We start from the raw sequence: 114420 nt of genomic DNA on the forward strand, positions 1-114420 counted from the left end.
TTTATGCGCTTTACGACGCCATTCAGAAATATCTACAGCCGAAAGTAGCCGGCCCTGTAGTGATCGCCGCTTCCATGTTGGCTGCACCGCTGCTGATGGCCAAAGAAAACTGGGACGATCATGACCGTTCCGGAAAATATACTGCCATTGCCATGGCAAAAGCCTATCTGGATTCCTGCGAACCAAATGCCATTCTCTTTACCATTGGTGATAACGATACGTTTCCACTTTGGTATGCGCAGGAAATTGAAGGACACCGAACCGATGTTCGCATTGTGTGCACAAGCCTTTTTGCAACCGATTGGTACATTGATCAGATGAAAGCCAAAGCTTACAAATCTGATCCAGTTCCGATTCGTTTTACACACGATCAGTACGTGGGCGGTAAACGCGATTTTGTCATTTACAAAAAATTAACCGAGGACGGTATGTTATTGGAAGACCTGATGCAATTTATAGCTTCTGATGACGAAAGAACTACGGTTGAAATGCGCAACGGACACAAAGTACATTTTTATCCGTCTGACAAAATCAGAATTCCGGTGGATAAAAACGCTGTGATTAAAAACAAAGTGGTTTCGCCGCATTTAAACGATTCCATTGTTTCCAATATTGACATTGACTTAAAAGGTAGTCCTATTTACATCAACCGACTAATGATGCTGGACATCGTAGCCAATAACAACTGGAAGCGTCCAATCTATTTTACGGGAGGCGCATTCGCAGATGAAGATTTCATCTGGATGAAAGATTACCTGCAACTGGACGGTTTGGCATACAAACTGGTTCCGATTAAAACACCTATAGGCAAACAGGCAAGTCCGCTGGATATGGGTCATATCGATACTGAAAAAATGTACAACATTGTAACCAAATGGGATTGGGGCAACAGCGGCAACCCGGAGATTTATCACGACCCCGAAACCCGTAAAAACAGCATTACCTACCGAACCAATCTGGCTCGTTTGATGGAAGCCCTGATTAACGAAGGCAAAAACGAAAAAGCTAAAAAAATCATCGAAATAGCCATGACCAACATGCCTATTGATTATTTTGGTTATTACAGTTTTGTAGAGCCTTTTGCAGCCGGTTATTATGAAATCGGGGAAAAAGCAAAAGCGCGTGACATTTTAACCCAACTGATGAAAAAGTATCAGGATAACTTAACCTATTACGCCGGTATGAAACCTGCAGAACAAAATGATGTCTATATGGATATTGTTACTGATATAGAGCGGTACCGCAGTTTGTTGCAAGTTATGAAAGACCGGGAAGATCTGGAGTTTTACAATCAGAACAAAGTCAAATTCAACAATTACAACAAATTGTTTGAACGCTTTGGCAGGGATATGGAATAATTAACTTTACGGATAATTTTAAATAGGGCTTTTAGAGTTTATAACTTTGAAAGCCTTATTTTTATGGTATGAATTTCTACTGGATTAAAACCAACAGCATCGTTAAAAAGATTTTTTCCAATCAGGTTTGGGACATTCCCAATACCGGCAATAAAATATACCTGACTTTTGACGACGGCCCCACACCCAAAATTACCGAATGGGTGTTATCCGTACTAAAAGCACACCACATCAAAGCCACCTTTTTCTGCATCGGCGACAACATCCGAAAACATCCTGAAATTTTCAGAAAAGTACTTGCAGAAGGTCATTCCATTGGCAACCACACCTACAATCATTTGCAGGGCTGGATGACTTCAGACAAAAGCTATCTCGACAACACACTCTCCTGTGATGAAATCCTGCAACAAGAAACAACAGACATACCACAACCAAGGCTTTTCAGGCCGCCTTACGGAAAAATAAGGTTGAGCCAGTCCTCAAAATTGCGGAAATCAGGCTATAAAATTATCATGTGGGATGTGCTGAGCGCCGATTTTGACACCACCATTTCAAAAGAAAAATGTCTGGAAAATGTAGTTCAAAATACTACACAGGGAAGCATTATCGTATTTCACGACAGCCAAAAAGCATTCAAAAACCTCGAATACGCGCTGCCAAGAGCCATAGAAATTTTAAAAGAAAAAGGATTTCGGTTCGAAAAAATCGGTTAAGCGTTTTCCTGAACCAAGGTAATTAATGTGTTGGCATCCAATTCGCCGGATTGTCTCCAAACCATTTGACCAGCCTTGTAAATCATAAGAGTCGGCAACCCTTTTATACGCAGCGCTTCGGCCAATTCCTGGTTTTTGTCTACATCAATTTTAATCACTTTGGCCTTATCGCCTAACGCCGCTGCCACATCGCGGATTACAGGATGCATGGACACGGAAGATTCGTTCCAGTCGGTATAAAAGTCTATTAACACCGGCACCTGCGCATTGATAAGTTCTCCAAATTTTGACATAATCGAGGATTTAAAAGTTAAATTATAAACCAGCTTTCGTCATGAAACAGTATACAAATATAATATTTTTGCGCATTTATGCTACTCTTTCACCTTTTTTTAGTTGAATAACCGTAATTTCCGGCCAAATACCAACCCTTCCCGGATAGGCATGAAAGCCAAAACCACGGTTTACATAGATATAACGCCCCATATTCTCATACAGTCCTGCCCAATATTTGTAAACATACTGCACTGGACTCCATTTGATAACCCCGGGAATCTCAATCCCGAACTGCAGGCCGTGGGTATGGCCCGACAAGGTCAGATGGTAATTGTTCTCATGGTGCTGTACTTCGGCATCCCAGTGCGAGGGATCGTGGCTCATCAGAATCTTGAAATCTTCCTTTTTTACTCCTTCCGAGGCTTTGGCCAAATCACCCGCCTGTTTGAATTTCACGCCCCAGTTTTCTACCCCTATCAATGCGATTTCGTCGGCGCCGTTTTTCAGCTTGACGTTCTCATTCAACAACAATTTGAAATCAATCTGACGGTGTAAATCCTTAATGGCATTGAAATTATCCTCTTTGTCTTTCTTGTAATCCCAGTCAACATATTCGCCATAATCGTGATTCCCTAAAATCGAGTACTTTCCGAATTTCGGTGTTTCAATTTTCTTAAACGTTTCGATCCACGGGTGCATTTCCGTGGCATGCGTGTTCACGATATCGCCCGTAAAAAGAATGATGTCGGATTTTTGCGCATTGATCAAATCGATGGCATACGCAATTTTTTCAGGATTGTCGAAACTCCCGCTGTGTACATCCGAAAACTGGGTGATGGTCATCCCGTCGAAACTCTCGGGCAAATCCGGAAAGAATAAGGTCTGACGGATTACTTTAAAGTTGTATTTCCCTTTCGTCATGCCGTACAACAGCGAAGTAAACGGAATGGCCGCGATTCCCAAAGCTATCTGACTGATAAATTTTCTTCTTTCGGGAATGGCTTCTTTTATGCTGTCAGACTGAGTAAAATAGTTAAGTATAGTGGCAAACATCCGGAAAACATCTTCGCTGAGCAATATCACCGCCATCAATAACTTCGGCACCAGCATCAGTAAAAACAAACCTATGGTAAAAAGGGATTGTGCGTTCTGCCCCACCTTGCGGTCGAACTGACTGAATCCGTACAAAATATACGCAAAAGCCATAAGGCTTAGCACCTGATACACTATCAGAATCCAGCGCTCACGGGTAATGGTTTTTATCGCCTGGTACGCATACAGTTCCACCAAAAGCAGAATCACTCCTATAAAAACTAAACGCATGGTCATAATTTGTTTTTGATAAGCAAAGTAACGAAGAATGAAACGTTTAGCAGCTGTTTCTTAAATTAAATTTAACCAAACCACGGATTTGCTTTCGAACTTTTAGCATAATCTTTCCACTTTGCGTATTTTTACGTGCTAAATTTTTCGAAACATGTCACAAAAACGCCTTTTTCTTTTAGATGCTTACGCCCTGATTTTCCGCGGCTATTACGCTTTCATCAAAAATCCGAGAATCAATTCCAAAGGGATGGACACTTCGGCCATTTTGGGCTTTATGAATTCTTTGATTGATGTCATCAAACGCGAAAAACCGGATCATTTGGCTGTAGCCTTCGACAAAGGAGGAAGTGTTTTCAGAAGTGAAATGTTCGAAGCCTATAAAGCCAACCGTGACGAAACACCGGAAGCCATCAAAATAGCCGTTCCGTACATACAAGAATTTCTGAGCGCGATGCACATTCCGATTATCGAGCAAGCGGGTTATGAAGCCGACGATTTAATCGGAACCTTAGCGAAACAAGCCGAAAAACAAGGCTATCAGGTTTTTATGGTAACGCCGGATAAGGATTTTGCCCAATTGGTTTCCGACAATATTTTCATTTACCGGCCGGCGCGTTTGGGGAACGACGTCGAAATCTGGGGCGTTCCGGAAGTGCTGGAAAAATTTGAAATTCAGGATCCGTTGCAGGTGATTGATTTTCTGGGGATGATGGGCGATGCGGTCGACAATATACCGGGTTTACCGGGCGTGGGTGAAAAAACCGCCAAAAAACTATTAGCCGAATTCGGTTCGATGGAAAATCTTCTGGCCAATACCGACAAACTGAAAGGCGCGTTAAAAGAAAAAATCGAAGCCAACAAAGAACAGGGAATTTTATCCAAAAAACTGGCCACCATTTTACTGGATTGTCCGGTAACGTTTGACGAAACCGACTACGAACTCTCCAAACCCGATGTAGAAAAAACCGATGCGCTGTTTATGGAACTCGAATTCCGTCAGCTGAAGACCCAATTCGACAAATTGTTCGGCAGCGGGAAAGAATACGATGAAATCGACACCAGCAACGGCAATGGCGAATCCGCACCGAAAACCACCAAAAAAGCTTCAAAAAACGAAGACCAATTCTCTTTGTTTGAAACCGGTGACAGTGAAGCCGAAGCCGGTCATCACAGCTATTACAATACGTTAGAAAATACGCCGCACCATTACGAAGTAAGCCAGGGAAATTTGGGTGTAAAATTATTACTTCAGACACTTTTACAGCAGAAAGAAGTCTGTTTCGACACGGAAACCACCGGAATCGACGCCAACAACGCCGAATTGGTCGGGATGTCGTTTTCATTTGAAAAAGGGAAAGCCTTTTACGTTCCGGTTCCGGAAAATCGCGACGAAGCGCAGGAACTGGTGGACAAATTCAAACCGTTTTTCGAAAATGAAGAAATCGTCAAAATCGGACAGAACATCAAATACGATTTAAAAATACTGGCGAATTACGGGATTTCCGTCAAAGGAAAACTCTTCGACACCATGATTGCGCATTACTTAATCAATCCCGACATGCGTCATAACATGGACGTTTTGGCGGAAACCTATCTGAAATATTCGCCGAAATCCATCGAAACACTCATCGGCAAAAAAGGCAAAAACCAAAAATCGATGCGCGACGTAGCTTTGGAAGACATTAAAGAATACGCTGCGGAAGATGCCGATATCACACTTCAGTTAAAAGAAGTATTCGAACCGAAACTAGACAGTGCCGGCACCAAAAAATTATTCGAGGAAATCGAAATCCCGCTGATTCAGGTGTTGGCCGACATGGAACGCGAAGGCATCCGCCTGGATGTGGACTATCTGAAAGATATGGCCAAAGATATGGATGTGGAAATCAAGGCGCTGGAAGAAAAAATATACGAAACGGCCGGCGAGAAATTCAACCTGGCTTCCCCAAAACAATTAGGTGATATTTTATTTGAAAAACTAAAAATCGGCGGCGCCAAACAAAAGAAAACCAAAACCGGACAGTATGCTACCGGCGAAGAAGTGTTGAGTTATCTGGCCAACGAACACGAAATCGTACAACAAATCCTCGACTGGCGCCAGATGGTGAAACTGCAAAGCACCTACATCATTTCCTTGCCGGAACAGGTGGACCCAAAAACCAACCGCGTGCACACCGATTACATGCAGACTGTTGCCGCCACCGGACGTTTAAGTTCGAACAATCCGAATTTACAGAACATCCCGATTCGTACCGAAAGAGGCCGATTAATTCGAAAAGCTTTTATTGCCCGAGATGAAAATTACACCTTACTCTCTGCCGATTACTCTCAAATTGAATTGCGCGTGATTGCGGCGATGAGCGGCGAAGAAAACATGATTAAAGCCTTCCAGAACGGGGAAGACATTCACAGAAGTACGGCTGCGAAAGTATTTCACGTAGCTCCTGAAGAGGTAACCAAAGAACAACGAAGCAATGCCAAAACCGTGAACTTCGGTATCATTTACGGGGTTTCCGCATTCGGACTGAGCAACCAAACCGATTTGTCCCGAAGCGAAAGTGCCGCCCTGATTGATGCATATTACAACACTTATCCGCGTTTGCGCGCCTACATTCAGGAGCAGATTGCGTTTGCCCGAAATCACGGGTATGTGCAGACGGTTTCGGGACGGCGTCGTTATCTGAAAGACATCAATTCGGCCAATGCCGTGGTGCGTGGTGCTGCGGAGCGCAATGCCGTGAATGCACCGATTCAGGGAAGTGCGGCGGATATCATCAAAATAGCCATGATTAACATCCACAAAAAACTGACGTCGGAAAACTGGCAATCCAAAATGCTGTTGCAGGTACACGATGAACTCGTGTTCGACGTTCACAATTCGGAACTGGAAAAAATCAAACCGATGATCAAACACGAAATGGAAAACGCTTTTAAACTGGCGGTTCCGTTAGAAGTGGATTTGGGCACCGGAAGAGATTGGCTGGAAGCGCATTAATTTAGTTGGCAGCAAACCGCAAACTGTTATTTCGACAAAAGGGGAAATCCCATAAATAGTTAAATTACAATTAATAAACCCGACAATTTAAAACTTGTCGGGTTTAATTTTTATATCCTTTTTTGGAAATTTAAAATAATATTTAGATATTTGTCTAAATATTTAAACAATGAATGCGATTTTCAAAGCTTTAAACGACGAAACCCGCCGCGAAATCCTGGAATTATTGCGCCAAAGAGATATGACCGCCGGTGAAATTGCCGAAGCGTTTCAAATTTCAAAGCCGAGCATTTCTCATCACCTCGACATTTTAAAGCGTGCCGATCTGGTGACTTCGGAGAAAAAGGGCCAATTCATCCTATACTCGTTAAACACGACTATAGTAGATGATATCCTGAAATGGATTATTAACCTTAAAAAATAATATATGGAAAAGTTCAAAAAAGAATTGCCGTATTTAGCCATCAGCCTGATTCCTTTCGCGTATCTGGCCTACATCTGGCCTTCGCTGCCGCAAAAAGTACCCATGCACTGGAATGCTTCGGGAGAAATTGACCGTTGGGGCGATAAATCCGAAACGATTCTGCTTCCGGTTTTGATGACCGGTATTGTCTATCTGCTTTTTCTGATCATCCCTAAAATAGATCCCAAAGGAAAATTAGAAAACATGGGGAACAAACTCAACCATTTCCGGCTTATCCTGACCGGTTTCATGAGCATACTGTGTCTTTACATTTTATACAGCATCAAAACCGTTAATGGCGATCCCAGAATGCTCTTCCCGATTTTAGGCCTGCTTTTCGCTTTTTTGGGCAATTACATGAAAACCATGAAACCAAATTATTTCATAGGATTCCGAACACCCTGGACCCTTGAAAACGAAGAAGTCTGGAAAAAAACCCATAAATTTGGCGGACTGTTATGGTTTATCGGCGGCTTGTTGATTACGCTCACTTTTCTGGTAAGCGAAAAAATACAATTGTATACTTTTATTGCCATTACCGTCGTTATTACCCTCATCCCTGTAGTGTATTCTTATCTTGAATTTCAGAAACTAAAAAACAAGAATTGATATGATTAAAAAGATTGTACTCTGTTTACTTGTATTGTCCTGCATCGGTAGCACCGCTCAGGAAAAAACCCGCTTCCGCAAAATTGACAGCTTGCTTACCTACCTGAACAGCAACAACAAATTCATGGGGCAGTTGAGCATCCGCGAAGGCGACAATGTGGTCTTCTCCAAAGCGTACGGATTGCCGCAAAGTCAGTCAAAACCGGACGGCTACACCAAATATAAAATCGGATCGGTAACCAAAACCTTTACAGCGGTGATGATTGTGCAGTTAGTGGAAGAAAAACGTCTGAAATTAGAAGACAAACTTTCAAAATTTTATCCGCAGATTCCAAATGCCGACAAAATTACCATAAACGATTTATTGCGCCACCGTTCGGGAATCCTGGATTATGTCAATGCCGATTCTACCGTTAACATGATGGCCAAGGTGAGCAAAAAGGAGATGATTGCCAAAATCGCTGCCTATCCGTCCGTTTTCGAGCCGAATTCCAAAGCGGAATACAGCAATTCCAATTATTACCTGTTGGGCTGCATCATTGAAGACCTGACCAAGGTAAGTTACGCCACCAATCTGAAGAACAGAATTACCAACCGTCTGAAATTAAAGAACACGTATATGGTGGACAAAGTAGACGTTAACCGCAACGAATCCTACTCCTATATATATGATGGTTCGAAGTGGAATCTTTTCCCGGAATGGGACATGTCGCTTCCTTTTGCAGCCGGAGGAATTACCTCAAACGCCAATGATCTGACGGCTTTTATGCGCGGTTTGTTCAACGGAAAACTACTGAAACAATCGTCTTCTCTGGAAGAAATGACGAAGTTAAACCAGAGTTACGGCATCGGATTAGTGACGTTTCCTTTTGGCGAGCGCAAATTTTACGGACACACTGGCGGGATTGAAGGCTACAAATCTGTAGTTGGGTATTATCCGACAGAAAAATTAGGGATTAGCTTAATTGTAAACGGCGACAATTTCAACCGCAACGATATCATGATCGGTATTCTGAGCATTTATTACAAAATGCCGTTTCCGTTCCCGAATCTGACTTCTTTAAAGGTGGATGAAAACATACTGAAAAATTATGTCGGGGTTTACGCATCAAAAGACCTTCCGCTGAAAATTACCGTAAAAATCGAAAAAGGTGAACTGATAGCGCAGGCCACCGGACAAAGTGCCTTTCCGCTAAACGCCATCAGCGATACGGAATTTACCTTCGATTCGGCCGGCCTGAACATGATTTTCGGCGAAAAAACCCTACTGTTAAAACAGGGCGGAATGGAATTTAAGTTCGTCAAAGAGTAGTTTTTCATCAGGCAATCAACCACTTGACTGAAAATCAGTATACAAAATATTATTTCAAGAGTTTGCATTGTAAAGAAATAATTGTACTTTTGCACTCCCTTAATTGGGAATGGAATGTTTAATTTAAATAAAAAAACGTGGACAATTTAAGCTACAAGACAGTATCAGCGAACAAAGCTACTGCAGACAAACAGTGGATTGTTGTAGACGCTGAAGGTCATAACTTAGGACGTTTTGCTTCAAAAGTAGCCATGCTATTAAGAGGTAAATACAAGCCAAGTTATACCCCGCATGTGGACTGTGGAGATAACGTAATCGTTATTAACGCAGAGAAAATCAACCTAACCGGTAACAAGTTGGAGGATAAAACATATATCCGTCACACAGGCTACCCAGGTGGACAAAGAAGCTTGACTGCTAAAGTAATGCAACAGAAAAACCCTGCATTATTGGTAGAAAAAGCTGTAAAAGGAATGCTTCCTAAAAACAAATTAGGAGCCGAGTTATTCCGTAATTTGAGTGTAAATGTTGGTTCTGAGCACAAACACGCTGCTCAACAGCCAAAAACTGTAAACTTAAACGATCTTAAGTAATGGGAGTTATTCACAAAATCGGTAGAAGAAAATGTGCAGTAGCACGTGTTTATGTTACTGAAGGTACAGGAAACATTACCGTAAACAAAAAAGATTTCGCAACGTACTTCCCAACTGCTACATTACAGTACAAAGTTATGCAACCTCTTTCCATGACTGAGAACGCAGGTAACTTCGACGTAAAAGTTAATGTATACGGTGGTGGTACTACAGGACAGGCTGAGGCTGTTCGTATGGCTATCGCAAGAGCAATGTGTGAAGTAGAAGCGGAAAACAGAAGCATCTTAAAACCAGAAGGACTTTTAACACGTGACCCTCGTATGGTGGAGCGTAAGAAATTCGGTCAGAAGAAAGCTCGTAAGAGATTCCAGTTCTCTAAACGTTAATATTTATTATTATTTAAAAACACTAAGTTTTTGTTGCTCTCCCATTGAGGTGGGAATTAGTTTAGCATCTAAATGGTTAAGACCTGAGAAATCGCTACTTAATCATTGCTAATTCAACAGAACGTAAACTATTACAAAATGGCAAACAAAGTAGAAGTTAAAGAATTACTAGAAGCAGGTGTTCACTTCGGACACATGACTAGAAAATGGGATCCAAACATGGCTCCTTACATCTATATGGAGCGTAATGGTATTCACATTATCAATCTGTATAAAACTGCAGCTAAAATCGAAGAAGCTAACGAAGCTTTGAAAAAAATCGCTGCATCCGGTAGAAAAGTACTTTTCGTAGCTACCAAAAAACAAGCAAAAGATATCGTTGCAGAAAAAGCTGCAGCAGCAAACATGCCATACATCACTGAAAGATGGCCAGGTGGTATGCTGACTAACTTCGTTACGATCCGTAAAGCTGTTAAAAAAATGGCTTCTATCGATAAAATGAAGAAAGACGGTACTTTCGATACTTTATCTAAAAAAGAAAAATTACAAATTGATCGTCTACGTGCTAAGTTAGAGAAAAACTTAGGTTCAATTGCAGACATGACCCGCCTTCCGGCTGCGTTATTCGTTGTAGATATCAAAGCAGAACACATCGCTGTTAAAGAAGCACAAAAGTTAAACATTCCAGTTTTCGCTATGGTTGATACCAACTCTGATCCACGTCAGGTTGATTTCGTGATCCCGGCAAACGACGATGCTTCTAAATCGATCGAAAAAGTTTTATCTTTAGTATCGGGCGCTATCATTGAAGGACTTTCTGACAGAAAATCTGACAAAGACGAGCAACCGGCTGGAGAAGCAGCAGAAGCAAAAGCAGAAGCTACTACTTCAACTGAAGAATAATAAAAATCATTTAAAGATTGAAGGATTTAAAGATTAAAAAATTACTGATACTTAATTGGTAATTGCTTTTAATCCCAAAATCTTTCAATCTTTTAATCTTTAAATTAAAAACATTATGGCAACAATTACTGCTGCAGACGTAAATAAATTAAGACAAGTTACAGGTGCCGGAATGATGGACTGTAAAAAAGCTTTAGTAGAAGCTGACGGTGATTTCGACAAAGCTATCGAAATCTTACGTAAAAAAGGACAAAAAGTAGCCGCTAACCGTTCCGACAGAGAATCTACGGAAGGTGCTGCTATCGCTGCTGTAAACGCTGATAAAACTGCAGGTGTGGTAATCACCTTAAACTGTGAGACTGACTTCGTAGGTAAAAATGAAGGTTTCGTAAAATTAGCTACAGATTTAGCTAACCAAGCCTTAAACTATACAGACAAAGATTCTTTCTTAGCCTCTGATTTCAACGGAATGACTGTTGCTGAGAAATTAATCGAGCAAACAGGTGTTATCGGTGAGAAAATCGAAATCGGTTCTTTCGAGCGTTTAGAAGGCGCTTTCGTTGGTTCTTATGTTCACTCTGGAAAAATCGCAACTTTGGTTGCATTATCGGCTAACGTTGCCGGTGCTGAAGAAGCAGCTAAAAACGTAGCAATGCAGGCAGCAGCCATGAACCCAATCGCTTTAGACGAGGCAGGTGTTGACGCTTCTATCATCGAGAAAGAAGTGGAAATTGCAAAAGAGCAATTGCGTGCAGAAGGAAAACCGGAAGCTATGTTAGACAACATCGCTAAAGGTAAAATCCAACGTTTCTACAAAGACAACACTTTGGTGAACCAGGATTACATCAAAGACGGTTCTATGAACGTTGCTTCGTATGTAAAATCAGTAGATGCCGGTTTAACGGTTACAGGTTTCAAACGTGTTGCTTTAGGATAATCCAATCCAACCCTCTTATACAAAACCCCGGTCGGAAGATTGGGGTTTTTTTATTCTCCGAAATGCCGTACATTTGATTTTAAACCACTTTTATGTTTCAAACGAAGAAAGACATCGTTTACATTGTTTTAGCCGGGATTTTCATCACCAATGCCATAGTAGCGGAATTAACCGGCGGCAAACTCATCGAGATTGGCCCGTTCATCATGAGCATCGGGATTTTACCCTGGCCAATCGTATTCATCACAACAGACATTATCAACGAACATTTCGGGCGCGACGGCGTAAAAAAACTTTCCTTCATTACCGCCGGACTCATCGCCTATTGCATCCTGATTTTGTTTGTGGGCACCAAAATACCGGCCTTTGAAACGGGAGAAACGGTCAACGACGAGCAGTTTTACGCCGTTTTTGGTCAAGGCTTGTTCATCATGGTAGCGAGTATCGTTGCCTTTTTGGTTTCCCAACTAATCGACGTTAGCATCTTCTGGTTTTTACGGAACAAAACGGGCAAAAAGATGATTTGGCTCCGAAGCACGGGCTCTACCATCATTTCCCAGTTAATCGACAGTTTCATAGTTTCCGGAATCGCATTTTGGCTGACCGGAAAGATTACTACGAGCCAATACGTGAACATGTCGTTCACCGGCTATACGTTCAAATTGATTTTAGCCGTGGTGCTAACGCCGCTCATCTACCTTGGCCACTATCTGATTGAACGCTATCTAAATGAACCAACACCTGAAACCCATGGACACTAAAATACGCTGCGCCTGGTGCGAAAAAGACGATTTGTACCGCAATTACCACGATACCGAATGGGGCATTCCCGTATACGACGACCAGAAAATCTTTGAATTCCTGACGTTGGAAACCTTTCAGGCCGGCTTAAGCTGGTATACCGTTTTGGCCAAGCGCGAAAACTTCCGCAAAGCTTTTGACAGTTTCGACTATCAAAAAGTAGCCAACTATTCCGAAGAAAAAATCGAACTTTTAAAACAAGATGCCGGCATCATCCGCAACGGATTAAAGATTAAAGCCGCCGTGACGAATGCTAACGCTTTCATGCAAGTGCAGCAGGAATTCGGCACTTTCTCCGATTACATTTGGGGATTTGTAGGCGGCAAACCGATTGACAACTGCTGCCAAACCTTAAAAGACATTCCCGCCACTTCCGAAATCTCCGATAAGCTCAGCAAAGATTTAAAAAAGCGCGGATTCAAGTTCGTAGGTTCCACCGTGGTGTACGCGCACATGCAGGCAACCGGCATGGTAAACGATCATGTGGCAGACTGCTGGACGAGGAAATAACGGAATGCTGGCCGACAGGTTTTACAACAGCACAGGCTTTACCCTGAACGCATTTTGCCTGCCACTTTTTCGGAAGGAAAGCCATCCCAAGTGATTTTTTTAGTACTTTTATACAAGGAAAAAGTCCTGAAATCTTCCCGAAACCATGTTTAGACATCAAGGCAAAAACCGAACCTTTAGACATAACCTGCGTTTAGCTTCCAACCTGTCCTTGGTAGCCGGAATTGTAAACAGTGTGGGCGTTTTGGCCATCAGCACCTTAACCACCAATGTAACGGGCCATTTTGCTTATTTTTCGGAAGAAATGATTACGGGACAATTTGCCAAAGCCGTACCGTATCTGCTTTATATTTTCTTTTTCTTTTTAGGGGCTTTTGTTTCCAATTTTTGCATTGAAACTGCCGCTTTCAGGAAAAAGAAATACATTCACACCACGCCCATGCTACTGGAAATCTCGTTGCTTATTGCCGTGGGATTATGGAGCTACTGGAATTTTACGGAAGACATCAACAACAACCATATCGCTTATTTTCTTTTGTTTGCCATGGGAATACAGAATGCTTTGGTAACCAAAATTTCTCAGTCGACCGTTCGCACCACGCACCTTACCGGACTTTTTACTGATTTAGGCATTGAAACCTCGCAATTCCTGTTCTACCGCAACCATCCGGATGCCGGAAAACTGAGAAAGAACATTTTTCTGAAACTTTCGATTATCGTTTTCTTTTTTACCGGCTGTATTTCCGGCACGATGCTGTTTTATCGGATTGGGCTTAAAACCTTGTTGGTGGCTGCTCTGCTGATTTCCATCGCCTTAACCATGGACAACCTTATCTTTTATTACAATTTCACCCGAAGAAGGCTGAAACGAAAGTACACGGCAAAACATACAAAAAGCTAAAAAACTGAATAACGCCCATACTTACTCCTCCCGATGGTTTAAGATTGTCATAAAGGCGTCGCGTTCGATTTCCACGCAGCCTAAACTTTCCAGATGTTCGTTGTACACCTGACAATCCAAAAGAAGATAGTTGTTTTTTTTGAGGCATTCAACAAGATGGATAAAAGCGACTTTACTCGCGTTGGACACTTTGGAAAACATGCTTTCCCCGCAGAAAATAGAGCCTAAATCGACGCCGTACAAACCGCCTACCAGTTCGCCGTTTTGCCAGACCTCAACGGATTTGGCGTGACCGAGCTCGTGCAGTTTGACATAAGCCGCTATCATGTCGTCGGTAATCCAGGTGCCGTGTTGGCCTTCGCGTTTTACGGATTGGCAATTGGCAATCACCGCTTTAAAAGCCTGATTGAAGGTAACTTTAAAAATTCCGCGGTTGAGGATGTTCCGCATGCTTTTGGACACTTTCAAATCGTCTAAAAATAAAACCATGCGCCAGTCGGGTGCCCACCAGGTGATGGGTTCACCGTCTTCAAACCAGGGAAAAATGCCGGAATGGTAGGCCAAGAGCAAACGCTCCGTAGACAAATCGCCGCCCACGGCCAGAATCCCCGAGGGATGCGTCTCGGAAACGGGTGGAAACCAGAGTTCCTCATTTAATAAATGGATTTTTTTGGCCACGAGTTACATTAATTTTCACGAAGTAAAGAAACATAGGAGTCGTTTAGAAAGTTTAAACCCGATAAGTCATCTAAGCAAATCTTTCAATCTTTCAATCTTTCAATCTTTCAATCTTTCAATCTTTCAATCTTTCAATCTTTCAATAAAAAGTTTACAAAAATGCGAAAAGCCGCTCCAATAGCCCCGATGGGAGCAACTACCTTGTAGTGCGGACAGCGGGAACAGGGTTTCCAAAAACACCCAAGCCCTTCGCTCCAACAAAAAAAGCCAGAAATTCAAATTACTCTAAATTCCTGACTTCTAAATTCTGACTTCTAAATTCTAAATTTAGAACGGTAAATCGTCGTGCTCTTCTTCGTTGAAGTTCGTAGCCGGTTCAAACGCCTGACTCGCTGGCATAGGCGGCATTTGTGGTGCTGCAGGAGCTTCTGCCTGCATTTTCTCGATTCTCCAGCCTACAATCGTATTAAAATATTTGGTTTCGCCCTGTGGACTTACCCACTCTCTTCCACGTAAATTAATGGAAACTTTTACAGCTTCTCCAACTTGGTAGTTATTTAACAAATCGGTTTTATCCTGATGAAATTCAATCATAATCATCTGCGGATATTGCTCTTCCGTAGTTACTACCAATTCTCTCTTTTTAAACGAAGCACTTACTTGTTGCGCTGCGTTGATCACTTTAATTTTTCCTGTAACTTCCATACTGTTTACTGTTTTGCTAGAAGGACCTTCCAGGCGGTGGCCACTTCGTTGTTGTCTAAATGTTCTTTGGCTTTTATGAATTGTTTTTCGATGTCGTCGGCGCTTAAAACGGCTTTAATGGCGAAATCTTCTTTTACAAATATAGCAATTTCTTCGTCGGTTGGTAAGGCCTCCACATTTCCTAATTTGCCTAAGTCGTTTCCGTCGAAAATAGGGCTTTCTTTTACAAAATCCGGAATGGCGTCTACCCCGATTCCTAAAGTCGTGAGTGGTTTTTCCACCTCGAATAATCCTTGATTCGCTCTGGAATACCAATTGCCTCCCATACGCGCCACCAAATCGATTTTGTGCTGGTCGATGGTACCGTTGGCGTCTAAAATTTCCTCGCTGATGTGGAGTTTTACCACTTCGCAGATGATTAAATTTCCCGCACCGCCTTCGGTTCCCAACGCGATGATTTCGTTCACTTTGCATTCGAACTGTACCGGGCTTTCGGCTACACGGAACGGTTTTACGATATCCGAAGGCAACATGGTCAGTCCGGCTTTGATAAATTCGTTTACCCCATCGGCATATTCGGTACTGGATAACGAGGCCTGTTGCACGATGTCGTAATTCACCACATTGATGACTACTTCTTTAGTTTTTTCCGCATTGATTAACGTATGCTTAACCGTATTGTCACGAACTCTTCGTGCCGGCGAAAAAACCAGAATCGGCGGATTGGAGCTGAACACGTTGAAAAAACTGAACGGCGATAAATTCGGGTTGCCGTTTTCGTCTAACGTACTGGCAAAGGCTATCGGTCGCGGGCCAATCGCGCCTTGCAGATACGCTTGTAATTTTACCGGAGTTACCTCTTTCGGATTAACACTGATCATGTGGCATTAAATTTTGACAAAGATACTTTTTTGGAGTGAACCTTTGCAATTTTTGGGAGCATTTTCCAGCTATCCGCTATATCTTTTACGGGTGACTTCGAGGACCTCAGCCACCCATAAAAGGATGCCGCTGCTATCTGGGCTAAAAATAAACTTTGGGTATCCCGAGAAACTTAGTAACTTAGCTACTTAGGAACTCAGCTACTCAGAATCAACTATGAATTTTTCTTCCGACAGACGTAATCTCATCCGCTGGATTATTATACTTGCCGCATTCAACTTACTGGTACTGATCCTTTGGAATACCTATACGTTTTTCCAGACATTCAAAAACGAGGAGCGCCTGAAAATGGAACTTTGGGCCGCCGCATCCAAAACCCTGAACAATGCCGATGAAAACACCGATGTGGAATTACCGCTCCAGATTTTAAGCACCAACACCACCATTCCCATTATCCAGACCACCGAAAACGACAGCATTTTAGGGATGACCAACGTGGATGAAGAAATCACCCTGGACAAACACAAAACCCTGATGTTCCTCAACAAACTGAAATCCGAAAATCAACCTATTGCAATGGATATCGGCGGAAAAAAGCATTTGTACTACTACGGCAACTCCTCACTGATTACCAAACTGAAGTATTATCCGATTGCTCTTGTTCTGATTGCTTTGTTTTTCAGCGGGATGATTTTTAATTTTTACCGCGCGAGCAAAATGGCGACACAGAATCGTCTTTGGGCCGGGATGGCTAAGGAAACCGCACACCAAATCGGCACGCCGTTGTCTTCTTTAATCGGTTGGCTGGAAATCCTGAAATCGGAAAATGTGGAGGAAAGTACCGTGGCGGAAATCGAAAAAGACATCAACCGCCTGCAGACGATTACCGATCGTTTTTCCAAAATCGGTTCTGAACCAGTATTGGAAAACCGCGATTTAGTTCAGGAAACCGAACAGTCGTTTGAGTATCTGAAATCGAGAACTTCAAAACAGGTGGAATTCAGTTTTTCGGCTCCGCAGCATCCGATTTACATCAAACTGAATCCGGTACTGCACAGCTGGACCATCGAAAATCTGGTAAAAAACGCCATTGACGCCATGAAAGGAAAAGGAAAACTGGCCGTACACATCGAAGAAACCGACCGTTTTGTAAAAATCAAGGTGAGCGATACGGGCAGCGGCATTCCCAAAAACCAATTCCAAAGTGTGTTTGAACCCGGCTTTACCACCAAAAAACGCGGTTGGGGCTTAGGGCTTTCGCTAACCAAACGAATTGTGGAAGAATACCACGACGGCCGTATTAAAGTGGCGCATTCTGAAATAGGAAAAGGGACTACGATGCAGGTTACGTTTAAAAAGCAAACGGTTTAGTATTCCGTTGTGCCTGAAATAAAAACGCAGATTCGGGATTTCTGTTCTGATAATCTGCGAATCTGCGGTGAAACCGTAAAAATGGTTGTCTTTTATAAATTTCCGGCTATTGCCTGCGCCAGATTTTCAAATTCTTCCTGAGTAAGACTTGTTTTTCGTTCGAAACGCATATCGTCCATATCCTGCAACGGAATTAAATGCACGTGTACGTGCGGTACTTCCAATCCGACAACTGCTACTCCAATGCGTTTGCAGGCCACCGTTTTTTCCAATGCTTTGGCTACGGTTCGGGAAAATTTCATCAAAGCCAAATAATGGTCTTCCTCCATATCGAAAATCTTATTGATTTCCTGCTTCGGCACACACAATGTATGTCCTTTGGCATTCGGATTCACGTCCAGAAACGCAATAAAATTCTCGTCTTCCGCTACTTTATAACACGGAATTTCACCGTTGATGATTCTTGTGAAGATAGAAGCCATAACCGTTATCGTTTTAAGTTTCTTTTTGAATTAGTCGCGTGAAATCTCAAGGATTTCGAATTTCAAAACCCCGTTAGGCACATTGATTTCGGCTATTTCGCCAACACTTTTACCCAACAGCCCTTTACCAATAGGCGAGGTTACCGAAATTTTACCGGATTTTAAATCGGCTTCGCTTTCGGCTACCAGGGTGTATTTCAACTCCATCCCATTGGCCTGGTTTTTAATTTTAACCGTAGAAAGCACCAATACTTTGGAAACATCCAATTGCGATTCGTCTATCAGACGGGCATTGGCTACCAAATCTTCCATTTTGGAGATTTTCATTTCCAGCAAACCCTGGGCTTCTTTGGCGGCATCGTATTCGGCATTTTCGGATAAATCGCCTTTATCTCTGGCTTCCGCAATCGCTTCAGACGCTTTTGGTCGTTCTACATTTTTTAAGTATTCTAACTCTTCCTTCAGTTTTTTTAACCCTTCCGCAGTGTAATACGATACTGTACTCATAATTTTACCGTTTTTCTATAAATAGAAAGAATCCCATCGAAACGGGATTCTTTACAAAATACTATTGTTTTTTATTAAATTCGCTTTTCAGATGCACGGATGCATTCGTCAAAGTTAAATAATTTAATTTTGTTTGTCAATTTCTTTTACAAAAATATTACCATGAAAAAATTTTTAATGGTTACGCTTTTCGGGATGCTTTCAGCCTGTAACAAAGACGATGGCATGGTCAACGATAACAATCCTTACCTGCCGAGTTATTCCGTAAACAAAACCATCAATCTAGGATGGCCGTCCTACAGTAATTTGCAGTTTGCTGGGAATTCTGTTTTTATTTCGGGTGCAGATGCCGGTATTCGCGGCATTATCGTGTTCAACACCGGCAGTGGCTTTACTGCTTTTGACGCTGCCTGTCCTAATCAGGCTTTGAGCAGTTGTTCCACCATGCAGATTAACGGGGCCATGGCGGTTTGCCCTTGCGACGATAAGCAATACAGTTTGTTTTACGGCACTTCACAAGGTATGCCTTATCCAATGCGCCGTTACAATGTGGAAGTAAACGGCAACAGCCTTACCATATTCAATTAAAAATCCCTGCCGGAAGTTCCGAACAGGGATTTTTGGCATTTATATTAACTAAACATTCTAAAATCTAAGGGTAGCGCCAATCAGGAAATTTATTCCTGCCTGCGGAAAATACCCGGCGCCTTCCAATGTGGTCACACTTCCCGGATTAGACCAGTCATCGTCGTAGGTGTAAAAATACCCGTTGGATTCGTATTCCTCGTTAAGGATATTGTTTACCAAACCGGAAAAAACGATTGATTTTATTCCTTTATTGATACTCCATTCGTAGTTCACATTGAAATCGGAAACGGTATAGGCTTTTAAAACCGATTTTTCCGAATCAATATTCCCCATATACTGCTTGCCAACATATTTGCTGAGTAACGCAAGGTTCAGGTTTTTAACCGGCACAAACACCAGGGCATTGGCTGCAACGACATTTGGAGAAAAGGCGATGTTCGTATTACCTAAGTTCTGCAACACGCCGTCCCGCTGAAAATAAAAATCCACGTTTTTGTTCTGACTGACAGTCACATTGGGACGTACCAGTACTTTATCCGTAATTTTTACAGTGGCTTCGGCTTCCAAACCGAAACGGTAACTGTCGCCGCTGTTGGTAAATATCGGAGAACCCACATCGTTTAACGCGCCGGTCATCACTAACTGATTTTTATACAGCATATAAAAGGAATTGGCTGACACATTAAGTTTTTCAGATGCGTATTTCCAACCTAATTCCCCGTCATACAAGCGTTCCGGTTTGCTGCTGCCGTTTTCATAGTCGTCCCGACGCGGTTCTTTGTTGGCAATACCGGCATAAATGTAAAAGGAATGCTTAGGATTCAGCTGATAAGTCATCCCGGCTTTCGGATTGAAAAACCGGAACGTATCGTTCACCTCGTCAAACTTTACACTGTTGGCCTGATAAAAAACCATACGGTACTGCAAATCCGCAAAGAAACTGAACTTCCCTACTCCCTGCGAGGCCTTTGCAAAGAAATTTACATCGTCCTTGTTTCCGATATTGTTGTAATAGCGGTTATTCTCCGGAAGGTAATATTGCGTCCAGACCACTTCCCCGAAATGTTTTCCCAAATAACGGTTGGCGGCACCTCCGAAAATCACATCGGTCTTGTCTTTATGATAATTCATGTTAAAGGTCGCCCCGAAAAAATCATTATCCAGCCAGCGTTTGCGGACCAAATCGGTAGTGGTATTGCCTTCAAAGTCACTTAAATAATAATCGGCAAAAGATTGGTCTTCTTTGTATTGTTCAAAATAGCCTTTTCCGATGGTGTAATGCAACGCCGTGTTGGTTTGCCAATGCGAGGCAATTTTCTGATTCCAGTGCAACTGAAAATGGTTTTGGGTGTAGTTGTCGGTTTCGTTGTCGTAAAAGTGCATTTCCCCGTTAGCATCGAAGTACATTCCGGCTGCGTTGAAGGTGCGGTCGTTCTTCAGCTTGTCTAAGTCTTCAATTCCGTACCAGGCCTGATAGGTTTTTTCTTTTCCGCCAAAGACGATGGCTTTAATCGTCGTTTTTTCCGAAATGTAATTGGCATTAAAAAAATAACCAAACAAATCGCTGGAAGCCCTGTCGATATATCCGTCCGAATGGATGTTGGAAAGGCGGGCATTGATTTCGAAGTTATCGTGCAGCCCTGTTCCAAAAGCCAGCGTATGTTTTCGGGAATTAAAACTCCCTACGGCATTCGCGATTTCGGCATAGGCTTTTTCCTGAAAAGATTTGGTTTGCAGGTTCAGACTGGCGCCAAAAGCACCGGCTCCGTTGGTTGACGTTCCGACTCCTCTTTGCAGCTGGGCACTTTCCAGAGAGGACGCAAAATCCGGCAGGTTAACAAAAAAAGTTCCCTGACTTTCACTGTCGTTAAACGGAACACCGTTTAAGGTTACATTGATCCGGGAACCGTCTGCCCCACGCACGCGCATGTATGTGTACCCGATTCCGGCTCCGGCATCTGTTGTGGTAACCACCGAAGGCAGATAATTCAGTAAAACCGGAATGTCCTGCCCTAAATTTCTGGGCGCGATTTCTTCCTTGGAAACATTGGTAAAGGTGATGGGACTTTTCTCTTTGGCGCGAACCGCCGAAACCAACACTTCATCAATACGGTTCACTTTTACCGTATCCTGTGTTGTCTTCTCCTGTGAAAAAACGGCAACCGATGCTTGTAAACAGGTCATTACAGCTACGGTTTTGAATAAAGTTTTCATTCGTAAAAAAGTTACGAATAAAAGGGGCAATTATTCTTGATTAAAAAAAAATAATGAAACGCAATGACCATAACAGCGTGCACTCTGTTAAAGTGTCATCTCTCCCTAAACAGCATTACCTGTTCCAGGTTCGTTGGGTATGATCTCAGCTCGTTATTTGGAGCACCCCTTTGAGACAGGACAAAAGTACTATTCTTGATTGCAATTCACCAAACAAAAAGCCAATTATTTACAGTTTGGGTTTCTGACGGGTTTCTTTAAGGGCGGATTGGCTGCGTTTCGCTTTCAGCCGCTTCTCAATAACTGCTTTGGGAATTTTGGTCGCTTTTCTTGATTTCGGTACCTGCAGCGCGGTTTCAATAAGCTGAAGAAAACGGGCGATTACCAAAGCTTTGTTTTTAAACTGGCTTCGGCTTTCGTCACAACTTAACAACAAAAACCCTTCTTTGGAGAGTTTTGAAGCCAGTACACTGTAAAGCCTTTCTTTTTCTTCTGCAGAAAAAGCCTGAGAAGCATTCAAATCGAAGGAGAGTACTACTTTAGAAGACACTTTATTTACGTGTTGTCCTCCGGCCCCTCCGCTTCGGATGGCTTTAAAACGCAGTTCGTTATGTAAAACTTCCTTATTCATTTAGCGTTCCAAATCATTGGGCTGATGCGCCGGCTTTAGCAAATCGTTCACCGTTTTCACCGGATTAAAGGTAGCCAGAGGCACTTCTACAAATACCGTGGTCCATTTGGCCATGGCACCATTCCATAAACCCGGCAATTCAAATGCTTTAATAGGCTTGCCTGATTTGGTTTTTTCCGTGATGAACGCCGCATCCGGATCGACGAATTTGGTTAAATCGAATTTATTGCCTCTGAAATCTTTCACCCCGCACACAAGATCTACTGGATTGAAATGGGTGGCATTATTTAATATCGTTTTTTGATTTTCGTTTTGAAGGTCAATTTGCGAGGACTCGACAATCTGAAGGGTTAACCGTCCTTTTTTGTCTTTTACCCAGAATGGTCCGCCGCCGGGTTCGCCTTCGTTTTTTACCATGCCGCAAACCCGGATTGGCCGGTTGAGCAATTTTATCAGGTACTCTACCTGAAAGCTTTTTTTGAACATCTCAAATTCCTCCGGAAGCAAAAAATTAAGCTTGGTTTCGGCATACTTTTTAATTTCGTCTATCTGTTCCTGACTCGCTTCGTTGTCATCATGCAACACCTGCAAATACGCAAAAACCTGATACTGCACCTGCAGTAAGATTCCCCCAAGCAACTTTTTGTAGGCGGCAAGTTTTTGTTTGTCGTTTTGGGCTACATTGTCAATATTTTTGATGAAAATGATATCGGAAGTCAATTGGTTTAGATTATCGATTAAGGCTCCGTGTCCGCCCGGTCTGAAAAACAATTCCCCGTTTTCCAACCGGAAAGGAATGTTATCGTGATCTACCGCAATCGTGTCGCTGGTGGCATCCTGATACGAAAAAGTGGCTTTAATCTGCGGATATTTTGCTAAAATCGTTTCAAAATCCCTTTGGAATTCCGGTGATATCGTAAAATGGATCTTGGCCTCGCCTTTTTCGCTCGCATAAAAAGCAGCTTCCGACACGTGTTCGTCGATGGGAGTTAAAACCGCTTCTCCTTTTTTATGAAAAGGCAGAACTCCTTTGGGTTTATTGGCGAAATTCAACCCGTCTTTGGTAAGCAACGTGGAAATAATGGCATGTATTTTTTTATCGGAATTAAACTGATTGTAATCCGGATACAGTTGTCGGGTTCTTTCCTTTAACTCGGCATAAAACGGAAAATTGCGGATACCGACAACAAAAACACTGATATTCGAATCGTTGTGCCGGTTAACATAGCTCGTAACCGTATCGGTTTCCGGATTAAAACGGTCTAGGAATTCACTCAAAAACTGAAACATCCGCGTAGCCGCACCCGAAGCCGGTACAAACTTTTCAATCTCGTACTTGCTTTTATGTTTGTCAAAATAAGCGGAAAAAGTTTTTACTTCAGCCTCTGAGAACACCCAAATCCCATCGTTATGGGTAGCCGAGCGTTCCAAATCCATTTTGGAAATGCCGTTCCTGAAATAATGCAGCTGTTGGAGGATTTTTTCCAACGAATTGCCGCGCTTTGCTATATAAACTAAATCCTGTTCACTAAATGTTTTCTCCATTCCAAATATGCCATTATGGCCAATACGGTAAAAATTAAATACTGTAACGACAGCATTCCCAAACCGCGATAGGCGTAAATTGGGGTAACAATAAAGTCCCCGATAATCCAAAGCGTCCAGTTTTCGATTTTTTTATGAGCCATGTACCACATGCCTGTAAAGAAAATACCGGAAGCCGCAATATCGATATAGTTCTCTTTTCTGATGTCCTGTCCCACCATGGTATAGATGGCGTAAACTACAACAATTGTCAAAAAAAACAATGCAATCCCTATTATTTTTTCTTTAAAATTGGTTCGGGTGATGGGTAAGACAGCTTTCCCGCCACCTTTTCTGCTCCAGTTCCACCAGCCGTAAATACTCATCACGGAAAAATAGAGGTTGATCATCATGTCGCCCCAATACCCCGCCACCCAAAGCAGATAAGTCGTAATTACCGTAGCGATTAAACCCGTCGGATAAACGAGAATGTTCTCTTTTTTGGCAAATAACACACTCGCAATCCCCAACACAAAGGCGATAAATTCCAGGATAATTTGTGTTGCGGTCGCATTTTTATACGCCTCTATAAAAAAATCAATCATGATGGGATTTTAGGAATTGAAAAAATTGTGGTCGTTTTCAAAAGCCGTTCCGATGACCACTAAATCGGCACCGGCTGCATATGCTTCTTCTATCGCTTTTTTAGATCGGATACCGCCGCCCACGATTACCGGAACCTCCGTATTCGCGGAAACTTTGGCAATCATTTCCAAAGGAACGGCCCATTGCGCACCACTTCCCGCTTCCAGATAAATGAGTTTATTGCCGATATATTCTCCGGCCTGTGCGGTTTGCAATACATATTCAGCATTGTTTCGGGCTAAAGGCTCCGTTTTGCTAACGCGTTCTACGGCGGTTTGGGTGCCGCTTTCAATGAGAATATAACCGGTGGAAATTACTTCCAATGACGTTTTTTTCAGCACCGGCACCGCATTCACCTGATGTTCAATCAAATAGTCCGGATTTCGACCGGATAACAGCGTGAGAAACAAAATTCCGTCGGCTTCTTTTGAAATCTGAGAAGGATTGCCCGGAAAAAGCAAGACCGGTAAGGTGGTTTTTTGCTTCAGCGCGATGATTAACTCGTCTATAATATCCGCTTCCACGATACTTCCGCCCACAAAAATATGGGTTGCCGGAGAAGCGTTGATTTTTTCCGTCAGCAACGCTATGGAATCCATGGCAATCTTATCCGGATCGAGCAATACCGCTAAGAGTTTGCGTCCGCTTTTTTTGGCTGATAGGATATCGTGATAAATCATGGGTCGGAATTCGGTTTGATTTGGTAAAAGTAGCCCTTTTTTAAAATCCGTAAAATAATACCCGCAATTTTGTACGATAATCTTCTGAAAAACAATCGTATTTACGCAAATATTTTTTTCTGTAACATGATTTTTGTCATAAAACCAATGCTTTTTCCAGACGTAACTTTGTATCATAAAACATTAGAAATCATGACACTATATCAAAAATCATTACAGGACTTTCAGAAAGGGTATTTGGGATTCGCAACCTTAGCAATTATCGGACAAAGTTGTTTGGGTGGCGCGGCAGCCATGTATATTTTACAAAACGGAACTTCATTTTTTCAGATGATCCAGTTGGCTGTGGTGGTTATTGCCTGCAGTTTTGTGAATGGTGCCATTTTATCCCAACAAAAACCGAAATTGGTGTTTAACTTAATCATTGTCAGTGTTGCCATCAGCATCGCAGCGATTATTCTGAACAACTTTGTGTTGTAGCGATGAAAAAAAATATTGAAAACCGAGATGACCTTTCTTTGCTGGTGCATACCTTCTATGCCAAAATACGCACCAACGCCGAGATGGGTCATTTTTTTAACGAAACCATAACCGACTGGGACGCCCATCTGGAAAAACTGACGGATTTCTGGGAAAACAACTTGTTTGCCGTCCGGAAATATTCCGGCAATCCGATAGCAGCCCATGTGGAAGTGGATGAAAAATTCCATCACACGGTAAACCCGGATATTTTTGGCCTGTGGCTGAATTTGTGGTTTGAAACGCTGGAAGAATTGTTCGAAGGCGAAAATGTCGAACTTTTAAAACGCCGGGCGCGGAAAATGGGCACATTTCTCCTCATCAGCATTTACGAAAACCGAACCCGGAATCAATCGGCTTTCAGCGCGCAGACCAGCATGTAATTTTCAATGGATTCAAAACAGATTTCGTAATCCTCGACCGTATTGTTGAAATGCAGCCGGGCTTTGCCTTTTTTATCGGCCAGGGAAAATTCGTCTTCAAAAATATGATCGGGAAAACTGATGCCGGCTTCGTTTTTCAGTTTAAAAATCGCTTCCTTGATACCCCAGACCACGGTAGCTTTCCGCGTCTGATCGGCTTCTGAAAGATTAACCAGATGTGATACGTCCATAAAACGCGGGGCAATCCGCAGGACTTTTTCTTTGACCTGCTCGATGTCCATGCCGATGTTTTTATCGCTCAGCACAATGGCGGAAAAATCTGCAGAATGCGAGATTGAAATGTGCTTCCCGTCCTTTAAATGCGGCTTCCCGAATTCGTCGTAATACAAATCGAAATCGGAATACCCGCAATGCTGTAACAACATCCGCACACACAAAAAACCTTTCTGATGGCTTTCGGACTTCATCCCTTCCAGACGCGCTAAGGAAACGTCTTTCAGCCGTACGGCGCGAAACAATTCGGTAAAGTCTTCCTCTATTTTCCAGAGAAAAACCGTGGCACAACTTCCGATATTTATTGCTTTATAAAAAGGCATCCGATATTTTATTGTTTATCAAAAGATTAGACTCCCAAACAAATCACAAAATGTGCAAAATGCTATAGGAAAATTAAAGGAAATGCGTAATTTTGCAATCCGAATTTCATCGGACACATATTAAAAACAAATATACTAAATAGATGAGTACAACAACCATTCCATTTGTAGCCTACAAAGTGAAAGACATCAATCTTGCGGCTTGGGGAAGAAAAGAAATCGAATTAGCGGAAGCAGAAATGCCGGGATTAATGGCGCTTCGTGCCGAATATGGAGCCAGCCAGCCTTTAAAAGGAGCGCGTATTGCAGGCTGTTTACACATGACCATCCAAACAGCAGTTTTAATCGAAACGTTAATCGCTTTGGGTGCGGAAGTAACCTGGTCGTCTTGTAACATTTTCTCTACTCAGGATCAGGCTGCGGCTGCGATTGCTGCGGCAGGAATTCAAGTATATGCCTGGAAAGGCCTTACAGAAGAAGAATTTGACTGGTGTATCGAGCAGACGTTATTCTTCGGAGAAGACAGAAAACCGTTGAACATGATTTTGGACGATGGAGGAGATTTAACCAATATGGTATTCGACCGCTACCCGGAATTGATTCCTGGCATCAAAGGTTTATCGGAAGAAACCACAACGGGTGTTCACCGTTTGTACGAAAGAATGAAAAACGGTACCTTGTTCATGCCGGCTATCAACGTAAACGACTCGGTTACCAAATCGAAATTCGATAACAAGTACGGTTGTAAAGAATCGGCTGTAGATGCTATTCGTCGTGCGACTGATGTAATGTTAGCAGGAAAACGAGTGGTAGTTTGCGGATACGGAGATGTGGGTAAAGGAACGGCAGCTTCGTTCCGTGGCGCAGGTTCTATCGTAACCGTTACTGAAATTGATCCAATTTGTGCCTTACAAGCTGCAATGGACGGTTACGAAGTGAAAAAATTAGACACTGTAATCGGAAATGCGGACATCGTAATCACCACTACCGGAAACAAAGATATCGTGGTGGGAAGACATTTCGAGGCGATGAAAGACAAAACCATCGTGTGTAACATCGGTCACTTCGACAACGAAATCGACATGGCCTGGCTGAACAAAAACCACGGGGCTTCCAAAATCGAAATCAAACCTCAGGTAGACAAATACAACGTGAACGGAAAAGATATCATCATCCTGGCAGAAGGCCGTTTGGTGAACTTAGGCTGTGCTACCGGTCACCCGTCGTTTGTAATGTCTAACTCGTTCACCAACCAGACTTTGGCTCAAATCGAGTTGTGGAACAATTCCGCGAACTACAAAAACGAAGTGTACATGTTACCGAAACATTTGGATGAGAAAGTAGCGGCATTACACTTGGCCAAATTAGGCGTGGAACTGGAAACGCTTAGCGAAGAACAGGCGGCCTATATCGGTGTGGAAGTAAAAGGCCCTTTTAAACCGGAATATTACAGATATTAATCTGAATTTAGAAGTTAGAATTCAGAAATTAGAATAAAGAGAAACCCTTGCAGTGATGTGAGGGTTTTTTGTTTAGATTTGTTGAGTCTATTACCCCTAGATTTTTATGCAAAACCTCTATAAAACTTTAAACAATTCAAACATTACCAAGTGGTTTGCGAGAGTTTTAATCACGTTCAATTTCATTTTTGCCGTTGTTGTAAAAACTTCAGTGAGTGAATATTATGTAGAAGGATTTCCGCTAATTATTATTGCAATTTGGCTGACTTGGTTTAATAATTATGTTATCTCTGTACTTATAATGTTACTCTGCATAAGTACTTTTTATATGCATTGGCAATAAGACATCAAACAAAACAAGGCAATTAGGTTCTATTTTTTACAAACAAAAAACCCGTTCCAAACAGAACGGGTTTTTATATAATGTAAGAGTATTTCTTATGCTTCGAATGGAATTACAGAAACGAATGATTTGTTATCACCTTTTTTCTGGAATTTTACCACACCGTCAACTTTTGCATGTAAAGTATGATCTTTACCCATGTAAACGTTTTCACCGGCATTGTGCTTAGAACCTCTTTGTCTTACGATAATGTTTCCAGCGATTGCAGCTTGACCACCGTAAATCTTAACACCTAAGCGTTTCGATTCTGATTCTCTACCGTTCTTGGAACTACCGACACCTTTCTTGTGAGCCATGACGTATTGGTTTTAAATGTTAATACTGATTATTCTTCTGTAGCTTCCGCTTTTTTAGTCGCTTTTTTCTTTGCTCCACCACCAACGATGTTCTCGATAACGATTTGAGTCAAAGCTTGTCTGTGACCGTTTTTCTTTTTGTAACCTTTTCTTCTCTTCTTTTTGAAAACGATTACTTTATCACCTTTTAAGTGTTGTAACACTTTGGCTTCTACTGAAGCACCTTCTACAGCTGGGGCGCCTAAAGTTACGTTTCCGTTGTCGTCTAACAAAAGAACTTTGTCGAAAGAAACTTTCGCTCCTTCTTCAGACGCTAAACGGTGAACATAAACCTTTTGGTCTTTGCTTACTTTGAATTGTTGCCCTGCTATCTCTACGATTGCGTACATAACAATAATGTTTAGTTAATTTTTTAAGTGCGCAAATATACAACTATTTCTTTACTCCGCAACAAGATTTCTAAAAATTCCTGCTAAAAAACTAAAAATCAGGCTTGTCAGAAAAAAACATAGGCTTTTTGTAACAAAATCACGAAATTGCACACTCATTCATGAAATAAAAAACAACTATTAATCCTTATGAAAAAATCTTTAATGGCTTTGAGTTCGGCGATGATGCTGGGAAGCGTGGCTTCGGCTCAAAAAGTAGCATTTGAAGAATACAATCTGGACAACGGTTTGCATGTGATCCTGCATCAGGACAAATCGGCTCCGGTAGTAATCACTTCTGTAATGTACCACGTAGGTGCAAAAGACGAACAACCCAACCGTACCGGTTTCGCACACTTTTTCGAGCATTTATTGTTCGAAGGCACTAAAAATATCGCCCGAGGCGAATGGTTTAAAATTGTAACCGCTAACGGCGGAAACAACAACGCCAACACTACAGACGACAGAACGTACTACTACGAAGTATTCCCTTCCAATAACTTACAGTTGGCGTTATGGATGGAATCCGAGCGTTTGATGCACCCGGTTATCAACCAGGTAGGTGTAGACACCCAAAATGAAGTAGTGAAAGAAGAAAAACGTTTACGCGTAGACAATCAGCCTTACGGAAACCTGATTAAAGCCGTAAAACAAAATATGTTCAAAGTGCACCCGTACCGTTGGACAACCATCGGAGAAATGGAACACCTGGATGCCGCTACTTTAGAGGAATTCCAGGCATTCAATAAAAAATTCTACATTCCGAACAACGCGGTTTTGGTAGTAGCAGGTGATTTCGATCCGGCTCAGGCAAAAACCTGGATTAAGGATTACTTCAGTGCGATTCCGAAAGGCACTCCGGTAACCCGTCAGAAATTTGAAGAAGCGCCAATCACGGAAACCATTAAAGCAACCTGGCAGGATCCTAACATCCAGATTCCGATGATGGTGGCAACGTACAGAACGCCGTCCATGAAAACGCGTGATGCCCGTATTTTAGACATGATTTCTTCGTATTTATCCGACGGAAAAAGTTCTAAACTGTACAAAAAAGTGGTAGACGACAAAAAAATGGCGTTGCAGATCGGGGCGTTTAACTATTCCCAGGAAGACTACGGCATGTACATTCTTTACGGTTTGCCGATGGGACAAAACTCTACGGAAGGTTTATTGAAAGAAGTAGACGAAGAAATCATAAAACTGCAGAACGATTTAATTTCGGAGAAAGATTTCCAGAAATTACAGAACAAATTTGAAAACCAATACGTAAACAGCAATGCTAACGTAGAAGGTATCGCTGAAAATCTGGCTTCGTTCTATTTGTTGTATGGCGATGTAAACTTAATCAACACGGAGATTGACATTTACCGTTCCATCACCCGTGAAGAAATCAGAGAAGCGGCTAAAAAATATCTAAACCCGAACCAGCGTTTGGTTTTAGATTATGTTCCTGCGAAAGACAAAGCACAAAACTAAGCTTAACGAACAACGAAACATGAAAAAGTACATTTATATAGCAGCAAGTTTATTTTTAGCAATAACGATGCAAGCACAAGACAGAACACAACCAAAACCAGGTCCGTCTCCGGCAGTAAATGTTGGCAAACCCACCACGTTCACCCTTAAAAACGGTTTAAAAGTTTTGGTGGTTGAAAATCACAAATTACCAAGAGTTTCCTACAACCTTACCATCGACTACGCTCCGTATGCAGAAGGTGATAAAAAAGGGGTAGCCGATTTAACCAGCGCCTTAATCGGTAACGGTACCAAAAAAATGTCGAAAGACGCTTTTAACGAAGAAATTGACTTTTTAGGCGCAAACATCAACTTCAGTGCAGATGGTGCTTCGGCCAGCGGATTGTCTAAATATTCCGAAAGAATTTTAGAACTGATGGCAGACGGCGCTTTAAATCCTGTTTTCACCCAAGAGGAATTTGACAAAGAAAAAGCAAAATTACTGGAAGGTTTAAAAGCACAGGAGAAAAGCGTTCAGTCGGTTGCGGGGCGCGTGGAAAACGTTTTGGCATTCGGCAAAAACCATCCAAGCGGAGAGTACTTGAGCGAAGCCACCATCAACAATGTAACTTTAAACGACGTTAGCTTAAACTACAACACCTATTTCGTTCCGAGCAATGCTTACCTGGTGGTAGTGGGAGACGTTAAAGCGAAAGACGTTCAGAAAATAGTAGAAAAAGAGTTCGGCATGTGGAAAAAAGCTTCTGCTCCAGCTCTAACGTATACCGATCCTAAAAACGTTCAGTACACTCAAATTAATTTCGTAGACATGCCTAACGCGGTACAATCTGAAATCGCTTTAGTGAACACTACGAATTTAAAAATGTCCGACAAAGATTATTTTGCGGCAATTTTAGCCAACCAAATCCTTGGCGGCGGCGGGGAAGGCCGTTTGTTCATGAACTTACGTGAAAAACACGGATGGACATACGGTGCTTATTCTTCCATCGGTGCGAACAAATACGTGAACAAATTCCGTTCGGGAGCTTCCGTTCGAAATGCGGTTACCGACAGTGCTGTTGTGGAATTCATGAACGAACTGAAAAAAATCAGAACCGAGTTAGTATCAGCAGAAGAGTTGAAAAACGCGAAAGCCAAATACGTAGGAAACTTCGTGATGCAGATTCAGAAACCGGGAACCATTGCACGTTACGCTTTAAACACGGAAACCCAAAAATTACCGGCTGATTTCTATGAAAACTACATCAAGAACATCAACGCGGTAACGCCGGAAGACATTAAAGCAGTGGCAAACAAATATTTCTTAGCCGATAACACCCGTATCGTAATCGTTGGAAAAGCCTCTGAGGTGTTACCAAACTTAGAGAAAATGAGCGCTAAGGAGAAACTGCCGATTATGTATTTCGACAAATTCGGTAATCCGACAGAAAAACCAAAAGTAAGCATTCCGATTCCTGCCGGTGTAACGTCTAAAACCGTATTTGACAACTACATCAAAGCCATCGGTGGTGAAAAAGCCGTAAAAGCCGTAAAATCTGTAGTTACCATTTCTTCGGGAACCATTCAGGGCACTCCGGTTGAATTAACCAGCAAAGTTACGGCCGACAAAAAAATGGCTGTGGAAATGAAAGCTATGGGAATGTCGGTTATGAAACAGGTAATCGGTGACAAATCCGGTTATGCCGTTATGCAGGGACAACGAAAAGATTTCACCGCAGAAGAATTTAAAGAACAAAAAGAAGGCGCTGTTCCTTTTGAAGAGTTACTGTTGGCTTCCAACCCTAACGCAAAACTGGAAAGCATCGAAAACATGAACGGTACAGACGTTTATGTGGTTAAAAACGGAAAAACAACGTACTACTACGATGTAAAAACCGGTTTAAAAACTGCCGAAGCTAAAGAAATGGAGCAAATGGGTCAGAAAGCGACTCAAACCACTTACTACAGCAACTACAAAGAGGTAAAAGGCATTAAAATTCCTCACGAAATCGATATGAACATCGGAATCGACCTTAAACTGATGACTACTGAGGTAAAAATCAATGAAGGTGTAACCGCTGAAGATTTTAAATAAGAGGTAGTAAATTTATTAAAAAGGCCGTCTGTAAAAGACGGCCTTTTTTTTGTCAACTGCTTTAAAAGTTTTGTTTTGAAGGAAAAATGGGAATGTTTTAACCGCAGATTCGCAGATTATATTTTGAAAAACACTTTGTAATCTGCGAATCTGCGGTACTTAAGAGTTTTTATTTTTTAGCCGAAAGATAAACCCCGGATAAAATAATCACGGCACCCAGTACCTGAATCATGGTCAGTACTTCGCCGTCTAAAAGCCCCCAGAAAATCGCCACCACCGGAAACAGATAGGCCGAAGAAGCTGCAAAAACCGGCGAGGTCATATGAATCAGTTTAAAGTACAACATGTTTGCGATTCCGGTACCAATAATCCCCAGTATACCGACAAACAACACCGAATGCTGCACTTTCACTTCCTGCAGCTGACCAAAAAAGCCCGTAAAGCTCAAAATGACCAATGCCGGAACCGCCAGCAGCACAAAATTACCGGTGGTTATCGCCAAAGGATTGACATCCGAAAGGTACTTTTTGATGAAATTGACATTGAGCGCATAGCAGCAAGTTGCCACTACCACAAAAAGCGCATACCAATAATTCTGATCGGGATTGTGGACGGCACCGCTTAAAATCAGGATCAAACTCCCCGCCAGACCAATCATCACCCCGATAAACTGACTGCGCTGAAAGGCCAGACCGAAAAAAGTCACCCCTAAAATCAAAGCGTTTAACGGCGTCAGGGAATTCAGTATAGCACTGATGGAACTGTCAATTTCACTTTGGGCAATAGCAAACAAAAAGGCCGGTACAAAAGTACCTGTAAACGCCGTCAGGGCAATGTATTTCCATTTTCCAAGCGAGATTTGGGTCAGACTTTTAAATCCGACGATGATAAGAAAGCAAAACGCGAACAACATCCGCAGCGATCCCAACTGTAGCGGCGTAAGTCCCACCAGCCCGCGTTTGATCAAAATAAACGAACTGCCCCAAATAAGAGCCAATACTGCCAATAAAAGCCATTTCAGTTGTCTGGATTCCATACTTTTGTTTTGAAGTGTCAAAATTCTGTTATTTAAATGACAATCAGCTGTTTTTTTAGGTAATTTTGTGCTGCATTAGTTATTTTATTCTAAATCAAAACTGTAAACAATATGACTTTTTCAAAATCCTTATTGGTTTTAGCAGTAGCCGGAATCACGTTTTCAAGCTGCAAAAAAGAAGAAAAAACCACAGAAACTGCTGCTACAGAAGCTCCGGCACCTAAAAAAGAAATTGCCGCTACTGATTTGCAAACGGCCACTTTCGAAATCGAAGGCATGACCTGCGCTATGGGCTGCGCCGCGACCATCGAGAAAAAATTAGCCGAAACCGAAGGCGTACAGGAAGCCAAAGTGGATTTCGACACCAAAACCGCCACCGTTTCTTTCGACAAAACGGTAAACAACCAGGAATCATTAACCAAAATCGTAGAAGGCATAGCCGACGGCAAAACCTACAAAGTAGCCAACTACAAAAGCATCTGAACTGCAAACCGAGCCACGGATTGCTGGCCCAGAATAAAGAAGGAATCCTAACTTTTGATGGTTAGGATTTTTTTGATATGCTTTGTGGGCACGGATTGCAAATCCGCGCTATCGAACTGCTGACATGTCCGCGCTATCGGGTTATTAGCTCTTTAAAATACTCGTATCATTAACTCTGATACATTACCATCTTAGTTAAAACTTATAACTATCAGGAACACATACATTTCCCAAAGAATCTATCTTAACCTTTACTGAATTAGACGGCTTATATATTAAACTTTTATTATTTAATTCATAGTAATTTATGGAATCTCTCAATTGGTTTAAAATAAATACTTTTTTGTTTGAAATACCAATAGCATTTTCTAAACCTCTTCCAGAAGAATTCCATTGTTTAAACAAAATTTCCATTTTATCTTTTGACAATATCACATTGTAAGTATTTCGTTCAATTCCCTGATTTAAAGTTTTAAATTCAAAAATGTAAAAAATATCTTTTTTATATTTAAACAGATAGGCTTGTTCAAGTAAGGGCTATAAAATGAATTGTACTAAATAAAAAAGGTCTAAAAAAGGTCGAAACATCAATAAAATAAGGTCTTTCAAATGTTTTATTATAAAAAGGTCGAAAAATTAAAACGTCCATTTTACTTCCATTAACTACCATTCTACTTCCATTTTTAAACGCTTTAAAGGTTTGTTTTAAAGCATTACTTCCATTAGACAGTACGAATATACCAAAAAGGTTAATTAAAGCCTTAAAATAAAGCGATTAAACGCATTTTAAAAACCATTTAAACAGGTTTTCAATCCCTCCAATCGAGGGATTTTTTTGTTTTAAACGGTAACGCTTTATTTTTTGAAATTTTAAAAAAGGTATGCAGTTAGGTATGCAATTAGGTATGCAAAAAGACTATTTTAATAGATAATATTTATATATATAATGCCATAAAATCGATAAAAAGGCATAAAAAAACGATAATAAGTATAGGGATAATGCCCTTTTATTTTTACAATAAGTAAAAAATAAAAAGCTAAATACCAGTTAGTTATGTCTATTCAAGCCTTAAAACACCCACCACAATTGCTATCTTATATATAGACGATTTACTAATTGGGAAAGGAGGATATTCTTTATTATCCGATCTGCATTCCAAATAATCGACATTATCAGCTATCGGGAATAATCTTTTTACCATTGGTCCCTGATCAGTATCTAAAACGTAAATCTTTCCCCATTGAAAGAATGAAGTATCGGTAACGGTCCTACAACCTAACAAATCCCCGCTACTGTATTTCGGATACATACTGGAACCGCTAACCCTTATAATATATTCGACACCTCTTTGGGTAAACTCAGGTATAACATAGCCATCAATGATATCCTTTTCCAAAATCTGAACACTCCCGTTACCTATACCCGCCATTGCTTCTATAGGTATTAAAGGAATTATTGTTTTAGATTCTTGTATAAATGATTTTTCTGGTTCATTTTTCAGTATTTCATCTTCAATTTTTGAATCTGATTTTATCATTTCCCCAGTTCCTGTCAATAGCCATTCTGGATTTATAAATTCAAAGCGAGAAATTAAATTCTGTATAGGTGTTAAACCCGCATTTGTTCTTTTTTTACAGATTTCTGTAATTAAAGAAGTGCTTACTCCTATTTCATTTGCAAATCCTTTAGGCGTATGGATAATTTTTGCAGTTTTCAAATATTCATAAACCTCTAAAAATCTTATAGTTATATCATTCATTTTAAAAATATTACAATTTTCTGTAAAATATTTATTGTAAATACAGATTTCTGTATATATTTGTATTAATCAAAATACAAATTAAACAATGAGCAAACCTAAACAAAAAAAAGCAATATACAATGATGATATCATCAAGGGCTTGATTCAGAAGTATGGCTTTAAAAGAGATTATATTTTAAAATCCATAAGAGGGGAGCGAACAGGTACATATCCTTTAATTATTAAAGAGGAGTATCATAAACTCGACAGAGAGGCAAAAAAAGCTGTAAACAAAAAGATAAATGAATTGTAAAAGTCTTTAAACTCTGTTTAAACATGTATCAATACCACAATAACACCCTTTCAATTCCGGCAAAGCTTCTTTATGAAGATTTATCATTGATGGCATACAGAACTTATATGTCTTATTGCCAGCGTGGAAAGCTGAAACGTACCAAAGAAGGTCGCGGAAAAGGCAACGAGGCATTTGTAGCTTTTGATAGCTTGGAACCAACGCATCAGGAAATCATCCGAAACGTTTTAGGCGATCCAGCTAAGGCCGGTAACATCATTTTTACAGACTATATCCGGGAGGATGCTGCCGCAGAAAAGTTTTTCAACGACTATACATTAGACAGCGGTGATCCACTTCCGGAAAAGAACATTCGCGAGTACATCGCTAACGCTAAGATATTGAATGCTATTCAGTACATCCTTTCCTCTACTATGGGTAAAAGAAAAGCGTTAGGATCAAAGGTTAAGCCGTGGCCTAAAATTGTGGAAGTGGTTAAGGAATTGCCAAAGCATACTTACCCACACTCATTGCCTAATTCCGAAAAACGTTTGCGTGATCGTTATAACAAATATCTAAGTGAAGGTTATCAGACTTTGGTACATAGTGGATTTGGCCATAAAAACGCCGAGAAAATCAACGACAATGCCAAACATTGGGTATTAGCTAGATGGTCTGACAGAGTTAAAAAGTGTACCGGTTATGCTCAACTGCTAAAAGAATACAACCAAATGGCAGAAGACAACGACTGGAAACCTTTAAAATCAGAGCAATCGTTGATTAACTACTTAACTGATCCTAAAATCGAGCCACTTTGGTACGGATTCCGTTACGGAGAGCTGAAATCGAAAGAAAAGTATAGCTACCAGCAATCGACAAAACTTCCTAGCCTTCGCGATTCGCTTTGGTATTCCGACGGTACGAAACTGAACTACTACTACCAGGATGAAAACGGAAAAATGCAGACATGCCAGGTATATGAAGTTTTTGATACTTACAGTGAGGTTTTCTTAGGCTATCACATTAGCAATACAGAGGATTTTGAAGCACAATATCAAGCGTATAAAATGGCTTTACAAATTGCCGGCCACAAACCTTACGAAATCAAATTTGATAACCAAGGAGGTACTAAAAAACTGGAAGCGCAAAGCTTTTTAGGCAAACTGGCAAGGCTAACAACCCGAACAGCTCCTTACAATGGTAAATCCAAAACGATTGAGAATGCTTTCGGACGCTTCCAACAGGAATATTTAAAACAAGATTGGTTTTTTACCGGGATGAACATTCAAACGAAAAAAACTGAAAGCAAAGCAAACATGGAATTCATCTTGGCTAATAAATCCAGTCTTCCAATGCTTGAACAGGTAAAAGAAGTTTATAAAATGAGACGTCAGCAATGGAATGAAGGTCTGCACTCTAAAACCGGAAAGCCACGTATAGAAATGTACCTAAACTCTGTAAACCCGGCAACAGCAGAAGTGAACATTTGGGATATGATTGATATGTTTTGGATTCAGAGAGATTTACCGGTTACCTGTACACCTTATGGAATTGGTTTCACTCACAAAGGTCAGGATTACAATTATATGGTTAACAATGAAGACAGAATGCCGGATATTGAATGGTTACGTAACAACATAGATAAAAAGTTTGTTGTGAAATATGATCCGGACGATATGACTTTGATTCAGCTTTACGAAAACACACCGCTTGGATTAAGAAGAGTAACCACAGCAGAGATTAAAGTCGAGATACACAGAGGCCGTCAGGAACAGGAGGAATGGGAAGCATCATTTATCAAGCAAGTTGAAAATGAAAATAAGCGAGTTCGCATCCAGGCACGAGATAAAATGGATGAAATCCTTGCAGCTCACAATATGAGACCTGAGGACTACGGATTAAACAGTCCGGCTTTGAAAGGTATTGAAACCTCGAGAGGCAAAAAGCAAAAAACCGACATCGGACAAATTCAAAAGAAAGAATCTAATGCGGTTTTCGCTGGAGACGCAGATGAATATGACATCTACGACAATATGTAACTAACCTTCCGATGATTCCCCAATCAGTATCGGAGCTAATATGAAGCAAAATTATGAATACAGAACAAAAACAACAAATTACCGAGAGCCTAAGATTATTTTGCAGCCAAAAAGGCTCTCAAAACAAAGCGGCCAATTCATTGAAAGGAGTTAGCGCCGGAACCATCAGCCAAATCTTAAACGGAAAGACCGATTTAATTGCTGACGAAATGTGGAGAAACATTGAAGCTCAGTTAAAGCCTACATCATCCAAAGAATGGCAAACAGTTGAAACGAGAGACTTCAAAACCTTAAACAGACTGTTTTCAGATGCACAACAGCATAGCAATGTTTTCGCAGTTGTTGGCGATGCCGGAAGTGGTAAAAGCAAAACCATTGAAATCTATTCCCAAAACAATGAGAACGTATTCAAATTAAGCTGCTCAGAGTTTTGGAACAAAAAATATTTCTTACAAGAGCTACTTCAAAGCATGGGACGTGATTATTCAGGCTTGACAGTTGCCGAAATGATGCACGAATCAGTGATGCAAATTTTAAAGCGAGAGGATCCTGTCATTGTTTTAGATGAGGCAGATAAATTGACAGATCAGGTCCTTTATTTCTTCATCACATTATACAACAAACTGGAAGACAACTGCGGTATTGTTCTTTGTGCTACCGACCACTTGGAAAAACGCATCAAAAGAGGTCTTAAAATCAACAAAAAAGGTTACAAGGAGATTTATTCACGCATCGGAAGAAAGTTCATTGAATTAAACGGTGTAGGCTTCACAGACGTTACTCAAATCTGTTTAGCAAACGGAATCGAAGACAAAGCAGAAATTAAAAAGGTTTGGGATGATTGCGAGTGTGATTTGAGACGAGTAAAACGAAAAATACACGCCTTAAAGCAAAAACAATATGCAACAACCCAAGAAGATTAAAAGAGCTGTTTCGGTAGCGGAGTTAAAAAGTAAAAAGTTCAAAACCATTCCTCTAAGCCACGAGTTCAAGAAGCTAATAGGAACCCCGGAAGATAATGGAGTGTGGATTGTGTGGGGGAATTCAGGCCACGGAAAATCAAGGTTTTTAATGCTATTGGCAAAAGAGCTGGCACGACACGGAAAAGTCATTTACGACACACTTGAGGAGGGTGCAAGGCTATCGATGCAGAAAAACGTACTTGATACCGGAATGGATCAGGACGAAAACATAATGAAAAACTTTTTGATTCTCAACAGGGAACCCATCGAAGAGTTAAAGGTTAGATTGAGACGAAAGAAGCATCCTCGTTTCGTGTTCATTGACAGTTTTCAATATACCGGCCTTACCAAAAGGCAGTATATCGAGCTAAAAGAAGAGTTTACAGACGTGCTATTTATCATTAACAGCCACGCTGAAGGTAAAGAACCACTCGGAAACATTGCAAAGTTCGTTCGATACGATGCCGATGTTAAAATACGGGTTGAAGGTTTTAAGGCTTTTCCCGGTTCACGATTTGGAGGCGGCGAACCGCTGACAATTTGGGAAGAGGAGGCCGCAAAATATTGGATGGATTTAAAACAATAACAAAATCAGTCATGAAAACAACAGCAGCAAAATTAGGAATGACACCGGAGCTTTACGAATGGGCAATTTTAGAAGCATTTACAAAATGGTGCGGTAAATACGCCCACAATAACGATCAGCTTCAGGAATGTTTAACCAACCAAAGATTATTCAACTGGTTTCAGGCAGAATATCGAAAACTGGAAAAGGAATTTGAATGGCTTACAGCTCCATTTGAAACACTAAAGGAAGTCGATTATAAAATGTGCTACAAAAAATGCACAGAAAAGATTTTCGACATATATCCAAAGCCTTTGATTGAAGAAATAAGAGGTTATCCGGTTCAAAAGTCAATACCGGTATCAGGAATCAAAATCAAGTTTAACCAATTACTGAATTAGCTATGACCCCTACACAAATTGAGAACAAAATTAGAGAGCTTGAGTACTGGTTGGAACACAACCACGCTCACCCGGACAGAGCCACAGTGTCTGAAGATTTGAGAAAACTGAAAGAACAACTGATAAACATGGAAGCCGATGCACCTGGAGGAGATTAACAACAGACTTGACGACCTTTTTTTGGTGTTGGTTTACTGCTCATTTGGACAAAGAACCTTTTCAACCGGTCAACGAATTTGCATCAACCAGGAGCGCGCTGCTCTTTTAGACAGAAAGAACTATTTGTTTGATTCCTTACCACTATCCGAGGTAAGAGATTACAAAGTTCCGGAGCAAATCGAAGAAAGAATACAATTCACATTAAATAAAATAACCGATATCGATTGGACAGCACCAGTCATTAACCTTTAAAAACAGAAAGCATGAATGCAAAAATTTTATTAGACATCGTTCAAAAACCAACTGAAACGCCTAACAAGTTAGAATGTCAGGTTAAAGTAGAAATAGATGGAACTGGAGCAGCTATCACAGTAGCGCTAATGGAAGTTTTTCGAAAATCACCTGAATTATTCAAATTATTTAAGAAGGCAGTGATAATGACGGATCAAGCCAAAAGCATTGAAGAAATAGCGGATTTAATTAAGGATTAAGAATGAATACAAATGACATCGAAGTAAAAGAACCACAAATTTTAGGAGAAATGAATCAGGAAGAAATCGATTTAACCAAGTTAAGCAATGAGCAGCGAAAAGAAATGCTCAGAAAACTTAAAGAAGACGAACGCAAAGAAAAAGAGTTAGCTAGAAAAAACAAGGAGACTTTGCAGACACTAACCGAGGAGGTAGTGGATAACAATGTAGACTTTTTTGTTAACGCTCAAGGCAGTGTTGAGGAGGCAATTATTAAACTATTTACCGAGGCCGAAACCATTATCGAAGCAAGAGGCGAAACTTTTGGAATTGAAAAGACAGAGCAGGATTCCCATACCATGACAAAAAAGGACGGCTCCGCATCTATCAAAATTGGATGGAATGTTAAGCCAACATTCGACGGAACCGAGAGTGCCGGGATTCAAAAAATCAAGCAGTATATGTCATCCTTAGCCGGAGAAACTGAAAACGAAAAATTACTCATGGACTTTTTAAACATTGCCTTGAAAACAGACGTTCAGGGCAATTATAACCCCAAGAAGATACGTGAGTTAAACACCATGAGAGAACGTGCTAACAGCGACTTATTTAACGAAGGCATGGACATCATAGACAGTGCTTTGATTGACATCAGAACCAGCATGTATGCAAGGGGTTACAAATTAGTTGCAAAAGAGAATGAAATACCGAAGCGCGTAGAGTTCTCTTTCAGCATAAAGTAGGTTAGTTAGTTGGTCATCCCGGGTGGCGGAAATGGAAGACGCTAACCAGTTTAATAAGGGGCTACGGTAGCAATATTGGCGACATTATTAAACGTTCAGGTTCGAATCCTGATCCGGGAACAAAATTTTAAAACAACAGCAAAATGAAAAAATACGTGGTATCATTGATTTACACCGGAAATAAGGGTAAATATATACACAATGAACTTTGGGTAGTACAAGCAAAAACAGAAGATAAAGCCATCGAAAAGGCACAAAAATCAGCGTCAAAATCAGCAAGAGAATATTATTTTCAGTTTGCTACAATTATGGAAATATTATGATAGCAACTAAAGACCAAAAGTTTCACATTCGCCGCAATTGTGCTTACAATGAGGATATAAAATGTGAGTGGGTTCAATGGGCCACCGGAGATAATTCCAAAACGAGTCTCAATGATTTAACCTTTGACCAAGCTAATAAGATTTTGATTCAACAGGGCGGTTCACCCCACACTCCCGATAATTGGGCCGTGTTTGACAAAACCAACAAAAAGCACATGGTTATTATCAGTTTGATGCGTCAGGCACAATGGGTAAAGCCTCATGACAGATATGGAGAGGTCGCTGATATGGAAAGGTTAAGTAAGTTTTTGCAATCGCCAAAATCACCAATTACAAAGCCACTCCAACAGATGGAACCGGAGGAGCTCGAACGAATTATCAAAGCATTAAAAGGAATTGTAAAATCAAAGTATAAGTAAATGGAAAAGTTTGTAATAGTATTAATTATCTGTATTGCCTTTGGTGGCTTTGTTGGCCTTCTTTTGAAATTCTTATCGTCCGATTTTCTTGAAGATGGTGAATGCCAACATCACAACACCTTTACCAGTGTAAAAAAAGTAACGGCAACTTGTGAAACAACTACAACAGAATGTATGGACTGCGGTAAAGTGTTATCAGGACCTAAAACAGATTGCCGATGAAAGCAAAGTACAAATTTAAGACACAACCCCCACCGGGGCAATACGGAACCTGGACAACTGAAGACGGATTCAAATGTTACACAGACAATCGTGCTGCCGCAGTACGATGGTATAAAAGATGGCTAGATGAAAATAGAAATAAAACTCAGTAACGATCAAATAATGGCTATTTGCAAGCTGCTTGATTTATTGGAGCATTTAACGCCAACTACAAAGCCAGAGGATAAACTGATCAGATCGATAGCCTTTGAAGTTTGGGATAAGTTTCAAACCATCAAAAAGAAACTTGTAAAGAGTCATGATCTATTCGATTCCAAAAAAAAGAAAGTGACTTTAAAGTATTACGAAGCTTACGGATTGCTAAAGATAATCAGGGAAACCATCCCGCTTATTTATGATCAGTACAACCATGCAATACTATGCAAATTGAGTAACGAATTAGATCAGAAATTATCATGACAAATCAGTTAACGACATATCGGGCAAAAGGTAAAGATTTGGGTTTGGAGTTCCTGTTTAAATATGATTTGAACGGTAATTTAAGGCTTTTTGAAATCGTAACCGGAGAATTAAACGAGGTGCAAATCGCATGGCTTTACAACCGGTTTCCTGCTACGGAGCACATGATGAAAACTATTTGGATGGGAAACCCAAACTACCGGCAAAAATTCGAGGTTCAGACTTCCCCTGCTGATTTATCCTTTGAGGCATTTTGGAAGATATGGAACCTGAAGGTTAAAAAGGAACTGGCAGAAAAAGCCTGGAACAAATTAAGTGAAGCCGATAAGATTAAATGTTTCCTGAATCACAAGCCGTATCAGGATCATCTGAACAAAACCGGTCAAGCAAAGGCGCACTTAGTTACATGGATAAATCAAAAGAGATACAACGACGAATATTAATTAAACAACAGTTATAAAATGAGTAAAACTTTAAAAATCAACATTCCAGAAGGATTCAAAATTGATTCCTTCAATCAAGAAACTGGAGACATTTCATTTGCTCCAATCCCTAAAGACATCATGGAGCAAATCCAAAGCTTTGAGGACGTTTGCGCCCTTACCGGTAAGAATCCGGAAGATTATGTATGCAACAGCGACGATCAGGATGATATCGCCGCAAATGCTCTTAAAATGGCTTTGCTAATTTCAAGAGCTTACAACGAAAGTTGCAACAAGAAACTTGACTGGGACAATGATAATCAGCCAAAGTATTGTCACTGTTACTACAAATCGTCTGCCGGCTGGTCGTTGAGCTTCGTCGATATCTGGCGCTCGAATGCGATCTGCGGCTCCCGCCTTTATTTCGTAGAATCGAAACACGCGCAGGACGCTTGGAATAAATTCAGTCACATTTACATTAACCTAATCAAATAATCGAAATGAAATCAAATATCACTACAATACAGGAAGCATTCATTGCTCAAGGAATCGACCCGAATGTAAGACCGGATGTTTCAATGCTGCCGGAAATTGACAAAGTGCCAACCCTTCACGAATTTGAACGATCAGTCTTGATCAGAGCATTAAACAGCGAAGGACTTGACAAAACTTGGGAACCGGACTATACCGATTATGACCAGGATAAATTCGAGCATGTATATTACTACGATGAACAGGCCGGCTGGTCGTTGCACGGCGTCGGTGACTGGCGCTCGTATACGCTCTGCGGCTCCCGCCGAGTTTTTAGAACGAGGGAAATCGCGAATTACGCTTGGGAGCAGTTTCCGGAGTATTTCAAAAACTTGTAACAAAAATTAAAGGTTGTGTATTGGATGCTGTGGTTTGGTTCTCGTCTGCCGGCTGGTCGTTGAACAACGTCGATAACTGGAACTCGAATACGAACTGCAGCTCCCACCATGTAATAATCTTAAATCCGATACAAACCGTGCCCCTTGGCAAAAAATCACAACGTTAAAAGGTCGTTAGTATTCAATTCTTGTCAAGAAACCGACCTAACACTACAAAGGCTATGAAGCGAAAAAATAACCTTTATTCTCAGATAATTTCTATTGAAAACCTCCAGTTAGCAGATGCCCGCGCCCGAAAAGGCAAAGGGCATCAATCGGGGGTTAAAATTCACCAAAAGAACCAGGATAGAAATATCGAGCATTTACACCAAATGCTATTGAACAAAGACTACAAAACATCTGCGTATTCCACTATGACGGTTTACGAACCAAAGGAGCGAATTGTTTATAAATTACCATACTTTCCTGATCGGATTACCCACCACGCAATACTGAACGTTTTAGAGCCGATTTTCACACGTTTATTTACAGGTGATACCTACAGCTCAATAAAAGGAAGAGGAATCCATAAAGCATCAGAAAAGCTGAAAAAAGCCCTAAAGGATTTCCCGAACACAACGTACTGTTTGAAGCTCGACATTACCAAGTTTTATCCAACGGTTGATCATGAGATTTTAAAAAGTCAATTGCGACGAAAATTCAAAGACCGGGATTTACTTTGGTTACTGGATGAGATTATCGACAGCGCTGAAGGTCTTCCAATAGGAAACTATTTAAGCCAGTATTTCGCCAACTTTTATTTAACCGGTTTCGATCATTGGATTAAGGAAACCATGAGGGTAAAAAACTACTTCAGATACGCGGATGATATCGTTATCCTTTCGGTAAGCAAAGAGGAACTACACGCCCTTTTAAACAGTATTGAACGGTATTTAAAGGATAATTTAAACCTGAGTATAAAAGGTAATTTTCAAGTGTTCCCGGTTGAAGCTCGCGGAATCGATTTTGTAGGATACGTTCATTATCACACGCATACACTTATGCGAAAATCAATCAAAAAGAATTTTGTCCGTGCCGTTAAAAAACGCAGAAAAAAAGAAACCATTGCTGCATATTGGGGATGGGCGAAACATTGCAACTCAAAACATTTAATTAAAAAAATAGTACCCGATGAGCCACAATTTCAAAGATTTCGGAATACCAGCTGAAGTAACCTACTTAATAGGCAAAAGCATTTCGTTAGATCATGTATTGAACCTACCTATTAAAGTCCTTGATTTTAGAATAGGACCGTCAAAGAAAAAGCCAAATACAGAGTACCTAACACTACAAATAGAAACGGAAGGCGTTAAACGTGTAATCTTTACAGGAGCTACCGTATTAATCCAGCAAATAAAGAAAGTTGATAAAGACAAGTTTCCATTCAACGCAACAATAATCAAGAAAAACGAATACTACGAATTCACATGAGACGACAAATAGAAAATACCAAAGCTTTTAAAGCTCTGAACTTCATTCAGAAAAAAGTGTACAGCAAACGTGCGACAATGCTTGAAATTGAAAATCAGTTTATCGTAGCTAAAAACAAAGGCGTCGAGGTTTGGCTGAAAGACTATCATCCTAATAGGATTTATAAAGAAATCATACAGGAGTTGCTTACGGAAAACCGTAAATAACTAATTGTAAAACTCGTTAAATTGCAACATCATGAACCAAATACAAGAAATCATTATTAAACAGAGAATAAAAACTGCTTACTGGGACGGTTTTTTGGCCGGGTGTATTATATCATTGGCTGCGGTAGTATTTTTAGTTTTAGTGTTGAATTTGTAAAAAAAATATTAGATTTGAAAATCATTAAAATTAAACAAATTATGAAAAAGGTAATTTTATTTTTAAGCATTTTAGTTTTTATAGGATGTGGAAATTCTGAACCAAACGAGTCTAATGCTAAGGAAGCTGCAAGAGCAGCAATTATTCATAACCTAAAAAACATAAATTCAGCCAACTTTCATCAGAATGAAGTGATTGCTGATTTAGGAGGAGGAGTTTATCAATACAAGGAAACAGTTAATGCAACAAATAACTTTGGAGGTTCAATTGCTAACGATGTAACTGTTAAAGTTAAATATGTTGGTGGCGATGCTTCAGAGGTGAGCAGCTGGTCAATTTTAGACATCCAATTTTCAGAAAGATAAATATATAAACCCCTCAAAAAGAGGGGTTTTTTAATTGAAAGAATTTATCTATTTTTGCTTTATGTCCAAGGCAAATACCAATCGTAGTTTAGGAATTCAAAAGAATAAGCTGTTACGCTACAAGCTTATTAAGGAATTGTACAACAAACACAAAACCGAGGATATCCCTACAACTGTTGTTTGGAGAAAATACATCTTCCCTGTTTACCCAATTTCCCGTACCACTTTATACGAGGTTCTTTGTACGCCCGTAACTTCCGAGCTTCAAAAAATTGAACAACTTGAAAATCAACAATTACGTTTAAACATTAGTTAAACCAATTGAATAGGTTATCCTGTATTCCTGGATACCATCATCCCTTATAACTCTTTGCTGTCCTGTTCTTATTAATGCTCCGGCTAAATTAGTCGGATGCCATCCATGTAATTTAGCGTGAACCAATTCTATTAGATCCCAAATTGCCCAAGCATTATTTTTTTGACCTTGCGGAGCCCTTGCGCTGCTATTGGTTATCTTTATGTTACCAATTGTTACCGTTATGGTGCCAGTTGCATTTTGTCGATTAGCTGGTGTTAATGTTCGGTCAATCCCAATATTGCTATAAGATATGTTGGTTAAGTCAATTAATCCAAACGGAAACTTTGTTGGCGGATTTGGACTATAATTATCCAATTGTCCCCAATCCTCATCTACATATTTCAACTCACTTATTTCCGATAATCGGTTTTCTATGCTTTCTAAAATTGCTTTACTCATTTTTTACGCATTTGATTAATCATTTCTTTTTTTAACTCCTGAAAATTAGCATCAACAACGCTGGTTATTTTTTCTCTTACTTTAGGGTGATCACCAATGAATTGCCTTTGTTCAATTTTCATTGTTTGCCCTGTTTTCATCAAAGCAAGGTTTTTCCATTGTTGTGCCTCAGCGGATAATCTTTGGTTCCTTTGGCTCTTAGAGTTGCTTCCATCTTTATTCTTTGAAATTGCGCCGGAGCTCTTGTAATACATAGCCCAGAAAAACCGCTTCATTTTATCAGTTACAACTATTTCACCGCCATTGTTATGAATGCTTGCATAAGGCAAAGAGCTTGACCATGATACTTGATTGTTTTGCTCCCGTGACTTTATTGACCTACGCAAAGCCCCGGAACGCATAAGAACTGATCCGCGTCTGTTTTGTAATCCAGGAGTTTTCCAAGTTTGGCCAAAGAACGACTTACGTTCAAAATTTCGGTCAAATTCCTCTGTTAATTCAACACGGATATCTCCTAAAATATTTTTTATGAAGTCGTTAGAATTCATTTTGTTTAATTATTTCATTGTTTATTAAATAACTTTCATAAATTTGTAATGTATGGAGACAATTTTTGATCATAAACCAACCCATAAGGAGTTAAACGATATTCGATTTGACTCACTTTCTTTTTGCCAAAAATTTGGCATTGAGATCACTGGAACGTTGACTCCAGAATTATACAAAGAACACATTACAGAAGAATTTGCATACTATGATATTGCTTGCCTTTTTGAGTTTAGAGGCGAATCAGATAAAGCAAAATCTTACTGGGATAGATTACCTAAAGAAATGGCTGCCGGATTAGGTAATGACTATTTAGTAGAAGCTATTTAGTGTTTTCTTCAAAGAACTCTCTTATTTTTCCTCCAATTGTCGAGTAATTTTGCATTAGATGAGGCATAAAGAAATTTAAAGCCTTGTCCTCACTAATTCCTTTTTCTTTCAAATTCTGCCTGAAGTCTGATATCCATTCTCTGTACCCATATCCATTCTCTAAAATATCTTTTTGGTGAGTAGCTTTTCCTCCAAGCCTTTCCATGAATTCAGGATATGTATGTCGAGCACAGAACTGATTTATAGTTTCCATGTTTTTTGTTCCAACAGGCGATAATTTAACCGGTGCCGTTTTGGTTTTTGCGTGAAGTATCTCGTGCCACATCGACTCTAAAGCATACTCCTGTTTAAAGCTTAGTTTTTCACCTTTCTTTATTGCTCCTAAAGCAGTTTTAAAAGATTCAAGAGGGTTAAAGTCGATACTGGAGAAAGTGTGGCTACTCAATGAAAGGGTTGAGCCACCAACCCATTTACCGGTTGCCGGCGAATATTTCATTGAGTGCTGCATTAAATACCCCGTGGACTTTAGAAACTTAACATCTTCAAGACCGTTTCTAAAATCATCAGGATACAATTGAGCATACTTCTGAAAAATGGCTTTAATCTCTTTATTTGTGGGAATTCCCCCTTTAATAAAATCGGAAAGATTTATGCTATTATTATTTTTATAAACATCTTTAATAACCTTGGTAACCTCTTTATTTCCAATTCCTAAACGATATGGATGTTTTGGCGGGAAAATAATTTTTTGTTTACCAGGATTAAATCTGAAAATTTCAAGTCTGTTTTTTCCATCCTTGCCTATTTGGCTTGTGGCAGCTTCACCGGCTTTAATTGACTTGCCACTATCGCTTTGCTCGTATTTGTCTTTCAGCACTTCAACTACGGTACAACGACAACGCCAACCGTTTGGAGGATAATAACTATCCCAAAACGGGTCGTTTTTCGGCAATGTTGTGTTATGAAGCTTTTCGTGTTCCTGACGTACTCGGGCGTCACCGGCAGTCCTATACTGTAAATTATAACGATCGCTTTCACCAAACTCAGACCATTTCCCAGCCATTAATGAAGCGCCAACCGCATACTGGTATTCAGCCTCCAAATAATTTTGGTTGTAGTTGCTATTGATGTTTTCAAAATCTTTTGAAAATGCTTCCCACGATTTTATTTTACCCTCATCGTCTAACAGCAATCTTGAGGCTTCATTTAGTTGAGCGTGTGTTTTTAATCCCGAAAATAAAAAAGTGTCTTCCTGCAAGGCCCTTAATAATTCACCATCTACAACGTTATCGGTAATAGCGGAGTCAAAAACGCCATAAGTCTTATCGATTAAATCTTTATAGGCTTTCTCTTTGGCTAAATCTTCAGGTTTATAACCTTTGTTTTTATGCAGTTGTTTAAATGCTTTTTCAGCGGCGTTTAATAACTGTTTAAACGAGTCGCCGGCACTTAAATTCAAACGGGATTTTTCAGCCTTACAATCATCACAATTGCACTCATATAGGTAAGACAATCTTTGGTGAAACGCCCCAAAATAAGCCTTACTTATCTTGGGGCTTAGATAAAAAGCCCATCGCCAATATTCAAGGATAGTTTTTGGTTACTGTTGTCGATTACTTTTTTCTCAATAAAAGGGATTCCAAACTTAGTTTTCATCCATTCTACTTCAACATCATAATAAGGCAAAGCTTTAATAACTTTATCCCATAAGGCGTCCAAATCTTCGGTTTCATCATAACCATAAACAACACCTGCGGGGATAACTCCTAAAACTTGTCCGGCAGGAATAATAACGCTATTCCAATACAACTCCAGTAATGACAAATCAGAATCTATTAAATCCTGAAGTATTTCAATTGAGGTTTTTTCTTTGGAATTACTTCCGTTTTTTGTGTCTTGACCAACAACGGTTCCAGAGATGCCCATTGACATTTCGTTATTACAAACTTTGATAAGGTTATTGAAAACATCACCGTTTGTGTCAACGCCTTTAGCAAATTCAAAATGTTCAGAGTCATCAATGATAAACCAAGCTGCCGACCCCATGTCGCGCATCATTTTTTCAGCACGAGAAACCATTGTACGGTCTTGCGTGTTAGTTTTCATAACCCGCGGTGGGATGCCGTAAATTTCACAAAGCTCGCTCCAACAACTTTTCGCAAATCGCTTCATTAAGACTTCAGGAACGCAGCCGTTTAGAAGTCCTAAATCTTTTGGTTCTCCAAACTCAATAAGCCATGAACCGTACTCTTTTTGCTCACGATATTTAATTTTTTTGTCTTCAGTATAATCGAGATAAAGCAATCCGTTCACAGGATCAATATTTTGTCTCGGAATTAAAATGAATTTCAAGTTTCCAACAGCATCATATTCAAACTCTCCAATTGAATGACCATACGGAACAGTTTCTAAAATTGCTTTGTTTACTTGATAAACCCAATTTGAATTTTGAAGTAAATCGGTTAACTCTTGATTTACATTTCCTTTCAAATCCTTAAATACGAAAGGTCTTGAAAGACTTTTTCGCATTCTGTTATTTAACTGAGACTGAAGATGCAAATCTTTAGTAACAATGTTTTCATACAAGTTGTACAAAGGATATCGCTTCGGGTCCTCAGCTTTCTGAGCCATATTAAGAGCATCCGTCCAGTTTTTTATATCCTGTCGGGTTTGGCTTATGGATTTAGGAGCAATGGAATGAGAATAGCCCGGACTTCCTTTTTTTGTTTGTCCTGGTTGTGATGCTAATTCGGTAGTTTCTGTTTTGCTTCCGAACGCCTCCTGAAATATGTATTTAATGAAGCTCATAATTAATAATCATGGTTAAATTTTGCGCGTGATCCAAATGAAAAAGGCTGACGGGTAGTATCGTCATCGGGTAACTGTAATTGCGGTAAAGAGCTTAAATTGATTGAGCCTTTAGCAATTTTGGTAAACCAATCAATAGCTCTGTCGTAGCGTTCTTTTGCCTGCTCATAAATAATATCAGCATTACACAGTTGAACGATATGCCACTTTGCTATTGTGATACAATGCTGTAGTATTAGAGCATTCCGGTCTAGTCCAGTAGCGTTAAATATCGTTTCGACATCGTATAACAGCCGTCCGTCTAAATAATCTCTTTGGTTGGGGTTTGGTGTCAAATAGCTTTTTGCCTCTTCCTCAGCAGCGGCTAAACCTTGTAATACAATATCGTCGTTACCTTCAGTAATTTGCTCAATTTGGTAGTCGTAAATAACGGCTCCTAAGTCATTTATTTCTAAAAACATAAATCAATATTTACGGTTACTTCTATGACCTACAGAGTAGGTGCTTTGTTTTTTTACAATGCGGTTTTGAATCAACCAAACCCCTCCTTCAATTGCATCGGGAGCGTCCATTATTTTAGTGTTTGGTGCAACGCCTAACATTTGATCATGTGTTCGGACCATATTTGGCTCGTCTTTTTGATCCGCATTAAAAATCAGGTTCCCTAAACGGTTAAGCGGTTCCAGTGTACCCTCGATACGGAAAAACTTATCAGGCTTTTTACGTGTGTCAGGTGTGATTGGAAGGTTATAGCCGTAGTCCCTGGAACGCTGATAAATAAGCGGCATGATTACCTGCTCGAAGAAAGGGTCTTGTAGCGAGTTGTTCTCCACATACACACGTTTGGTATCTACTTTGTGAGTGGTTAAATATTTGTAAGCTTCAAATAGGCAATCTACAAACTTGGAATTGCTCATGGTATCGACCCGCATCCAATACACGTAAAACTTCAACTGTCTGTAGCCGATAATTGCTATAGCTTTTGTGGAAGCGCTTCCTTTGTCTTTGTTGGATGTGGAAGGGTCGGCATAAATTAAAATATCTTCACAGTAACTCAGTGGCGGGCATTTTCCATAAGTCAGTTCTTTGAACACATCACCTTCGCTAACTGGATTATTGAAATACTCCTTTTGAGCGGAGTTGTATGATATTGTATTCAGCACACGGTCAATAGCCGTTTCGGTGTTCTTGTTTGGCCATGTTGATTTCCCGTTTTTGTCACGAATGTTTACAATGTCATGAACATCGGCCTTTTTAGCCAATTCGGTAACACAGCAAAATTTAGCAATGATGTTACCACAAACGATAATCATTAAAGCGTTGGAAATAGATCGCGTTGGAATCAAAGCTTCCATTATCCACTTCACTTTAACTTTAATCCTTTCAGGGTTTCTGCATTCCTCATCCGTGTCGATATCGTCAATCAATATCAAATCTGGCCTTACTTCATCTTTACGAGTTCCACGCGGACTTTGCCCAGCTCCCAATGCTCTAAAAGAAACTCCCTTGCGTGTAACGAATTCACCGGCTTCCCACTGTCCTAAACTTTCCTGCTCACCGTAATCATTTATGATACGGTTATTTGTTTCCAGGATTGACTTGTATGGCAACAATAAGCGGCACGCATTATCATAGTTGTTGGAAACCATTAGAACGTTTTTCTTTTTTCCAGTTAAAGTTAAAAAGAGAGTTTCCATCATGGTACGACCTGACTTTGATAATTCACGCGCCCAGGAACGCACTTCAAACCATTCCATATTTTTAAGCACACGTTTTGTCGCTTTAATATGAAATGGTGCTGGCTCCGATGTATAGAAGTTTGGAAAATAGTATTTAAACCATTCCTCGGGATTTGCTTCCAGATACGCAATACGTTTTAGCTTTTCGGCTGCGGTTTCGTTTAAATCAACAGGAGTAGCTTTTAGGGTATTGTCCCTAAATTGTTGCCACTCTTCCAAGTATGATTTATCACTTCTTTTAATTGCCATGCTTGCTTAATTTTTCAGTTATCAATGCATCACAATATTTTATTAGCTTATTTGCAAGCTCTTGGTCTTGACTTCTCACAAACTGAATTAAATCTTTGCACACACTAACAGTATCACCAACGTTGGTGTCTGTTTCAAGCTTTTTAATTGAGTTTGTAATTTTTAGAATGATATCGGCATCCTTTGTTGTTGGAGTATTGCCAATTTTTATAGGGTAATCTTCAGGGTTATATTTTGGGTATTCAATATATTCGCACCCGCTATCATCTTTAAGTTTTATTGGTTTCAGTAAAGCAGCAGGTATATCTCGAACAATTGGTCTTGTTTTAATTTCCATTGTAGCATTTTCCAGTTGCTTATATAGTTCTGACAATTGATTGTCACGTGTAACAAGCAATGACGTTTTTAATTTCTCCCAATTGCCTTTTTTTACCCACGTACCAACTGTTTTTTCAGAAACATCTAATCGTACAGCGATTTCCTTTTGGGTTAATCCTTCATTAACAAATAACGTTTTTGCGAATTCCTGTTCGACCTTTTTTCGTGCACCCATTTTATAACTCTTTGACACAAAATTGAGTTGAAAAAACAGGCTAAAAAAAAAGTTGTTTAAGTTCTGTACACAGTTGTAAACCCACTGTACACAAGTGTTTAGATGGTTTGCAGTTATTTTTTTAGGGTCTCTTTCCTTCTAAACTTTGTCATCACTAAAGGCGAGAAAGCCATCACTAAAAACAGAATTAAAATGCCTGAACCCGTAATTAAACCTTTTGTATTCAATGACGAAACCGTTGCTAACACTTACGGGTTCTACATTTTGACCGAAGGGATTGATTTAACCCGATTTTCAAAGAATCCTGTAATGCTTTCTGATCATTGGAATAACAACAATTATGTGTTAGGAAAATGGACCGACTGGAAAAAAGAAGGTGCCTTGTTAACAGGGTTGCCGGACTTTGATGTTGAAGATGAGCAATCAGCCAAAATCAAAGGAAAAGTCGAAAGAGGTTATTTAAGCGGTTGTTCAATGGGAATTATTGTAGACCGTGAAAACCTTACTTACATAGATGGCAAAATATTCCTAACCAAATGTGAATTGGCCGAGGTATCTATTGTTCCGGTTCCTTCTAATGCTAATGCAGTTCGCTTAATGAGCGCCGATGGTAAAGTAATGGATGACGATGAAATTAAAACCTTATGTCTTTCGGTTACCGATGGCAAACAACCAGAATTAAATTCAAACACTGATAACACTATGAAGAAAATCATGTTAAGCCTTGCGGCAATGGTCGCATTAGGCTATGATACAAAAGCGCTTCCAAAAGAAGGCGTCGAGGAAAGCGAACTTGACTCAAGAGTCATGGAGCTTGCCGGAAAAGTTCAAGAGCTTCAAACCAAAAACGATGCTTTGGAATTAGCAGCAAAAACCGCAAAAGATGCTGCTGAAGCTGAAAAGAAAACCCGTGTAACCGCAAAAGTAAAATTGGGTGTAACTCAGGGCAAAATTGGAGCAGACAAAGAGCAGTCATTTATTGACTTAGGATTGTCTTCCGAGGAGGCGTTGGATACGGCTCTAAATGCTATCCCGGCAAAACAAAATTTTTCCGCCGGTGTCCACACCCCATCTGGAACCGACGGAAGCCCGGAAGTGAAAAACCAAGAGGATTTCCAAAAATTGTCTGCTGAGGAGCAATTAGCTTTCAAAGCAAACAAACCGGAAGAGTACAAAAAATTATTCGCTAACTAAAAAGCAGAAATATGCCAGCAAATTTTCCAGAAGTTTGGTTAAACAGGGTTATTCAAAACCTTGGTAACACCCATGTTGCTCCATGGCTTGACGGCATCCCAGAGTTGGATGTGCAGGTTTTAGAAGTAGGCTCCGGAGACGCATCGGAAAGTAATATCATTTACATTCCTCGCACGTCTTTCAATCCGGACGTATTGATTAACAACTCAACGTATCCAATCGCGTTACAAGCGTTCACAGACGATAACGTAACCGTACAACTTGATAAATATCAAACGAAAGTTACAACACTTTCAGACGATCAAGTTATCGGAGCAGCTTATCCACGTATTGACGCAGCAACCGGCGGCCACGTTAGAGCAATCAACTCTAAGAAGTACAAAAAAGCAATTCACGCAATCGCTCCGGCTGCGGACACAACTAACACTCCTGTAATTGTTGCAACAGGAACAGCTGTTGGAGGTATTCCAACTTTAATTTATGACGATTTGATCACTTTGAAAAATCGTTTGGATGCTGCGGAAGTTGCGCCTGAAAACAGACGATTAGTATTGTCAACACGCCACTACAATGATTTACTTTTAGATCGTAAAAACTTTGGCGACAAGTTGGTAAACTACACAACTGGAATGGCGGCTCCTGTAATTGCAGGATTTGAAATTTACCAGTACAACGGCAACCCTTTATTCGATAACACTGGAGCTAAGAAAGCTTTTGGAGCTGTTAAAGCCGCTGGAGATCGTGAAGCTTCCGTAGTGTTCTGGAAAGATGGAATCGCTAAGAAAACCGGTTTGACAAAACAATACTTTGTTGAGTCGAAAAACGATCCGGAAACACAAACCAACAAATTGAACTATCGTCACTACTTCATTGCCGTACCATTCGAGCAAAGAGGTGTTGGAGCGATTTACTAGAATCTACCAATATTATTAATAAAAAGCCGTACTAACCGGTACGGCTTTTTTTAAAAATCTACACAAGTGCAGGAATTTTTAAGCGTAGTACTATATCCGTCACTGTTTGCCTTTTTAGGTATTGCCGGTACAAAGTTTTGGGATTATGTAAAAACAAAAACGCAAAACAAAATTGACAATGCCAGCGCAAAATCCGCTGAGATTGATGCAGAGATCAAAGCTTCGGAATTTTATAAAGGTCTTCTTGATGATTTAGGGGGGCGATTAGAAGTAGCAATAAAAGCTATTGAGGAGCGGGATAATAAGATTAAGGAACGTGATAAAAAAATCGACATGCTTCTTGTTGAGATTGAACAGCTAACAGACGAGCTAAGAAAATTTAAACAACTTAACGGTAAACAGCCATGACATTAGCAGCTAAAACTCTTGAGGTGGCCACGACCCAACTTGGTGTACAAGAAATCCCGAAAGGCAGCAATGCCGGCAAATCGGTAGAAGCTTATTTAAACAGCGTAGGACTTACAAAGGGGTACTCCTGGTGCATGGCATTTGTTTACTGGTGTACTAATCAGGCAGCCAAAAATATAGGGGTTGCAAACCCATTATCAAAAACCGGAGGCGTATTAAAGCAATGGAATTTACGACCTCTTTTACAGGTTACCAATCCGAAGCCTGGAGACATTTTTATAATGGATTACGGTAAAGGTTTAGGCCATACCGGAATAATTGAAAAAGTAGTTGGTAACACACTTTACACCATTGAAGGGAATACCAACGACGAGGGTAGCCGTGAAGGTTACGAAGTGTGCCGTCGCACACGTAAAAAAACAGACATGAAAGGTTATTTAAGAATCAATTAAACACTATTTAAACATATGAAAGCAAAACTATTTTTTAGCTGTCTGTTGTTTTCGTTACTACTGGCCGTAGGATGTACAAGTTCAAAGCCGGTAGTAGTCGAAACAAAAACGGAAGTTACAAAAACGGTCACCGAAACGGTACACGATACTGTTTTTCAAATCGAAAAGGACAGCTCCAGTTACAAGGCACTTATTGAGTGTGTGAATGGAAAACCTAAAATTAAAGAAGTCATTCAAAGCTATGCCGGAAAGAATTTAAAGCCTCCAAAGGTCAATTTAAAGGGCAACTATATTGAAATTGACTGCGAGACAAGAGCTCAGAAATTATTTGCGCAATGGAAGTCTAAATATATTAAAGAACTCCATACCACTCAAACTCCTGTCGTTATTTACAAATTGACCAATTGTCAACAGCTCCAAATTTATTGTTTTCGCTTTATGATACTGGCGCTGTTAGTGTACTTAGGCTATAATCTAATTAAATACTATTTCAAACGATGAACACAGAACAAATCTGGAAAGAACATCCAACCTTAGAGGTTGTTTATGTAACAAGCGACGAAACCGCTTTCTACAATGAAAACGATGCGAAAAACCACGCTAAAGGATTAGAAAATAAATCAGTTGAACCGGTTTATAACCCTGCTCATTTAGCTGTTGACGCAAAATTGGTAGAAGGTAACGACGAACCCGAATTGAGCGATTTTACAAAAGCACAATTGATTCAGTTTGCCAAAGACAATCAACTTGAAGTAAACGACAAGGCAAACAAACCTGAAATTTTAGCATCAATCCAAACCCAAATGGAAGCAAAAAACCAAGCCGATGAAAACGGTTCAGATGCTTCAGGGGGTTCTAATCCACAAGAGTAATGTCACTACCAGGAGTAAACGTACAATTTGAAAACGGCAACCTTGGAGTAGTTGCCACCAATCCAGATGGTGTGTTTGGGTTGGTGTCATCAGCTACCGCCGTAGCATCAACTTTTGAACTTAACAAACACTACGTTATTAAGTCTTTGAAAGATGCTGAAAATTTAGGTATTACCAATTCGGTTGGTAACTACGAACTGTATAAAACCATCAAAGAGTTTTATGCCGAAGCCGGTACCGGAACAGAACTTTGGATTTATGGTGTTGCAAAAACCCGCACTTTAGATCAGTTGATTGATGATTCTGAAACCCTGTTAAATCTTTCAAATCGTAGAATTCGTGCTATCATTTTGAAGTATGCACCATCGGTGGCAGAAACTACAACAGAGGACGGATTGCGTGAAGATTTTCCAGCAACTTTAGCCGCGGCTCAGGCAATGGCAGAAGCTTTTACTGTTGAAAAAATCCATCCCGTCATCTTCATTTTAGAAGGCTATAACTTTACAGGAGTAGCTCAAGATTTAACCGGATTTGAACTAACCACTTATAACCGTGTTGCGGTAATGATTGGAGATACTGAAAAACGTTCGGATGCTGCGGGAACAAAAGGCGCTGCCGTTGGTGTTTTGGCCGGTAGATTGGCAAAGAACCAAGTGCATGTTAATGTTGGCCGCGTGAAAGATGGTGCGTTAAAGCCGTTGGAGTTTTTCATTGTAAACGCTCCGGTTGAGCAATATGATGTTGAAGCTTTACACGACAAAGGCTTTATCACTTTACGCACGCACGTTGGTAAATCCGGATATTATTTTTCAGACGATCCTTTAGCTTGTACGGTGGAAGACGATTACCACTACATTACTCGCAGACGTGTAATTGACAAGGCTTACACTTTGGCCAACGCAACGTTAACCAACTTCTTACTGGATCAGGTTCCGTTAACCAATGAGGGCAAAATGCAGCCGTCATACGCTAAAGCGTTAGAAGCAGAAGTTGAACGTGTAATTGCGCAGGAAATGACCGCTAAAGGCGAAATTTCCGCGGATGTTACACAGGCCAATGATACAGGAGTGCAATGCGAAATAGATTTGAATGAGATTATCGCTACCACTTCCAAAATCAAAGGCCGCGTAAGAGTTAGACCTCACGGTTACGGACGATTCATTGAGTTTTCAATTGGTTATACCATTAATTCCTAATAAGACATGAGTTTCAATTCACGAGAATACGAATGGGCGGACATTACCTTGGTATTGGGAGGCCGAGACCTGACACGAATTCGTGCAGTAAAATACACTGAAAAAACCGAGAAAGAGGCCCTATATGCAAAAGGCCGTAACCCCGTAGCTATTCAAACCGGAAACGCTTCTTATGAGGGTGAAATCGGGCTGCTACAATCAGAGGTTGCCGCATTGGAGGACGCGGGTAACGGAAGTATAATGGGACTTTCTTTGGACGCGATTGTTTCGTACGGAAATCCATCGACTGGTAATGCAATGCGTACTGACAGGATTACAGGACTTCAATTCACGGAGTCATCCAAAGAAATGAAACAAGGTGATAAGTTTATGGAGATTACCCTTCCTTTTATCGCTTTGGGTGTGAAAAACAATGCATAACATGAGCCTCGCCTTCGGGCGGGGTTTTAAAAAACAACAATATGACACCAGCAAAAAATCAAGAAGTAACCCAGGAGCAAATTGACGCCTGGAAAAGACAACATGGAAACGTGATGAAAATTACCGTCGACGACAAAGTTGGCTATTTCAAAACACTTTCAAGAAAAGGCTATTCTTATGCCTCACAAATTGGCGCAAAAGATCCTATGCAATTTAACGAAGCTGTTTTAAAAGATTGCTTTATCGGAGGCGATGAGGAGATTATAACAAAAGACTCCTACTTCATGACAATTAGTACTCATGTTACCGAAATGCTTGGTATCATGTCTTCAAGCTTGGAAAAGCTTTAGAGTCGGCCGAAGTCGATAAAAACGACTTTGTAAGGATTACAAACGCCCAATTACGATATTATTTACATATCCAAAATCCGGACGACCTGGACGACACTGAATGGGCAATGCGAATAAAAGAACTTGAATATGTTCGTAAACTAGAAAACACCGCAAAATGAGTACCGAAGCTTTAAATTTCATTCTTACCGTACAACAGAATTTTGATAAGGCGTTGACATCGTTCAATAACTTTCAGAATAAATTTGGTACGGGTATCGATAAAATTCAAAAGTCTCTTGATAGTGTTAAGTTAAATGCGTTCATTCAAAATATCAATTCTGCGGCACAGGGAATCGAATCAATCAATGAGCCTGGTATGAAACTAAGTTCAAATATGTATGAACTTCAGGCGATGACCGGAGTTGCAGGTGAAAAAATCAAACAAATTGAGGAATACGCCCGAAATAGTGCCAAAACATTTGGTGGTTCTGCTGCTGATGGTGTAGAATCGTACAAACTCATTTTAGGGCAATTAACTCCAGAAATTGCGAAAGTACCTAAAGCTTTAGATGCAATGGGAAAATCGACCGCTACGACAAGTAAGTTAATGGGCGGCGATATTGTTGGAGCAACCGAGCTTTTGACAACTGCAATGAATCAATATCAAGTTTCTACAGATGATCCAATTAAAGCATCTGAAGAAATGGCCAAAATGATGAATGTTATGGCTGCAGCTGCCGGCGAAGGTTCGGCGGAGCTTCCAACGATTAAAAGAGCTTTAGAGCAGGCTGGTATGGGTGCCAAAATGGCTAACGTTTCTTTTGAAGAAACAAATGCTGCCATTCAAATTTTGGATAAAGCCGGTAAAAAAGGTTCCGAGGGAGGTGTTGCATTGCGAAACGTTCTTGTTAAACTGGGTCAGGGAAAATATATTCCTAAAGATTATCAGGAGGGATTACAGAAGTTAGGTATCGATACCGTTAAACTAGCGGACAAAAACTTGTCATTAGCTGACAGGTTAAAAATATTGAAGCCTGCTATGAAAGATAGCGCTTTGCTTTCGGCTTGGCTTGGTGAAGGAGCCGACGGTGCAACAAAAGCGCTGATGGAACAAATTCCGGAACTTGAAAGGCTTACGGGTGCCGTTACAGGAACCAATACCGCTTACGAGCAGGCAGCTAAAATAATGGAAAGCCCCGAAGAGAAAAACAAAAGGTTGCAGGCTCAAATTGACGATTTTAAAATATCGCTTTTCAATGGCACAAACGGGCTTTTAGGTTATGCAAGTGTATTAGGAAAAACAGCCGGAGACTTTGCTAATCTTATGCCTATTTTCAGTGGAGCCGGTACAGTGTTGAGCACTTTGACAAGCGCTACAAAATTACAGGCCCTTTGGACTGGCATTGTAGGAAATGCAACAGCGGTTTGGACCGGAATACAGGCTGCATTTAATGTGGTTATGGCCATGAACCCAATCGTGTTAGTTGTGTTGGCTGTTATCGCTCTTGTTGCTGCCATTGTTTGGGTTGCTTCGGCAACTGAAGGTTGGGGTAAAATGTGGCAACATACTGTCAATGGGGCAAAACTAATTTTTCAGGCTTACGTTGAATTGGCAAAAGCGCAGTTCAATACGTTGGTTAACGGTATAATGATTGGTGTTAATAAAATTCAGATTGCGTGGTATAAGTTTAAGAATGCGGTTGGAATGGGTGATAAAAACCAAAACCAAGCCATGATTAATCAGCTAAACGCCGATGTTGAGCAGCGCAAGGAAAGTATAAAAGCCGGATATAAAAAAGCCGGAGAAACGGCACTTAAAGCAAAAGACGAGTTTTCAAAGGCGTTCAATTCCGTGAAATGGAAAAAGGACAAAAAAGAGGCTTCTTCTGATGGTATTTCCGCTCCTGGTGTTCCGGGAGTTGATCCAAACGCTCCGGGAGGCAATGGGGACGCCGGAGGCTCAGACAAAGGAAAAAAAACCAATGAAGCGGTGGCTACCGGAGGAACAAAACATAATTACATCACGATTAACCTTAAAGATTTAATCGGGGTTCTAAACATAAGCGGTAAAGATTTTAAAGATTCTGCTAATCAGATGACTGAACAAACAGAAGATGCTTTATTGCGATTATTGGCATCGGCCACAACAACAGCAGGATAATGTTAGACAATACAGACATACTATTTGCTTCGCTGATGGGCGCTAACAAGGTTGGCGAAATTCAGCGTTTAAATTTGGTTCAGAACGAACTCTCAAAGAGAGTGCTCCCGGCAATTCCTTTTTTACCGGTTAAAAATGAAACTGTGATAGCACAAGCGAAATATGATCAGTCTTTTAATCCGTGGATGGCGTCAGCTCCAATATCGGAAGAGCAACAGTTTTTTCCGTTATCCTTCAGTTTTACAGAGAATGGTGAAAAGTGGACTTTTCCTTTTGAACCAATGCTTTCAATAAGCTCCGGGAACAACGTTGTTGAGCGTAATGTTGCTAAACAGGATAACATGATTGGAACGGTTAAGGAACGGTGGAGCCAGAAGGATTTTGAAATTTCAATTACTGGAGCTTTGATTGGCTCAATGATGAAAGGACAGCCACAGGATTGTTACCCGGTTGAAATGATGTCCCGCCTGTTTGAGTTTTTAAAGCACAGGAAAGAAATTTTTGTTTACAGTTTTCCTTTGGAAACGTTAGGTATTACAAAAGTTGTGATTTACGATTATAGCTTTCCATTTACCAAAGGTGAAAACGTTCAGGCATACGACATCAAAGTAAAAAGTGATTTTGCTTACAATCTATTGGTTAAGGAGGAGGATATAAAATAAGAGCATGTACAATATTATTTGGGACATAAAATTCAAAAATGAAAAGGGAGAAACGTACAGTCTTAAAACTGTTGAAACGATTGAAGTTGAATGTTCGGTGGATAATTTGGCGGACATCGCTTTCATTAGTATTCCGGATGCCGTAAACAATCAGGTTTTAAGTCTTGAAAATAAAATTGGTCGTGGTACGGAAGTTACCATAAAAGCCGGTTATGACAAGAAACTTGAAACGGAGTTTGAAGGATATATAACAGAGGTTCAAACCAATAACAGCACAATCCGAATCGTTTGTGAGGATGCTTTGTTTTTGTTCAGAAAAGCCGTCAAGGATGTGGAGTTGAAACCTACATCGGTAAAGAAAATAGCGGAATACATTGTTAAGGCGATAAATCCAGGATTCAAAGTTGTTTGTGATTTTGATATTGCTTATGAAAAGTTTGTAATTCATAAGGCTACAGGTTATGATGTTTTGAAAAAAATAGCTGAAGAAACTAAAGCTAATATTTTTTTCGACACAACAAAAAAAGAACTTCACATACACCCCCCGTATGTTGAGAAAGGTGGTGATGTAATTTATAGTTATCAACATAATATTGAAAGTGCCTCTTTAGAGTATAAAAAAGCAATTGACCGTAAAGTTGAAGTAACGGTCGAGAGTGTAGATAAGAATGGGAAAGTTCAAAGCTATACAAATGGAACCACTGGAGGTGATAAAGTTACTTTAAAAGTTGGGGCAATAGCCCAAGGCGAATTAAAACGAATTGCTGATGCGGAACTCATTAAAAGAAGTGCAGACGGTTACGAGGGGAGTTTGGAAAGTTGGTTAATACCAATGGTAAAACCAACGTATAGCGCTAAGATTTATGACAGGGATTATCCTGAAAAAACAGGTAAATATTATGTAGTAAGTGTAAAAACGTCCATAAGCAGTTCCGGAGGAAAACGCACCGTGCAGCTCGGAGTTAAATTGAGTACCTAATGAAAGACAAGAAAGCACAAATAAGAGCAAAACTGAAAGAATTGGTAGCGGCTAATCCAAATTTGCCGATTGCCGCGGAAGTTGTTTCTGTGACCGGTAATTTTTGTTCAGTAAAACTTTCAGGGGGGTTGGTATTGTCTGATGTAAGGCTAATGGCGACGTTGGATCCTGAAAATGGAATTTTACTAACGCCAAAAGTTGGAAGTGATGTTTTGGTTCTAAGTCAAACCGGTGAACTCTCAGGGTTATTTGTTGTTAAGGTTAACGAGATTGATAAACTAACATGCAAAAATGAAGACTTTGAATTTGTTATTGATACTGTTTTAAAAAAAGTAACGATAAAAAACTCCGGAGCGAACGTTGGGCAGTTGATTGGTCAATTAATTGATACAGTAAAATCAGCACAGGTAATTGTGCCTGGTGCTGGAACCGGAACAATTGATCCGGCAACTCAAGCGCAATTAACAACTATTAAAACGCAGTTTAATTCCATTTTAAATGCCAATTAAATGAAACAAATTGGGATACAACTTAACGACAATAGCGACAATGGAGCTTTACTTGATTTAAAAATTGATGTTGTGCGAGATGATTCCGGAAAGATTATCCAGGGTATTGTTGTTGGGGAAACCAAAAACCAGAATCAGGCGACAATCATAATTGCTAATCCTGGAGATTTTTTCTTTATGCCAACACTTGGGGCATCAATTGATAATTTGCTTTTGGATAACGATTTTTTAAGGACACGTCACCGAATTAGGGAGCATTTAGCAAAAGACGGATTGATAGTAAAAAAACTGGAATTATACGAAGGTAAACCGTTAGTTATTGAGGCTGATTATGAGTAGTGTTTTAAGAGGACAAAGTTTGATTGATAAAGCCGTGGAGCTTACTGGAGACGCTGAAAGCGCAATCCTAATGTCCTTTTTAAATCAGATAAGTGTAACAGACTCTTTGAGTATTGGAACGCAATTAAAAAAGACAGAGATAAAAGATTATGATGTTGTGGACTTCTTTTCAATAGTAAAACCCGCAACAGCATTGTCTCCAAAATTATATGAATACGAATTACCGGGAGAGTTCCCATTTTCATTCTAACTATGGCACGAGACAGAAAAACGATTAAAAAAGAAATGACAGACGCCTTTATACAAAATGCGGATGTTCAAACATTATACGGATTAACTCCCGGGAGCTCTTTCGAGCAGGAGTTCTCACTTGTGTCACTTGAAAATATAATTTTTGAAATAATCTCTTTTTGTATTTGGACACATGAGCAAATCGTTGAACGCAACGCTCAAAACTCCCGCCCTCAAAACCTACCAAATTTCAGAGCGGCGGTTTTGAACTTTCACGACGGGCTTGAGCTTGTTTGGAAGGACGGCGCATTCAGTTATGACCTAACGGGTGTAACTGATGCTGAAGAAAGAAAAATAATTGACCGTTGTGCGGTGTTAGAGTCGGATGATGGCGAACTTGTTGTGAAAATTGCCACGGACAACGCGGGGTCGTTGGAACCGGTAACGGAACCACAAAAAACAAGAGTGCTTTCCTACCTGCGACAAATCAAAGTACCAGGTGTAAAAATCAGATTGATTAACGAAACGGCCGATTTGCTTAAGGTTAATTTAACCGTTTATGTTGACCCCATGATTATCGACATGGGTACCGGGCAACTTTTAAACACGTCCGAGGAGGTTTACCCGGTTAAGGACGCCATCGATAACTATTTGGCGAACCTTGAGTTTAACGGAGCGTTTGTTAAGGATTACTTCCGAGCTGAAATAAGCAAAGCGGAAGGTGTAAAACTACCGGTTGTTGATTTGTTACAATGGAAATATGCGAGTTTACCGTTTATTGACGTTGGAGAATGGCAAACTTCAAATGCTGGTTATTTTAAGATTTTACCGGAAAATTTAACTATAAACTATCTGCCTAATGTTTTGGTCAACAGCTGATTTTTCAATACTGGTTGAGCAGCTAATGCCTACTTTTTTGCGAAAGGTAAAGCATTTGGCTTTGCTTAGAAGTTTTGTTACGCCATTGGTGAAGCTGCACGATGATACATTGTACAAAATTCAGCATGACGGTCGTACGATCTATTTGGAAAAGTTGCTGAATGAATATTACCAGGTTACGGGGTACGACACCCAAAACCACGAGGCAACAAAGCTTATTTACATAGACGACTTACCGGATGTTGAAAAGCTTTACATCTACCAAAACGAGGAAACTGAAGTTAGCTTTTTAGAAGATGACGGCGATGATAACGAAGATGATGTTTTTTTGGATGCCGATAATGAAAGTTATGTTTCATACAGTTGGATCATCTTTATGCCGGACACGATTTCTTTTGAAGAAATTAAGCTAAGGGCTTTGGTTGATAGTTACCGTTACGCAGGAAAAAAATACACAATACAAACTTACACACCATGAATTTAATTGATTTTACAAAAACAGGAGGCTACCGTTTCAAGCAGTTCACACTCCGAAAAATGCAGGAAGCTTACTTTCATATTCTGAAAGCTTTCGTAAGCTTTTGTAATGTTCCTGATACCGGAAACTATATCATTTCAGGGTGTACAATTTCGGGTACAAATATTACATCCGGGTATATGTATATTGACGGGGAACTTTGCCGATTTGAGGAAACGCCAGGCGATTTAACCACAAAGATCAAGAAGGATATCGCCATTGAAAACTTGGCATTTAAAAACGGATCGAACCAGCCAGTATTCAGATACACATCGGCAGTAGTTCATGAAACGGAAGGTACGGCACTTAGTAGTTTTACAAGGGTTTATCCGGTGTTTGATGCAAACTATGTTCACACTGATAATAATTTCACAGCTGCTCTACTTGCGAAACTAATGGGTATTGAAACTGGAGCGCAGAAAAATGTTCAAACGGACTGGGATGTTGAAAACCCGTTGTCGGATGCTTATTTGAAAAACAAGCCAATTATTCCTAATATTTTGGCGTCTAAAACTGCGAATTTAGGAGCATATCCCAGTAATACAACAGCAGTTATAACTTTTCCTGATGTTGGTACATCCGATTATAAAGTTTTAATTGAAATTGAGTCGTTTAATCCTATTGGTTCACGAGGTCAGGATATAATGGCCTACGCTACCGCCGCCAAAACATCATCATCGTTTGAATTCATGGGTATTGCATTTGATAACACGGGCGTCCGAAACATAAAGCTTCATTATATTTTAATAAAGAATTAGGTATGAAATTTTTCAAAGCAATTGAGCAGCCGCAAAAGCCATTTATAACCTGGCACGAATGGGCAAAAGATATAATTGAATTAACAGAAATGGGTGAATATGGCAACCCGTTGATTGTTGGCGAAGATTATATCCCGGAGTACATATATGGTGTATGTCCTTGGAAAATAGAGGGTGGTGAATTAGTTGAAAGAACTTCCGGTGAAATGAACGCATTTGAGGCCGAGTTTGAAGTTGAAACTACGCTTCGAGAAAATGCGGCTAAGATTTCAGAAATAAACACTGGGTCGTTTACCTATGATTCAACAGACTTCCCTATGGACGATGTTAGCCGATTGTTTTATACAGCAATTGCCAACGAGCCTCCGGTCGGGGATGTCAAATGCATGACAGTTGACGGAACCTTGTACAATTTGCCAAATGCGAACATTGGAGCATTTATAACGGAGTATTATAAACAACTAAGAGTATTGGCACAGCCACCGGTATAGTATGTTAAGCATTGAATTAAAAGAAGACAGCGCTGAAAAGTTGGCGGCCATTGCGGGCAAGCCAACGAAGCACTATTTGTTTGCGGCGGAGCTTAATCAGATGGTTGAGGCGATTAATGATTTATCATCCAACCCTGCTTTTACGGAATTCATAACCTATTTGGCTCCGGAACTTGACGGCACGGATTTTTCCGCTCCCGCGAATCAGGAATGGAAAATTAAAGGCGTGAATTATACCAACCCGGCAGCAGTAGAGCATGTGATTACACTGGCCTCGTCTGGGCTAAAAAAATTCGTGCTCTTTGTTGCAAATTCAGATAATACAATCGAAATGATTAACGGTACGGAAAGTGCTAACCCGGAAGTTCCTCCCGTTCCTGCCGATACGTTGTTCTATGCGATGTACTTGGTTACCGATTCGTTGGTTGGTGAAGAAATCCCGCCAGTACTCGGGACCAACTACAAAACGAAAGCCGAAAACGGTGACGCTATTTATTCTCTCGGATCCTTCGAATATCTAAGCGGTACCGAAGCTTCCTACAACAGAATATGGAGCGCAGATACCGGAATGATTAAAGCGATAAGCGTGTCCGCCGGAAATCCTAATGTTTATCCCGGGAAGAAGTACACTATTAAAAATGAGTTGGCATCACCTCTTACAATTAAGCATCAGGATACAACATTGTCCGGTTCTAATTATAAGAAATTTTGGTTTTTCAGCGGCTTAGACTTGATATTGCAACCTGGAGAAAGCGCAAAATTTCACTATTCACAAGGAAGATTTGAATTTGTTTCAAGCTCAAAATTATCTGAAAAAACGTTACAGGATTTTTACTTCCCTATTTCGAGAACTTCAATAAATAGAAGTGCTACTGGTAACTTTATGGCTAAAAACAGTATTTCATTAAGTGGACCGTTTACATCTGACACAGGTCAAACCAATCACTTGCTTTTGGGGCCGTCCGGTGCTAATTCACATTTTGTTGCTCCTTTTAAAATGGAGTTAAAAGATATTTTTATGGATTGGAATGATACAAATGCTTTTCAAATTTCAATATGGAAGACTGCGTTTGGGGGAGGTTCAGCTGTTGAATTTTTCTATCGTTCAGTTTCAGGAACACAGAGTATTAATGAATCCAATTTATCCACAGGAGTTACAATAAATAAAAATGACCGTATAAGTATTTTTATTTCAGATACAGGTTCAGGAACAGCTTGGACTCAGATCCATTTAAAATTTAAAGAACTATTGTAATGAATTACACGAGAATCATAGACAATATACCGGCGCAAACATATTCGGCCGAATGGTTAGAAGAAAATGCAGATAAAATCATAAACGGCGCGTTAGTTCGTGAATGGGTTTTAGCGTCTCAATACACAGGAGATTTTATAAAACCCAAATGGAACGGAACAAATTACTATGAAAGCGCAACACCGGAAGAAATTACCGAGTACAATCGTAAAGACGTTCCACAGATTGTTTCACAGCGACAGTTACGCACGCAATTAGCCCTGCAAGGTATTCCATTTTCTGATATTGAAAATGCAATACAATCTTTGCCTGAACCTGACAGAAAGATAGCGGAAATCGCGTGGGATTACGCAGTTACGTTTGAACGCTACAGCCCATTGCTCATTAGTCTGTCCGGAATGTTAGGGCTTTCAGTAACCGATGTAGACAACATTTTTACGAATGCAAGTTTGTTATAGCTATGGGATTTATATTGGCTTTTTTAGCGCTATTTCTTTTTGTTGTCGTATATCTTGTTGAGGGTTTTGTTGTGTTGTTTGTGGGGGTAAAAAATCGCAAATGGTACAAAGTGACCTCCCGCCGCAAGTTTATGAAAGCCTTTAAAGTTGACGTTTTCGGAAACTATCTTTTTGCAGATTTTTGGAACGTCGCCCTTTCCAAAAATGGCTACCAATTTGGGGTGTTTGGCGAAACACTTTCGAGCTGCTTTGGCAAAAAACGTCTCGAAAGATCGCTCACATGGTTTGGTTGGCTAATCAGTATTGTAATAGATGTGGTTGACTTTACCAAGTGGCGTAAAGGAGGCCACTGTAGAGCTTCAATTATGACCGATCAGGAAATTGCCGATTTTCTAAACAGATAAACTATTTGGAGGATAGAGTTAAAAAGAGTCCTCCAGTATTAAATAAGTTTCCTACGCTAATTTAACCAAAGAGCCCACAGGCTACTGGAGGACATAAGTCTTTCAGTGCTTGTGGGCTTTCTTGTTTAGCGTAGGAGCGTCAAAGGTAATCATCAATTTTTTAATAATCAATCATCAATCAAAAAATGAACAAAATTCACGAAATTTTAAACAAGATTCTGACTAAAGGGAAAGTTCAGAACAATAAAAAAGGGGCAATTACCTATTTATTAAATCAGCAATTGCATTTAAAGCCAATAGACTTGTTGGAGTTGTTTGAGGGGCATGCTGTAGCAAAAAAGAAGTTAAAGGACGAACTCAACTTGTTCATGGCCGGTGAACGCTCAACGGAAGCATATCGAGAAATCGGCGTATCGTGGTGGGATTACTGCGGTCCTATTTTGGTTAACAGCTATCCTACTTACTTTGAGCAATTGCCAAAGCTTATCGAAAAGATTAACCGGGAGAAAAGAAACTCAAAAAATTACGTACTATTCTTGGGGTCAAACAACACAGAAACCAATCAACAGCCCTGTTTAAGCCTAATACAATTCCAAATTGATAACGGTAAGCTTATTTTGAGCGCATATCAGAGGAGTTCTGATGCAAATTTAGGATTGCCTTCAGATATTTATCATTTGTACCTTATAAGCAAGCAGATTGATGCTAAATTGAAGAGTATAACATTGTTCCTCGGTAATGTGCATATATACGAGAATAATATTGATAACACTAAAGAACTCTTAAACGGAAAATCCGTTAAGTTTAATTTGAACGTCAACTCTTAATAATTACTAAGTAAAGACAGTAAAAGTCAATGACTTATCCAAACAAAAACCGCATAAAACATCAGTAATTATGCGGTTTTTTAATAGTTTTCAAACAAGGTTTAAAGAGTCTTTAAACTTGTATATATTTGTCAAAAATTGGACGATTCATTTTAAATTTTTGGACAATTCATTTTCGCGATTATACAAGATTTAAAAAAATATTGCTTTTGTCTTTTGTTTTTTGTGCTATAGAAATTTTCTTATTGTTTTTTGAAAATTTAAAAAATGAATCTTTATTTGATAGAGTTAATTTTATTGTACTATCTACAAAATAAACTTGTTTTTTATTATACCTCAAAGATTTATACTTTAAAGGCTTAGTTTCAATGTTATTAGAAATTATTTCTTCAACACCTTCTTCTAAACAATAATATGATTGTTCAAAAAAACATGAAACTAAAACTAAAATTAAAAATTTATACATTCTATTTTTTTTGTTGTTTTTTCTTTTCTAACTGCTTAACTCTTTCAGCTGGACGAGTATCATAAAATATATGACTTCTTCCTGATGACGCTCCATCTCTTCTCAGAACTTTCTCTTTGCCATATTTATTTACCGTTCTTTTATATGATTTGTCAGCAGCGGTCTCAGTTTCACCTTTCTCTTTTTGTTTTTTGGACAATTTATTTGGATAACCAAGCCATTGAGTGGCATTAGGTGTTTCATCTTTTGTTTTTCCAGTTTTTTGGTCAATTACTGCTTTTATAACAACATTTGCCTTTTTAAGTTTATTCAAATTATTTAAATCAACTCTTGCATTTGCAAAATCGTCATAAGTTGTGTAACCAGTATTACCAGAGAAAAAATCATCTTTACCAGAATAAGTACCGTCGGTCATACTTTTATACATATCTGCTTCTTTTTTGTATCCTTGTCCCCATGTCCCCCAATCTTTAATATTTTGAATTGTATGAGCGTAATCATCTGCAAATTCACCTCTTCCTTCCCCAAATATCCAATGGGCTCTGTCAAGAAATTCGGTAACATTTAAATCTAAGGTTTGATTTGTTTCAACAATTATTACTGGTGCTGTTTTCGATTTATCATCCCCCCATTTTTGAAATACCCCCTCATTACTAAAATAAGCTTCTAAACCATCCAAATCAATTGCCCATATGGGGGTGTTGCTTGAAAATTGATATGGCGACAATTCAGGGAATTTTTTTGTTAAGGGGTCAACATTAAAAAACCTTCCAATTCTAGTATTGTACATTCTCATTCCATAATCTTCAAAATTTCCTTCGCCCATTATTTCATTATCATTTTCCTTACCGTTAAACCCGTAACGGTATGAACCTGAGCTACCGTGCCTATTTGGAACCAAGCTTCCGAAAGAATAGATGTCTTTTGTGTAAGAACGTAAGGTAAAAGTAGGGCTTTTTTATAAATGAAAAATCCTAACTTTTTACGGTTAGGATTTTTTTTGAAATACTTTGTGGGCACGGATTGCAAATCCGCGCTATCGGGTACATTACCTACATTACCCATTACCATCTAAAATAAATTTTTTATATTTTTCTTTATCAGAAATTGTGTTTTTTTCATCTTCATTGAAATCGTAATTTATTTTTTTTAATTGACCAATTGCAAAATCAAAAAGAATAACATCTTTATGATTATTAACCGATAAACCAAAATTCTCTATAACATTTAAAAGTGCTCCAACATTTTCATCGTCTAATTCAAGTGCCTTTCTAAAGTATTTCAAACCTGTTTCATCTTCAATATCAATCATTGGGTCAAACAATATAATTACACCCATCATGTTAAAAGCATCTGCTTTTTCCAAATTATCAAACTTATCATTCTCCGTGATAGATTTAAAATGATTAAAAGACGCTAAGAAGTCTCCTTTATCAAAAAAATCTTCTGCTTTGTCAAACATATCCATATTCGTTATTTTACTGCGGCATTATTAATATAAATTTTACCAGTAGAATGTTCTTTCATTCCCCCTACCCAAATTTGGTGCCCCTCAATTTCTTGCAACAATTCAAGTTTATCACCTATTATCACACCTTTTCTACCTCTTATTATACCTGTTACTTCCCAAGTACCTTTTTCAACAGCCTTTTTTATAAAGGGTTCAACATCTGTAAGCGAAATAGCTTGATTCCCAAATATTTTATTCCAATTGTGATGTGCTTTAGTGATAACCGCCTGACCAAGATTCCAAATATAGCCTTGACCTTGCGAAACTACCTCATCAGCATGTTCAATTGTATTGAGAATAACTTTTCTAGCTGAAGTTGTTCTTATACCAACTAGTCCAACACCTGTTGGCCCAAAACCAATTTTATATAAATCTTCAACTGGACCCATATGTTTTCTCCATATATCACCAGCACCTATGCTTGTATGAGCACTGCTATAGTCACTCGTCCATTGTCCTGCAGGTTTAACAAAATCTCTTGCAGGTTGACCTATATTTTTATCTACATAATTATTGATTTTTCCAGCTACTGACCTAGCAGGTTGACCTATATTCTTGTCAACCCAAGTATTTACCTTTTTAGATGTTGATTCAGCTTTAGGTTGTACAGTAATTACAACTTCATCTAAATTTGTATTTGTACTACCATCTCTATTAGTCCATGTATCAGTATTTTTTTGTTGGTTTTGATTAGGGTCTACACTAGGTTCTAATCCTTCAAGTTCAACAGACATTATAGGTGAGTTTCCATTAAATTGATATGGTGAATAGAATGGGTACTCATTTGATAATGGGTCAATCGCAAAAAATCTACCAACTCGTGGGTCGTGCATCCTAAAGGTATAATTCAACGAATTTCCTTCTCCCTTAATCTCGTTGTCCATTTCCTGACCTTGGAAGCCGTAACGGTAACCATTAGCGATATTAGTGCCATGACGATTAGGAATGAGGCTTCCGAAAGAATAGATGTTTTTTGTGTAAGAACGTAAGGTAAAAGTAGGGCTTTTTTATAAATGAAAAATCCTAACTTTTTACGGTTAGGATTTTTTGTTTTTACTTACTTTGTGGGCACGGAAAGGATTTCCGCGCTATCGTTGTGTGGACATATCCGCGCCATCGGGGTGCTTGTGTAGTAAATCCTTCACCCATTAAAAGAAAATGTGCAATTTCATGAGATTCTGCATAACCAAAAGGATAAGGACCTCTATCTGGATTAATTCTAATTGATGACTGAAATTGTAACCCTCGTGGGTTTATTTTTTCCTTCCACATAGCCACACCTTTTCTTGTTTCAAAATTTCCTCCAACAATATTTTTTGTATAAAGTGTAGGTACCTTTTCATTAAACAATTCTATTGAATAATCTTTTGAATCTTGACCTTCAGGATTGAATTCTATATAATTAAATTTAAACTCAACAGTTAATCCATCTTCATCCGAATATCCATGTTCGTTATATTTTTTGGCATTTTCCAAAATTAATGTTTCTTTTTCTTGGGGTGTATAAGCTCCACAAGTGCCAGTACTATTAACTGCAATATGAATATCGGCTTCAACAATCCTCTTGATTGGAATTTTCTTTCCAGTCTTTTCATCAATCCTTACAACTCTATATGAAACTCCCTCAAGTCCATCTAAGTCAACATTGCTCACAGGATTATTAGACGCAAATTGATAAGGTGTTAGTGATGGAAACTGTTTTGCCAATGGGTCAATCGATAAAAATCTTCCAACTCGTGTATCTTGCATTCGAGCTTCATAATTAATACTGTTGCCATCACCCTTTAATTCATCGTCTTTTTCTTTGCCATTAAACCCGTAACGGTAGCTATTACTATTGCCATGCCTGTTTGGCACGAGCATTCCGAAAGAATAGATGTCTTTTGTGTAAGAACGTAAGGTAAAAGTAGAGCTTTTTTTATAAATGAAAATCCTAACTTTTTACGGTTAGGATTTTTTTTGAAATACTTTGTGGGCATGGATTGCAAATCCGAGCTATCGAACTGTTGACATATCCGAGCTATCGGGTTTGCTGTCCCAGAATAAAAAAGGAACCCAAATGAGTTCCTTTTCTTTTTTATCTTATTTCCATCTAACCGTTTCCATAATCTTCCGCATGTCGTTTTTGATGTAAGCCGCGGCCGGTAAAATCGAATCGTAATTCGGTTTGGCATAAAAATACACCGATCCCACCAGAAAATGTCTGGTACTGTCCGTTACGTAAAACTGCGCATTGGTGGCCGCATTCCCTCCTACCTGATAAAACATCCCATACACCTTACTTCCCGGATTGAGAAACGGCTGTTCGGCGATATCGTCTGCTTTTACTACGTGTTCGTAGGTTAATTTCTGAGCGTCGCGCAACAACTGTTCGATGTTTCCGTTAACGGGTTTATAGTTCAGGTAAATGGTGGCTTTCATTTTCGGATATTCGATTTCCATGGAACAGTCCTGTTTTGTTTTTACTTTGACGCTTTCATTAACCTCAAAGGCAAACGAACAATTAGATGGCACATTGGGAACCGGGCTGTATTTCGCGGTCGGATAATCCAAGCGCAACTGTCCTTTGGGCTTCGGAACCGTATCGCCATTACAACTTGCCATTACAAACAAAAATGCAAGCCCGGCTGCAAAAAGTATCTTGTTAAATTTCATCATAAAAAAGCCTTACGCATAATTGGGCGTAAAGATACAAGGTGTAACGCAGTTTCGGAAAAATTATTTGAAAACCTGACGATTAAAAAGGCAAATCGTCTCCTTCTAATGCCGTAGGCGGTGAATCATACGAAGTGCCGCGGGACGCATCGCCGCCCTGAGGATTGTAACCTCCCTGTTTCTGTTCAAATTCTTTTTTGGTGTTCAGGAACGTGAATTCGGTTACCTGAATTTCGGTGGTGTATTTGGTAACGCCCTCCTCTGTCTGCCACTGGCGCGATTTGATTCGGCCTTCGACGTAAATCTTATCGCCTTTGGACAGGTATTTTTCGCAGATTTCGGCCGCTTTGTTGCGCACCACTAAGTTATGCCATTCGGTAGACGTGATTTTCTCACCGGTAGTTTTATTGATGTAAATTTCGTTTGTCGCCAGCGGAAACCGTCCAATGCAGTTTCCTCCTTCAAAATAGTGCATTTTAACATCATCCCCTAAATGTCCGATTAAAATCACCTTGTTTAATGTACCGTTCATGGCTTGTATCTTTTAGTTCATCTCAAATATACTACTTTTCTGCTCATTTTGCCAAAGTCGTTCCATAAAATTATGCAGCACGATCGGAAAAGGATAATTCATAATTGTCTTGGGAGACAGGGCTTCCGCAATTTTTTCTGCGGTTTCCACTTCCCAAAAGCGGATGTTCAGGTGCTGATGTGAAAGTTTGTGAACGATTACTTCATGATGCAGCGGTTTGATGTTCAGAATTTTAAATCCGAAATCGTATTGTTCAACCAGTGAATAGGCGGTATCGTAATCGGTGGCTGCACTTGTTTCCAACAACGGAAATTCGTATAAATTATGCCAGATTCCTTTCGCCGTACGCTTCTGCACCACCGAATTCCCGTTTCCGTCTTTTATTATAAGGTAATTGAAATAACGCGACACTACTTTGTTTTTTTTTAACTTTACAGGAAGCACATCGACTTTTTTCTGCTGCAGCGCCACACAACTGTCTTTGAAAATACAAACACCGCAGTCCGGATTTTTCGGAACACACTGCAACGCCCCAAACTCCATCAGCGCCTGATTGAAATCCGCGGCTTTGTCTTTGGGCAACAGCGAATCGGCCAAGGCAAAAAATTCTTTCTTGGCTTTGGGAGAAGTAATATCCGTATCTATTCCGAAATAGCGCGACAGCACACGATACACATTACCATCCACCACCGGAACCGGTTCCCCGAAGGCAATGGAAGCAATGGCCGCCGCAGTATAATCGCCTACTCCTTTTAAGGTTTTGAGCGCCTTATAACTGTCGGGGAATTTTCCGTTATTTTCAAAGGCAATATATTTAGCGGTGGCGTGCAGGTTTCGGGCACGGGAATAATAGCCCAGACCCTGCCACAATTTCAACACGGTTTCTTCGTCAGATTTGGCCAGATCGGCAACCGTGGGAAACGCTTCGGTAAAGGCAAAATAATACGGCATTCCCTGCGCTACACGCGTTTGTTGCAGCATAATTTCCGACAGCCAAATATGGTAAGGATGGTTCGTTTTGCGCCAAGGTAAGTCGCGTTTGTTTTGTAAATACCATTGGATTAACGAGTTAGAAAAATTCATGTTAAAAAAATTGGAAAACAAAAATAAAACTTTATGTGGCTAAATTTTAATCAATTAGCTTGAAAATTTGTTTTTTTAATTGCTATATTTGCACACTCAAAAAATAATACACATTATTCTAAAATAAAAAGAAAGAAAATGACGAAAGCAGACATCGTAGCTAAAATTTCAGAGAAATTAGGCTTAGAAAAGGGAGACGTACAGGCAACAGTTGAGTCTTTTATGGACGAAGTAAAAAGCTCATTAGAAACTGGAGACAATGTATATTTAAGAGGTTTCGGAAGTTTTATCATCAAAACAAGAGCAGAGAAAACAGGAAGAAACATTTCTAAAAATACTACCATCAAAATTCCGGCGCACAACATTCCTGCTTTCAAACCGGCAAAAATCTTTGTTGACGGAGTAAAAACTAACACGGAAGTAAAATAATTATTTATTAATCACTAAACACGTACACTATGCCAAGTGGTAAAAAAAGAAAAAGACATAAGGTAGCGACGCACAAACGTAAAAAAAGAGCGAGAGCTAACCGCCATAAAAAGAAAAAGTAGTCTAAAGCTACTTTTTTCTTTTTAAACTAAAAGTTCATTGACAACGGAAAATCAGTAAACCGCAAACAGTCGCAGTAGGCCGTTTTCAGAAAACTGAAATTCCATCGGGTAAAAACTACCTGTAAAAAATGTTTAATCCATCTGTACAATTTAGGAACAAGGGATAAGGAATGAGGGATAAGGAAACTTTCTTAAAAGAGCGCCTTTTCACTTTTTACTTTTCACTTTTCACTTAAACGTATGGATAAAAATGTACCGCATGAACAAAGAATTAATCATTCGTTCCAGTTCAGAAGCTGTAGATTTTGCCTTATTAAAAGATGGAAAACTAATTGAATTACACAAAGAAGAAGGCGGCGAGGACAAAACCGGATTTTCAGTAGGTGATATTTTTATTGCCAAAATCCGCAAACCGGTGCCGGGACTTAACGCTGCGTTTGTAAACGTAGGTTTCGAGAAAGATGCGTTTCTGCACTATCACGATTTGGGTCCTAACCTTTCTTCGATGATGAAATTCATAAAACTTGTAAGCGCAGGTAAATTAAAAGATTTCACTCTCAAAAATTTTCCTTTTGAACCCGAGATCAACAAAGATGGTGCCATCAGCGACGTGCTGAGCGCCAATCAGTCGATTTTGGTTCAGGTGGTAAAAGAACCCATTTCCACCAAAGGCCCCCGAATCAGTTCGGAATTGTCCTTGGCGGGAAGATATGTGGTTTTAGTCCCTTTTTCCGACCGGGTTTCGGTTTCTCAGAAAATCGAATCCAAAGAAGAAAAAGACCGATTAAAACGCCTGGTTCAATCCATCAAACCCAAAGGATTCGGCGTTATTGTCCGTACAGTAGCCGAAGGCAAAAAAGTAGCCGAACTGGACAGAGACTTGCAGAATTTGCTCGACAAGTGGTCGGCAATGTGCAAACGGATACCAACCGCTCATCACCCGTCGAAAATATTGGGAGAAGTTAACAAAGCTTCTTCGATATTACGCGATGTATTCAACGATACTTTTACCGGTATCCACGTGGATGATGAGGATTTGTATTATCAAACCAAGGAGTATTTGCAAGAGATAGCTCCTTCAAAAGTCAATATCGTCAAACATTACCAGTCGAAGGAACTTCCTCTTTTTGAGAAATATCACATTGAACGACAAATCAAAACGTCTTTCGGGAAAACAGTTTCGATGAGCAAAGGAGCTTATTTAATCATCGAACACACGGAAGCTTTACACGTTATCGACGTTAACAGCGGTAACCGATCCAACAAAGCCACCAACCAGGAAGACACCGCTTTGGAAGTCAACATGATTGCCGCGGCAGAAATTGCCCGTCAGTTACGACTTCGCGACATGGGCGGCATTATCGTAGTCGATTTCATCGATATGCAAAATCCGGAGAACCGTAAAACCCTTTACGATTTTCTGAAAGAGGAAATGAGTGACGACAAGGCGAAACACAAGATCTTGCCTCCTAGCAAATTTGGATTGATTCAAATTACTAGACAAAGAGTCAGACCGGAAGTAAATATCAAAACCAGAGAAGAAGACCCTAACGAAAAAGGGGAAATCGAAGCTCCAATCCTGATTGTTGATAAAATAGCGGCTGATCTTGAAAGAATTATCCGCGATCACAAAAAAGTCGTGTTAAACGCACACCCTTTTGTGGCCGCTTACCTTACCAAAGGTTTTCCATCCTTACGCTCAAAATGGTTTTTTGAGTATAAGAAATGGGTGAAAATCATACCTCGTGACGCTTACACGTATTTGGAATATCATTTCTTCGACAAAGAAGGCAATGAAATTAAATAAACCTAGAACCGCCCGTTGTGAAATGAGGCGGTTTTTTTATGTTTTTTTTTATCGTTCTTAAAATTTACCACGAATTACCCGAATTATCACGAATTAATTTGTGCTAATTCTTGCAATTCATGGCCAACACAAAAAACCGGATAGTCAATGCAATACTTTTAAATTGATTTTGGAGCTTTAACCCGCTGTCCGCTGTATCTTTTTTGCAGAACGAACACTTTAAAATCACGTCTTTTTAAGCAAAAAAGGATGCCGCTCCCATCGGGGCTAGGGCTACAACGCCTTAAAGAAGTTTTTCAATCTATAGCGCAGCACAGTACTTATTCTATTCCATGACCAGTTGTACTTTTCTCCGGATTTCGTTCCCAAACTCATCCACCACGGTAATATAATGGGTTCCTGTTGTCGCTTTTACCGGCATTTCATGAAAGGTTTTTGTTTTACCCACAAATACCTCATCCACATACCAGAAAAGCGCTGCATCCCGTTGCGAATGCGCCACTTTCAACACCACCGGCTGAATCTCACTGTTAAAGTTTTTCGTGAGGTAAATTTTAGCATTTGCCTTCGGATAAATAAAATCCATGTACGCCGTTTGCGAAGCCTGACAATCACTCCGGAAAGGCGGCAGATTCCGGTACTCAATATGCTGGTTTTTGTAATACCATTCCATCACCGGAGGCAAAATAAACCAACTGCGCGCCACAATATTTTCCACGTCTTCACAACTGCTGTTTACGCGAAACTGCTCCGATCTGTCCAAATGAATCGTTTTGTGATACGGGCAAACGGTCGTCGACCTCCCTTTCAACGAAACAAACTGTTTGATTTTAGGGCATTCCTCTTTGGCCAAATGACCGCTTAATTTACAAACCTCTACTTCCGCCAAATCATTATAAGGCATGTCAAACCATTTCGCTTTCGGCAGCAGATTAAAAACATCAAACAAAACCGGAGCCGCACTTGTCACTCCTGTTAAACTTGGCCGGCCTTCTCCCGTAGCATTACCCACCCAAACGCCAACCACATATTTTGAATTCGTTCCAATGGCCCAAGCGTCACGGTTCCCGAAACTCGTTCCGGTTTTCCACGCAATTTTAAGCGAACTGTCGTAGAATTTCCAGGCTTCATCGCCTTCCGGCCGGTTTACTTCTTCCATCGCATTGTAAGTCAGCCAGATGGAACCGGCACCTAAAATCGTTTTCTGAAAACGTTCTTTGCCGAAATCGGGTTCAAATCCGTATTCATAATTCAGTTCGGCAAACTCTTTCGTGCGGTAACGTCCTTGATTCTTATTGAAATAATTTACCGTGGAAGACAAGCCGGCATACGTGCGACACAAATCCCACAGGTTACTTTCCGCGCCTCCTAAAATTAACGACAGACCGTAATGATCGGGTTGTTGCGAAATGTCTTTTAGCTTAAACTTCTGCAGCTGTTCGTAAAAACGGTTCACGCCGTATTCCTGCAGCATCAGCACTGAAGGAATGTTCAGCGAACGCGCCAAAGCCCGATGCGCGGGTACAGCTCCGTCAAAAGTGCGGTTAAAATTCTGAGGCGTATAGCCCGAAATTTGCGTGGGAATATCGGCTACCAGGGTATTGGGCAGCAACTCGCCTTCATCGAGCATGGCGGCATACAGAAACGGTTTCAAAATGCTTCCGGTGCTTCTGGGCGCGCCGATAACATCCACATCTTTCTGATGGTCGGCGTCGGTGGGCGAATTGCCGACGTAGCTCAGTACGTTTCGGTTTTCCACATCGACGACCAGAATTGCTATATTGTTCACCTCATTTTGGCGGTACTGGCTGTAATAATACTTCGCTATCTGATTGACACGTTGCTGCAACGCAAGATCAACCGTAGTTTTAACCTGCATTCCCGGCTGATTTTTAGCTACCCTTTGCAACAAATGCGGTGCAATTTGTGGTAGATCATACGGTTTTTGCGGCAACGGTTCGGCTACAGCCAATTCATACGTTTGCCCGTCGATGATCTTTTCATTCTTTAATTTCAGCAACAATCCATTGCGTTTGCGCAACAGTTTTTCCTGATTCTTTCCGGGGTAAATCAAACTCGGCGCGTTGGGCAGAACCGCTAAAGTAGCACTTTCCGCCCACGACAACTGATGCGACTGCACGCCAAAATAGCGCCATGAAGCCATTTCCAACCCTACCACATTTCCGCCGTAAGGCGCATGTGCCGCGTATAATTCCAGAATTTCCGCTTTCGAATGACGCAGCTCCAGTCTGGTGGCCAAAATCATTTCGACGATTTTTTCAAAATAGGTTCTGTTTTTTCCCTTTCGAGACAATCGGATTACCTGTTGGGTAAGCGTACTCCCGCCCCGCACTACCCGACCGGCTTTGCTGTTTTGTTTTATCGCCTTGAACATCGCCACAGGATTAAACCCGGGATGTTTGTAAAAATACTGATCTTCAAAATAAACGATGCATTGCTGAAATTTGTAAGGCACACTGTCCTGAGCCGGAAACCGCCATTGACCGTCTGTGGCAATTTTGGCGCCCAGCAACTCCCCTTCCTTACTTTCAATTACAGTGGCATAAGGTTCCTGAAACAAAACTTTTGGCAATGAAAAATAGTAGACAACCAAGAGCAGAACGCTAACGGCTGTCTTTATTCTGTTATGCCGTATCCAATTGCGGATACGTTTTGCCAACGCTATTACTCTTGCTTTCAAGGTTTACAAATTTCCTTTATTTCACCACTTCTACCCACATTCCTTTGGTTCTCGCCACAAAGGAATTATCGTACATCGCCTCGCACTGTAGTCCCGGCAGGTAATAATTCCCTAAATAAGAGGCGTTCAGCAAAATTTTAAAGGTTTTGGTTTCGTTGGCTTTCAAGGCGAAATAGAAATTCGTACGATCGTCCCGAATATCTATATAATCAGCGCTATTTCCGGTGGCGTCGCCGTAATCGGTAAAGCGGGTGTTGACAATTTCAAATCCGGAAGGCAAAATCTGAGTCAAAGCCACATTTTCCACCCGTTCATTCCGTTGGTTGCGAATCGTGACTTCGGCCATAAACTCGGTACCCTGATTTATTTTATTCACATTTATTACAGCGCCTTTACGGTTCTTAAACACCATATTGGCCGTCAAACCGTTTTGCATTACCTGTTCTTTCCCTACCGGCAAAATTCCTGAATTCAGCACGCGAACATAAACCGTATTGTTTTTACTGTTTTTAAGCGTAATGCTGTTGGCTCCGGATTTTACCACTAAACCTCTTTCTGCCAATGCCTTAGCGGTTTTAATCATTTGTGATTTTCCGCCGTTGGCAAACTGCACTTCAATGCCTTTTCCGCCGTTGAATTGGGCAAATTTGGACATGGCATACAAACTGTAAGCCGTGGTTTGCGTACTCATCCACTGATCGGCGGCCATTTGTTTGGCCAGTTTCGTCGCCATCGCAAAAGCTTTCTGCTTCTGTCCCAATAAAATCAGCGTTTCCAAAGCCATCGCGCGGTTGCGGTCACTCGATCCGTAGTAGAAATACTGATAACGGTTGGTTTCTTCGTCTATTTTGCTCTTCATCAGCAACGACATTCCTGCTGTTTTCTGACCGGCCAGTACATACGCCGCAGCTAACCGCAATTTACTTTCGTTTGAAATACCGCCGGTTTCGCGCAAACGGTTCATGGACGGCAAATCCGGAGATCCGGCTAAGGCTAACGTATAAAGGCGATAGGCCTGTGCCAAATCGTTGCCGTATTGTGCCGCATAACGCCATTTCTTCGCTTCCTTCTGCTGGTAGGAAAGCCATTTCGATTTACAGTTAATCGGCAGAACGTAACCTTTCTTTTCAGCTTCTATCAGGAAATGACCCGCGTAGGAACTTCCCCAGTCATCGGCTACGCTTGCACCCGGCCAGTAGGAGAAGCCACCGTTGGCTAACTGCATACCGCCTAAACGGTTAATTCCTGCGGTTACATTTTTCTGAATAAGTGCTTTTCGGCCTGCATCAATATCAGCCACATCGCTTAAAAACAATTGCGGAAATACTGCCGAAGTGGTTTGTTCCACACAACCGTGCGGATATTCTATCAGGTATTTCAGTCTGCGGTTAAAGTCGATAGTTGGCATGGAGGAAACTTCCAGACGCGCGGTATTGCTTCCGGCCACTCCGAAAGTGTTCCAGCTTATCGTTTTGGAACTGTTCGGTTCTAAAAGCACATCGGTAAAGGCGTTGGTAACCGGGTTCGGATTGGTCATGTCGATTTCCACCTCATAACTCGATTTTTCTTTTCCGGAAGCGGCAATTACTTCCACTTTTCCAATACCGGTAGCGCCACCGACTTCAAGGTTGAAATACGCCATTTTTTCATCCGGCTGCGCAAAACTTACCTTTTGCACGGATGGGCCGACAACTTTAAGTCCTTTGCTGGTTTTTACCTGAACGGTAACATTTTTCACATGTTTTTCCATGGCAAAAACGGTAACCGGAAGGGTTACTTTTTCGGATGGAGAAATTTTTCGCGGCAAAGAAGCCAGGGTCATCAATGGGCTTCGCACCGGCGTTGCTTTTTCCGCGCTGCCGTACGCACTGGTTTCCGCATCAGCAGCAACTACCATGGTGCGAACGGAACCTATGTATTTCGGCAATTGTAGCTGATGGGTTTTGGTTTGACCTTTTTCCAGTTTGAAAGGCCCTAAATGGATTACAACAGGCTTGAAACGGTTTGCTTTCTTCGCTTTTCCGCCGCCTAAATCCTGATCGCCGCCAATGCTGAAAATCTGATTCACTTTTCCGCCGTAAGCACCGATAACATCATTGTAAACATCCCAGGTTCTTACCCCCAAAGCTTCGCGAACGTAGAAACTGTCCCAGACATTTGGCGTTTTGAAACGGGTTAGGTCCAGCAGGCCTTCGTCTACAATGGCAATGGTGTAAGTCATTGGTTTTCCGGACTTCTCGCTCACTTTCACGTTAAAGGTTTGTTCCGGTTTCAGTACTTCCGGCATTGCAATTTTGGGTTCGAGGATGGTGTTTTTATCGATTACTCCCACGGGCACAATACCGTACAAACGAATCGGCGAGTCGTTCTTTGTGGTAGCGTGCGGCTGCAGCAGCGTAATGTTGAAATATACGTTTGGCGCCATTTCTGCCGTAATTGGGATTGCCACTTTCGTTTCGCCTTTTTGGGTGGTGGCCCAAAACGATTGTAATACTCTTGACCCGTTTTCCACAGATATCAAAGCGCGGCCACCTTCACTGGACGGAAAGGAAATCTGTGCTTTTTCGCCTACGGCATAGTTTTTCTTATCTGTAGAGAACACCAGCATGTTCGCAGTGGATGCATCGCTATTTCTGGTTTTTCCCGACCAGATTGGCCAGTCGATATTTACGGTTAGCGACGTGGCATGACCACTGGCCGGATCGGTTACCCGAATTAAGTAGCGTCCCCATTCTTCATCGCTTAACCTAAATTGAACATTTCCTTTTCCCTGCGAATCGGTAGTGATTCTAAACGTTTTATAAGAGGTTGTGGCCGTAGACGAGTTGTAGTCCGACAAGTCTTCGGAAGCATCCCACCACCAGCGCCATTCCACTTTGTACACTTTAACTTCGAGGTTTTTTGACGGTTTGGGACGCCCGTTTTCATCCACGGTTACGATGTCGAATCTGTTGTCGGTTCCCGTTTCCAACATTCCGTATTTGTTCGGTTCGGGTGATTTTATCCCAACGTAGGTTTTATAAGGCGAATAAGTTGTGGCCATAACATCGGTACTGAAATCGCCGCCTTCTTCATATACTTTGGTGATGAAGGCCGCTTTGAGCATCCCCGGTGCCTGTCCCTGTAATTTAGGGTGAATACTTACCGTTGCCCGCCCGGAACCATCGGTCTTTCCGGAGAAAACACTGATTTCTTCCGTACTGAACTGGCGCGCCAAATCGTCAAAAACATACTTGGTGTAATTTTTAAACGTAGTGGTCTGTTGCGAGAATTTCGCCTGCATCTCCACTCTCAAATCTTTACCTACGGCGCCGTGCAGCCAGTTTACTTGTAACGTACTGGTGTTGGGATAGGATGCGGAAAGCACTTCGTTTTGAAAGGTATGTTTAATTTTCAGACGATTGGGTTTAATCGTTTCGATTTTGATGTTTTTATAAAACTTAGCGCCACCTACGCTTACCATCGCTTCCCAACTTCCGGTTGGCGCGTCTGCATCGGTCGGAACGGTAAAAGTGTAATGGTTCCATTCGTTGGACTGCTGCACGGTTTGGTAGACGGTTTTTCCGTTAGGATCGGACAAACGCAGTTTGATGGGATGGGATTCCGGCAACTTGTTGGCCGCATCGTTCAGTACAAACGACAAATACAGATTGTCACCTGGTCGCCAAACGCCTCGTTCGCCATAAATGAAGCCTTTCAGTCCTTTTTGCAGCGTTTCACCCGCCACATCGAAATTGCTTACGGACAAAGCGTTCCCGTCGTCCAATTTCACATAGGTGGACTGATTTCCTAACGTTACAATTGCGAAATAGGCAAACTTGCCCAATTTCACCTTGGCAATTCCTTCGCTGCTGGTAGCCATTGTGGCCAGTTTCTGCTGCTGGAAACTGTACAGATCCACTCTTGCATTCGATACCGGTTCCGTAGTTACGATATTGCTAACGGCGAAGAAATAAGATTTGTTTTCCCCGCGTTTGGCAATTACGCCTAAATCCGTAGCTAAGATATTGGTTCCGACTCTGGTGTTATAGTAATAGGAATTGGTACACGGATCCTGACGCTCGCGCCATTCGTAATCGTCGTAATAGTAATCGTCGTAATAATTACCGCTGTAGTTGACGTCGTTCTCATCGGTTTCTTCCTGTTCCTCTTCTTGTTCCTCATCAGCTTCCGTGCTTTGACATTCGTAAAGGGAATAGGCTTTTTTAAAAGAAAATTCCACGCGGTAAATGGCACCCGGTTCCGGTGTGATGATTTTGGACAGATCCAGGGCAAAGGTGTTCCATTTGGTGTGATTCGTTAGCGGATTCTCTTTCAGATCGATGGTTTTTTTGGCTACCGGCTGCGATACCCTTTTCAAATTTTGGGTTCCATTGAGTTCGTTGTCCTGCAAAAACTGCAGTATGTTGTTTTTGTAAATTTTGTACACTTTAACGTCGACAGCTTTCAGATTAACCGCTTCGAAATTCAGTTTCAGGTTGTTGGAACTCGGCAAAATAGTTCCGTTTTTGATTAGTCGGACATTAGGTTTGATAGGATCGAACGAAACTTTTGACGTGTAATTCGATTCTAACTTGTGACCGTATTCGCTTTCAATACCTTGGAAAAATTCTACAACAATATCACCACTTAAGGTTGCTCTTGCTGCTACTTCGTCTGTTGTTTCATATTCCGGATCTTCGGTGATTTCATTATAAACAGCTGCGGAATCTACGGCAGTTGCCGTGCTGTCTGCCAGTTCCTCCATCGGTTTTGCTACTGCAATCGCTTCTTTTGCTTTGCTTTCCGGCAAATCATTCGTAAAGAAAACTTTTAAAAGGTTTCCCTGAGTGGCAAATTTTAACTTGCTGGTATTCTGAATGGCGATTAACCCGCTGAAATCCTGACCGCTTCGCAACGGCTCTGAAAAGTTGACCAACATCGTTTGGTTGTTGCCTTCAGGTATGTCGATATTTACGATTTTGAAGTGGTTTTTAGCCGCCACTTTATAGTCGAGGGTTCCTTTTTGTTCGATATCGAAATCTTCGCCATCGTATTGAATTTCAAGACTGCTTTCTTCCGGAAATTGCCGGATACTGTCGATGATGAATTTAAACTCCGTGCCCATAGCCGGCGCTTTGAAGAATTTCACCTTCACGGATTGGTCTTTTTGCTGTGCCGAAATCAGTTTCTGAGCGGTTTCAAAATCGATTTTATCGGCCGTTTTTAAAACTCCGTTCAAATATTGAAAGTCGGGACTGTAAGACTGAATGTCCAAGGTCTCCACCATAAAATCCTGCTTGATGGTTTTAATGGTGAAATTAAAATCCTTCAGTTCTTCCTTCACCGCCATCAGATGGCTCAGATGCAGGGTTATCTGATATTCGGTGTTTTGTTTAAGTTTCTCTTCCGGTATAAACGCCAGCGTATTATTGGAAAGTGCAACCACTTTACCGTCCACACGCGGAGAAATATCGAACAAATCAGTGTCTAACACCTGATTGGCTTTCCATTCTTTTTTATCAACAGCCAAAACCACGCGAATGTCAGAATGCGCAGAGACGATACCGGCAGTGAAACCGGAAATATGTTCCCTGAACAATGAAAAATCAGGATTAAAATCGGCCGCGGATTTTCGGTTACAGGCCTGAAACAGCAAAAAGGTGAACAACACAGACACCAATACTTTCGTTTTCATTGTATCAAGGGTTAAAGGTTACTAAGGACGATGGAAAACCGTAAACAGACACAGCACTCCAATTATTGCCATAACTGCAAAAGCTATTTTTATATTGTAGTAAAAGTAGGGTATTTTTATATATGTTTTTAAGAGGAAAATTCAGGATAAAAATTTTTTTTTAACCTCTTGCCAATAGCGGTCTGCTTACTTTCTCCGTTTGGCGAAAAACTCTTTCATCAAAGCGGCACATTCGTTTTCCATCACACCGCTAACAACAATGGTTTTCGGATGCAGTTGGGTACCCATTACCATAAAGCCGCGCTGCTCGTCCCGGGCTCCAAATACGATTTTTGAAATCTGAGACCAATACAAGGCTCCGGCGCACATCTGGCAGGGCTCCAGCGTTACATACAGCGTGCAGTCTTTCAGATATTTCCCTCCGAGAAAATTAGCCGAAGAAGTTATAGCCTGCATTTCCGCATGGGCAGTTACATCGTTTAGCATCTCAGTAAGGTTGTGTGTGCGGGCGATGACGCGATTGTCGATAACCACTACGGCACCTACAGGAATCTCGCCTTTGTCAAAAGCGACTTGGGCTTCCTGCAAAGCCTTTTTCATAAAATATTCGTCGGTGAAAATGTTTTCCATAAAAACAAAAATACAATTTCATATGGTTAAAATTTATTTTTATAAGTACCATATGGTATCTCCTTATAAAATTATTGGTGTTTGTTTAAAACAAACAACTTGCCAGTAGCGATTTCAAGTTGTACATTTGTAACATGTCGGAGAAACTCTTACAAAACATTCAAAATCCCAATGATTTACGGAAACTTCATCCGGAAGAATTACCTGTTTTGGCCAAAGAGCTCCGCGACTTTATTATTGATGTAGTTTCCCGAAAAGAAGGGCATTTGGGTGCCAGTTTGGGGGTTATTGAACTCACTATTGCCCTGCATTACGTTTTCAACACTCCTGAAGATTTATTGGTTTGGGACGTTGGCCATCAGGCGTACGGGCATAAAATCCTTACCGGACGTAAAGATGTTTTTCACACCAACCGACAACTGCACGGCATTTCGGGTTTTCCCAAGCGAAGTGAAAGTATTTACGACACGTTTGGGGTTGGCCATTCTTCCACAGCCATATCGGCAGCTTTGGGCATGGCATTGGCTTCCAACCTGAAAGGCGAAACCGAAAAACAGCATATTGCCGTAATCGGAGATGCGTCCATCGCGTCGGGAATGGCTTTCGAAGGGCTGAATCATGCGGGGGTTACCGATGCCAATCTGTTAGTTATTCTGAACGACAATGCTATCGGAATCGATCCAAGTGTCGGGGCGCTGAAAGAGTACCTGACTTCTGTTAAAGCCGGAAAAAATCCGAGGGAGAACAACATAATTAAGTCGCTCAATTTCGACTATTCCGGTCCCATAGACGGACACGATTTTGAGGCTTTGCTAAAAGAACTCAACCGCTTAAAACACAAAAAAGGACCAAAATTTCTGCATGTGATTACCACCAAGGGAAAAGGCATGCAACTGGCCGAAGAAGATCAGGTAAAATACCACGCCCCCGGAAAATTCAATCCGGAAACGGGGGAAATCCTGCCCAAATCGGATGAACATTTGCCTCCGAAATTTCAGGATGTTTTTGGTCTTACGTTAGTGGAATTAGCCCGACAAAACGAAAAAATAATCGGAATTACGCCGGCCATGCCAACGGGCTCTTCCATGAAATTTATGATGGATGCCATACCCGAACGCGCTTTCGACGTTGGTATTGCCGAACAACACGCCGTAACCCTATCCGCAGGCATGGCCACGCAGGGCATGGTGGTTTTCTGTAATATTTACTCCACTTTTTTACAGCGAGCTTACGACCAGGTGATACACGATGTGGCGCTGCAGAATTTACCGGTAATCTTCTGTCTGGACCGGGCCGGTTTAGTGGGAGAAGACGGCGCTACGCATCACGGTGTTTACGATATTGCCTACCTGAACTGCATTCCCAACATGATGATTTGTGCCCCGAAAGACGAAGTGGAGCTGCGCAACATCCTGTACACGGCACAGCTTGGTTTGCCACATCCGATTGCGATTCGCTATCCGAGAGGACGGGGTGTTCTTACGAATTGGCAACATCCGTTTGAACGATTGGAAATCGGGAAAGCGCAAATGCTTCAAAAAGGAACTGAAACTGCGGTGGTATCGACTGGTTTTATCGCCCACAATATAACGGCTGCCCTAAAGGATTCTCAAAATCCGGATCGTTTGTCCCATTATCATTTTCCGTTCGTAAAACCTCTGGATACGGAAACTTTAACCGCCATCTGTAAAACCCACAAACACCTTATCACGGTTGAAGACGGAACCGTTGTTGGAGGTTTCGGCAGTCTGGTTGCTTCATTTGTAACGGAAAACAACTTCCCTGTTTCCGTTAAAAAACTCGGAGTTCCCGACAGTTTCATTGAACAGGGTACAGTATCCGAACAACAACAAATTTGCGGCATCGACGTTAATAGTCTGAGAACTATTTTTTCAAGTCGCTGAAAATGTTGATTTTTGCACCAAATTTAACCTAACTCTTAATCATGAATTGCGTAAAAACCTACCTATTGGGTATTGTTTCCATTTTCTTTTTTCAACAGAATTTTGCTCAGGACATTATCCGAACCGAAGCAACCGACACCCTCAAACACTGGGAAGGCAAAAACATTGTCGGGCTCGATTTAACCCAAGTTTCTTTTGTAAACTGGAGTGCCGGTGGTGAAAATTCGATTTCGGGAATTTTAAAAGGCGCTTTTGTCCGCAAGTATACAAAAGGCCGTTTTGTATGGCACAACGAACTTATTGCACGCTACGGGCTTAACAAACAGGACGGACGCGAGTCCCGAAAAACCGACGACGCCATACAGTTAAATTCTACGGCCGGTTTTAAAACCGATACGATTTCCAACTGGTATTATTCGGCAAAGTTTAACTTTAACACTCAGTTTACTAACGGTTACGCGTATCCGAATACCGATTTGGCCATTTCCAAACCGTTTGCTCCGGCGTATATCTTTTTAGGGGTTGGAGCGGAATACATCAATAAAGACGAAGGATTTAAAGCTTATTTTTCTCCTGTGACGTTAAAAAACACTTTGGTTTTGGATGAACGATTAGCCAATCAGGGAGCTTTTGGAGTAGATCCTGCCGTTTATGACACAGAAGGAAACATGATCCGGAACGGCAGAAAGACCCGAACGGAAGTTGGTATTTTAGTAACCAATCAGTTTAAAAGGGAAATTTTCGAGAACATCGCCCTTGACCACCGTTTATCCCTGTACAGCGACTATATCAACCATTTCGGAAATATTGACATAGACTGGCAGCTGCAGTTAGACATGACCATAAACCAATATGTTCGTGCCAGTATTGCCACACACATGATTTATGACGATGACATCAAATCTAAAGAAGATGTGGACGGCGTTCAGGTGACCAAAGGACCTAAACTGCAACTGAAACAAATTCTGGGCGTTGGCTTAAGTTATACTTTTTAATTTTACATGTTTACCAATAAAAAAGGGCCTCACTGTGCGTGAAGCCCTTTTTCTTTTTTATATATAATTCTTATTAGTTAAGAATGATTTTCTGAGTATAGTTTAGGTTATCGCCATTCACTTTAATCAAATACATTCCTGTTTGAAGATTCGACAGGTTGATTGCACGTTGCGCATTGAAATCGTTAACCTCTTGGTTGAATACTTTTCTTCCGTTTAAGTCGAAAACCTGAATATTCAGTTTACCGGAGTAGTTGTGGATTGCAATGTTCAATTGTCCTTGTGTCGGATTAGGATATACACGAATTGCTTTTTCGTTATGGAACTGATCTACCGCTAATGTACAGTTTGGTCCTGCAGGAGGAACGGTGAAATCTTCAATTTGATCTTGGATACCTGCAACTCCTGTGCTAGTTCCTGAAGATGCAAACTGTCCTAAACCTCTTCTTGCGAAAGTTTCCCAAATCAAACAATAATCCTGACCTCCTGTTGTCGCCTGATCTGCCGCAATAATAGCATCACGAGCAGTAACAAAAGTAGGATTACATCCATCCAATTTAATAGCGTCCAACACTAAACGCATTACTTTGTTATTCCCTCCGGTTCCGGTATAAATGTTCGGATCGTAACCGTATTTATCAATATAGTTCCAAGCCAAATCCCAAAGCATTACACACCAAACTGAACCTACGGAATGTGAGTCAACCTGATTTGAAACCCCGTTAAAGAACCACATATCGTTTGTATCACCAAATGTGTGCGGGTTAACAGACATATCCGTAGAATATCTGTACTCTCTGATTCCGTTTCCATAGGTAGGCTGATTTGCGGCAAATGTTGCAATTCCTCTTGCATCATTTCTGGTGTCGCCGGGTTTGATTTGCATCATCAGCCAAAACCAATCCGACCATCCTTCTCCTTGTTGCTCAGAGCTTCCGGACAAACAGTTTCCGGATAATCGGGTTGAAATACCATGACCGTATTCGTGCGCTATGATACCGTTGTCAAAATCACCATCAGAATTTACGAATGTTATAGGTTTGTTTGACAATGTAACATTAACAGGACCATTGTTTAAAGCTGCAATCAAGGCTTCTCCAACAACATTTGTTACACTGATTGCCGGAATGGTTATTGTCGGGTCATCTCCTCCCATCACAATAATACCGTCAACATTATTCACTACTATTACCGCTATTGCTCCGGCAATTTGCGCATTCTTAACTTTTGATACAAAGGTACAATCCCCTCTTCTCAAAATTACAATTTTCCCGTTTAACTCACTTGCATTAATCGCTGGAGTACAGGCATCGGATGTATCGGGAGTTCCGTCATTGTAAAGAACAATATCCGCTGTTATACCCGCAGGAAAATCTGGCAATGCAACGTGTCCGGTTGTGAAATTATTATCTCGGGCATCGTATTCACCGGCAATTGAGGCAGGAGAGTTCACGGTTAATGGTTTTGGTTGAGGCCCAACATCCCATAAATACATCTGCATTCTTGGCGCCCCACCATCGTTAGGCGTGGCGAAATTTGCATTATTTACACCCGAACCGTCTTGAGCATCTGCATTGACAGCATCATTTCCTGCTCCACCCCTTCCGTAATTTGAAACCTGAAAATTTTTGTTAACTTCATTAAAACCGTATTGATACCACAAATCGTGCATGATATTATTCATGTAGAATAAATTCGTAACAGCAGCCTGTAAATATGTGTTAGCCGCCACAGCGGTTCCCGGATAAGGAAAATCAAAAGTTAAATCCGGATATGTTCCCACTCCCATTATTAAAGAACCTGAATTGTCGCCGTTTAGATCATCCTTAGCGGCCACATTATTTCCTCTTGAAGTTCTAAATTGTGTTGCCGCATTCCCTCCTCCAATGGTATTATTCGTGTTATGCCAACCATTCGGAGACGCATTAACAGTGTATTCCGGATTTGTAATTAACTGTCTAGGACTGTGATTCGGACTTTCGTAATTCCAAGGAACAACTCTGTAATTTGTTGTCCCCGGAGTAAGCATTGCAGCTGAAGCAGCGTCTTTAAATACTTTATTTGAAAAATTGATTCCGGTATGAGAATGTGTACCGTGATTACTTCCGAATGAACAGGAAATCACCATGTCTTTTTGATCTAAAATTTTACCGTCCAGGGCATCTACTTTCAGATTCCAAAGATGTTTGGTGTCTTGGGAATAAAATTCATAATCCCAGGCCAACTTTAAGGTGTTCGCATCGGTTTGAAAATATACCAGCTCTGCGCGAATCGGATCTTCAACCAAAATTCCGTTGGTTAGTTTGAAATCATAGTTAGAGCTCTCAATAACCTGAACTCCGGTTAATTGATTTTCACCGATATCGTCTAAAACGTCCATCAAAGCATAGGTAACACTCTTCGCCGGAGTTACCGCATTTACTTTAGCTGCAACATTTGGAATGAAGTCTTCCCCACCGTTGATTACTTCTCCGTTTTTAATCCAGAAATTGGAATCCGAATTAAACACTTCGATACCGCTGTGACGTTGTTTTACGTGATAATTATTGATTCCGGTCGATTCGGAACTGAATTCGTTTACTATAACCAAATCCGAAATATCCTGATTGGTCAAAGAAAATTTGGTACGATTTTTCTCTGCATACGCCTTAATTTTTTGAAGCGGTTCCTGAGAAAAACCTAAAAGAGGTACCAGAAAAAATAAACCTAGAGTAATTTTTTTCATCGCTTAATCTGTTGTTAGTTTTTAGTTAAGTATCACAAAATTAAACTTTTAATTCGATTAACAAAATAATAACGTTTTTTTCAACTAATTCCCTGAATAGTTTTAAATAATTGCAATGCTTTTCCGTCGGTAAGCATCGAAACAAAATGACAAATATGCATCAATCGTTCGTACAGACTCATTTTATCGGTCACGAATTTCTCGGGCAACAATTTTAAAATCAGTTCGTCGTAATTGCTAGATTTCCCTTCGAATTTGTTGTTGTAAGCCGTACAGAATTTATCCAAAAGTGTATTGATGACCTGATAGCCCACCACTTCTTTTTCGATTACTTCTTTGCTTTGGTAAATGTTTTTTACACTGATTTTGATGACATCGTTCATCTGCGCTTTGAACTGGCTTTTATCGGTCAGTGCCGAATGGAATTGGCCTTTTAAAATCGCTTCCTCGTTTTCCAGAAACACGTTCACGGCGTCGTTAATCAAACTTCCAATGGCTAAGGCTCTCAAATAACTGATGCGGTCTTCTTTAGTGGTAAGCGCTTTGTATTTGTCCGAATCAATATTGTTTTTTACCAGTTTTATCAGGTATTCAAGCGCAAATTCTTCCTGAATCAGACCTAAATTAATCCCGTCTTCAAAATCGATGATGGTGTAACAAATATCGTCAGCCGCTTCTACTAAAAAAGCCAACGGATGACGCTCGAACCCAATATCACTACCGGATTTGTTCGGAATCATGCCCAATTCCTTGGCTACCTCTTTGAAGAATTCCTTGTCCTGTTGGAAGAAACCGTATTTTTTATCGGCAATATACGGCGTTGGTTTTTTCGGAAGGCTTTCTTTCGGGTATTTCATAAAAGCGCCCAAAGTGGCATACGTTAAGCGCAGACTGCCTTCCACGCCCGGACGGGAACTCGTCAGCACCGAAAACCCGTTGGCATTGCCTTCAAAATCAATTAAATCCTGCCATTCTTTATCCGAAAGCTGTTCTTTGTACTGCTGCCCTTTCCCGGTTTTGAAATATTCGCCGATGGCTTTTTCCCCAGAATGCCCAAACGGCGGATTCCCGATGTCGTGCGCCAAAGCCGCAGCCGCTACGATAGCTCCGAAATCGTTCATGTGATAGCCGTGTACTTCTTTCAGGTACGGGTATTTTTCCAAAATCTTCTTCCCGACCAACCGTCCTAAGGAACGACCGACCACGGAAACTTCCAGACTATGCGTTAAACGCGTATGCACGAAATCCGTTTTGGAAAGCGGAATGACCTGAGTTTTGTCCTGCAGACTTCGGAAAGCCGAAGAAAAGATGATCCGGTCGTAATCCACTTCAAACCCCAAACGGGTGTCGTCCTGTTCTTTTCGCAGTCGTTTGCTTGTGTCGCCTTGTCGTTTTAAGGACAACAGCTGTTCCCAATGCATCATAGGGTATCTCGTTTTATTTTAGTTCTTTTTTCATGCAGGTACTGCTGGCCACACCGATATACTGCCCGTAATTCGGAATGGATTGGTACCCGAATTTTTTATAGAGCGCAATGGCATTCACCAGTTTTTGTGAGGTTTCCAGAATACAGGCGGTAAATCCCAATTCCTTTGCCCATTTTTCTAATTCCTGCAAAACTTTCGTGGCCACTCCTTTGTTGCGGTGTTCAGGATGCACAAACATGCGTTTGATTTCTCCGGTTTCGCCATCGTATGCTTTTACGGCGCCGCAACCCACCGCTATGCCTTCTTCATAACAAACAATTACATGCTCCAGGTAAATCTGATTGTATTGGGCAAAAAAATCCTTCTCGTCACCGTCGATATCGATTAAAAAGGTATCGAACAACTGCGTGAGATGTTTGAAATCGGGATTGTCGGATGTGGTTCGGACCAGTTGCATGTTAATGTAATTTATTGATTTCTGCCTGAATGATATTGTTTTTCACTTCTTTGAACACATGGTTTTTGGCTTCCGCAAAGGACACGTCGTAAATCCGTTCCAGTTTCGTAAACTCAGACGGATATTTCGCCAACAGCGTATCGTAATACTTATCCAGGATTTCTCTGGAAGGCAGCGTAAACTCCAGTTTCAGTTCAAAACGGCGCACTAAAGCTTCGTCGATCATCTGGATTTGATTGGTGGCGGCAATTAAAATCGATTTCTTCGGAAAATGGTCAATCAACTGTAAAATCGCATTCACCACGCGTTTCATTTCACTGTTGTCTTTGTTGTCGTAATCGCGGATTTGCCCTAACGAATCGAATTCGTCAAAAAACAACACGGCGCTTTCGTAATTCACTTCTTTGAACAGTCCTTCTATGTTTTTAGCGGTTTCGCCCAATTTCGAAGACACGATGCTCGCCAGATTCACAATGATGATTTTCTTGTCGAGTTTTTTGGCAATCGCCTTGGCAGTCATGGTTTTACCGCACCCGGTTTTGCCGTACAACAGCATTTTATTGATGACCGGCAACTCGTATTGTTCCAGCACTTCCCGAAACTGGTATTCTTTCAGAAACTGGTTAATCTGTTTGGATACGGCTTCGTTAAAAACCACCTCTTCGAGATTGACGTTGCTTCGGTCGGTAAAATATAAAGTGCTCATGCTAACCGATTAATTCTCTTCCTTTGCACCGATTTCCTCAAAAGAATAAAACAGGCGTTTCTTCTCTTCAAACAAATCTTTCTGAACCACATAAGTATCGGAGATGGTATCGTGCCAGCCTCTTCCGTCACCTAAAAAAGAAAACGCATTAAAAGGGATTAACCGGCAAAACGTTCGTTTAATAATGGTTCCCGAATCCGGTTTTGAACCATCGGCCATCACTACCACCGTTTTGGTAATGTATTTGGCAATTGTTCTGGAAAGAAACGCTTCAAAAAGCGCATAATAAATCAGGGTGACTACAGCTCCAAAAGCGTATTCCCCAAGCTTTCCCATATTGTCAATTCTTTCAAAAAAAGCAGTATCACCCATAGCAACCAGAACGATTCCAACGCCAATCAGCAATAAAACCGCCAATCCAAACTGAATGACCCAGTCAATAATATAATTAACAAAGCGTTGTCCCTGTGTGGCCCATAAATTTGAGGTTACCCTGAATGTTTTGTTTTCCATTGTCTTATTATTTTTCTGCTAATATAAAAAAACAGCCGCCAAAAATGACAGCTGCTTTCACTCTATTACTACAAATCAAATTCTTTGGTTAAGATCCGCACATTTCGCAGTCTTCCGGTCCGGCGTTTTTAGAACGTTCCAGCATCGCTCGGAATTCTTCCGGAGTCATTTCCTGATTTTCGTTGGCTACTTCGGCTGCTACGGCGATTGGTTCTGCTTTTTTGTCGTTGTTCAGCGTAAATTTAATCGCATCTACCGCAGATTTCGTTCTCAAATAATACATTCCTGTTTTCAAACCGGACTGCCATGCATAGAAGTGCATCGACGTTAATTTGGCAAACGTAGCGCCTTCCATAAACAGGTTAAGCGATTGCGACTGGTCGATGAAATACCCGCGCTGACGCGACATATCGATAATGTCTTTCATACTCATTTCCCAAACCGTTCTGTACAATTCTTTGATATCCTGCGGAATGCCGTCGATATCCTGAATCGAACCGTTAGCACGCATGATTTCCTGTTTCAGGTTTTCGTTCCACAAGCCTAAGTTCACCAAATCCTGTAACAAATGTTTGTTCACCACGATGAACTCTCCGGACAATACACGACGGGTGTAAATGTTGGACGTATACGGTTCAAACGCTTCGTTGTTCCCTAAGATTTGCGAAGTCGAAGCGGTTGGCATCGGCGCCATTAACAACGAGTTGCGTACCCCGTGTGTCATTACTTCTTTGCGAAGCGATGCCCAATCCCAACGGCCGGACAAATCTTCGTCTTTTAAGCCCCAAAGGTTGTACTGGAATTCTCCCTGAGAAATCGGTGATCCTTGGAAAGTTGAGTAAGGCCCCTCTTCTTTTGCCATTTCCATGGAAGCCGTAACCGCCGCGAAATAAATGGTTTCGAAGATTTCCTGGTTTAATTTTTTAGCTTCATCCGAAGTAAACGGCATTCTTAACAAAATGAACGCATCGGCCAAACCTTGCACACCTAAGCCTACCGGACGGTGACGCATGTTGGAATTTTCCGCTTCTTTTACCGGATAGTAATTTCTGTCAATTACTTTGTTTAAGTTACGGGTAACACGTTTGGTTACATCGTGCAGCAACTGGTGGTTGAACTGACCGTTTTCCACAAACATCGGCAACGAAATCGACGCTAAGTTACATACCGCAATTTCATCGGCTGAAGTATATTCCAAAATCTCCGTACACAAATTTGAAGAACGGATGGTTCCTAAATTTTTCTGGTTCGATTTGCGGTTCGCCGCGTCTTTGTACAACATGTACGGCGTTCCGGTTTCGATTTGCGACTCTAATATTTTTTCCCAAAGCTCACGGGCTTTGATGGTTTTTCTTCCTTTTCCGGCTTCTTCGTAAGCGATATACATTTTATCGAACTCTTCCCCATATACATCGTATAAGCCCGGACATTCGTTAGGACACATTAACGTCCAGTGCGCATCTTCCTGCACGCGTTTCATGAACAAGTCGTTCATCCACATGGCGTAGAACAAGTCGCGGGCACGCATTTCTTCTTTTCCGTGATTTTTCTTCAAATCCAAAAAGTCAAAAATATCAGCGTGCCAAGGTTCTACGTAAATTGCAAAACTACCTTTACGTTTTCCACCACCCTGATCTACGTAACGCGCGGTGTCATTGAAGACACGCAACATCGGCACAATACCGTTTGAGGTTCCGTTTGTGCCGCGGATGTACGATCCGGTAGCTCTTACGTTATGAATAGACAACCCGATTCCTCCCGCGGATTGCGAGATTTTTGCGGTTTGTTTTAAAGTGTCATAAATGCCGTCGATACTGTCGTCCTGCATCGTTAAAAGGAAACAGGAAGACATTTGCGGTTTCGGTGTTCCCGCGTTGAAAAGCGTTGGCGTCGCGTGCGTGAAGAATTTTTTCGACATCAACTCATAGGTTTCAATCGCAGCAGGAATATCGTTCAGGTGAATCCCCACAGAAACACGCATTAACATATGTTGCGGACGCTCTACAATCTGTCCGTTAATGCGCAACAAATAGGAACGTTCCAGAGTTTTAAATCCGAAATAATCGTAGTTGAAATCGCGGTTGTAGATGATGGACGAGTCCAAAATCTCGGCGTTTGCCATAATCGCTTCGTATACCTCATCCGACAAAAGCGGAGAAGCCTGTCCGGTTCTCGGGTTCACATAGTGGTACATGTCCGCCATGGTTTCCGAGAAGGATTTCTTGGTATTTTTATGCAGGTTGGAAACCGCAATACGCGCTGCCAGCTGTGCGTAATCCGGGTGGGTTACCGTCATGGAAGCCGCTGTTTCCGCTGCTAAATTATCTAACTCTGAAGTGGTTACCCCGTCGTACAAACCTTCAATAACACGCATGGCAACTTTTACCGGATCAACCAAATCGTTTAATCCGTAGCACAAAATTCTCACACGGTCGGTAATCTTGTCGAACATTACCGGCTCTCTTCTTCCGTCTCTTTTTACTACATACATACTGTTACTGTTTTGAAGGTTAATTATTTATTGTTGGCGCAAGGCCGTGAATTTTAAAATGTTATTCGATTAAAAATCAGCGTCGAAGCTAATTTTTTGCGAATCGGTGTCTTTGTTTAAAACGCCTGCTTTCTGATATTCGGATACGCGTTTCTCGAAGAAATTCGTTTTCCCCTGCAATGAAATCATGTCCATGAAATCGAACGGGTTGTTGGAGTTGTATACTTTCGAACATCCTAATTCCACTAACAAACGATCGGCCACAAATTCCAGGTACTGTGTCATCAATCCGGCGTTCATTCCGATTAAACTCACCGGAAGTGACTCGGTAATGAACTCTCTTTCAATGTTTAACGCATCGGTGATGATTTCCGTAATTCTCGATTTGGAAACTTTGTTTACCAAGTGGTTGTTGTGCAGGTGTACCGCGAAATCACAGTGCACACCTTCATCTCTCGAAATCAATTCGTTTGAAAACGTTAGACCCGGCATCAAACCGCGTTTTTTCAACCAGAAAATCGAACAGAACGCTCCGGAGAAGAAGATGCCTTCTACCGCCGCAAACGCAATCAGCCTTTCGGCAAACGAATCGGATTCAATCCATTTTAGCGCCCATTCCGCTTTTTTCTTAATCGCCGGGAATACTTCAATGGCGTGGAACAACTGGTTTTTCTCGTCTTCGTTTTTCACGTAAGTGTCAATCAATAAGGAATACGTTTCGCTGTGAATGTTTTCCATCATGATTTGAAAGCCGTAGAAAAATTTAGCTTCCGGATATTGCACTTCGTTAACGAAATTCTCTGCCAAATTCTCATTTACGATACCGTCCGAAGCAGCAAAAAACGCCAAAATGTGTTTGATGAAATATTTTTCGTCGTCATTCAACTTGCTGTTCCAGTCGGTTAAATCCTGGTGCAAATCGATCTCTTCCGCTGTCCAGAAACTGGCCTGTGATTTCTTATACCATTCCCAGATATCGTGGTGTTTGATCGGGAAAATTACAAAGCGGTCTTTGTTTTCCTGCAATATAGGTTCAACTACTGACATAGTATCTTGACTTTTATACGTTTAAAAAAATGATTATTTAACTCGATTGGGGTTTACAAAGATTGTCATTTGAATCGTAAAAAGAAAGCCAAACTTATTCACAATTCGACCGAGTTTTTAACAATGAAGATTTTTCTTTCGCCGAAAATTTATCTTAACAAATTATTGATTTTCAGTATATTACAATTGAATAAAATCCTACAAATACTGTCTGAACCACAGTAAAACATTGGCTTAAAGCCCGTTTAAAAATCCGTAAAAAGAAGGCTACTTTTTATACTCTTCGGCAATTTTTTCCAATTCGGCATACCACTCGGTACCAAATTTTCGCGTTAAGGATTCTTTGAGAAATTTATACACCGGAACTTCCAGTTCTTTTCCTAGGGAACAGGCATCGTCGCAAATGTGCCATTTATGGTAATTCACCGCGGAAAACTCGGAATATTCCTTGACACGGACAGGATACAAATGACAGGAAATCGGTTTTTTCCAATCGACAATCCCCTGATTATAAGCCTGCTCAATACCGCAAAGCGCGGTTGGACCGTCGAAAATAACGTAAGCACAGTCGGCTCCGTCAATTAAAGTCGTTTCAAATTCGCCGTCTTCACCGATTACAGAAGTACCCTGCGCTTCGATAGCCGCAATGCCTTCCGGACGTAAAAACGGTTTTACTTTCGGAAAAATATCTTCCAGAATTTTAGTTTCTTCTTCGGACAGCGGCGCACCGGCATCACCATCCACACAACAAGCCCCTTTACAAGCCGAAAGGTTGCACACAAATTCTTTTTCCAGAATTTCTTCCGATACTATGGTTTTTCCTAACTGAAACATGGGGCAAAGGTAATGGTTTCCTGTCTGAAATCACAAATCCTTTAACGAATTAACATTACATGAATTTATACTCGGCTTTTTTAAAGCTTTTGGTTTCTTTGTCTAAGGCAATGCACTCCATCACGGTAGTTTTCCCGCCGTTTTCCAAATCTTTTGACTCCATCAGCAGCAGGAGCGGTTTTTCATTCGGTTTGAAATAATTTTTGAAAAAATCCGGCATTTTGCTTTTACTGTGCTGTACATTGAAAACATTGGCAAAACTCACTTTGGCATCGGTCGTATAATAGAATTTCATAATGTAACTGGCATTTGAAGCCTCGACACCTTTACAATTGTAGCCTAAAATCACTTTATTCGGCAAGGCTTTATAAGTAAATTTCGTGTATTTGGGATCGAGTTCATCGGCTGATTTTTCATACTCCGGCATTTTGGAAGCCAGCGCCATTTTTTCGGCTCCGGAACCGAAAGCGGTTACCATGATTTTATTTTTGTTGTCCATTACCATAAACATATCCGAACCCGATTGATTCGCAGAAGTCCCAACATATTCGGCGTTAGGCTGTAAAAAATAATCCACGACTACGTCTTTTCCTTTATCTGCGGTAACTTTCATGGCATACTTCCAGGTAAAGTCGTATACATCCGACACCTGGGAAACATCCACTTTGTTTTTTCCGAATCCCATGCCTTTGTATGAGTCGTTGCGGTTTGCGGCTTTATCGCCCGTTTTACTTTTCGTTTTTTTCGCTGCAGTCTGGCTGGCTGCTTCTTTAATTTTATCGAAAATCTGTGCATGACTGCCGCTGAACATCAGCAGCAACGTTATCATCCATACTGTTTTTAAACCTTTCATATCAATTTGATTTTAAACCTCATACAAATATACTGATTCTGAAATCACTTCCTCTCAATTAAGCAACTGATTTTCAATTTTTTGAAACGGCAACTTTCACGCCGAAACTGTTAAATTTTAACGATTTATTAGCTAACTTCGTGTTAAGATTAAGGTAATTTTGCACCTTCAAAAAACACACGTAATGAATCTCGATTTAAAAGAAATACTGACCGTTGGTATGGTTTTGTTCGCCGTAATTGATATTGTAGGCACTATTCCCATCATTGTCGATTTACGCAGCAAAGTAGGCCATATTGAATCTGAAAAAGCGTCTGCAGTAGCCGGCATCATCATGATTGCGTTCCTTTTTGTAGGGGAGGAAATCTTAAAATTCATGGGCGTGGATGTAAAATCGTTTGCCGTGGCCGGTTCGTTTGTGTTGTTTTTTCTGGCTTTGGAAATGATTTTGGGCATCACCTTATATAAAGATGAAGAACCGAGTACGGCCTCCATTGTCCCAATCGCTTTTCCACTGATTGCAGGAGCCGGAACCATGACCACTTTGCTGTCCTTACGCGCCGAATACCAAAGCATCAACATCGTGATTGCGGTGCTGATTAATATTATTATTGTGTATGCGGTTTTAAAATCGTCTTCCAAAATAGAAAAAGCCTTAGGAAAAAACGGTTTGGGAGTTATCCGGAAGGTATTTGGCGTGATTTTACTGGCTATCGCTGTTAAATTATTTGCCGCTAATGTTAAAGGTCTGTTTGTTTAACCTGAATTTTAGTAGTTTTACCCCCTATTTGATTAATTTTTAATGGCGATGAAAGTATTTACTTATGTTCTGATTGCCCTGGCCCTGGGTCTAATCATTTTTAACATTACTTTGCTGGATTTCAGTAATCTTTTTGAAGGAAACAGCATGGTAGCCCTGATTGGTATTGCAGCCTCCTTGTGTGCCATCTGCATCCTTTTGATTTTCAGAATGTCGAAGATCATCGACGAAAAAACCAGAGAGTAATCCCAAAAAACGGTTCCAAAGATGTTCGATGTTCTGATTATTGGCGGCGGGGTTTCAGGCGTTTCCTGCGCTTTGATTTTAGGTTCCGCACAAAAGAAACCTTTCGTTACCGATAAAAAAATCGGCATCATCACCCACCAGAAAGCTTCTTCGTTACAGGACGCCATTTTTCACAACGCTTACGGTATTCCCAACGGAAAATTAGGTTCGGAGTTATTACCCGAAAGTACTGCGCATTTGGCTGAAGTCTATCCGCATATCGAACAAATCGAAATGGAAAAAGTGCTGTCTGTTAGTGGCGCCTCCGGAAATTTTACGGTAACCACCAATAAAAATACGTACTCCGCAAAAGCAATTGTTGTAGCTATCGGTTCGTCCAATCTTTTTGCCATTGACGGCTTAATGGAATTTCTCGAACCGCATAAAAAATCCGTCCCGGAGAAAAACAGAATCCAGTTAAAAAACCACGACCATAAGGTAGCGGACGGCATTTACGTTTGCGGTACTTTGGCCGGACACCGCAGTCAGCTTTCCATAGCCGCGGGAAGTGGCGCCGCTGTGGCTACCGATATTTTGGTCTTATGGAATAACGGATTGGAGACTCACAGTCACGATAGCATCCGCAAATAAGAAACTTTTATTTTTTATTCAGAACCCGTTTTACCATCGGATCTTCTTTCAGCACTATCTGAAAATATTTGTTTTCGTCGAAAAGCTGTCTGGCAAATTCGGCTGCCAAATAGCGTTTAACCCGTTCTTTGCTGCCCTCAAGATTTAAAATCAGGCCGCTGGTGGCGATATAGTTTTTGAAATTATTGAAGTATGCGTCTGTATTGTTCAGTTTGTTCAACATTTGCGAAAAGGTCAAGAGTTGAAAGGATTTGCGGTCTTTATCCAGTTGTTCGAAAACGAAATAACCGGCAATTCCCGACTGCATTAGCATGCTCAGTGCTTCATCCCCGTGACTGCCTTCAATCGGTACAAAAATATCCGGAATGATCCCACCACCGCCATAAACCACACGCCCTTTTTTGGTTTTAAATTTCAGACTGTCGGCTACTTTAATACTGTCGGCCGCAAAAAGTTCGCCGCTGATGAACCGTTTTTCGAAATCGCTGAAATATTCTTCTGTTCCATGATCATACGGTTTCTGGATGGAACGTCCGGAAGGCGTATAATAGCGCGCCACGGTTAAACGCACGGCAGAGCCATCACCCAACGGCATTTCCTTTTGCACCAGTCCTTTTCCGAAAGAACGTCTTCCCACAATGATCCCTCTGTCGTTATCCTGTATGGCTCCGGCCAAAATTTCACTGGCAGAAGCGGAATTTTCGTTGATTAAAACATAGAGTTTGCCATTTTCGAAATTGCCTTTTTCACTGGCAAAAGTTTTGTCGATATTGCCTTTTTTGTTTTTTACTTCTACAATGAGTTCTTTCTTTTTAAGGAATTCATCGGCAATCTGGGCCGCGATTTCCATATAACCGCCCCCGTTTTCGCGAAGGTCGACAATCAGTTCGGTCATGCCTTGTTTTTTCAGATTGAGCAAGCCTGCGTGAAATTCTTTGTATGTCGTTTCGGCAAAACGGTTGATTTTGATATAACCGGTTTTTGCATCCAGCATGGTGGCGATATCCACGCTTTTAATTGGAACCACTCCGCGCGTCACGTTTACCTTGAATTTTCGGTTTTCGGAACGGCGATACACCGTCAGATTCACTTTGGAACCTTCTTCGCCTTTTAATTTGGCAAACAGACTGTCAGAAGGCAATTTTCTGCCAAACAGCTTGGTTCTGTCCGCAAAAAGAATACGGTCACCGGCTTTTAAACCCGCTTTTTCAGACGGTCCGTTGGCAATCGGTTTGATGATGGCTACCGAATCTTTGTACATGTAAAAATTAACGCCGATGCCCACAAAATCGCCTTTCATGCTTTGCGTTACCTGCTCCATTTCACTTTTGGCGATGTAAACCGAATGCGGATCGAGTTTCTCCAGAATTCCGTTTACCGTTAAATCGACTATCGAATCGGCATTGACATCATCCACATACTCGTTTTCGATGAGTTCCATCAGCTTGTTCAGCTTGCTGCGGTTCGTGTTCGCCGTAAAGTCCTTCGGCCCTGAAAAATTCAAATATCCCCCAATGAGAAAACCGACCGCTAAGGTTGCGGCAATCAGCATTGGTAAATATATGCGCTTTATTTTCATTGTTCCAATTCGGTGATGTGATCTACCTCAACACCCGCTTTTCTTAAAAAATCCAGACCGGAATCGTCTTTATAGCCTTCAAAATACACCACCCGTTTAATGCCGGACTGGTGAATCAATTTACTGCATTCCTTACACGGCGACAGCGTAATATAAAGTGTCGCACCTTCACAGGACTGTGTGGAGCGCGCTACTTTTGAAATCGCGTTGGCCTCTGCGTGAAGCACATACCATTTCGTATAGCCTTCTTCGTCTTCGCAACAGTTTTCAAATCCGGTTGGGGTTCCGTTGTACCCGTCGGAGATGATCATTCGGTCTTTCACAATAATTGCGCCAACCTTTTTGCGCGTACAGTAGGACAATTGTCCCCATTCTTTGGCGATACGCAAATAGGCCTTATCGTATTTTGATTTCTTTTTTTCTTTCATGGTTATCGGTTCCAGATCTCACTCTCTGCAATCATCGGCAACACCACGCCTACTACAAAAGCGGACATCACAAGGGTCCAGTCGCGTTTTGAAAAGCGGAAAAAGGTCTGAACTATATAAGAGATAATTAACACAACAAACACCACTATGATCTGAGCGGCTTCAATTCCCAGGGCAAATTCCAGCAGCGGGACTAATTTATCCGAAGCGTTTCCGGGCAAAATAGCTTTAAAGTAGTTGGAAAACCCCAATCCGTGAATGATTCCAAAAAACAGGGTAACCATCGCTATAAACGTAATACTCTCGTTCTTACCCGACTTGCCTGCCGTAAAAAGATGAAACAGCGCGGTAGTCAGTATCGTAATCGGAATCAGGAATTCTATTAAACTGGCCTTGATAATTACAATCCCGTATACGGAAAGCAGCAACGACAGCGTATGCCCAAGCGTGAACAAAGACACCAAAATCAGCACCCGCTTCCAGTCTTTGAAGGCATAAGGCGTTACCAGTGCAATTAAAAACAGAACGTGATCATAGGCATTAATATCGAGTACATGGCGCAAACCGATATTGAAATACGTTAAAAATTCAGACATTTCTTTTTTAGTTTTTAGATTGGGTTCTCAAACTTACAATTTATTTTGCAAATTGTTTTCTTCCGTTAAGAAAAGCTTAAAATAAGCCGTCCTAAAAAACTTATTTTTTTGTAAATTTGATAGACACTAAAAAACACAACTATGCCATTATCAGATTTATACGACAGCGAATTTAAAACCCGCAACAAAGGGCATTTTTCCGCCATTGTAAGGGTTGCCATTGCCGACGGCGATTTGAGTCCGGAAGAAAAAGCCTTCCTCGACAAACTGGCCGTACAACTGGAAATTTCTCCGGAGGAATACGAAGAAATCCTCGAAAACCCGTTAAAATATCCGGTCAACCCGCCGTCCCTTTACACGCAACGACTGGAACGCCTGTACGACTTATCCCGAATGGTTTATGTCGATCAGGTTTTAGGCCCGAAACAAAAAGAAATTCTGAGCAAATTTGCTTTGGCACTCGGTTTTACCCCCGCAAATGTAAGCCTGATTGTGGAAAAAGCACTTTCCCTGTTAATCCTGCACGTAGATCTGGACACTTTTGTGTATGAAATGCAGCATATGAATAAGTAGTTACGAGGCACTAAAGCACTAAGGTTTGACAATCAGAACCGAAGAAACATAAAAAAGGCGTAGAAACTATAATTTTTACGCCTTTTTAACTCAATACCTTAGCACCTATTTATATTTCGCCATGAATTCTTCGGCTTTTTCCACCATGTTTTTGCTGCCGCAGAAGAACGGTACGCGTTGGTGCAATTCGGTGGGTTTGATTTCCATGATTCTCTGGTAGCCGTCTGACGCTTTTCCTCCGGCCTGTTCTGCGATGAACGCCATCGGGTTGCATTCGTACAACAGACGCAGTTTCCCTTTCGGGGCTTTGGAACTGGTCGGATAAATGTAGATGCCGCCTTTAATCATGTTCCGGTGAAAATCGGACACTAAACTTCCGATGTATCGGGACGTATACGGACGATCGCCTTCTTCCATCTGACAATACTTGATATAATCTTTCACTCCTTGCGGAAAGTGAATGTAATTCCCTTCGTTTACCGAATAGATTTTACCGTTTTCGCTGTAACGCATGTTCGGATGCGACAAATAGAACGTTCCGATGGCCGGATTCAGGGTAAACCCGTTAACCCCGTGACCGGTGGTATAAACCAACATGGTAGAGGTGCCGTAAATCACGTACCCGGCTGCTACCTGCTGATCGCCCGGCTGCAGAAAATCCTCCAGGGTTACCGGAGTTCCGATTGGCGTCACGCGTCGGTACACCGAAAAAATCGTTCCTACGGAAACATTCACGTCGATGTTGGAAGAACCGTCCAGCGGATCCATCAAAACCACATATTTGTTGGTGTCGTCTCCGGATTTTCCGTGGATGGTGATAAAATCGTCGTTTTCTTCCGAGGCAATTCCGCACACAATCTCGCGGTTAATCAACGTTTGAATGAACACTTCGTTGGCATACACATCGAGTTTCTGCTGGTCTTCGCCCTGTACATTCTGCTCGCCCGCCGCACCTACGATATCCACCAAACCGGCTTTGTTTACTTTATAATTCACCACTTTGGCCGCCAGTCGTATGGCGTTGATAATACGGGACAATTCGCCGGAAGAATACTTAAACTCTTCCTGTTTTTCGATTATAAACTCGCCTAAAGTCGTATTGCGTTCTTTCATGGTGTTGTGTTGTTTTTACGGTATGCAAATATTATGTTTAATTTTTGAATTTCGCTAAATCTGAAACAGAAAATCCGCTTCGACAAGAAATCTCCCGCAAAGTTATTTTATATTTGAATCGAATTCAAAAGACACAAGCAAAAAATAAAATGCATATCCGAAAAGGAACGCCCGAAGACATGCCCGCCGTTCTCGAACTGATTAAAGAACTGGCGGCATTTGAAAAAGAACCCGAAGCCGTGGTGGTAACCGCAGACGACTTGCTTCGCGACGGTTTTGGCAGCAACCCGTTGTTCCATACGTTCGTTGCCGAGGTCGAAGGAGAAATTGTCGGCATGGCGCTGTACTATTACCGTTATTCCACCTGGAAAGGCAAAACCATTCATCTGGAAGATTTGATCGTAAAGGAAAAAATGCGCGGTACCGGTTTGGGCATGGCGCTGTATACCGAAATCATGAAACAGGGCAAAGCCGACGGCGTGCGCAGAATTGAATGGAACGTCCTCGACTGGAACCGGAATGCGATTGATTTCTATGAAAAATCCGGTGCCAGAATACTGGACGACTGGCGCGTGGTACAGATGACCGAAGAAGAACTACGCACTTTTTTAAACAACCGATAACCACTCAAAGCCCGAAGGAAGGTTTTGAAATTTTAAACAACATGAGAATTTTCAAATTTGGAGGCGCATCGGTAAAAGATGCCGACGGAATCCGTAACGTGTACAGCGTATTGCAACAGGTAGGTCACGAAGATGTACTGCTGGTCGTTTCCGCGATGGGAAAAACCACTAACGCGCTGGAACTGGTCATCAAGAACTATTTTGAAAAATCTGCCGAACTGAAGGCGTCCATTCAGGAAGTCAAGAAGTACCACAATCAGATTTTGCTGGATTTGTTCGACGATGAAAAACATCCTGTATTCGCGGCCGTAAACAACCATTTCACCGATTTGGAAAATTTCCTTTCCGGCAACAAATCCCCAAATTACAATTTTGTGTACGACCAGGTTGTGAGCATGGGGGAAATCATTTCCACTACGATTCTAAGCCATTATTTCAACCATGTGGGATTGAAAAACACTTGGGTGGATGTGCGCAACCTCATCAAGACAGACAATACATACCGCGATGCCGTTGTAGACTGGGACGCAACACAGAAAACCATCGCCAAAACTATCAAGAAGAAGGTTCTGAACATCACGCAGGGCTTTTTAGGTTCGGATGAAAACGGCTTTACCACGACATTGGGCCGTGAAGGTTCGGATTATACCGCAGCGATTTTTGCCTATTGTTTAAATGCGGAAAGTGTAACCATCTGGAAAGACGTACCCGGCGTTTTGAATGCCGATCCGCGTTATTTTGAAAATACAACTTTGCTGAACCAGATTTCCTATCGTGAAGCTATTGAGTTGGCCTTTTACGGCGCATCGGTAATTCACCCGAAAACCTTGCAGCCGTTGCAAAGCAAAGAGATTCCGTTGTATGTAAAATCGTTTATCAATCCGTTGCTTCCGGGAACAAGTGTTTCCAAAGGCGCCCATCTGGAACCGGAAACCTCGTGCTTCATCGTAAAGAAAAACCAGTTGCTGCTGTCGCTTTCGTCAATTGATTTTTCCTTTATCATGGAAGAAAACATCAGCGAGATTTTCGCTTTGCTGCACAAGTACAAAATGAAAGTGAGTCTGATTCAAAATTCCGCGATCAGTTTTTCGGTTTGCATTGAGGACAAATTCAGCCATTTCAACGATCTGAAAAACGTGTTGGCGAAGAAATTCAAAATCTCTTACAACGAAAATGTCTCACTGTACACGATTCGTCATTTTACCGACAAAGCCGTCAAGATGGTGGAAAAAGACAAAACGGTTCTGGTAAAACAGATGAGCCGCGAAACGATGCAGCTTGTCACCAAAGAATAAAAACTTTAAAATAAAAGGCCGCTCATTAAGACTGCTCTTATTTTTACCGCAGATTAATCTGTGTAAATTTGTGTAATCAGTGGTTAAAATTTTACAAGCCGAATACACTAAGATACCTGGTTTTTAACTATTTTCAGACTATTATGCAACAAGGTGCGCTGCAAGACATCGGAAAACTGTTCCTGAAACTCGGGCTGATTGCCTTCGGCGGACCGGCAGCCCACATCGCCATGATGCGCGACGAAGTGGTCCGGAAACGCAACTGGATGACCGACAGTCATTTTCTGGACTTGGTAGGCGCGACCAATTTAATTCCCGGCCCTAACAGCTCCGAACTCGCCATTCATTTAGGAAAAGAAAAAGGCGGCTGGAAAGGCTTACTAATTGCCGGTTTGTGCTTCATACTGCCAGCCGTTTTTATCACACTGGGATTTGCCTATCTGTATAAAAATTACGGACATTTGCCTGAAATACAGCCTTTTATTTACGGCATTAAACCGGCAATTATTGCTATTATCCTTTCCGCGGTGTATCCGCTGGCTAAAACTGCCCTGAAATCTGATTTTCTGATTTTCATCGGAATACTTGCCTTAACTGCCTCTTTTTTGGGTCTCAACGAAATCCTGATTCTTTTCGGTTGTGGATTTTCCGCACTTATTGTTACCTGTTTTCAGACAAACAAAAACCAGCTTAACAGTTTTCTGCCGCTAAGCCTTGTGACCGTTAGTCATACCAAACTCTTTTTTATTTTTCTGAAAATCGGAAGCATCCTTTACGGAAGTGGCTATGTGCTGTTCGCTTTTCTGGATTCGGAACTGGTACAAACCGGTTTTCTGCCGCGTCAAACCTTAATTGATGCGATTGCGGTGGGACAATTTACGCCCGGACCGGTTTTCTCTTCGGTGACGTTTATCGGTTATCAGATGAATGGCGGAATGGGCGCTTTGGTTGCGACCATCGGGATTTTTCTGCCTTCTTTTGTTTTTGTGGCATTGCTGAATCCGATGGTAAAGAAGATGCGCGATTCCCGGCTTTTTGGGGCTTTTCTGGATGCGGTAAACGTGGCTTCCGTAGCTTTAATTGTCGCGATTTGTGTCACCATGGGCAGAGCTTCCGTGACGGATTGGAGAACCGTTGCAATCATGTTTACAAGCCTGATTGTTGTTTTCGGTTTCCGGAAAATCAACAGCGTTTGGGTGGTTTTGGGCGGTTCGCTTTTGGGCTACCTGCTTTCCCTGCTTTAACTCCGCGAAAAAATCTCGATTAATTACACTACTTTTGAGTTTTCGGAGTTAGTACAATATGCTGAGAAATGTCCTTTTTTTATTTCTAATCGTTTTTGTTTCAGGGGCGTGGGCTCAGGACAACAATCGGCTGTACCATACCAGAAAAATTACGGTTTCAGATACGATTATTGCCATTGATTCCGTCAGCATCAACAAAGAATTTTTCAAACTGACCGACCAAAACGGCACTGAAATTGACACCGCTTTTTACCAGGTCGATTTCCAGAAAGGAACGCTTACCTTCAAAAACAATTTTCAGACACAAGACACGCTTACCTTACAATACCTGAAGCTGCCGAAGTACCTCACCAAAAAATACAGCATTTACGACCAAAGCCGGGTAGTCGCCAACGAAGCCGGACAGAATTTATATCAGATTTCCCGCGAACCAATCAGCACTTTCAAACCTTTTGACGGCTTGTCGACTTCGGGAAGCATCACCCGCGGCGTCACGGTGGGCAACAATCAGAATACGGTCGTGAATTCGAACCTCGATTTGCAGATTACGGGGAAAATATCGGAAAAAGTAAGTCTAAGAGCTTCGTTACAGGACAGCAACATTCCGTTACAGGAAGGCGGTTATTCCCAGAAATTAGACGAATTCGATCAGATCTTTGTAGAACTGTTCTCTGATAAGTGGAACATCCGTGCCGGCGATTTATTCCTCGAAAACCGGCAATCGCGCTTTCTGAATTTCAACAAAAAAGTACAGGGATTGTCCACCCATTTTACCTTCGGCAAACCGGAAAACAAAACCGACGTCTTTGCGGCCGGTGCCATCGTGCGCGGACAATACACCCGCAGCACTTTTATCGGCGAAGAAGGCAACCAGGGGCCGTACAAATTAAAAGGTCCGAACGGCGAATTATACGTTTTGGTCATTTCGGGTTCCGAACGCGTGTACGTGAACGGGATTTTGCTGGAACGCGGGGAAAACAACGACTACATCATCGATTACAACGCCGGGGAAATCCGGTTTACTTCGCTGTTCCCGATTACCTCCGAAATGCGCATCAATGTCGAATACCAATATTCCGACCGCAATTACACCCGTTTTGTAACCTATGGCGGCGTCACGCACCAGCAGGAAAAATGGAGTATCGGCGGTTTTGTCTATTCCGAAAACGACGTGAAAAACCAGCCGTTGCAACAAAACCTTTCTCCGGAACAGACACAGATTTTAGCCCAAGCCGGCGACAACCCGGAACTGATGACCGCACCGTCCGCGTACGAAGACAGTTATTCCGAAAATAAAATCCTCTACAAAAAAGTGCTTGTTGGCGGCGTGGAAGTTTTTGAATATTCCAACAATCCCGAAGATACGCTCTACAATGTCAGATTTTTACTGGTGGGTAACGGTCAGGGAAATTATGTGTTGGCAAGCAGTCAGGCGATTGGAAAAATTTACGAATACGTAGCGCCGATTGCGGGTGTTCCGCAGGGAAATTACGAGCCGATTACCCGTTTGATTGCGCCGACCAAAATTCAGATTGCCACCGTCATGGGCCGCTACAATCCCAGTGAAAAAACCGATGTGGATTTTGAAATCGGGCTAAGCAACAACGATTTGAACCTGTTTTCTACGGTTGATGACAACGACAACAAAGGCATTGCCGCTAAGATTAATGCCAAACAGCGTTTGTACACCGGAACCTGGAACATCGACGGCTTTGCCAATTTTCAGCTAATCAAAAAAGAATTCCGCACCATTGAACGCTTGTTTACCATCGAATTTAACCGCGACTGGAATTTAACCAATCCGCTGGGCGACCAGAGTTTGTTGGTTTCCGGCGTAAATTTTGAACTTCCCAACAAAGGATTTGCCCGGTACCAACTGGAGAAACTCGATTTTTCGGAGAGTTTTTCGGGAACGCGCCATGTCATCGACGGAATGTTTCACCTTAAAAACTGGACGTTTTCCAACAATTCGAGTGCACTGAACAGCGACGGGGATTATGCCGCATCGCGTTTTATCCGAAGTCAGTCGCGGGCGAAATATCATTTTAAGAAGAATTGGGTGGGCGGCAGTTTCCGCATGGAAGACAACGAGGAAAAACTGAAAGCGACCGACGAATTTTCCGCTTTGAGCCAACGGTACAAAGAGTTCGGCACATTTATCGGACGCGGTGACAGCACCAAAGTATATGCGGAACTGGGTTATCTGCACCGCATCAACGACAGTTTGCAGAACGGAATGCTCCGCAAAGTCAATACGTCACAATCCTATTATTTAAAATCGAAACTGATTCAGACGGACAAAAGCGATTTGGCGTTGTTTGTGAATTACCGCAACCTGAAATTTGAAGACCCGACGCGTCCGGACGAACCGTCGTTAAACTCGCGTTTGTTGTACAACGACCGTTTTTTCAACCAGCTTATTCAGCTTAATACGGCTTTTGAAACCTCATCGGGTAAAATTGCGCAACAGGAATTTACCTATCTGGAAGTGGAACCCGGTCAGGGCGTATACATGTGGAACGACTACAACAACAACGGCATTCAGGAACTGCAGGAGTTTGAAGTGGCGCAGTTTCCCGATCAGGCGAAATACGTGCGGGTGTTTCTGCCGAATCAGGTTTTCGTGAAAACGCATCAGAACAAATTTTCGCAATCGGTAACGCTCAATCCGTTACAATGGCAGAACGAAACCGGGTTTAAAAAGCTGTTGTCCCATTTCTACAACCAGACTTCGGTTTTGATGGACCGGAAGATTCTGCGCCGGGGCGACAATTTCGATCTGAATCCGTTTTCGGGCAGTGACAAAGATTTGCTGGGGCTGAATTCGACCTTCCGCAACAGTTTGTTTTACAACCGCGGCAAGCAAAACCATTCGGTAACCTACACCTTTATTACGGCGCGGAACAAAAACCTGCTTTCGACAGGCAGTATCGAGAACACCAGTCGTTCGCATCAGCTACAATATCAGCATCTGCTCCAAAAAAGCTGGTTGTTTGATGTAAACGGCAAAACGATTTTCTCGGAAACCGCCACGGAAAATTACGCCAGCCGCAACTACAAAATTGAAGGGTTTATGACCGGACCGAAAATTTCCTATCTGTTTTCCAAAAATGCCAGTTGGGATGTTTTTTACGAGTTGCAGTACAAAAACAACCACCTTGGGGCTTTGGAAACCCTCAAACAGCAGCGTTTGGGAACGTCGTTTACCTATTCCGGACAAAAACAGTTTACCCTGAACGGGGAATTTTCGCTGTATGAAAACGATTTTGAAGGCAATGCACTGTCGCCGGTGGCTTTTCAGATGCTGGAAGGACTGCAGCCGGGCAAAAACACGACCTGGCGCTTGTTGGTGCAAAAAAACCTAACGCAATACCTGGATGTGAATGTAAATTATCAGGGGCGAAAAAGCGAGACCAGCCAGACGATCCATACCGGAAACATTCAGTTGCGGGCTTATTTTTAAAAAATTGGCCTCTGAAAACTTTTTCTTAACTTTAATTACTGTAAACCAATACGATACAAAGATGAAAAAAATCATTTTATTAGGAATTGCACTACTGCTGTCTGCCAGCATTTTTGCTCAGGAAACCGAAGTTAAAAAAACAGTTGGCAAAACTAAGGCTAAAACCGAAAAGACCGCTAAAGAAGCCGGTACCCAAGCGGAAAAAACAACAAAAAAGACAACCGTTAAAGCAAAAGAAAATTCAGTTGCTGCAAAAGGCGTGAAGAATTCAACGGCAGGTAAAGCAAAAGCAGCGGTTAACAAAGCGGATGCAAAAGTAAAAGACGAAGGCAAAAGCACTGCCAAAAAAGTAAAAGAAACCGCAAGCAACGAAAAAGCGCCGAAAGTTGCCGACAAGCTAACCGGAACCTACAACGGAAAAAAAGTGTACACCGGGCCGCGCGGCGGAAAATATTACATCAATTCCAACGGAAACAAAACGTATATTCAGGATTGATTTTGCTTGATAAAAACAAAAAAACCGCAATACTTATTGCGGTTTTTTTTGTGGAGAATACCGGATTCGAACCGGTCGCCTCTTGCCTGCCAGGCAAGCGCTCTAGCCAAATGAGCTAATCCCCCAGACTTACGTTCGTTT

The 114420-nt window shown here is 41.1% G+C and carries 127 protein-coding genes and 1 tRNA gene (2 of these 128 running past the window's edge); 77 read left to right on the plus strand and 51 right to left on the minus strand.

Annotated features, from left to right (window positions below; translation table 11 throughout):
* Together G498_RS0105515 and G498_RS0105520 are read left to right on the plus strand one after the other, a co-directional pair.
* Positions 1-1358, plus strand: partial view of a glycosyltransferase family 117 protein gene (locus G498_RS0105515; protein ID WP_026980252.1) — the end only. 1876 nt of this gene lie to the left of the window's left edge; only the last 1358 of its 3234 coding nucleotides appear in the window; the start codon falls outside the window, past its left edge; the stop codon is at positions 1356-1358.
* A 68-nt stretch (positions 1359-1426) separates the two neighbouring features.
* The gene (locus tag G498_RS0105520) at positions 1427-2071 is read left to right on the plus strand and encodes a polysaccharide deacetylase family protein (protein WP_026980253.1); all 645 of its coding nucleotides are present in this window, start codon (positions 1427-1429) and stop codon (positions 2069-2071) included.
* Here the strand turns inward: G498_RS0105520 and G498_RS0105525 are convergent.
* Together G498_RS0105525 and G498_RS0105530 are read right to left on the minus strand one after the other, a co-directional pair.
* A complete protein-coding gene (locus tag G498_RS0105525; RefSeq protein ID WP_026980254.1) occupies positions 2068-2364 on the minus strand; it encodes a thioredoxin family protein in 297 nt (98 codons plus the stop codon). The genes G498_RS0105520 and G498_RS0105525 overlap by 4 nt on opposite strands.
* A 76-nt stretch (positions 2365-2440) precedes the next feature.
* On the minus strand, positions 2441-3676 hold the full coding sequence (locus G498_RS0105530; protein ID WP_026980255.1) for a metallophosphoesterase: 1236 nt from the start codon (positions 3674-3676) through the stop codon (positions 2441-2443).
* 148 nt (positions 3677-3824) lie between these two features.
* Here G498_RS0105530 and polA point away from each other — a divergent pair, with 148 nt between their 5' ends.
* The 11 genes from polA (at position 3825) to G498_RS0105585 (ending at position 14083) form a co-directional block, all read left to right on the plus strand.
* Positions 3825-6668 carry a DNA polymerase I gene (gene polA, locus G498_RS0105535; RefSeq protein ID WP_026980256.1) on the plus strand — a complete coding sequence of 948 codons (2844 nt, stop codon included), beginning with the start codon at positions 3825-3827 and terminating at the stop codon, positions 6666-6668.
* Between the two features lie 169 nt (positions 6669-6837).
* Positions 6838-7092, plus strand: a complete 255-nt coding sequence (locus G498_RS0105540) for an autorepressor SdpR family transcription factor (RefSeq protein WP_026980257.1) — start codon at positions 6838-6840, stop codon at positions 7090-7092.
* A 3-nt stretch (positions 7093-7095) separates the two neighbouring features.
* Complete coding sequence (locus G498_RS0105545) at positions 7096-7740, plus strand: SdpI family protein (protein ID WP_026980258.1); 645 nt, start codon at positions 7096-7098, stop codon at positions 7738-7740.
* A gap of 1 nt (position 7741) precedes the next feature.
* Complete coding sequence (locus G498_RS0105550; protein WP_026980259.1) at positions 7742-9052, plus strand: serine hydrolase domain-containing protein; 1311 nt, start codon at positions 7742-7744, stop codon at positions 9050-9052.
* 137 nt (positions 9053-9189) lie between these two features.
* Positions 9190-9645, plus strand: coding sequence for a 50S ribosomal protein L13 (rplM, locus tag G498_RS0105555; RefSeq protein WP_026980260.1), 456 nt, complete (start codon positions 9190-9192; stop codon positions 9643-9645).
* Entirely contained in the window at positions 9645-10031 is a 387-nt protein-coding gene (gene rpsI, locus G498_RS0105560) for a 30S ribosomal protein S9 (protein WP_026980261.1), read from the plus strand. The genes rplM and rpsI overlap by 1 nt, the downstream gene beginning before the upstream one ends.
* Before the next feature lie 138 nt (positions 10032-10169).
* Positions 10170-10934, plus strand: coding sequence for a 30S ribosomal protein S2 (gene rpsB, locus G498_RS0105565; protein WP_026980262.1), 765 nt, complete (start codon positions 10170-10172; stop codon positions 10932-10934).
* A 115-nt stretch (positions 10935-11049) separates the two neighbouring features.
* Positions 11050-11871 carry a translation elongation factor Ts gene (gene tsf, locus G498_RS0105570; RefSeq protein ID WP_026980263.1) on the plus strand — a complete coding sequence of 274 codons (822 nt, stop codon included), beginning with the start codon at positions 11050-11052 and terminating at the stop codon, positions 11869-11871.
* Positions 11872-11963: 92 nt separating this feature from the next.
* Positions 11964-12632 (plus strand): queuosine precursor transporter, encoded by a 669-nt coding sequence (locus G498_RS0105575; RefSeq protein WP_026980264.1) that lies wholly within the window; start codon positions 11964-11966, stop codon positions 12630-12632.
* Complete coding sequence (locus G498_RS0105580; RefSeq protein WP_026980265.1) at positions 12622-13182, plus strand: DNA-3-methyladenine glycosylase I; 561 nt, start codon at positions 12622-12624, stop codon at positions 13180-13182. Before G498_RS0105575 ends, G498_RS0105580 begins: the two co-directional genes overlap by 11 nt.
* 145 nt (positions 13183-13327) lie before the next feature.
* Positions 13328-14083 carry a YoaK family protein gene (locus G498_RS0105585; protein ID WP_026980266.1) on the plus strand — a complete coding sequence of 252 codons (756 nt, stop codon included), beginning with the start codon at positions 13328-13330 and terminating at the stop codon, positions 14081-14083.
* Between the two features lie 21 nt (positions 14084-14104).
* On the opposite strand, the gene aat is transcribed toward G498_RS0105585, so the two are convergent.
* The 3 genes from aat to G498_RS0105600 all read right to left on the minus strand — a co-directional run bounded on the left by aat (position 14105) and on the right by G498_RS0105600 (position 16347).
* Positions 14105-14749: a leucyl/phenylalanyl-tRNA--protein transferase gene (aat, locus tag G498_RS0105590; protein WP_026980267.1), complete on the minus strand. Its 645-nt coding sequence runs from the start codon at positions 14747-14749 to the stop codon at positions 14105-14107.
* A 339-nt stretch (positions 14750-15088) separates the two neighbouring features.
* Positions 15089-15466 carry a DUF3127 domain-containing protein gene (locus G498_RS0105595; protein WP_026980268.1) on the minus strand — a complete coding sequence of 126 codons (378 nt, stop codon included), beginning with the start codon at positions 15464-15466 and terminating at the stop codon, positions 15089-15091.
* A 5-nt stretch (positions 15467-15471) separates the two neighbouring features.
* Entirely contained in the window at positions 15472-16347 is an 876-nt protein-coding gene (locus tag G498_RS0105600; protein ID WP_026980269.1) for a flavin reductase family protein, read from the minus strand.
* Between the two features lie 217 nt (positions 16348-16564).
* Here G498_RS0105600 and G498_RS0105605 point away from each other — a divergent pair, with 217 nt between their 5' ends.
* Positions 16565-17719 carry a sensor histidine kinase gene (locus G498_RS0105605; protein WP_026980270.1) on the plus strand — a complete coding sequence of 385 codons (1155 nt, stop codon included), beginning with the start codon at positions 16565-16567 and terminating at the stop codon, positions 17717-17719.
* 92 nt (positions 17720-17811) lie between these two features.
* Here G498_RS0105605 and G498_RS0105610 read toward each other — a convergent pair whose 3' ends face one another.
* Both G498_RS0105610 and greA read right to left on the minus strand, forming a co-directional pair.
* A complete protein-coding gene (locus G498_RS0105610; RefSeq protein WP_026980271.1) occupies positions 17812-18201 on the minus strand; it encodes an HIT family protein in 390 nt (129 codons plus the stop codon).
* Positions 18202-18231: 30 nt separating this feature from the next.
* On the minus strand, positions 18232-18708 hold the full coding sequence (greA, locus tag G498_RS0105615) for a transcription elongation factor GreA (RefSeq protein ID WP_026980272.1): 477 nt from the start codon (positions 18706-18708) through the stop codon (positions 18232-18234).
* Between the two features lie 162 nt (positions 18709-18870).
* Between greA and G498_RS0105620 the strand changes: the two genes are divergently transcribed.
* Positions 18871-19296: a Rieske (2Fe-2S) protein gene (locus tag G498_RS0105620; RefSeq protein WP_026980273.1), complete on the plus strand. Its 426-nt coding sequence runs from the start codon at positions 18871-18873 to the stop codon at positions 19294-19296.
* 57 nt (positions 19297-19353) lie between these two features.
* Here G498_RS0105620 and G498_RS0105625 read toward each other — a convergent pair whose 3' ends face one another.
* From G498_RS0105625 to G498_RS0105645, 5 genes are all read right to left on the minus strand, one after another.
* Positions 19354-21510, minus strand: coding sequence for a TonB-dependent receptor (locus G498_RS0105625; RefSeq protein WP_026980274.1), 2157 nt, complete (start codon positions 21508-21510; stop codon positions 19354-19356).
* 229 nt (positions 21511-21739) lie between these two features.
* Positions 21740-22141, minus strand: coding sequence for an alternative ribosome rescue aminoacyl-tRNA hydrolase ArfB (arfB, locus tag G498_RS0105630; protein ID WP_026980275.1), 402 nt, complete (start codon positions 22139-22141; stop codon positions 21740-21742).
* Positions 22142-23686 carry a DUF4301 family protein gene (locus tag G498_RS0105635; RefSeq protein ID WP_026980276.1) on the minus strand — a complete coding sequence of 515 codons (1545 nt, stop codon included), beginning with the start codon at positions 23684-23686 and terminating at the stop codon, positions 22142-22144.
* Positions 23656-24270, minus strand: coding sequence for a nicotinamide riboside transporter PnuC (gene pnuC / locus G498_RS0105640; RefSeq protein WP_026980277.1), 615 nt, complete (start codon positions 24268-24270; stop codon positions 23656-23658). The genes G498_RS0105635 and pnuC overlap by 31 nt, the downstream gene beginning before the upstream one ends.
* Positions 24271-24279: 9 nt before the next feature.
* On the minus strand, positions 24280-24990 hold the full coding sequence (locus G498_RS0105645) for a phosphoglycerol geranylgeranyltransferase (RefSeq protein ID WP_026980278.1): 711 nt from the start codon (positions 24988-24990) through the stop codon (positions 24280-24282).
* A 192-nt stretch (positions 24991-25182) separates the two neighbouring features.
* On the opposite strand from G498_RS0105645, the gene G498_RS0105650 reads away from it, so the two are divergent.
* Together G498_RS0105650 and G498_RS0105655 are read left to right on the plus strand one after the other, a co-directional pair.
* A complete protein-coding gene (locus tag G498_RS0105650; protein WP_026980279.1) occupies positions 25183-25470 on the plus strand; it encodes a hypothetical protein in 288 nt (95 codons plus the stop codon).
* A 2-nt stretch (positions 25471-25472) separates the two neighbouring features.
* Positions 25473-25892 (plus strand): group III truncated hemoglobin, encoded by a 420-nt coding sequence (locus tag G498_RS0105655; RefSeq protein ID WP_026980280.1) that lies wholly within the window; start codon positions 25473-25475, stop codon positions 25890-25892.
* Here the strand turns inward: G498_RS0105655 and G498_RS0105660 are convergent.
* Positions 25859-26488 (minus strand): 4'-phosphopantetheinyl transferase family protein, encoded by a 630-nt coding sequence (locus G498_RS0105660; protein ID WP_026980281.1) that lies wholly within the window; start codon positions 26486-26488, stop codon positions 25859-25861. The genes G498_RS0105655 and G498_RS0105660 overlap by 34 nt on opposite strands.
* A gap of 143 nt (positions 26489-26631) precedes the next feature.
* Here G498_RS0105660 and ahcY point away from each other — a divergent pair, with 143 nt between their 5' ends.
* Positions 26632-27948 (plus strand): adenosylhomocysteinase, encoded by a 1317-nt coding sequence (gene ahcY / locus G498_RS0105665; RefSeq protein ID WP_026980282.1) that lies wholly within the window; start codon positions 26632-26634, stop codon positions 27946-27948.
* Between the two features lie 438 nt (positions 27949-28386).
* Here ahcY and rpmA read toward each other — a convergent pair whose 3' ends face one another.
* Complete coding sequence (gene rpmA / locus G498_RS0105675) at positions 28387-28647, minus strand: 50S ribosomal protein L27 (protein ID WP_026980284.1); 261 nt, start codon at positions 28645-28647, stop codon at positions 28387-28389.
* 29 nt (positions 28648-28676) lie between these two features.
* The gene (gene rplU / locus G498_RS0105680) at positions 28677-29036 is read right to left on the minus strand and encodes a 50S ribosomal protein L21 (RefSeq protein WP_026980285.1); all 360 of its coding nucleotides are present in this window, start codon (positions 29034-29036) and stop codon (positions 28677-28679) included.
* Positions 29037-29225: 189 nt separating this feature from the next.
* On the opposite strand from rplU, the gene G498_RS0105685 reads away from it, so the two are divergent.
* Together G498_RS0105685 and G498_RS0105690 are read left to right on the plus strand one after the other, a co-directional pair.
* The gene (locus tag G498_RS0105685; protein WP_026980286.1) at positions 29226-30551 is read left to right on the plus strand and encodes a M16 family metallopeptidase; all 1326 of its coding nucleotides are present in this window, start codon (positions 29226-29228) and stop codon (positions 30549-30551) included.
* Between the two features lie 19 nt (positions 30552-30570).
* Positions 30571-32625, plus strand: coding sequence for a M16 family metallopeptidase (locus G498_RS0105690; RefSeq protein WP_026980287.1), 2055 nt, complete (start codon positions 30571-30573; stop codon positions 32623-32625).
* A 169-nt stretch (positions 32626-32794) separates the two neighbouring features.
* Here the strand turns inward: G498_RS0105690 and G498_RS0105695 are convergent, their stop codons facing one another.
* On the minus strand, positions 32795-33661 hold the full coding sequence (locus tag G498_RS0105695) for a DMT family transporter (protein WP_026980288.1): 867 nt from the start codon (positions 33659-33661) through the stop codon (positions 32795-32797).
* A 111-nt stretch (positions 33662-33772) separates the two neighbouring features.
* On the opposite strand from G498_RS0105695, the gene G498_RS0105700 reads away from it, so the two are divergent.
* Positions 33773-34144: a heavy-metal-associated domain-containing protein gene (locus G498_RS0105700; RefSeq protein ID WP_026980289.1), complete on the plus strand. Its 372-nt coding sequence runs from the start codon at positions 33773-33775 to the stop codon at positions 34142-34144.
* Positions 34145-34339: 195 nt separating this feature from the next.
* Here G498_RS0105700 and G498_RS15715 read toward each other — a convergent pair whose 3' ends face one another.
* Complete coding sequence (locus tag G498_RS15715; protein ID WP_131387681.1) at positions 34340-34573, minus strand: hypothetical protein; 234 nt, start codon at positions 34571-34573, stop codon at positions 34340-34342.
* Between the two features lie 629 nt (positions 34574-35202).
* Positions 35203-35904, minus strand: coding sequence for a S24 family peptidase (locus tag G498_RS15360; protein ID WP_051269750.1), 702 nt, complete (start codon positions 35902-35904; stop codon positions 35203-35205).
* An 88-nt stretch (positions 35905-35992) separates the two neighbouring features.
* Here G498_RS15360 and G498_RS0105710 point away from each other — a divergent pair, with 88 nt between their 5' ends.
* The 19 genes from G498_RS0105710 (at position 35993) to G498_RS0105810 (ending at position 46429) form a co-directional block, all read left to right on the plus strand.
* Complete coding sequence (locus tag G498_RS0105710; RefSeq protein ID WP_026980290.1) at positions 35993-36199, plus strand: hypothetical protein; 207 nt, start codon at positions 35993-35995, stop codon at positions 36197-36199.
* A 23-nt stretch (positions 36200-36222) separates the two neighbouring features.
* Entirely contained in the window at positions 36223-38217 is a 1995-nt protein-coding gene (locus G498_RS14700) for a DDE-type integrase/transposase/recombinase (protein WP_051269751.1), read from the plus strand.
* 53 nt (positions 38218-38270) lie between these two features.
* Positions 38271-39140, plus strand: a complete 870-nt coding sequence (locus tag G498_RS0105720) for an AAA family ATPase (protein ID WP_026980291.1) — start codon at positions 38271-38273, stop codon at positions 39138-39140.
* Positions 39118-39765 carry a DNA repair protein RadA family protein gene (locus G498_RS0105725; RefSeq protein WP_026980292.1) on the plus strand — a complete coding sequence of 216 codons (648 nt, stop codon included), beginning with the start codon at positions 39118-39120 and terminating at the stop codon, positions 39763-39765. Before G498_RS0105720 ends, G498_RS0105725 begins: the two co-directional genes overlap by 23 nt.
* An 11-nt stretch (positions 39766-39776) precedes the next feature.
* Positions 39777-40145: a hypothetical protein gene (locus tag G498_RS0105730; protein ID WP_131387680.1), complete on the plus strand. Its 369-nt coding sequence runs from the start codon at positions 39777-39779 to the stop codon at positions 40143-40145.
* Positions 40146-40147: 2 nt separating this feature from the next.
* On the plus strand, positions 40148-40303 hold the full coding sequence (locus G498_RS15720; protein ID WP_154656442.1) for a hypothetical protein: 156 nt from the start codon (positions 40148-40150) through the stop codon (positions 40301-40303).
* The gene (locus G498_RS15725; RefSeq protein ID WP_154656443.1) at positions 40284-40556 is read left to right on the plus strand and encodes a hypothetical protein; all 273 of its coding nucleotides are present in this window, start codon (positions 40284-40286) and stop codon (positions 40554-40556) included. Before G498_RS15720 ends, G498_RS15725 begins: the two co-directional genes overlap by 20 nt.
* A gap of 11 nt (positions 40557-40567) precedes the next feature.
* Entirely contained in the window at positions 40568-40795 is a 228-nt protein-coding gene (locus G498_RS0105740) for a hypothetical protein (protein WP_026980294.1), read from the plus strand.
* A 2-nt stretch (positions 40796-40797) separates the two neighbouring features.
* On the plus strand, positions 40798-41517 hold the full coding sequence (locus G498_RS0105745) for a hypothetical protein (RefSeq protein WP_026980295.1): 720 nt from the start codon (positions 40798-40800) through the stop codon (positions 41515-41517).
* A gap of 143 nt (positions 41518-41660) precedes the next feature.
* Entirely contained in the window at positions 41661-41840 is a 180-nt protein-coding gene (locus tag G498_RS0105750) for a hypothetical protein (RefSeq protein WP_026980296.1), read from the plus strand.
* Entirely contained in the window at positions 41837-42259 is a 423-nt protein-coding gene (locus G498_RS0105755) for a hypothetical protein (RefSeq protein ID WP_026980297.1), read from the plus strand. Before G498_RS0105750 ends, G498_RS0105755 begins: the two co-directional genes overlap by 4 nt.
* Complete coding sequence (locus tag G498_RS0105760; protein ID WP_026980298.1) at positions 42260-42481, plus strand: hypothetical protein; 222 nt, start codon at positions 42260-42262, stop codon at positions 42479-42481. It begins immediately after the preceding gene.
* Between the two features lie 126 nt (positions 42482-42607).
* Entirely contained in the window at positions 42608-42940 is a 333-nt protein-coding gene (locus tag G498_RS0105770; protein WP_026980299.1) for a hypothetical protein, read from the plus strand.
* Positions 42937-43383, plus strand: coding sequence for a hypothetical protein (locus G498_RS0105775; RefSeq protein ID WP_026980300.1), 447 nt, complete (start codon positions 42937-42939; stop codon positions 43381-43383). The genes G498_RS0105770 and G498_RS0105775 overlap by 4 nt, the downstream gene beginning before the upstream one ends.
* Before the next feature lie 18 nt (positions 43384-43401).
* On the plus strand, positions 43402-43857 hold the full coding sequence (locus G498_RS0105780; RefSeq protein WP_026980301.1) for a hypothetical protein: 456 nt from the start codon (positions 43402-43404) through the stop codon (positions 43855-43857).
* Between the two features lie 5 nt (positions 43858-43862).
* Positions 43863-44231, plus strand: a complete 369-nt coding sequence (locus G498_RS0105785) for a hypothetical protein (RefSeq protein WP_026980302.1) — start codon at positions 43863-43865, stop codon at positions 44229-44231.
* Positions 44232-44452: 221 nt separating this feature from the next.
* Positions 44453-45439 (plus strand): RNA-directed DNA polymerase, encoded by a 987-nt coding sequence (locus G498_RS0105790; protein WP_026980303.1) that lies wholly within the window; start codon positions 44453-44455, stop codon positions 45437-45439.
* A gap of 258 nt (positions 45440-45697) precedes the next feature.
* Complete coding sequence (locus G498_RS0105800) at positions 45698-45907, plus strand: hypothetical protein (protein WP_026980305.1); 210 nt, start codon at positions 45698-45700, stop codon at positions 45905-45907.
* A 198-nt stretch (positions 45908-46105) separates the two neighbouring features.
* Positions 46106-46429: a hypothetical protein gene (locus G498_RS0105810; protein ID WP_131387679.1), complete on the plus strand. Its 324-nt coding sequence runs from the start codon at positions 46106-46108 to the stop codon at positions 46427-46429.
* A 301-nt stretch (positions 46430-46730) separates the two neighbouring features.
* Here G498_RS0105810 and G498_RS0105820 read toward each other — a convergent pair whose 3' ends face one another.
* Entirely contained in the window at positions 46731-47186 is a 456-nt protein-coding gene (locus tag G498_RS0105820; RefSeq protein WP_026980308.1) for a hypothetical protein, read from the minus strand.
* The gene (locus tag G498_RS0105825; RefSeq protein ID WP_026980309.1) at positions 47183-47734 is read right to left on the minus strand and encodes a phage virion morphogenesis protein; all 552 of its coding nucleotides are present in this window, start codon (positions 47732-47734) and stop codon (positions 47183-47185) included. The genes G498_RS0105820 and G498_RS0105825 overlap by 4 nt, the downstream gene beginning before the upstream one ends.
* 52 nt (positions 47735-47786) lie before the next feature.
* Between G498_RS0105825 and G498_RS0105830 the strand changes: the two genes are divergently transcribed.
* The gene (locus G498_RS0105830) at positions 47787-48062 is read left to right on the plus strand and encodes a hypothetical protein (protein ID WP_026980310.1); all 276 of its coding nucleotides are present in this window, start codon (positions 47787-47789) and stop codon (positions 48060-48062) included.
* Here the strand turns inward: G498_RS0105830 and G498_RS15365 are convergent.
* From G498_RS15365 to G498_RS0105855, 5 genes are all read right to left on the minus strand, one after another.
* Positions 48055-49521, minus strand: coding sequence for a phage head morphogenesis protein (locus tag G498_RS15365; RefSeq protein WP_051269753.1), 1467 nt, complete (start codon positions 49519-49521; stop codon positions 48055-48057). The genes G498_RS0105830 and G498_RS15365 overlap by 8 nt on opposite strands.
* A 98-nt stretch (positions 49522-49619) precedes the next feature.
* Positions 49620-50870 (minus strand): phage portal protein family protein, encoded by a 1251-nt coding sequence (locus G498_RS14710; RefSeq protein ID WP_051269755.1) that lies wholly within the window; start codon positions 50868-50870, stop codon positions 49620-49622.
* Between the two features lie 2 nt (positions 50871-50872).
* The gene (locus G498_RS0105845) at positions 50873-51331 is read right to left on the minus strand and encodes a phage protein Gp36 family protein (protein ID WP_026980311.1); all 459 of its coding nucleotides are present in this window, start codon (positions 51329-51331) and stop codon (positions 50873-50875) included.
* A 3-nt stretch (positions 51332-51334) separates the two neighbouring features.
* Positions 51335-52858 carry a hypothetical protein gene (locus G498_RS0105850; protein ID WP_026980312.1) on the minus strand — a complete coding sequence of 508 codons (1524 nt, stop codon included), beginning with the start codon at positions 52856-52858 and terminating at the stop codon, positions 51335-51337.
* Positions 52848-53411 (minus strand): terminase gpP N-terminus-related DNA-binding protein, encoded by a 564-nt coding sequence (locus G498_RS0105855; RefSeq protein WP_026980313.1) that lies wholly within the window; start codon positions 53409-53411, stop codon positions 52848-52850. The genes G498_RS0105850 and G498_RS0105855 overlap by 11 nt, the downstream gene beginning before the upstream one ends.
* A gap of 192 nt (positions 53412-53603) precedes the next feature.
* Between G498_RS0105855 and G498_RS0105860 the strand changes: the two genes are divergently transcribed.
* The 23 genes from G498_RS0105860 to G498_RS0105970 all read left to right on the plus strand — a co-directional run bounded on the left by G498_RS0105860 (position 53604) and on the right by G498_RS0105970 (position 69669).
* Positions 53604-54605, plus strand: a complete 1002-nt coding sequence (locus G498_RS0105860) for an HK97 family phage prohead protease (protein ID WP_035744244.1) — start codon at positions 53604-53606, stop codon at positions 54603-54605.
* Positions 54606-54616: 11 nt separating this feature from the next.
* Positions 54617-55519, plus strand: a complete 903-nt coding sequence (locus G498_RS0105865) for a phage major capsid protein (RefSeq protein ID WP_026980315.1) — start codon at positions 54617-54619, stop codon at positions 55517-55519.
* A gap of 66 nt (positions 55520-55585) precedes the next feature.
* A complete protein-coding gene (locus tag G498_RS0105870) occupies positions 55586-55927 on the plus strand; it encodes a hypothetical protein (RefSeq protein ID WP_026980316.1) in 342 nt (113 codons plus the stop codon).
* A complete protein-coding gene (locus tag G498_RS0105875) occupies positions 55924-56379 on the plus strand; it encodes a CHAP domain-containing protein (protein WP_026980317.1) in 456 nt (151 codons plus the stop codon). The genes G498_RS0105870 and G498_RS0105875 overlap by 4 nt, the downstream gene beginning before the upstream one ends.
* A 15-nt stretch (positions 56380-56394) precedes the next feature.
* The gene (locus tag G498_RS0105880) at positions 56395-56880 is read left to right on the plus strand and encodes a hypothetical protein (protein ID WP_026980318.1); all 486 of its coding nucleotides are present in this window, start codon (positions 56395-56397) and stop codon (positions 56878-56880) included.
* Positions 56877-57251: a hypothetical protein gene (locus tag G498_RS0105885; protein WP_026980319.1), complete on the plus strand. Its 375-nt coding sequence runs from the start codon at positions 56877-56879 to the stop codon at positions 57249-57251. The genes G498_RS0105880 and G498_RS0105885 overlap by 4 nt, the downstream gene beginning before the upstream one ends.
* Complete coding sequence (locus G498_RS0105890; RefSeq protein ID WP_026980320.1) at positions 57251-58447, plus strand: DUF2586 family protein; 1197 nt, start codon at positions 57251-57253, stop codon at positions 58445-58447. Before G498_RS0105885 ends, G498_RS0105890 begins: the two co-directional genes overlap by 1 nt.
* A 6-nt stretch (positions 58448-58453) precedes the next feature.
* Positions 58454-58867 (plus strand): hypothetical protein, encoded by a 414-nt coding sequence (locus G498_RS0105895; protein ID WP_026980321.1) that lies wholly within the window; start codon positions 58454-58456, stop codon positions 58865-58867.
* A gap of 41 nt (positions 58868-58908) precedes the next feature.
* Entirely contained in the window at positions 58909-59217 is a 309-nt protein-coding gene (locus G498_RS0105900) for a hypothetical protein (protein ID WP_026980322.1), read from the plus strand.
* A gap of 157 nt (positions 59218-59374) precedes the next feature.
* Positions 59375-61360, plus strand: coding sequence for a phage tail tape measure protein (locus tag G498_RS15370; RefSeq protein WP_051269759.1), 1986 nt, complete (start codon positions 59375-59377; stop codon positions 61358-61360).
* On the plus strand, positions 61360-62022 hold the full coding sequence (locus G498_RS14725) for a DUF6046 domain-containing protein (protein ID WP_051269760.1): 663 nt from the start codon (positions 61360-61362) through the stop codon (positions 62020-62022). The genes G498_RS15370 and G498_RS14725 overlap by 1 nt, the downstream gene beginning before the upstream one ends.
* A 4-nt stretch (positions 62023-62026) precedes the next feature.
* A complete protein-coding gene (locus G498_RS0105915; protein WP_026980323.1) occupies positions 62027-63001 on the plus strand; it encodes a hypothetical protein in 975 nt (324 codons plus the stop codon).
* Complete coding sequence (locus G498_RS14730) at positions 63001-63510, plus strand: hypothetical protein (protein WP_051269762.1); 510 nt, start codon at positions 63001-63003, stop codon at positions 63508-63510. Before G498_RS0105915 ends, G498_RS14730 begins: the two co-directional genes overlap by 1 nt.
* Positions 63511-63849, plus strand: coding sequence for a hypothetical protein (locus tag G498_RS0105925; protein WP_026980324.1), 339 nt, complete (start codon positions 63511-63513; stop codon positions 63847-63849). It abuts the gene before it with no gap.
* Between the two features lie 19 nt (positions 63850-63868).
* Positions 63869-64099: a hypothetical protein gene (locus tag G498_RS0105930; RefSeq protein ID WP_154656444.1), complete on the plus strand. Its 231-nt coding sequence runs from the start codon at positions 63869-63871 to the stop codon at positions 64097-64099.
* Positions 64100-64101: 2 nt separating this feature from the next.
* The gene (locus G498_RS0105935; RefSeq protein ID WP_026980326.1) at positions 64102-64959 is read left to right on the plus strand and encodes a hypothetical protein; all 858 of its coding nucleotides are present in this window, start codon (positions 64102-64104) and stop codon (positions 64957-64959) included.
* Positions 64940-65437 (plus strand): hypothetical protein, encoded by a 498-nt coding sequence (locus G498_RS0105940; RefSeq protein ID WP_131387678.1) that lies wholly within the window; start codon positions 64940-64942, stop codon positions 65435-65437. The genes G498_RS0105935 and G498_RS0105940 overlap by 20 nt, the downstream gene beginning before the upstream one ends.
* A complete protein-coding gene (locus G498_RS0105945) occupies positions 65434-66234 on the plus strand; it encodes a hypothetical protein (protein WP_026980328.1) in 801 nt (266 codons plus the stop codon). The genes G498_RS0105940 and G498_RS0105945 overlap by 4 nt, the downstream gene beginning before the upstream one ends.
* Positions 66235-66236: 2 nt before the next feature.
* Positions 66237-66725 (plus strand): hypothetical protein, encoded by a 489-nt coding sequence (locus G498_RS0105950; RefSeq protein WP_026980329.1) that lies wholly within the window; start codon positions 66237-66239, stop codon positions 66723-66725.
* Position 66726: 1 nt separating this feature from the next.
* Complete coding sequence (locus tag G498_RS0105955; protein WP_026980330.1) at positions 66727-67980, plus strand: hypothetical protein; 1254 nt, start codon at positions 66727-66729, stop codon at positions 67978-67980.
* Positions 67980-68438, plus strand: coding sequence for a hypothetical protein (locus tag G498_RS0105960; protein ID WP_026980331.1), 459 nt, complete (start codon positions 67980-67982; stop codon positions 68436-68438). Before G498_RS0105955 ends, G498_RS0105960 begins: the two co-directional genes overlap by 1 nt.
* A 2-nt stretch (positions 68439-68440) precedes the next feature.
* Positions 68441-68842, plus strand: coding sequence for a hypothetical protein (locus G498_RS0105965; protein WP_026980332.1), 402 nt, complete (start codon positions 68441-68443; stop codon positions 68840-68842).
* Positions 68843-69027: 185 nt separating this feature from the next.
* A complete protein-coding gene (locus G498_RS0105970; protein WP_026980333.1) occupies positions 69028-69669 on the plus strand; it encodes a thymidylate synthase in 642 nt (213 codons plus the stop codon).
* 181 nt (positions 69670-69850) lie between these two features.
* On the opposite strand, the gene G498_RS0105975 is transcribed toward G498_RS0105970, so the two are convergent.
* The 8 genes from G498_RS0105975 to mutY form a co-directional block, all read right to left on the minus strand.
* On the minus strand, positions 69851-70135 hold the full coding sequence (locus G498_RS0105975) for a hypothetical protein (RefSeq protein WP_026980334.1): 285 nt from the start codon (positions 70133-70135) through the stop codon (positions 69851-69853).
* A gap of 1 nt (position 70136) precedes the next feature.
* Positions 70137-71036: an RHS repeat-associated core domain-containing protein gene (locus G498_RS0105980; protein ID WP_161625335.1), complete on the minus strand. Its 900-nt coding sequence runs from the start codon at positions 71034-71036 to the stop codon at positions 70137-70139.
* Between the two features lie 156 nt (positions 71037-71192).
* Complete coding sequence (locus G498_RS0105990) at positions 71193-71597, minus strand: hypothetical protein (protein ID WP_154656445.1); 405 nt, start codon at positions 71595-71597, stop codon at positions 71193-71195.
* An 11-nt stretch (positions 71598-71608) separates the two neighbouring features.
* Entirely contained in the window at positions 71609-72613 is a 1005-nt protein-coding gene (locus tag G498_RS15375) for an RHS repeat-associated core domain-containing protein (protein WP_081694210.1), read from the minus strand.
* A gap of 85 nt (positions 72614-72698) precedes the next feature.
* Entirely contained in the window at positions 72699-73508 is an 810-nt protein-coding gene (locus tag G498_RS0106000; RefSeq protein ID WP_026980339.1) for an RHS repeat domain-containing protein, read from the minus strand.
* A gap of 219 nt (positions 73509-73727) precedes the next feature.
* Complete coding sequence (gene gldD / locus G498_RS0106005) at positions 73728-74303, minus strand: gliding motility lipoprotein GldD (protein ID WP_026980340.1); 576 nt, start codon at positions 74301-74303, stop codon at positions 73728-73730.
* A 79-nt stretch (positions 74304-74382) separates the two neighbouring features.
* Positions 74383-74832, minus strand: coding sequence for a single-stranded DNA-binding protein (locus G498_RS0106010; protein WP_026980341.1), 450 nt, complete (start codon positions 74830-74832; stop codon positions 74383-74385).
* 12 nt (positions 74833-74844) lie between these two features.
* Positions 74845-75915: an A/G-specific adenine glycosylase gene (mutY, locus tag G498_RS0106015; protein ID WP_026980342.1), complete on the minus strand. Its 1071-nt coding sequence runs from the start codon at positions 75913-75915 to the stop codon at positions 74845-74847.
* Between the two features lie 84 nt (positions 75916-75999).
* Here mutY and G498_RS0106020 point away from each other — a divergent pair, with 84 nt between their 5' ends.
* Both G498_RS0106020 and G498_RS0106025 read left to right on the plus strand, forming a co-directional pair.
* On the plus strand, positions 76000-76344 hold the full coding sequence (locus tag G498_RS0106020; protein ID WP_262486425.1) for an HU family DNA-binding protein: 345 nt from the start codon (positions 76000-76002) through the stop codon (positions 76342-76344).
* Positions 76345-76725: 381 nt separating this feature from the next.
* Complete coding sequence (locus tag G498_RS0106025) at positions 76726-78273, plus strand: Rne/Rng family ribonuclease (RefSeq protein WP_026980344.1); 1548 nt, start codon at positions 76726-76728, stop codon at positions 78271-78273.
* A 325-nt stretch (positions 78274-78598) separates the two neighbouring features.
* Here the strand turns inward: G498_RS0106025 and pbpC are convergent, their stop codons facing one another.
* From pbpC to G498_RS0106040, 3 genes are all read right to left on the minus strand, one after another.
* Positions 78599-80974 carry a penicillin-binding protein 1C gene (pbpC, locus tag G498_RS0106030; RefSeq protein ID WP_026980345.1) on the minus strand — a complete coding sequence of 792 codons (2376 nt, stop codon included), beginning with the start codon at positions 80972-80974 and terminating at the stop codon, positions 78599-78601.
* Between the two features lie 16 nt (positions 80975-80990).
* Positions 80991-86651 carry an alpha-2-macroglobulin family protein gene (locus tag G498_RS0106035; RefSeq protein WP_026980346.1) on the minus strand — a complete coding sequence of 1887 codons (5661 nt, stop codon included), beginning with the start codon at positions 86649-86651 and terminating at the stop codon, positions 80991-80993.
* Between the two features lie 186 nt (positions 86652-86837).
* Complete coding sequence (locus tag G498_RS0106040) at positions 86838-87281, minus strand: nucleoside deaminase (protein WP_026980347.1); 444 nt, start codon at positions 87279-87281, stop codon at positions 86838-86840.
* A 134-nt stretch (positions 87282-87415) separates the two neighbouring features.
* Here G498_RS0106040 and G498_RS0106045 point away from each other — a divergent pair, with 134 nt between their 5' ends.
* Together G498_RS0106045 and G498_RS0106050 are read left to right on the plus strand one after the other, a co-directional pair.
* The gene (locus G498_RS0106045; protein ID WP_026980348.1) at positions 87416-89185 is read left to right on the plus strand and encodes a 1-deoxy-D-xylulose-5-phosphate synthase; all 1770 of its coding nucleotides are present in this window, start codon (positions 87416-87418) and stop codon (positions 89183-89185) included.
* 41 nt (positions 89186-89226) lie between these two features.
* The gene (locus G498_RS0106050) at positions 89227-90180 is read left to right on the plus strand and encodes a DUF3078 domain-containing protein (protein WP_026980349.1); all 954 of its coding nucleotides are present in this window, start codon (positions 89227-89229) and stop codon (positions 90178-90180) included.
* Positions 90181-90253: 73 nt separating this feature from the next.
* Here the strand turns inward: G498_RS0106050 and G498_RS0106055 are convergent, their stop codons facing one another.
* The 9 genes from G498_RS0106055 to G498_RS0106095 all read right to left on the minus strand — a co-directional run bounded on the left by G498_RS0106055 (position 90254) and on the right by G498_RS0106095 (position 101233).
* Complete coding sequence (locus G498_RS0106055; protein ID WP_026980350.1) at positions 90254-92905, minus strand: T9SS-dependent M36 family metallopeptidase; 2652 nt, start codon at positions 92903-92905, stop codon at positions 90254-90256.
* A gap of 80 nt (positions 92906-92985) precedes the next feature.
* The gene (locus G498_RS0106060) at positions 92986-94326 is read right to left on the minus strand and encodes a deoxyguanosinetriphosphate triphosphohydrolase (protein ID WP_026980351.1); all 1341 of its coding nucleotides are present in this window, start codon (positions 94324-94326) and stop codon (positions 92986-92988) included.
* 16 nt (positions 94327-94342) lie between these two features.
* The gene (locus G498_RS0106065) at positions 94343-94789 is read right to left on the minus strand and encodes a GNAT family N-acetyltransferase (protein WP_026980352.1); all 447 of its coding nucleotides are present in this window, start codon (positions 94787-94789) and stop codon (positions 94343-94345) included.
* 1 nt (position 94790) lies between these two features.
* Entirely contained in the window at positions 94791-95495 is a 705-nt protein-coding gene (locus tag G498_RS0106070) for an AAA family ATPase (protein WP_026980353.1), read from the minus strand.
* A 9-nt stretch (positions 95496-95504) separates the two neighbouring features.
* Positions 95505-96008: an RDD family protein gene (locus G498_RS0106075; RefSeq protein WP_026980354.1), complete on the minus strand. Its 504-nt coding sequence runs from the start codon at positions 96006-96008 to the stop codon at positions 95505-95507.
* 88 nt (positions 96009-96096) lie between these two features.
* Positions 96097-98499: a ribonucleoside-diphosphate reductase subunit alpha gene (locus G498_RS0106080; RefSeq protein ID WP_026980355.1), complete on the minus strand. Its 2403-nt coding sequence runs from the start codon at positions 98497-98499 to the stop codon at positions 96097-96099.
* Positions 98500-98568: 69 nt separating this feature from the next.
* Complete coding sequence (locus G498_RS0106085) at positions 98569-99546, minus strand: ribonucleotide-diphosphate reductase subunit beta (protein ID WP_026980356.1); 978 nt, start codon at positions 99544-99546, stop codon at positions 98569-98571.
* A gap of 267 nt (positions 99547-99813) precedes the next feature.
* Positions 99814-100380 carry a DUF3109 family protein gene (locus G498_RS0106090; protein ID WP_026980357.1) on the minus strand — a complete coding sequence of 189 codons (567 nt, stop codon included), beginning with the start codon at positions 100378-100380 and terminating at the stop codon, positions 99814-99816.
* 55 nt (positions 100381-100435) lie between these two features.
* A complete protein-coding gene (locus G498_RS0106095) occupies positions 100436-101233 on the minus strand; it encodes a DUF4412 domain-containing protein (protein WP_026980358.1) in 798 nt (265 codons plus the stop codon).
* A 184-nt stretch (positions 101234-101417) separates the two neighbouring features.
* Here G498_RS0106095 and G498_RS0106100 point away from each other — a divergent pair, with 184 nt between their 5' ends.
* Genes G498_RS0106100 through G498_RS0106110 form a run of 3 tightly spaced genes read left to right on the plus strand, consistent with a single transcriptional unit; the run spans position 101418 to position 102869 of the window.
* A complete protein-coding gene (locus G498_RS0106100; RefSeq protein ID WP_026980359.1) occupies positions 101418-101993 on the plus strand; it encodes a MarC family protein in 576 nt (191 codons plus the stop codon).
* 48 nt (positions 101994-102041) lie between these two features.
* Complete coding sequence (locus G498_RS0106105; protein ID WP_026980360.1) at positions 102042-102239, plus strand: hypothetical protein; 198 nt, start codon at positions 102042-102044, stop codon at positions 102237-102239.
* Between the two features lie 21 nt (positions 102240-102260).
* Positions 102261-102869 carry an FAD-dependent oxidoreductase gene (locus tag G498_RS0106110; protein WP_026980361.1) on the plus strand — a complete coding sequence of 203 codons (609 nt, stop codon included), beginning with the start codon at positions 102261-102263 and terminating at the stop codon, positions 102867-102869.
* Positions 102870-102876: 7 nt separating this feature from the next.
* Here G498_RS0106110 and G498_RS0106115 read toward each other — a convergent pair whose 3' ends face one another.
* The 3 genes from G498_RS0106115 to G498_RS0106125 are packed head-to-tail and all read right to left on the minus strand — an operon-like array spanning position 102877 to position 105472.
* Complete coding sequence (locus tag G498_RS0106115; protein WP_026980362.1) at positions 102877-104448, minus strand: S41 family peptidase; 1572 nt, start codon at positions 104446-104448, stop codon at positions 102877-102879.
* On the minus strand, positions 104445-104876 hold the full coding sequence (locus G498_RS0106120) for a deoxycytidylate deaminase (protein WP_026980363.1): 432 nt from the start codon (positions 104874-104876) through the stop codon (positions 104445-104447). The genes G498_RS0106115 and G498_RS0106120 overlap by 4 nt, the downstream gene beginning before the upstream one ends.
* 2 nt (positions 104877-104878) lie before the next feature.
* The gene (locus G498_RS0106125; RefSeq protein WP_026980364.1) at positions 104879-105472 is read right to left on the minus strand and encodes a HupE/UreJ family protein; all 594 of its coding nucleotides are present in this window, start codon (positions 105470-105472) and stop codon (positions 104879-104881) included.
* 141 nt (positions 105473-105613) lie between these two features.
* On the opposite strand from G498_RS0106125, the gene G498_RS0106130 reads away from it, so the two are divergent.
* Positions 105614-106045, plus strand: a complete 432-nt coding sequence (locus G498_RS0106130) for a tellurite resistance TerB family protein (RefSeq protein ID WP_026980365.1) — start codon at positions 105614-105616, stop codon at positions 106043-106045.
* A 105-nt stretch (positions 106046-106150) separates the two neighbouring features.
* Here the strand turns inward: G498_RS0106130 and fbp are convergent, their stop codons facing one another.
* Positions 106151-107158: a class 1 fructose-bisphosphatase gene (gene fbp / locus G498_RS0106135; RefSeq protein WP_026980366.1), complete on the minus strand. Its 1008-nt coding sequence runs from the start codon at positions 107156-107158 to the stop codon at positions 106151-106153.
* A 149-nt stretch (positions 107159-107307) separates the two neighbouring features.
* Between fbp and G498_RS0106140 the strand changes: the two genes are divergently transcribed.
* From G498_RS0106140 to G498_RS0106160, 5 genes are all read left to right on the plus strand, one after another.
* Positions 107308-107781, plus strand: coding sequence for a GNAT family N-acetyltransferase (locus tag G498_RS0106140; protein ID WP_026980367.1), 474 nt, complete (start codon positions 107308-107310; stop codon positions 107779-107781).
* Positions 107782-107822: 41 nt separating this feature from the next.
* Positions 107823-109076: an aspartate kinase gene (locus G498_RS0106145; protein ID WP_026980368.1), complete on the plus strand. Its 1254-nt coding sequence runs from the start codon at positions 107823-107825 to the stop codon at positions 109074-109076.
* A 140-nt stretch (positions 109077-109216) separates the two neighbouring features.
* Entirely contained in the window at positions 109217-110320 is a 1104-nt protein-coding gene (gene chrA, locus G498_RS0106150; protein ID WP_026980369.1) for a chromate efflux transporter, read from the plus strand.
* A 58-nt stretch (positions 110321-110378) separates the two neighbouring features.
* Positions 110379-113783, plus strand: a complete 3405-nt coding sequence (locus G498_RS0106155) for a hypothetical protein (RefSeq protein ID WP_026980370.1) — start codon at positions 110379-110381, stop codon at positions 113781-113783.
* A 61-nt stretch (positions 113784-113844) separates the two neighbouring features.
* Complete coding sequence (locus G498_RS0106160) at positions 113845-114279, plus strand: hypothetical protein (protein ID WP_081694213.1); 435 nt, start codon at positions 113845-113847, stop codon at positions 114277-114279.
* 51 nt (positions 114280-114330) lie between these two features.
* On the opposite strand, the gene G498_RS0106165 is transcribed toward G498_RS0106160, so the two are convergent.
* Together G498_RS0106165 and G498_RS0106170 are read right to left on the minus strand one after the other, a co-directional pair.
* Positions 114331-114404, minus strand: a tRNA-Ala gene (locus G498_RS0106165).
* A 4-nt stretch (positions 114405-114408) separates the two neighbouring features.
* On the minus strand, positions 114409-114420 hold the 3' portion of the coding sequence (locus G498_RS0106170; RefSeq protein ID WP_026980372.1) for a phenylacetate--CoA ligase family protein. The gene runs 1278 nt beyond the window's last position; 12 of the gene's 1290 nt are visible here — the last part of the coding sequence; its start codon lies beyond the right edge, outside the window — the gene reads right to left on this strand; the stop codon is at positions 114409-114411.

It is taken from the genome of Flavobacterium suncheonense GH29-5 = DSM 17707 (genome assembly GCF_000430025.1).
GTDB classification, from domain to species: Bacteria; Bacteroidota; Bacteroidia; order Flavobacteriales; family Flavobacteriaceae; genus Flavobacterium; species Flavobacterium suncheonense.

What these genes read in the sequence shown, in the direction of transcription:
- G498_RS0106035 (WP_026980346.1), bottom strand. Translation starts at nt 86,651, where the DNA reads ATGAAAACGAAAGTATTGGTGTCTGTGTTGTTCACCTTTTTGCTGTTT.
- rpsB (WP_026980262.1), top strand. Translation starts at nt 10,170, where the DNA reads ATGGCAAACAAAGTAGAAGTTAAAGAATTACTAGAAGCAGGTGTTCAC.
- G498_RS0105890 (WP_026980320.1), top strand. Translation starts at nt 57,251, where the DNA reads ATGTCACTACCAGGAGTAAACGTACAATTTGAAAACGGCAACCTTGGA.
- G498_RS0105625 (WP_026980274.1), bottom strand. Translation starts at nt 21,510, where the DNA reads ATGAAAACTTTATTCAAAACCGTAGCTGTAATGACCTGTTTACAAGCA.
- G498_RS0106050 (WP_026980349.1), top strand. Translation starts at nt 89,227, where the DNA reads ATGAATTGCGTAAAAACCTACCTATTGGGTATTGTTTCCATTTTCTTT.
- G498_RS0106075 (WP_026980354.1), bottom strand. Translation starts at nt 96,008, where the DNA reads ATGGAAAACAAAACATTCAGGGTAACCTCAAATTTATGGGCCACACAG.
- G498_RS0105865 (WP_026980315.1), top strand. Translation starts at nt 54,617, where the DNA reads ATGCCAGCAAATTTTCCAGAAGTTTGGTTAAACAGGGTTATTCAAAAC.
- G498_RS0106130 (WP_026980365.1), top strand. Translation starts at nt 105,614, where the DNA reads ATGCCATTATCAGATTTATACGACAGCGAATTTAAAACCCGCAACAAA.
- G498_RS0105645 (WP_026980278.1), bottom strand. Translation starts at nt 24,990, where the DNA reads ATGATTTATCACGATATCCTATCAGCCAAAAAAAGCGGACGCAAACTC.
- G498_RS15720 (WP_154656442.1), top strand. Translation starts at nt 40,148, where the DNA reads ATGACCCCTACACAAATTGAGAACAAAATTAGAGAGCTTGAGTACTGG.
- G498_RS0105775 (WP_026980300.1), top strand. Translation starts at nt 42,937, where the DNA reads ATGACAAATCAGTTAACGACATATCGGGCAAAAGGTAAAGATTTGGGT.
- G498_RS0105685 (WP_026980286.1), top strand. Translation starts at nt 29,226, where the DNA reads ATGAAAAAATCTTTAATGGCTTTGAGTTCGGCGATGATGCTGGGAAGC.
- greA (WP_026980272.1), bottom strand. Translation starts at nt 18,708, where the DNA reads ATGAGTACAGTATCGTATTACACTGCGGAAGGGTTAAAAAAACTGAAG.
- G498_RS0106045 (WP_026980348.1), top strand. Translation starts at nt 87,416, where the DNA reads ATGTCGGAGAAACTCTTACAAAACATTCAAAATCCCAATGATTTACGG.
- G498_RS0105790 (WP_026980303.1), top strand. Translation starts at nt 44,453, where the DNA reads ATGAAGCGAAAAAATAACCTTTATTCTCAGATAATTTCTATTGAAAAC.
- G498_RS0105620 (WP_026980273.1), top strand. Translation starts at nt 18,871, where the DNA reads ATGAAAAAATTTTTAATGGTTACGCTTTTCGGGATGCTTTCAGCCTGT.
- G498_RS0105520 (WP_026980253.1), top strand. Translation starts at nt 1,427, where the DNA reads ATGAATTTCTACTGGATTAAAACCAACAGCATCGTTAAAAAGATTTTT.
- G498_RS0105780 (WP_026980301.1), top strand. Translation starts at nt 43,402, where the DNA reads ATGAGTAAAACTTTAAAAATCAACATTCCAGAAGGATTCAAAATTGAT.
- G498_RS0105635 (WP_026980276.1), bottom strand. Translation starts at nt 23,686, where the DNA reads ATGGAGAAAACATTTAGTGAACAGGATTTAGTTTATATAGCAAAGCGC.
- G498_RS0106115 (WP_026980362.1), bottom strand. Translation starts at nt 104,448, where the DNA reads ATGAAAATAAAGCGCATATATTTACCAATGCTGATTGCCGCAACCTTA.
- G498_RS0105945 (WP_026980328.1), top strand. Translation starts at nt 65,434, where the DNA reads ATGAATTTAATTGATTTTACAAAAACAGGAGGCTACCGTTTCAAGCAG.
- G498_RS0106025 (WP_026980344.1), top strand. Translation starts at nt 76,726, where the DNA reads ATGAACAAAGAATTAATCATTCGTTCCAGTTCAGAAGCTGTAGATTTT.
- G498_RS0106155 (WP_026980370.1), top strand. Translation starts at nt 110,379, where the DNA reads ATGCTGAGAAATGTCCTTTTTTTATTTCTAATCGTTTTTGTTTCAGGG.
- G498_RS0105605 (WP_026980270.1), top strand. Translation starts at nt 16,565, where the DNA reads ATGAATTTTTCTTCCGACAGACGTAATCTCATCCGCTGGATTATTATA.
- G498_RS0106105 (WP_026980360.1), top strand. Translation starts at nt 102,042, where the DNA reads ATGAAAGTATTTACTTATGTTCTGATTGCCCTGGCCCTGGGTCTAATC.
- G498_RS0105830 (WP_026980310.1), top strand. Translation starts at nt 47,787, where the DNA reads ATGGAGACAATTTTTGATCATAAACCAACCCATAAGGAGTTAAACGAT.
- G498_RS0106060 (WP_026980351.1), bottom strand. Translation starts at nt 94,326, where the DNA reads ATGCATTGGGAACAGCTGTTGTCCTTAAAACGACAAGGCGACACAAGC.
- G498_RS0106095 (WP_026980358.1), bottom strand. Translation starts at nt 101,233, where the DNA reads ATGAAAGGTTTAAAAACAGTATGGATGATAACGTTGCTGCTGATGTTC.
- G498_RS0106040 (WP_026980347.1), bottom strand. Translation starts at nt 87,281, where the DNA reads ATGGAAAACATTTTCACCGACGAATATTTTATGAAAAAGGCTTTGCAG.
- G498_RS0105970 (WP_026980333.1), top strand. Translation starts at nt 69,028, where the DNA reads ATGAACAAAATTCACGAAATTTTAAACAAGATTCTGACTAAAGGGAAA.
- G498_RS0105600 (WP_026980269.1), bottom strand. Translation starts at nt 16,347, where the DNA reads ATGATCAGTGTTAATCCGAAAGAGGTAACTCCGGTAAAATTACAAGCG.
- G498_RS14730 (WP_051269762.1), top strand. Translation starts at nt 63,001, where the DNA reads ATGAAAGACAAGAAAGCACAAATAAGAGCAAAACTGAAAGAATTGGTA.
- G498_RS0106055 (WP_026980350.1), bottom strand. Translation starts at nt 92,905, where the DNA reads ATGAAAAAAATTACTCTAGGTTTATTTTTTCTGGTACCTCTTTTAGGT.
- G498_RS0105580 (WP_026980265.1), top strand. Translation starts at nt 12,622, where the DNA reads ATGGACACTAAAATACGCTGCGCCTGGTGCGAAAAAGACGATTTGTAC.
- G498_RS0105955 (WP_026980330.1), top strand. Translation starts at nt 66,727, where the DNA reads ATGTTAAGCATTGAATTAAAAGAAGACAGCGCTGAAAAGTTGGCGGCC.
- G498_RS0105720 (WP_026980291.1), top strand. Translation starts at nt 38,271, where the DNA reads ATGAATACAGAACAAAAACAACAAATTACCGAGAGCCTAAGATTATTT.
- G498_RS0105950 (WP_026980329.1), top strand. Translation starts at nt 66,237, where the DNA reads ATGAAATTTTTCAAAGCAATTGAGCAGCCGCAAAAGCCATTTATAACC.
- ahcY (WP_026980282.1), top strand. Translation starts at nt 26,632, where the DNA reads ATGAGTACAACAACCATTCCATTTGTAGCCTACAAAGTGAAAGACATC.
- G498_RS0106070 (WP_026980353.1), bottom strand. Translation starts at nt 95,495, where the DNA reads ATGAGCACTTTATATTTTACCGACCGAAGCAACGTCAATCTCGAAGAG.
- G498_RS0105785 (WP_026980302.1), top strand. Translation starts at nt 43,863, where the DNA reads ATGAAATCAAATATCACTACAATACAGGAAGCATTCATTGCTCAAGGA.
- G498_RS0105695 (WP_026980288.1), bottom strand. Translation starts at nt 33,661, where the DNA reads ATGGAATCCAGACAACTGAAATGGCTTTTATTGGCAGTATTGGCTCTT.
- G498_RS0105875 (WP_026980317.1), top strand. Translation starts at nt 55,924, where the DNA reads ATGACATTAGCAGCTAAAACTCTTGAGGTGGCCACGACCCAACTTGGT.
- rpsI (WP_026980261.1), top strand. Translation starts at nt 9,645, where the DNA reads ATGGGAGTTATTCACAAAATCGGTAGAAGAAAATGTGCAGTAGCACGT.
- G498_RS0105935 (WP_026980326.1), top strand. Translation starts at nt 64,102, where the DNA reads ATGGCACGAGACAGAAAAACGATTAAAAAAGAAATGACAGACGCCTTT.
- G498_RS0106160 (WP_081694213.1), top strand. Translation starts at nt 113,845, where the DNA reads ATGAAAAAAATCATTTTATTAGGAATTGCACTACTGCTGTCTGCCAGC.
- G498_RS0105540 (WP_026980257.1), top strand. Translation starts at nt 6,838, where the DNA reads ATGAATGCGATTTTCAAAGCTTTAAACGACGAAACCCGCCGCGAAATC.
- G498_RS0106090 (WP_026980357.1), bottom strand. Translation starts at nt 100,380, where the DNA reads ATGTTTCAGTTAGGAAAAACCATAGTATCGGAAGAAATTCTGGAAAAA.
- gldD (WP_026980340.1), bottom strand. Translation starts at nt 74,303, where the DNA reads ATGATGAAATTTAACAAGATACTTTTTGCAGCCGGGCTTGCATTTTTG.
- G498_RS0105755 (WP_026980297.1), top strand. Translation starts at nt 41,837, where the DNA reads ATGATAGCAACTAAAGACCAAAAGTTTCACATTCGCCGCAATTGTGCT.
- G498_RS0105900 (WP_026980322.1), top strand. Translation starts at nt 58,909, where the DNA reads ATGACACCAGCAAAAAATCAAGAAGTAACCCAGGAGCAAATTGACGCC.
- G498_RS0105750 (WP_026980296.1), top strand. Translation starts at nt 41,661, where the DNA reads ATGAAAAAATACGTGGTATCATTGATTTACACCGGAAATAAGGGTAAA.
- G498_RS0105650 (WP_026980279.1), top strand. Translation starts at nt 25,183, where the DNA reads ATGACACTATATCAAAAATCATTACAGGACTTTCAGAAAGGGTATTTG.
- G498_RS0105960 (WP_026980331.1), top strand. Translation starts at nt 67,980, where the DNA reads ATGAATTACACGAGAATCATAGACAATATACCGGCGCAAACATATTCG.
- G498_RS0105710 (WP_026980290.1), top strand. Translation starts at nt 35,993, where the DNA reads ATGAGCAAACCTAAACAAAAAAAAGCAATATACAATGATGATATCATC.
- G498_RS0105595 (WP_026980268.1), bottom strand. Translation starts at nt 15,466, where the DNA reads ATGGAAGTTACAGGAAAAATTAAAGTGATCAACGCAGCGCAACAAGTA.
- G498_RS14725 (WP_051269760.1), top strand. Translation starts at nt 61,360, where the DNA reads ATGTTAGACAATACAGACATACTATTTGCTTCGCTGATGGGCGCTAAC.
- G498_RS0105915 (WP_026980323.1), top strand. Translation starts at nt 62,027, where the DNA reads ATGTACAATATTATTTGGGACATAAAATTCAAAAATGAAAAGGGAGAA.
- G498_RS0105860 (WP_035744244.1), top strand. Translation starts at nt 53,604, where the DNA reads ATGCCTGAACCCGTAATTAAACCTTTTGTATTCAATGACGAAACCGTT.
- G498_RS0105770 (WP_026980299.1), top strand. Translation starts at nt 42,608, where the DNA reads ATGAAAATAGAAATAAAACTCAGTAACGATCAAATAATGGCTATTTGC.
- G498_RS0105575 (WP_026980264.1), top strand. Translation starts at nt 11,964, where the DNA reads ATGTTTCAAACGAAGAAAGACATCGTTTACATTGTTTTAGCCGGGATT.
- G498_RS0105990 (WP_154656445.1), bottom strand. Translation starts at nt 71,597, where the DNA reads ATGTTTGACAAAGCAGAAGATTTTTTTGATAAAGGAGACTTCTTAGCG.
- G498_RS0105800 (WP_026980305.1), top strand. Translation starts at nt 45,698, where the DNA reads ATGAGACGACAAATAGAAAATACCAAAGCTTTTAAAGCTCTGAACTTC.
- G498_RS0105760 (WP_026980298.1), top strand. Translation starts at nt 42,260, where the DNA reads ATGGAAAAGTTTGTAATAGTATTAATTATCTGTATTGCCTTTGGTGGC.
- G498_RS0106140 (WP_026980367.1), top strand. Translation starts at nt 107,308, where the DNA reads ATGCATATCCGAAAAGGAACGCCCGAAGACATGCCCGCCGTTCTCGAA.
- G498_RS0106080 (WP_026980355.1), bottom strand. Translation starts at nt 98,499, where the DNA reads ATGTATGTAGTAAAAAGAGACGGAAGAAGAGAGCCGGTAATGTTCGAC.
- G498_RS0105895 (WP_026980321.1), top strand. Translation starts at nt 58,454, where the DNA reads ATGAGTTTCAATTCACGAGAATACGAATGGGCGGACATTACCTTGGTA.
- G498_RS15370 (WP_051269759.1), top strand. Translation starts at nt 59,375, where the DNA reads ATGAGTACCGAAGCTTTAAATTTCATTCTTACCGTACAACAGAATTTT.
- tsf (WP_026980263.1), top strand. Translation starts at nt 11,050, where the DNA reads ATGGCAACAATTACTGCTGCAGACGTAAATAAATTAAGACAAGTTACA.
- G498_RS0105845 (WP_026980311.1), bottom strand. Translation starts at nt 51,331, where the DNA reads ATGTTTTTAGAAATAAATGACTTAGGAGCCGTTATTTACGACTACCAA.
- G498_RS0106110 (WP_026980361.1), top strand. Translation starts at nt 102,261, where the DNA reads ATGTTCGATGTTCTGATTATTGGCGGCGGGGTTTCAGGCGTTTCCTGC.
- G498_RS0105925 (WP_026980324.1), top strand. Translation starts at nt 63,511, where the DNA reads ATGAAACAAATTGGGATACAACTTAACGACAATAGCGACAATGGAGCT.
- G498_RS0106100 (WP_026980359.1), top strand. Translation starts at nt 101,418, where the DNA reads ATGAATCTCGATTTAAAAGAAATACTGACCGTTGGTATGGTTTTGTTC.
- G498_RS0105550 (WP_026980259.1), top strand. Translation starts at nt 7,742, where the DNA reads ATGATTAAAAAGATTGTACTCTGTTTACTTGTATTGTCCTGCATCGGT.
- G498_RS0105885 (WP_026980319.1), top strand. Translation starts at nt 56,877, where the DNA reads ATGAACACAGAACAAATCTGGAAAGAACATCCAACCTTAGAGGTTGTT.
- G498_RS0105700 (WP_026980289.1), top strand. Translation starts at nt 33,773, where the DNA reads ATGACTTTTTCAAAATCCTTATTGGTTTTAGCAGTAGCCGGAATCACG.
- G498_RS0105610 (WP_026980271.1), bottom strand. Translation starts at nt 18,201, where the DNA reads ATGGCTTCTATCTTCACAAGAATCATCAACGGTGAAATTCCGTGTTAT.
- G498_RS14700 (WP_051269751.1), top strand. Translation starts at nt 36,223, where the DNA reads ATGTATCAATACCACAATAACACCCTTTCAATTCCGGCAAAGCTTCTT.
- G498_RS0105880 (WP_026980318.1), top strand. Translation starts at nt 56,395, where the DNA reads ATGAAAGCAAAACTATTTTTTAGCTGTCTGTTGTTTTCGTTACTACTG.
- G498_RS14710 (WP_051269755.1), bottom strand. Translation starts at nt 50,870, where the DNA reads ATGAGCTTCATTAAATACATATTTCAGGAGGCGTTCGGAAGCAAAACA.
- G498_RS15360 (WP_051269750.1), bottom strand. Translation starts at nt 35,904, where the DNA reads ATGAATGATATAACTATAAGATTTTTAGAGGTTTATGAATATTTGAAA.
- G498_RS0105810 (WP_131387679.1), top strand. Translation starts at nt 46,106, where the DNA reads ATGAAAAAGGTAATTTTATTTTTAAGCATTTTAGTTTTTATAGGATGT.
- G498_RS0106010 (WP_026980341.1), bottom strand. Translation starts at nt 74,832, where the DNA reads ATGAACGGTACATTAAACAAGGTGATTTTAATCGGACATTTAGGGGAT.
- G498_RS0105965 (WP_026980332.1), top strand. Translation starts at nt 68,441, where the DNA reads ATGGGATTTATATTGGCTTTTTTAGCGCTATTTCTTTTTGTTGTCGTA.
- G498_RS0106120 (WP_026980363.1), bottom strand. Translation starts at nt 104,876, where the DNA reads ATGAAAGAAAAAAAGAAATCAAAATACGATAAGGCCTATTTGCGTATC.
- G498_RS0105525 (WP_026980254.1), bottom strand. Translation starts at nt 2,364, where the DNA reads ATGTCAAAATTTGGAGAACTTATCAATGCGCAGGTGCCGGTGTTAATA.
- G498_RS0106085 (WP_026980356.1), bottom strand. Translation starts at nt 99,546, where the DNA reads ATGTCAGTAGTTGAACCTATATTGCAGGAAAACAAAGACCGCTTTGTA.
- G498_RS0105545 (WP_026980258.1), top strand. Translation starts at nt 7,096, where the DNA reads ATGGAAAAGTTCAAAAAAGAATTGCCGTATTTAGCCATCAGCCTGATT.
- G498_RS0106000 (WP_026980339.1), bottom strand. Translation starts at nt 73,508, where the DNA reads ATGCTCGTGCCAAACAGGCATGGCAATAGTAATAGCTACCGTTACGGG.
- G498_RS0105585 (WP_026980266.1), top strand. Translation starts at nt 13,328, where the DNA reads ATGTTTAGACATCAAGGCAAAAACCGAACCTTTAGACATAACCTGCGT.
- G498_RS0105660 (WP_026980281.1), bottom strand. Translation starts at nt 26,488, where the DNA reads ATGCCTTTTTATAAAGCAATAAATATCGGAAGTTGTGCCACGGTTTTT.
- G498_RS0105855 (WP_026980313.1), bottom strand. Translation starts at nt 53,411, where the DNA reads ATGGGTGCACGAAAAAAGGTCGAACAGGAATTCGCAAAAACGTTATTT.
- rpmA (WP_026980284.1), bottom strand. Translation starts at nt 28,647, where the DNA reads ATGGCTCACAAGAAAGGTGTCGGTAGTTCCAAGAACGGTAGAGAATCA.
- G498_RS0105820 (WP_026980308.1), bottom strand. Translation starts at nt 47,186, where the DNA reads ATGAGTAAAGCAATTTTAGAAAGCATAGAAAACCGATTATCGGAAATA.
- G498_RS0105940 (WP_131387678.1), top strand. Translation starts at nt 64,940, where the DNA reads ATGTTTTGGTCAACAGCTGATTTTTCAATACTGGTTGAGCAGCTAATG.
- G498_RS0106065 (WP_026980352.1), bottom strand. Translation starts at nt 94,789, where the DNA reads ATGCAACTGGTCCGAACCACATCCGACAATCCCGATTTCAAACATCTC.
- G498_RS0105725 (WP_026980292.1), top strand. Translation starts at nt 39,118, where the DNA reads ATGCAACAACCCAAGAAGATTAAAAGAGCTGTTTCGGTAGCGGAGTTA.
- G498_RS0106125 (WP_026980364.1), bottom strand. Translation starts at nt 105,472, where the DNA reads ATGTCTGAATTTTTAACGTATTTCAATATCGGTTTGCGCCATGTACTC.
- G498_RS0105730 (WP_131387680.1), top strand. Translation starts at nt 39,777, where the DNA reads ATGAAAACAACAGCAGCAAAATTAGGAATGACACCGGAGCTTTACGAA.
- G498_RS0105740 (WP_026980294.1), top strand. Translation starts at nt 40,568, where the DNA reads ATGAATGCAAAAATTTTATTAGACATCGTTCAAAAACCAACTGAAACG.
- polA (WP_026980256.1), top strand. Translation starts at nt 3,825, where the DNA reads ATGTCACAAAAACGCCTTTTTCTTTTAGATGCTTACGCCCTGATTTTC.
- G498_RS0105745 (WP_026980295.1), top strand. Translation starts at nt 40,798, where the DNA reads ATGAATACAAATGACATCGAAGTAAAAGAACCACAAATTTTAGGAGAA.
- G498_RS0105690 (WP_026980287.1), top strand. Translation starts at nt 30,571, where the DNA reads ATGAAAAAGTACATTTATATAGCAGCAAGTTTATTTTTAGCAATAACG.
- arfB (WP_026980275.1), bottom strand. Translation starts at nt 22,141, where the DNA reads ATGAATAAGGAAGTTTTACATAACGAACTGCGTTTTAAAGCCATCCGA.
- mutY (WP_026980342.1), bottom strand. Translation starts at nt 75,915, where the DNA reads ATGAATTTTTCTAACTCGTTAATCCAATGGTATTTACAAAACAAACGC.
- G498_RS0105655 (WP_026980280.1), top strand. Translation starts at nt 25,473, where the DNA reads ATGAAAAAAAATATTGAAAACCGAGATGACCTTTCTTTGCTGGTGCAT.
- rplU (WP_026980285.1), bottom strand. Translation starts at nt 29,036, where the DNA reads ATGTACGCAATCGTAGAGATAGCAGGGCAACAATTCAAAGTAAGCAAA.
- G498_RS15725 (WP_154656443.1), top strand. Translation starts at nt 40,284, where the DNA reads ATGCACCTGGAGGAGATTAACAACAGACTTGACGACCTTTTTTTGGTG.
- G498_RS0106145 (WP_026980368.1), top strand. Translation starts at nt 107,823, where the DNA reads ATGAGAATTTTCAAATTTGGAGGCGCATCGGTAAAAGATGCCGACGGA.
- fbp (WP_026980366.1), bottom strand. Translation starts at nt 107,158, where the DNA reads ATGAAAGAACGCAATACGACTTTAGGCGAGTTTATAATCGAAAAACAG.
- G498_RS0105530 (WP_026980255.1), bottom strand. Translation starts at nt 3,676, where the DNA reads ATGACCATGCGTTTAGTTTTTATAGGAGTGATTCTGCTTTTGGTGGAA.
- G498_RS0105975 (WP_026980334.1), bottom strand. Translation starts at nt 70,135, where the DNA reads ATGTATAAATTTTTAATTTTAGTTTTAGTTTCATGTTTTTTTGAACAA.
- G498_RS0105825 (WP_026980309.1), bottom strand. Translation starts at nt 47,734, where the DNA reads ATGAATTCTAACGACTTCATAAAAAATATTTTAGGAGATATCCGTGTT.
- G498_RS0105850 (WP_026980312.1), bottom strand. Translation starts at nt 52,858, where the DNA reads ATGGCAATTAAAAGAAGTGATAAATCATACTTGGAAGAGTGGCAACAA.
- pnuC (WP_026980277.1), bottom strand. Translation starts at nt 24,270, where the DNA reads ATGATTGATTTTTTTATAGAGGCGTATAAAAATGCGACCGCAACACAA.